Origin of the sequence: Acinetobacter sp. ANC 3813 (assembly GCF_002135435.1) — a bacterium.
In the GTDB taxonomy this organism is placed as follows: Bacteria; Pseudomonadota; Gammaproteobacteria; order Pseudomonadales; family Moraxellaceae; genus Acinetobacter.
In genome coordinates this window covers 115,344-230,121 of sequence record NZ_NEGK01000007.1, presented here as the reverse complement: position 1 = coordinate 230,121, position 114,778 = coordinate 115,344, and the positions used below count along the sequence as shown (strand labels likewise).

At 42.3% G+C, this 114,778-nt stretch carries 111 protein-coding genes, 2 tRNA genes and 3 rRNA genes (1 of these 116 running past the window's edge); 70 read left to right on the top strand and 46 right to left on the bottom strand.

What is annotated here, in order from left to right; translation table 11 throughout:
• The first annotated feature begins 147 nt into the window (after window positions 1–147).
• The 7 genes from B9T34_RS12340 (at window position 148) to B9T34_RS12310 (ending at window position 6,738) form a co-directional block, all read left to right on the top strand.
• A complete protein-coding gene (locus B9T34_RS12340) occupies window positions 148–1,554 on the top strand; it encodes an OmpP1/FadL family transporter (RefSeq protein WP_086213421.1) in 1,407 nt (468 codons plus the stop codon).
• 317 nt (window positions 1,555–1,871) lie between these two features.
• A complete protein-coding gene (locus B9T34_RS12335) occupies window positions 1,872–2,600 on the top strand; it encodes a HesA/MoeB/ThiF family protein (RefSeq protein WP_086213450.1) in 729 nt (242 codons plus the stop codon).
• Between the two features lie 58 nt (window positions 2,601–2,658).
• A complete protein-coding gene (locus B9T34_RS12330; protein ID WP_086213420.1) occupies window positions 2,659–3,957 on the top strand; it encodes an ABC1 kinase family protein in 1,299 nt (432 codons plus the stop codon).
• A gap of 142 nt (window positions 3,958–4,099) precedes the next feature.
• Window positions 4,100–4,483 carry a dihydroneopterin aldolase gene (gene folB / locus B9T34_RS12325; RefSeq protein ID WP_086213419.1) on the top strand — a complete coding sequence of 128 codons (384 nt, stop codon included), beginning with the start codon at window positions 4,100–4,102 and terminating at the stop codon, window positions 4,481–4,483.
• Window positions 4,437–4,871 (top strand): 2-amino-4-hydroxy-6-hydroxymethyldihydropteridine diphosphokinase, encoded by a 435-nt coding sequence (locus tag B9T34_RS12320; RefSeq protein ID WP_086213418.1) that lies wholly within the window; start codon window positions 4,437–4,439, stop codon window positions 4,869–4,871. The genes folB and B9T34_RS12320 overlap by 47 nt, the downstream gene beginning before the upstream one ends.
• A gap of 214 nt (window positions 4,872–5,085) precedes the next feature.
• Complete coding sequence (locus tag B9T34_RS12315) at window positions 5,086–5,670, top strand: DedA family protein (RefSeq protein WP_228147449.1); 585 nt, start codon at window positions 5,086–5,088, stop codon at window positions 5,668–5,670.
• 225 nt (window positions 5,671–5,895) lie between these two features.
• Window positions 5,896–6,738 (top strand): SDR family NAD(P)-dependent oxidoreductase, encoded by an 843-nt coding sequence (locus tag B9T34_RS12310; protein WP_086213448.1) that lies wholly within the window; start codon window positions 5,896–5,898, stop codon window positions 6,736–6,738.
• A gap of 59 nt (window positions 6,739–6,797) precedes the next feature.
• Here B9T34_RS12310 and coq7 read toward each other — a convergent pair whose 3' ends face one another.
• Together coq7 and B9T34_RS12300 are read right to left on the bottom strand one after the other, a co-directional pair.
• A complete protein-coding gene (gene coq7 / locus B9T34_RS12305) occupies window positions 6,798–7,433 on the bottom strand; it encodes a 2-polyprenyl-3-methyl-6-methoxy-1,4-benzoquinone monooxygenase (RefSeq protein WP_086213417.1) in 636 nt (211 codons plus the stop codon).
• 4 nt (window positions 7,434–7,437) lie between these two features.
• A complete protein-coding gene (locus B9T34_RS12300) occupies window positions 7,438–8,757 on the bottom strand; it encodes an MFS transporter (protein ID WP_086213416.1) in 1,320 nt (439 codons plus the stop codon).
• 181 nt (window positions 8,758–8,938) lie between these two features.
• Here B9T34_RS12300 and B9T34_RS12295 point away from each other — a divergent pair, with 181 nt between their 5' ends.
• Together B9T34_RS12295 and B9T34_RS12290 are read left to right on the top strand one after the other, a co-directional pair.
• Entirely contained in the window at window positions 8,939–11,677 is a 2,739-nt protein-coding gene (locus tag B9T34_RS12295) for an autotransporter assembly complex protein TamA (RefSeq protein ID WP_086213415.1), read from the top strand.
• Between the two features lie 21 nt (window positions 11,678–11,698).
• Window positions 11,699–16,222 carry a translocation/assembly module TamB domain-containing protein gene (locus B9T34_RS12290; RefSeq protein ID WP_086213414.1) on the top strand — a complete coding sequence of 1,508 codons (4,524 nt, stop codon included), beginning with the start codon at window positions 11,699–11,701 and terminating at the stop codon, window positions 16,220–16,222.
• Between the two features lie 339 nt (window positions 16,223–16,561).
• Here B9T34_RS12290 and B9T34_RS12285 read toward each other — a convergent pair whose 3' ends face one another.
• Window positions 16,562–17,299 (bottom strand): outer membrane protein, encoded by a 738-nt coding sequence (locus tag B9T34_RS12285; protein WP_086213413.1) that lies wholly within the window; start codon window positions 17,297–17,299, stop codon window positions 16,562–16,564.
• 383 nt (window positions 17,300–17,682) lie between these two features.
• On the opposite strand from B9T34_RS12285, the gene B9T34_RS12280 reads away from it, so the two are divergent.
• A complete protein-coding gene (locus tag B9T34_RS12280; protein WP_228147448.1) occupies window positions 17,683–18,084 on the top strand; it encodes a hypothetical protein in 402 nt (133 codons plus the stop codon).
• Window positions 18,085–18,207: 123 nt separating this feature from the next.
• Here the strand turns inward: B9T34_RS12280 and xseB are convergent, their stop codons facing one another.
• Entirely contained in the window at window positions 18,208–18,408 is a 201-nt protein-coding gene (xseB, locus tag B9T34_RS12275; protein ID WP_086213411.1) for an exodeoxyribonuclease VII small subunit, read from the bottom strand.
• Window positions 18,405–19,685, bottom strand: coding sequence for an exodeoxyribonuclease VII large subunit (gene xseA / locus B9T34_RS12270; protein WP_086213410.1), 1,281 nt, complete (start codon window positions 19,683–19,685; stop codon window positions 18,405–18,407). The genes xseB and xseA overlap by 4 nt, the downstream gene beginning before the upstream one ends.
• A gap of 645 nt (window positions 19,686–20,330) precedes the next feature.
• On the opposite strand from xseA, the gene B9T34_RS12265 reads away from it, so the two are divergent.
• The 12 genes from B9T34_RS12265 (at window position 20,331) to B9T34_RS12215 (ending at window position 31,066) form a co-directional block, all read left to right on the top strand.
• Window positions 20,331–20,690, top strand: coding sequence for a hypothetical protein (locus B9T34_RS12265; RefSeq protein WP_086213409.1), 360 nt, complete (start codon window positions 20,331–20,333; stop codon window positions 20,688–20,690).
• Window positions 20,691–20,759: 69 nt separating this feature from the next.
• Window positions 20,760–21,746 carry a hypothetical protein gene (locus B9T34_RS12260; RefSeq protein WP_086213408.1) on the top strand — a complete coding sequence of 329 codons (987 nt, stop codon included), beginning with the start codon at window positions 20,760–20,762 and terminating at the stop codon, window positions 21,744–21,746.
• A 9-nt stretch (window positions 21,747–21,755) separates the two neighbouring features.
• Window positions 21,756–22,295, top strand: coding sequence for a GTP-binding protein (locus B9T34_RS12255; RefSeq protein WP_086213407.1), 540 nt, complete (start codon window positions 21,756–21,758; stop codon window positions 22,293–22,295).
• 18 nt (window positions 22,296–22,313) lie between these two features.
• Window positions 22,314–22,742 (top strand): roadblock/LC7 domain-containing protein, encoded by a 429-nt coding sequence (locus B9T34_RS12250; protein ID WP_086213406.1) that lies wholly within the window; start codon window positions 22,314–22,316, stop codon window positions 22,740–22,742.
• Between the two features lie 92 nt (window positions 22,743–22,834).
• Window positions 22,835–23,194: a hypothetical protein gene (locus B9T34_RS12245; RefSeq protein ID WP_086213405.1), complete on the top strand. Its 360-nt coding sequence runs from the start codon at window positions 22,835–22,837 to the stop codon at window positions 23,192–23,194.
• Between the two features lie 145 nt (window positions 23,195–23,339).
• Window positions 23,340–23,609: a hypothetical protein gene (locus tag B9T34_RS12240; RefSeq protein WP_086213404.1), complete on the top strand. Its 270-nt coding sequence runs from the start codon at window positions 23,340–23,342 to the stop codon at window positions 23,607–23,609.
• A gap of 292 nt (window positions 23,610–23,901) precedes the next feature.
• On the top strand, window positions 23,902–26,541 hold the full coding sequence (locus B9T34_RS12235) for a bifunctional aconitate hydratase 2/2-methylisocitrate dehydratase (RefSeq protein WP_086213403.1): 2,640 nt from the start codon (window positions 23,902–23,904) through the stop codon (window positions 26,539–26,541).
• A 58-nt stretch (window positions 26,542–26,599) separates the two neighbouring features.
• Window positions 26,600–27,772 carry an ATP-dependent nuclease gene (locus B9T34_RS12230; protein WP_228147447.1) on the top strand — a complete coding sequence of 391 codons (1,173 nt, stop codon included), beginning with the start codon at window positions 26,600–26,602 and terminating at the stop codon, window positions 27,770–27,772.
• A gap of 108 nt (window positions 27,773–27,880) precedes the next feature.
• Window positions 27,881–28,288, top strand: a complete 408-nt coding sequence (locus B9T34_RS19030) for a hypothetical protein (protein WP_228147446.1) — start codon at window positions 27,881–27,883, stop codon at window positions 28,286–28,288.
• Between the two features lie 54 nt (window positions 28,289–28,342).
• A complete protein-coding gene (locus B9T34_RS12225; RefSeq protein ID WP_086213402.1) occupies window positions 28,343–28,561 on the top strand; it encodes a hypothetical protein in 219 nt (72 codons plus the stop codon).
• 165 nt (window positions 28,562–28,726) lie between these two features.
• A complete protein-coding gene (gltS, locus tag B9T34_RS12220) occupies window positions 28,727–29,950 on the top strand; it encodes a sodium/glutamate symporter (RefSeq protein WP_086213401.1) in 1,224 nt (407 codons plus the stop codon).
• A 207-nt stretch (window positions 29,951–30,157) separates the two neighbouring features.
• Window positions 30,158–31,066: a tetratricopeptide repeat protein gene (locus B9T34_RS12215; protein ID WP_086213400.1), complete on the top strand. Its 909-nt coding sequence runs from the start codon at window positions 30,158–30,160 to the stop codon at window positions 31,064–31,066.
• 359 nt (window positions 31,067–31,425) lie between these two features.
• Here the strand turns inward: B9T34_RS12215 and B9T34_RS12210 are convergent, their stop codons facing one another.
• Together B9T34_RS12210 and B9T34_RS12205 are read right to left on the bottom strand one after the other, a co-directional pair.
• Window positions 31,426–31,911 carry an Lrp/AsnC family transcriptional regulator gene (locus B9T34_RS12210; RefSeq protein ID WP_086213399.1) on the bottom strand — a complete coding sequence of 162 codons (486 nt, stop codon included), beginning with the start codon at window positions 31,909–31,911 and terminating at the stop codon, window positions 31,426–31,428.
• 330 nt (window positions 31,912–32,241) lie between these two features.
• Entirely contained in the window at window positions 32,242–33,102 is an 861-nt protein-coding gene (locus B9T34_RS12205; RefSeq protein ID WP_086213398.1) for an alpha/beta fold hydrolase, read from the bottom strand.
• Window positions 33,103–33,240: 138 nt separating this feature from the next.
• On the opposite strand from B9T34_RS12205, the gene B9T34_RS12200 reads away from it, so the two are divergent.
• Window positions 33,241–33,705, top strand: coding sequence for a hypothetical protein (locus tag B9T34_RS12200; protein WP_086213397.1), 465 nt, complete (start codon window positions 33,241–33,243; stop codon window positions 33,703–33,705).
• Between the two features lie 200 nt (window positions 33,706–33,905).
• Here the strand turns inward: B9T34_RS12200 and B9T34_RS12195 are convergent, their stop codons facing one another.
• Both B9T34_RS12195 and brnQ read right to left on the bottom strand, forming a co-directional pair.
• A complete protein-coding gene (locus B9T34_RS12195; RefSeq protein ID WP_086213396.1) occupies window positions 33,906–34,148 on the bottom strand; it encodes a hypothetical protein in 243 nt (80 codons plus the stop codon).
• Window positions 34,149–34,712: 564 nt separating this feature from the next.
• The gene (gene brnQ / locus B9T34_RS12190; protein WP_086213395.1) at window positions 34,713–35,999 is read right to left on the bottom strand and encodes a branched-chain amino acid transport system II carrier protein; all 1,287 of its coding nucleotides are present in this window, start codon (window positions 35,997–35,999) and stop codon (window positions 34,713–34,715) included.
• A gap of 353 nt (window positions 36,000–36,352) precedes the next feature.
• Between brnQ and map the strand changes: the two genes are divergently transcribed.
• A complete protein-coding gene (gene map, locus B9T34_RS12185) occupies window positions 36,353–37,147 on the top strand; it encodes a type I methionyl aminopeptidase (protein ID WP_086213394.1) in 795 nt (264 codons plus the stop codon).
• A 270-nt stretch (window positions 37,148–37,417) separates the two neighbouring features.
• On the opposite strand, the gene B9T34_RS12180 is transcribed toward map, so the two are convergent.
• Window positions 37,418–38,320: a LysR family transcriptional regulator gene (locus B9T34_RS12180; RefSeq protein WP_086213393.1), complete on the bottom strand. Its 903-nt coding sequence runs from the start codon at window positions 38,318–38,320 to the stop codon at window positions 37,418–37,420.
• Window positions 38,321–38,566: 246 nt separating this feature from the next.
• On the opposite strand from B9T34_RS12180, the gene B9T34_RS12175 reads away from it, so the two are divergent.
• Window positions 38,567–39,481: a LysR family transcriptional regulator gene (locus B9T34_RS12175; RefSeq protein ID WP_086213392.1), complete on the top strand. Its 915-nt coding sequence runs from the start codon at window positions 38,567–38,569 to the stop codon at window positions 39,479–39,481.
• A gap of 29 nt (window positions 39,482–39,510) precedes the next feature.
• Here the strand turns inward: B9T34_RS12175 and B9T34_RS12170 are convergent, their stop codons facing one another.
• Entirely contained in the window at window positions 39,511–40,428 is a 918-nt protein-coding gene (locus tag B9T34_RS12170) for an alpha/beta fold hydrolase (RefSeq protein WP_086213391.1), read from the bottom strand.
• 23 nt (window positions 40,429–40,451) lie between these two features.
• Entirely contained in the window at window positions 40,452–40,997 is a 546-nt protein-coding gene (locus B9T34_RS12165) for a PadR family transcriptional regulator (RefSeq protein ID WP_086213390.1), read from the bottom strand.
• A gap of 170 nt (window positions 40,998–41,167) precedes the next feature.
• Here B9T34_RS12165 and B9T34_RS12160 point away from each other — a divergent pair, with 170 nt between their 5' ends.
• The 3 genes from B9T34_RS12160 to B9T34_RS12150 all read left to right on the top strand — a co-directional run bounded on the left by B9T34_RS12160 (window position 41,168) and on the right by B9T34_RS12150 (window position 44,951).
• Entirely contained in the window at window positions 41,168–43,192 is a 2,025-nt protein-coding gene (locus tag B9T34_RS12160) for an NADPH-dependent 2,4-dienoyl-CoA reductase (RefSeq protein ID WP_086213389.1), read from the top strand.
• Window positions 43,193–43,393: 201 nt separating this feature from the next.
• Window positions 43,394–43,801, top strand: coding sequence for a nuclear transport factor 2 family protein (locus B9T34_RS12155; RefSeq protein ID WP_086213388.1), 408 nt, complete (start codon window positions 43,394–43,396; stop codon window positions 43,799–43,801).
• Between the two features lie 49 nt (window positions 43,802–43,850).
• A complete protein-coding gene (locus B9T34_RS12150) occupies window positions 43,851–44,951 on the top strand; it encodes a YheT family hydrolase (protein WP_086213387.1) in 1,101 nt (366 codons plus the stop codon).
• 95 nt (window positions 44,952–45,046) lie between these two features.
• Here the strand turns inward: B9T34_RS12150 and B9T34_RS12145 are convergent, their stop codons facing one another.
• The gene (locus B9T34_RS12145) at window positions 45,047–46,246 is read right to left on the bottom strand and encodes an MFS transporter (protein WP_086213386.1); all 1,200 of its coding nucleotides are present in this window, start codon (window positions 46,244–46,246) and stop codon (window positions 45,047–45,049) included.
• A 5-nt stretch (window positions 46,247–46,251) separates the two neighbouring features.
• Complete coding sequence (gene dkgB / locus B9T34_RS12140) at window positions 46,252–47,055, bottom strand: 2,5-didehydrogluconate reductase DkgB (protein ID WP_086213385.1); 804 nt, start codon at window positions 47,053–47,055, stop codon at window positions 46,252–46,254.
• 109 nt (window positions 47,056–47,164) lie between these two features.
• Between dkgB and B9T34_RS12135 the strand changes: the two genes are divergently transcribed.
• Window positions 47,165–48,055: a LysR family transcriptional regulator gene (locus B9T34_RS12135; RefSeq protein WP_086213384.1), complete on the top strand. Its 891-nt coding sequence runs from the start codon at window positions 47,165–47,167 to the stop codon at window positions 48,053–48,055.
• A 111-nt stretch (window positions 48,056–48,166) separates the two neighbouring features.
• On the opposite strand, the gene B9T34_RS12130 is transcribed toward B9T34_RS12135, so the two are convergent.
• Window positions 48,167–48,595: an internalin gene (locus tag B9T34_RS12130; RefSeq protein WP_086213383.1), complete on the bottom strand. Its 429-nt coding sequence runs from the start codon at window positions 48,593–48,595 to the stop codon at window positions 48,167–48,169.
• 226 nt (window positions 48,596–48,821) lie between these two features.
• Between B9T34_RS12130 and B9T34_RS12125 the strand changes: the two genes are divergently transcribed.
• The 7 genes from B9T34_RS12125 to B9T34_RS12095 all read left to right on the top strand — a co-directional run bounded on the left by B9T34_RS12125 (window position 48,822) and on the right by B9T34_RS12095 (window position 55,773).
• Window positions 48,822–50,462 carry a CTP synthase gene (locus B9T34_RS12125; protein ID WP_086213382.1) on the top strand — a complete coding sequence of 547 codons (1,641 nt, stop codon included), beginning with the start codon at window positions 48,822–48,824 and terminating at the stop codon, window positions 50,460–50,462.
• A 31-nt stretch (window positions 50,463–50,493) separates the two neighbouring features.
• The gene (gene kdsA, locus B9T34_RS12120; RefSeq protein ID WP_086213381.1) at window positions 50,494–51,351 is read left to right on the top strand and encodes a 3-deoxy-8-phosphooctulonate synthase; all 858 of its coding nucleotides are present in this window, start codon (window positions 50,494–50,496) and stop codon (window positions 51,349–51,351) included.
• 64 nt (window positions 51,352–51,415) lie between these two features.
• Window positions 51,416–52,705: a phosphopyruvate hydratase gene (gene eno, locus B9T34_RS12115; RefSeq protein ID WP_086213380.1), complete on the top strand. Its 1,290-nt coding sequence runs from the start codon at window positions 51,416–51,418 to the stop codon at window positions 52,703–52,705.
• Window positions 52,706–52,721: 16 nt separating this feature from the next.
• Window positions 52,722–53,108 (top strand): septum formation initiator family protein, encoded by a 387-nt coding sequence (locus B9T34_RS12110; RefSeq protein WP_086213379.1) that lies wholly within the window; start codon window positions 52,722–52,724, stop codon window positions 53,106–53,108.
• Window positions 53,074–53,799: a 2-C-methyl-D-erythritol 4-phosphate cytidylyltransferase gene (ispD, locus tag B9T34_RS12105; RefSeq protein ID WP_086213378.1), complete on the top strand. Its 726-nt coding sequence runs from the start codon at window positions 53,074–53,076 to the stop codon at window positions 53,797–53,799. The genes B9T34_RS12110 and ispD overlap by 35 nt, the downstream gene beginning before the upstream one ends.
• A gap of 90 nt (window positions 53,800–53,889) precedes the next feature.
• Window positions 53,890–55,026 (top strand): rod shape-determining protein RodA, encoded by a 1,137-nt coding sequence (gene rodA, locus B9T34_RS12100; RefSeq protein WP_086213377.1) that lies wholly within the window; start codon window positions 53,890–53,892, stop codon window positions 55,024–55,026.
• An 81-nt stretch (window positions 55,027–55,107) separates the two neighbouring features.
• Window positions 55,108–55,773 (top strand): DUF6988 family protein, encoded by a 666-nt coding sequence (locus B9T34_RS12095; protein ID WP_086213376.1) that lies wholly within the window; start codon window positions 55,108–55,110, stop codon window positions 55,771–55,773.
• A gap of 29 nt (window positions 55,774–55,802) precedes the next feature.
• Here B9T34_RS12095 and B9T34_RS12090 read toward each other — a convergent pair whose 3' ends face one another.
• The 10 genes from B9T34_RS12090 to B9T34_RS12045 all read right to left on the bottom strand — a co-directional run bounded on the left by B9T34_RS12090 (window position 55,803) and on the right by B9T34_RS12045 (window position 63,746).
• Complete coding sequence (locus tag B9T34_RS12090) at window positions 55,803–56,099, bottom strand: cyd operon YbgE family protein (RefSeq protein ID WP_086213375.1); 297 nt, start codon at window positions 56,097–56,099, stop codon at window positions 55,803–55,805.
• A gap of 3 nt (window positions 56,100–56,102) precedes the next feature.
• The gene (cydX, locus tag B9T34_RS12085; RefSeq protein WP_002120988.1) at window positions 56,103–56,204 is read right to left on the bottom strand and encodes a cytochrome bd-I oxidase subunit CydX; all 102 of its coding nucleotides are present in this window, start codon (window positions 56,202–56,204) and stop codon (window positions 56,103–56,105) included.
• 23 nt (window positions 56,205–56,227) lie between these two features.
• Window positions 56,228–57,373 (bottom strand): cytochrome d ubiquinol oxidase subunit II, encoded by a 1,146-nt coding sequence (gene cydB, locus B9T34_RS12080; RefSeq protein ID WP_086213374.1) that lies wholly within the window; start codon window positions 57,371–57,373, stop codon window positions 56,228–56,230.
• A complete protein-coding gene (locus B9T34_RS12075) occupies window positions 57,370–58,956 on the bottom strand; it encodes a cytochrome ubiquinol oxidase subunit I (protein WP_086213373.1) in 1,587 nt (528 codons plus the stop codon). Before B9T34_RS12075 ends, cydB begins: the two co-directional genes overlap by 4 nt.
• Complete coding sequence (gene cydP, locus B9T34_RS12070) at window positions 58,956–59,147, bottom strand: cytochrome oxidase putative small subunit CydP (protein WP_086213372.1); 192 nt, start codon at window positions 59,145–59,147, stop codon at window positions 58,956–58,958. Before cydP ends, B9T34_RS12075 begins: the two co-directional genes overlap by 1 nt.
• 374 nt (window positions 59,148–59,521) lie before the next feature.
• Window positions 59,522–60,601 carry a porin gene (locus B9T34_RS12065; RefSeq protein WP_086213371.1) on the bottom strand — a complete coding sequence of 360 codons (1,080 nt, stop codon included), beginning with the start codon at window positions 60,599–60,601 and terminating at the stop codon, window positions 59,522–59,524.
• 335 nt (window positions 60,602–60,936) lie between these two features.
• Complete coding sequence (locus tag B9T34_RS12060) at window positions 60,937–61,359, bottom strand: HIT family protein (protein WP_086213370.1); 423 nt, start codon at window positions 61,357–61,359, stop codon at window positions 60,937–60,939.
• A 46-nt stretch (window positions 61,360–61,405) separates the two neighbouring features.
• A complete protein-coding gene (locus tag B9T34_RS12055; RefSeq protein ID WP_086213369.1) occupies window positions 61,406–61,675 on the bottom strand; it encodes a YARHG domain-containing protein in 270 nt (89 codons plus the stop codon).
• An 85-nt stretch (window positions 61,676–61,760) separates the two neighbouring features.
• Window positions 61,761–62,633 carry an NAD(P)-dependent oxidoreductase gene (locus B9T34_RS12050; protein WP_086213368.1) on the bottom strand — a complete coding sequence of 291 codons (873 nt, stop codon included), beginning with the start codon at window positions 62,631–62,633 and terminating at the stop codon, window positions 61,761–61,763.
• Window positions 62,634–62,642: 9 nt separating this feature from the next.
• Complete coding sequence (locus B9T34_RS12045; protein WP_086213367.1) at window positions 62,643–63,746, bottom strand: alpha/beta fold hydrolase; 1,104 nt, start codon at window positions 63,744–63,746, stop codon at window positions 62,643–62,645.
• A gap of 143 nt (window positions 63,747–63,889) precedes the next feature.
• Between B9T34_RS12045 and B9T34_RS12040 the strand changes: the two genes are divergently transcribed.
• The 9 genes from B9T34_RS12040 to trpB all read left to right on the top strand — a co-directional run bounded on the left by B9T34_RS12040 (window position 63,890) and on the right by trpB (window position 72,230).
• Window positions 63,890–65,077, top strand: a complete 1,188-nt coding sequence (locus B9T34_RS12040) for an O-succinylhomoserine sulfhydrylase (RefSeq protein WP_086213366.1) — start codon at window positions 63,890–63,892, stop codon at window positions 65,075–65,077.
• Between the two features lie 46 nt (window positions 65,078–65,123).
• Window positions 65,124–65,453: a YbaB/EbfC family nucleoid-associated protein gene (locus tag B9T34_RS12035; RefSeq protein ID WP_086213365.1), complete on the top strand. Its 330-nt coding sequence runs from the start codon at window positions 65,124–65,126 to the stop codon at window positions 65,451–65,453.
• 13 nt (window positions 65,454–65,466) lie between these two features.
• The gene (recR, locus tag B9T34_RS12030) at window positions 65,467–66,063 is read left to right on the top strand and encodes a recombination mediator RecR (RefSeq protein WP_086213364.1); all 597 of its coding nucleotides are present in this window, start codon (window positions 65,467–65,469) and stop codon (window positions 66,061–66,063) included.
• Window positions 66,064–66,237: 174 nt separating this feature from the next.
• Window positions 66,238–67,380, top strand: a complete 1,143-nt coding sequence (locus tag B9T34_RS12025; protein WP_086213363.1) for a ribonuclease D — start codon at window positions 66,238–66,240, stop codon at window positions 67,378–67,380.
• 128 nt (window positions 67,381–67,508) lie between these two features.
• Complete coding sequence (locus B9T34_RS12020; protein ID WP_086213362.1) at window positions 67,509–67,811, top strand: YcgL domain-containing protein; 303 nt, start codon at window positions 67,509–67,511, stop codon at window positions 67,809–67,811.
• A gap of 20 nt (window positions 67,812–67,831) precedes the next feature.
• The gene (locus tag B9T34_RS12015; protein ID WP_086213361.1) at window positions 67,832–68,215 is read left to right on the top strand and encodes a hypothetical protein; all 384 of its coding nucleotides are present in this window, start codon (window positions 67,832–67,834) and stop codon (window positions 68,213–68,215) included.
• 21 nt (window positions 68,216–68,236) lie between these two features.
• Window positions 68,237–69,088, top strand: coding sequence for an AAA family ATPase (locus B9T34_RS12010; RefSeq protein ID WP_086213360.1), 852 nt, complete (start codon window positions 68,237–68,239; stop codon window positions 69,086–69,088).
• A 637-nt stretch (window positions 69,089–69,725) separates the two neighbouring features.
• The gene (locus tag B9T34_RS12005; protein ID WP_086213447.1) at window positions 69,726–70,913 is read left to right on the top strand and encodes a vWA domain-containing protein; all 1,188 of its coding nucleotides are present in this window, start codon (window positions 69,726–69,728) and stop codon (window positions 70,911–70,913) included.
• Between the two features lie 108 nt (window positions 70,914–71,021).
• On the top strand, window positions 71,022–72,230 hold the full coding sequence (gene trpB, locus B9T34_RS12000; protein ID WP_086213359.1) for a tryptophan synthase subunit beta: 1,209 nt from the start codon (window positions 71,022–71,024) through the stop codon (window positions 72,228–72,230).
• Between the two features lie 193 nt (window positions 72,231–72,423).
• On the opposite strand, the gene B9T34_RS11995 is transcribed toward trpB, so the two are convergent.
• The 3 genes from B9T34_RS11995 to B9T34_RS11985 all read right to left on the bottom strand — a co-directional run bounded on the left by B9T34_RS11995 (window position 72,424) and on the right by B9T34_RS11985 (window position 73,733).
• Window positions 72,424–72,855, bottom strand: coding sequence for a CBS domain-containing protein (locus tag B9T34_RS11995; protein ID WP_086213358.1), 432 nt, complete (start codon window positions 72,853–72,855; stop codon window positions 72,424–72,426).
• A 108-nt stretch (window positions 72,856–72,963) separates the two neighbouring features.
• Window positions 72,964–73,350: a DUF2750 domain-containing protein gene (locus tag B9T34_RS11990; protein WP_086213357.1), complete on the bottom strand. Its 387-nt coding sequence runs from the start codon at window positions 73,348–73,350 to the stop codon at window positions 72,964–72,966.
• Window positions 73,351–73,499: 149 nt separating this feature from the next.
• Complete coding sequence (locus tag B9T34_RS11985; protein WP_086213356.1) at window positions 73,500–73,733, bottom strand: hypothetical protein; 234 nt, start codon at window positions 73,731–73,733, stop codon at window positions 73,500–73,502.
• A gap of 243 nt (window positions 73,734–73,976) precedes the next feature.
• Between B9T34_RS11985 and B9T34_RS11980 the strand changes: the two genes are divergently transcribed.
• A complete protein-coding gene (locus tag B9T34_RS11980) occupies window positions 73,977–74,336 on the top strand; it encodes a hypothetical protein (protein ID WP_086213355.1) in 360 nt (119 codons plus the stop codon).
• A gap of 361 nt (window positions 74,337–74,697) precedes the next feature.
• Here the strand turns inward: B9T34_RS11980 and B9T34_RS11970 are convergent, their stop codons facing one another.
• Entirely contained in the window at window positions 74,698–76,275 is a 1,578-nt protein-coding gene (locus B9T34_RS11970; RefSeq protein ID WP_171265203.1) for a M16 family metallopeptidase, read from the bottom strand.
• A gap of 11 nt (window positions 76,276–76,286) precedes the next feature.
• A complete protein-coding gene (locus tag B9T34_RS11965) occupies window positions 76,287–77,696 on the bottom strand; it encodes a M16 family metallopeptidase (protein ID WP_139841270.1) in 1,410 nt (469 codons plus the stop codon).
• 163 nt (window positions 77,697–77,859) lie between these two features.
• On the opposite strand from B9T34_RS11965, the gene ftsY reads away from it, so the two are divergent.
• The 10 genes from ftsY to B9T34_RS11915 all read left to right on the top strand — a co-directional run bounded on the left by ftsY (window position 77,860) and on the right by B9T34_RS11915 (window position 87,900).
• A complete protein-coding gene (gene ftsY / locus B9T34_RS11960) occupies window positions 77,860–78,963 on the top strand; it encodes a signal recognition particle-docking protein FtsY (protein ID WP_086213352.1) in 1,104 nt (367 codons plus the stop codon).
• Window positions 78,964–79,160: 197 nt separating this feature from the next.
• A complete protein-coding gene (locus B9T34_RS11955; protein WP_086213351.1) occupies window positions 79,161–79,841 on the top strand; it encodes a hypothetical protein in 681 nt (226 codons plus the stop codon).
• Window positions 79,842–79,991: 150 nt separating this feature from the next.
• The gene (locus tag B9T34_RS11950; RefSeq protein ID WP_086213350.1) at window positions 79,992–80,585 is read left to right on the top strand and encodes a nitroreductase family protein; all 594 of its coding nucleotides are present in this window, start codon (window positions 79,992–79,994) and stop codon (window positions 80,583–80,585) included.
• A gap of 160 nt (window positions 80,586–80,745) precedes the next feature.
• Complete coding sequence (locus B9T34_RS11945) at window positions 80,746–81,375, top strand: DUF2057 family protein (protein WP_086213445.1); 630 nt, start codon at window positions 80,746–80,748, stop codon at window positions 81,373–81,375.
• Between the two features lie 513 nt (window positions 81,376–81,888).
• Window positions 81,889–83,426: ribosomal RNA gene (locus tag B9T34_RS11940) — 16S ribosomal RNA — on the top strand.
• Between the two features lie 61 nt (window positions 83,427–83,487).
• A tRNA-Ile gene (locus B9T34_RS11935) sits at window positions 83,488–83,564 on the top strand.
• 50 nt (window positions 83,565–83,614) lie between these two features.
• Window positions 83,615–83,690 (top strand) — tRNA-Ala (locus tag B9T34_RS11930).
• A 391-nt stretch (window positions 83,691–84,081) separates the two neighbouring features.
• Window positions 84,082–86,973: ribosomal RNA gene (locus B9T34_RS11925) — 23S ribosomal RNA — on the top strand.
• A 187-nt stretch (window positions 86,974–87,160) separates the two neighbouring features.
• Window positions 87,161–87,275, top strand: a 5S ribosomal RNA gene (rrf, locus tag B9T34_RS11920).
• The 16S, 23S and 5S rRNA genes sit together here with 2 tRNA genes alongside, the layout of an rRNA operon.
• A gap of 79 nt (window positions 87,276–87,354) precedes the next feature.
• Window positions 87,355–87,900 carry a hypothetical protein gene (locus B9T34_RS11915; RefSeq protein ID WP_086213349.1) on the top strand — a complete coding sequence of 182 codons (546 nt, stop codon included), beginning with the start codon at window positions 87,355–87,357 and terminating at the stop codon, window positions 87,898–87,900.
• On the opposite strand, the gene B9T34_RS11910 is transcribed toward B9T34_RS11915, so the two are convergent.
• Both B9T34_RS11910 and B9T34_RS19235 read right to left on the bottom strand, forming a co-directional pair.
• Window positions 87,895–89,265, bottom strand: a complete 1,371-nt coding sequence (locus B9T34_RS11910; protein ID WP_086213348.1) for a dihydrolipoyl dehydrogenase — start codon at window positions 89,263–89,265, stop codon at window positions 87,895–87,897. The two genes, B9T34_RS11915 and B9T34_RS11910, sit on opposite strands and share 6 nt — an antisense overlap.
• Before the next feature lie 177 nt (window positions 89,266–89,442).
• Entirely contained in the window at window positions 89,443–89,508 is a 66-nt protein-coding gene (locus B9T34_RS19235; protein ID WP_416202715.1) for a Vmc-like lipoprotein signal peptide domain-containing protein, read from the bottom strand.
• Between the two features lie 87 nt (window positions 89,509–89,595).
• On the opposite strand from B9T34_RS19235, the gene B9T34_RS11905 reads away from it, so the two are divergent.
• The gene (locus tag B9T34_RS11905; protein ID WP_416202714.1) at window positions 89,596–91,449 is read left to right on the top strand and encodes an Ig-like domain-containing protein; all 1,854 of its coding nucleotides are present in this window, start codon (window positions 89,596–89,598) and stop codon (window positions 91,447–91,449) included.
• Window positions 91,450–91,597: 148 nt separating this feature from the next.
• Here the strand turns inward: B9T34_RS11905 and B9T34_RS11900 are convergent, their stop codons facing one another.
• Together B9T34_RS11900 and B9T34_RS11895 are read right to left on the bottom strand one after the other, a co-directional pair.
• Window positions 91,598–92,020 carry a beta-lactamase hydrolase domain-containing protein gene (locus B9T34_RS11900; RefSeq protein ID WP_086213346.1) on the bottom strand — a complete coding sequence of 141 codons (423 nt, stop codon included), beginning with the start codon at window positions 92,018–92,020 and terminating at the stop codon, window positions 91,598–91,600.
• Entirely contained in the window at window positions 92,013–92,348 is a 336-nt protein-coding gene (locus B9T34_RS11895) for a TIGR01244 family sulfur transferase (RefSeq protein WP_086213345.1), read from the bottom strand. Before B9T34_RS11895 ends, B9T34_RS11900 begins: the two co-directional genes overlap by 8 nt.
• A gap of 120 nt (window positions 92,349–92,468) precedes the next feature.
• Here B9T34_RS11895 and B9T34_RS11890 point away from each other — a divergent pair, with 120 nt between their 5' ends.
• The 3 genes from B9T34_RS11890 (at window position 92,469) to B9T34_RS11880 (ending at window position 94,236) form a co-directional block, all read left to right on the top strand.
• Entirely contained in the window at window positions 92,469–93,365 is an 897-nt protein-coding gene (locus B9T34_RS11890; protein WP_086213344.1) for an alpha/beta hydrolase, read from the top strand.
• Entirely contained in the window at window positions 93,366–93,797 is a 432-nt protein-coding gene (trxC, locus tag B9T34_RS11885; protein ID WP_086213343.1) for a thioredoxin TrxC, read from the top strand.
• A 73-nt stretch (window positions 93,798–93,870) separates the two neighbouring features.
• Window positions 93,871–94,236: an acyl-CoA thioesterase gene (locus B9T34_RS11880; RefSeq protein ID WP_416202713.1), complete on the top strand. Its 366-nt coding sequence runs from the start codon at window positions 93,871–93,873 to the stop codon at window positions 94,234–94,236.
• Window positions 94,237–94,297: 61 nt separating this feature from the next.
• Here B9T34_RS11880 and B9T34_RS11875 read toward each other — a convergent pair whose 3' ends face one another.
• From B9T34_RS11875 to B9T34_RS11865, 3 genes are all read right to left on the bottom strand, one after another.
• On the bottom strand, window positions 94,298–94,792 hold the full coding sequence (locus B9T34_RS11875) for a nuclear transport factor 2 family protein (RefSeq protein WP_086213341.1): 495 nt from the start codon (window positions 94,790–94,792) through the stop codon (window positions 94,298–94,300).
• A gap of 157 nt (window positions 94,793–94,949) precedes the next feature.
• Window positions 94,950–95,456 carry a DUF4442 domain-containing protein gene (locus B9T34_RS11870; RefSeq protein ID WP_086213340.1) on the bottom strand — a complete coding sequence of 169 codons (507 nt, stop codon included), beginning with the start codon at window positions 95,454–95,456 and terminating at the stop codon, window positions 94,950–94,952.
• A gap of 29 nt (window positions 95,457–95,485) precedes the next feature.
• Window positions 95,486–95,974, bottom strand: coding sequence for a YajQ family cyclic di-GMP-binding protein (locus B9T34_RS11865; protein WP_086213339.1), 489 nt, complete (start codon window positions 95,972–95,974; stop codon window positions 95,486–95,488).
• Window positions 95,975–96,065: 91 nt separating this feature from the next.
• Between B9T34_RS11865 and B9T34_RS11860 the strand changes: the two genes are divergently transcribed.
• A complete protein-coding gene (locus B9T34_RS11860) occupies window positions 96,066–96,380 on the top strand; it encodes a rhodanese-like domain-containing protein (protein ID WP_086213338.1) in 315 nt (104 codons plus the stop codon).
• A gap of 91 nt (window positions 96,381–96,471) precedes the next feature.
• Here the strand turns inward: B9T34_RS11860 and mnmC are convergent, their stop codons facing one another.
• Genes mnmC through B9T34_RS11840 form a run of 4 tightly spaced genes read right to left on the bottom strand, consistent with a single transcriptional unit; the run spans window position 96,472 to window position 99,874 of the window.
• Window positions 96,472–98,364, bottom strand: a complete 1,893-nt coding sequence (gene mnmC, locus B9T34_RS11855) for an FAD-dependent 5-carboxymethylaminomethyl-2-thiouridine(34) oxidoreductase MnmC (RefSeq protein ID WP_086213337.1) — start codon at window positions 98,362–98,364, stop codon at window positions 96,472–96,474.
• Window positions 98,365–98,423: 59 nt separating this feature from the next.
• Window positions 98,424–98,924 carry a hypothetical protein gene (locus tag B9T34_RS11850; protein ID WP_086213336.1) on the bottom strand — a complete coding sequence of 167 codons (501 nt, stop codon included), beginning with the start codon at window positions 98,922–98,924 and terminating at the stop codon, window positions 98,424–98,426.
• Between the two features lie 5 nt (window positions 98,925–98,929).
• Window positions 98,930–99,232: a YciI family protein gene (locus B9T34_RS11845; protein WP_086213335.1), complete on the bottom strand. Its 303-nt coding sequence runs from the start codon at window positions 99,230–99,232 to the stop codon at window positions 98,930–98,932.
• A 30-nt stretch (window positions 99,233–99,262) separates the two neighbouring features.
• Window positions 99,263–99,874, bottom strand: a complete 612-nt coding sequence (locus B9T34_RS11840; RefSeq protein WP_086213334.1) for an inner membrane-spanning protein YciB — start codon at window positions 99,872–99,874, stop codon at window positions 99,263–99,265.
• A gap of 46 nt (window positions 99,875–99,920) precedes the next feature.
• Here B9T34_RS11840 and B9T34_RS11835 point away from each other — a divergent pair, with 46 nt between their 5' ends.
• Window positions 99,921–100,772, top strand: coding sequence for a PHP domain-containing protein (locus B9T34_RS11835; RefSeq protein ID WP_086213333.1), 852 nt, complete (start codon window positions 99,921–99,923; stop codon window positions 100,770–100,772).
• 109 nt (window positions 100,773–100,881) lie between these two features.
• Here the strand turns inward: B9T34_RS11835 and B9T34_RS11830 are convergent, their stop codons facing one another.
• Both B9T34_RS11830 and radC read right to left on the bottom strand, forming a co-directional pair.
• Window positions 100,882–101,793 (bottom strand): bestrophin family protein, encoded by a 912-nt coding sequence (locus tag B9T34_RS11830; protein ID WP_086213332.1) that lies wholly within the window; start codon window positions 101,791–101,793, stop codon window positions 100,882–100,884.
• Window positions 101,794–101,871: 78 nt separating this feature from the next.
• Window positions 101,872–102,561 carry a RadC family protein gene (gene radC, locus B9T34_RS11825; RefSeq protein ID WP_086213331.1) on the bottom strand — a complete coding sequence of 230 codons (690 nt, stop codon included), beginning with the start codon at window positions 102,559–102,561 and terminating at the stop codon, window positions 101,872–101,874.
• Between the two features lie 112 nt (window positions 102,562–102,673).
• Between radC and coaBC the strand changes: the two genes are divergently transcribed.
• Entirely contained in the window at window positions 102,674–103,948 is a 1,275-nt protein-coding gene (coaBC, locus tag B9T34_RS11820; RefSeq protein ID WP_086213330.1) for a bifunctional phosphopantothenoylcysteine decarboxylase/phosphopantothenate--cysteine ligase CoaBC, read from the top strand.
• A 190-nt stretch (window positions 103,949–104,138) separates the two neighbouring features.
• A complete protein-coding gene (locus B9T34_RS11815) occupies window positions 104,139–104,516 on the top strand; it encodes a cytochrome b562 (RefSeq protein ID WP_086213329.1) in 378 nt (125 codons plus the stop codon).
• 87 nt (window positions 104,517–104,603) lie between these two features.
• Here B9T34_RS11815 and dusA read toward each other — a convergent pair whose 3' ends face one another.
• Window positions 104,604–105,626: a tRNA dihydrouridine(20/20a) synthase DusA gene (dusA, locus tag B9T34_RS11810; protein ID WP_086213328.1), complete on the bottom strand. Its 1,023-nt coding sequence runs from the start codon at window positions 105,624–105,626 to the stop codon at window positions 104,604–104,606.
• Window positions 105,627–105,954: 328 nt separating this feature from the next.
• Here dusA and B9T34_RS11805 point away from each other — a divergent pair, with 328 nt between their 5' ends.
• Together B9T34_RS11805 and B9T34_RS11800 are read left to right on the top strand one after the other, a co-directional pair.
• Window positions 105,955–106,383: a hypothetical protein gene (locus B9T34_RS11805; protein WP_086213327.1), complete on the top strand. Its 429-nt coding sequence runs from the start codon at window positions 105,955–105,957 to the stop codon at window positions 106,381–106,383.
• Window positions 106,384–106,601: 218 nt separating this feature from the next.
• Window positions 106,602–107,243 (top strand): HEPN domain-containing protein, encoded by a 642-nt coding sequence (locus tag B9T34_RS11800; RefSeq protein ID WP_228147445.1) that lies wholly within the window; start codon window positions 106,602–106,604, stop codon window positions 107,241–107,243.
• Between the two features lie 16 nt (window positions 107,244–107,259).
• On the opposite strand, the gene B9T34_RS11795 is transcribed toward B9T34_RS11800, so the two are convergent.
• The gene (locus B9T34_RS11795; RefSeq protein WP_086213326.1) at window positions 107,260–108,456 is read right to left on the bottom strand and encodes an MFS transporter; all 1,197 of its coding nucleotides are present in this window, start codon (window positions 108,454–108,456) and stop codon (window positions 107,260–107,262) included.
• 137 nt (window positions 108,457–108,593) lie between these two features.
• A complete protein-coding gene (locus B9T34_RS11790; RefSeq protein ID WP_086213325.1) occupies window positions 108,594–109,529 on the bottom strand; it encodes a DMT family transporter in 936 nt (311 codons plus the stop codon).
• Window positions 109,530–110,441: 912 nt separating this feature from the next.
• Between B9T34_RS11790 and B9T34_RS11785 the strand changes: the two genes are divergently transcribed.
• The 4 genes from B9T34_RS11785 to B9T34_RS11770 all read left to right on the top strand — a co-directional run.
• Complete coding sequence (locus B9T34_RS11785; protein WP_086213324.1) at window positions 110,442–111,569, top strand: NAD(P) transhydrogenase subunit alpha; 1,128 nt, start codon at window positions 110,442–110,444, stop codon at window positions 111,567–111,569.
• An 11-nt stretch (window positions 111,570–111,580) separates the two neighbouring features.
• On the top strand, window positions 111,581–111,901 hold the full coding sequence (locus B9T34_RS11780) for a proton-translocating transhydrogenase family protein (protein ID WP_086213323.1): 321 nt from the start codon (window positions 111,581–111,583) through the stop codon (window positions 111,899–111,901).
• Window positions 111,902–111,904: 3 nt separating this feature from the next.
• A complete protein-coding gene (locus B9T34_RS11775) occupies window positions 111,905–113,359 on the top strand; it encodes an NAD(P)(+) transhydrogenase (Re/Si-specific) subunit beta (RefSeq protein WP_086213322.1) in 1,455 nt (484 codons plus the stop codon).
• Window positions 113,360–113,717: 358 nt separating this feature from the next.
• Window positions 113,718–114,778 carry the 5' portion of an ammonium transporter gene (locus B9T34_RS11770; RefSeq protein ID WP_086213321.1) on the top strand. Its footprint extends 268 nt past the window's final position, so only the first 1,061 of its 1,329 coding nucleotides appear in the window; it begins with the start codon at window positions 113,718–113,720; its stop codon lies beyond the right edge, outside the window.

The window sequence follows — 114,778 nt, the reverse complement described above, 5'->3', positions numbered from 1 at the left end:
ATTTTTGTTAAATTTTTTTGATGAGAATCTGATTTTATACTTTGCTTTTACATTTTTATTGTGTAAATTTACCGAAAAATAAATGGGAATTTTTCCCATATTTAATGCAAATGATTTGTGTTGATGAGAAAAAGTAAAGGAATAGAAATGAAATTAAAAACCTTAACAAATGCTATTTTGCTGAGCACGCTGTGTACGCAAGGGGTATATGCAGCTGGAATGGATCGTTCAGGACAATCCATTTCAGCATTTTTACAGCCAAATAATTACTTTGAGGCGGGTATATCTGTATTAGATGCAGATGTTTCAGGCAAGATGAGAAATGGCTGGAATATGCCATCCAATGATCGATTAAATGCAGGTGCAGACTTAGCCAATACAAATATTTCTGATATGGCTGAAAGTTTCCATTTTGTAAATTTTGCTTTGAAATATCAGGCAAATGAACATATTTCTTTAGGTCTGATCTACGATCAGCCCTTTGGTGCAAAAGCAAGCTATTCAGCAAATGATCCAAAACATACTGTAGTACCAACACTGCCACTTTATGATGGGGACAAAGTCGTAAAAGCAGGTGCATTTCATCATATGGATGAGGGGACTAATGTAGAGGTTTCTACACAAAGTCTATCTTTAATTATGGGCTATCAACCGAACGAGCACTGGAATATTTATGCGGGTCCTGTCTACCAAACTGTAAAAGGTGATGTCAGTTTGCGCGGTACCGTTTATGGACCTTTTGGTGGAGTTATGTGTTCAGATAAGGTCATTACGACCTTGTGTAGCGATTTTAAAGATAAAGAAACTGGAATGCATATGAAGGGTTATGATGCCTCTATTCCTGAAGAAAGTGAGTTTGGTTTTTTAGCTGGTGTGGCTTTTCAAATTCCAGAAATTGCGCTAAAGGCATCACTTACTTATCGCTCGGAAATTGATTATAAAGTAAATGTGGAAGAAAGAATGCCGCAGGCCAATAGTATTTTAATTGCTTCAGCGGTTAAAGAACTGGGTAAGGATTATACCTTTACTTCGGGTTCGACTAATATTACTACCCCTCAATCTATTAACCTAGATTTTCAATCAGGCATTATGGCGAATACTATAGCATTTGCAAATATTCGTTGGGTGGACTGGTCTAAATTTGCGATCCGTCCGCACAAATTTGGTCAATTGGCAGCGGGATTAACTCAAGCAGTTGCAGGTACGACTCGTGGATTTGACTTAATTGCATATGAGAAAGACCAATTCTCTGTGAACTTTGGTGTTGCAAGAAAATTAAACGAACAATGGGCTTTATCTGTGTTGGGCGGCTGGGATTCAGGTGTAGGTGAGTTAACTTCAACTTTAGGGCCAACAGATGGCTACTGGAGTGCAGGTTTGGGTGCTCAATTCAGCCCAACGCCAGCCACATTTATTCAGGCTGGTGCACGTTATTTTTGGTTAGGCGATGCTAAAGCTCAATCTGCAAGCTGGTTCGGTACAGAAAGATATGATGCTGAGTTTAAAGATAATAATGCGATTGGCTATAGTGTGAAAATGGGCTACCGTTTTTAAGCCAGTAAAATATCGCATCTTGTGAAGAAATTTGACTTCACAAGATGCCCACCATCTTTCCTTGGGCCCAAGTTTGTTTTTTCGGGCTTTTTTTTATTTAAACAAAGCAAAACTGAGTATAAATAACCGAGTAAATATAAGATTCCGAAGTTGAAAAATATATGCATAATGCTGAGCTATTAAACCTCATCCTGAGTATTATTGTTCAAATAAAACTTAAATAGCATATGAATGGATGATCTATACCATCCGTGTCAGTAAAGGAATGTGTTTTGATTGATGCTTTAGAATTTGATTTACAGCTTAGCGATGCCGAAATGCACCTGTACAGCCGCCAAATTTTATTAGATGGCTGGGATTTAGATGCACAGGAAAAGCTCAAACTTTCTAATGTTCTGATTGTTGGCTGCGGCGGTATTGGCTGTTCAGCAGCAGAACTATTAGCGCGTGCAGGTGTTGGGCAAATCACACTCATTGATGCAGATACTATTGAAATCAGCAATTTGCAGCGCCAAATGGCATTTACTGAAGCAGATCTAGGGTTTTATAAGGCAGAAGTGCTGGCTAAGCGATTAAAAAGTATAAATCCGCATATTCAAGTGAAAAGCATCGTCGCAAAATTAGATGTGTCTAATGCAGCGGAACTCATTGCGCCGCAAGATGTTGTGCTGGATGGCTGTGATAATTTTGCAACCCGTTATACCGTCAATGCGCAATGCAAGCAGCTGAATGTGCCATTAATTAGTGCTTCTGCGATTGGTTTCCAAGGTCAGCTGTTTATGGTCGAAGGTGATTCAGCCTGCTATGAATGCTTATTTCCGAAAGAACAGCAGGCGAATGAAGACCTGCGCTGTGCAGATTCGGGCGTATTGGCGACAACCCCGAATGTAATGGCGAGTTTACAGGCGCATCATGCCTTGCTGTATTTAGGCCTGAATGTTTCGCCTTTAAAGCAAAAATTGCTGCTCTGGGATGGCTTGAGCATGAAACAGCGCATTTTAGGCTTTGCACAAGATGAAAATTGTCCAATCTGTCAGGCAAGATAGTCCTGCAAAGGATTGAAATTTTGCTACACTCACTACAAATTAATTTTCCTCAGACATTATGAAAAACAATATTTGGCTTGATGGATTCCGTTCGGTTGCCCGTATGGGTGAAACTGCAGTCGTCGCCGCGAAAGCCGGCATTAAATATGCGACAGAAAAACCGAGCAATGCAAAACTCATGCGCGAGACCTTTGAGTCTCTCGGTTCGACTTATATTAAGCTGGGCCAGTTTATTGCCAGTACACCATCTTTATTCCCGCGCGAATATGTAGAAGAATTTCAAGGCTGTTTGGATCAAACGCCATCTTTGCCTTTTAGCTATGTGCAGCAGGTGCTGGCTTCAGAATTTGCTGGGCGCGACTTGTCACAAATATTTGCTTCCATTGATGAAACACCTCTAGCATCCGCCTCTATTGCGCAAGTGCATGCGGCGAAGCTGGTAACAGGTGAGAACGTTGTATTAAAAGTGCAGAAGCCGGGCGTAGAAACGATCCTTTATACAGACTTAAATGTCTTGCACTGGGCAGCCAAAATTTTAGAAAAAGCCGTACCTAAGGTGAAGTTTGCTTCTTTAGCGGACATTGTTGAAGAAATTAAAACCCGCATGGTGCGTGAAGTCGATTTTATTGAAGAAGCGCAAAATATTGATGATTTTGTCAATTATTTAAACGTGACGCAAAACAAAACCGCAGCAGCTCCAAAAGTTTATCATCAGTTTTCTACGCGCCGTGTTCTAACCATGGAGCGCTTTTATGGCGTGCCATTAACTGATTTTGAAGTGGTCAAAAAAGTCGCTAAAGATCCATCTCAGGTCTTGGTGACTGCTATGAATACGTGGTTTGGCAGTTTGATGATGTGTGAAAGCTTCCATGCAGACTTGCATGCAGGCAATCTGATGCTGCTGGAAGATAGCCGTATTGGTTTTATCGATTTTGGTATTGTCGGACAGTTAAAGCCGGAAGTATGGACAGCATGTATTGCCTTTATGGATGCGCTGCAAAATACCAATTACGCTTTAATGGCTGAAAACATGCTGAAAATGGGCATGACGGATAAGAAAATTGACACCAAAGTATTGGCTGATGATTTAGAACGTCTGTTCAGTGGTGTACTCCTTGCAGATCCGCAAGAGTTGCTGACTTCAAATCCAGCAGATCTGAATGACATCATGATGGATATGGTCGGAGTAGGCGAACGCCACGGTATCCGATTCCCGCGTGACTTTGCGCTGCTGTTTAAGCAAATGCTGTATTTTGACCGTTTTATGCGTATCCTTGCGCCGTATACAGATATTTATGCAGATCAGCGTTTGCAGATGGTTCAGACTATGGACCCTAATTTGCTGTTAAAGCATTAATTAAATAGTTATCTAGCATTTTAGTTTTGTTATAAATTGTCCTCAATCCCCCTGTAATAAAGGGGGACTTTTGTGTTAAGCGTTGCTAAAACTCAGAAGATTTTATTATTGGGGGGATTAAGCACTGTGTTAAAGGTTGAATATGGACGCAATTATTATTGAAGGCTTAAAAGTTGATACGGTGGTGGGCTGTTTCAATTGGGAACGGCAAATCATTCAGCCTTTAATGCTGGATTTAACCATCCGAACCAGTCTTGAGCAGGCTTCAAACTCCGATGAACTGGAAGATACCCTGAATTATGCAGAAATTTGCGAAATTTCAGCCAAAGTTATTCAGGACGCACAGCCCAAATTGATCGAACATGCGGCAAAACTGGTACTTAACGCACTTTTTACTACCTTTCCTGCGGTGGAATCTATTATGATTAGCATCCGTAAGCCTGCCATTATCCCGCAAGCAAATTCTGTAGGAATTCGTCTTGAACGTCACCGAAACGATTTATGCTCTAGCGCTAGCGAGCAATAGCCAGCCCAAAGAGCATTTTCAAAGTGCAATTACGCAAATTTCTCAGCTCGGTGAATTTAAGTTCTCCAAAATTTATTTGATTCCATGCCGTGATGGTATCGGAGCTGATTATTGGAATGCGGCTTGCTTGGTGCGAAGCCATTTAAATCCTGATGAAATGATGGAATATTTAAAGCAAATGGAAGCTGCTTCAGGCCGGATTCGTCCATCGCATAATATTGCGCTGGATGTGGACCTCATTGCTTGCGGTATCAGCCTAGAGCAGATGCAGTTCAATACGAAAAAATTGCCTTTGGCTTTAGATGTGAAAATTCCAATGCTGGATATATGGCAAGACGCTGCCTTTGAGCATGGATGTCATCATTTTCCTGTTGTGAGCTGCGACTGATCTTATAATTTATGCAATAATGTCGCTTATCTAATTGATATCATTTGATTTATAGGGTTGATGAATCAAAAAATCTATCAAAATCAAAACACCGTCATTTTATGGTGTTTACTTTATAAATAGGCAGTACTAATCACCATTCTTTACTTTTTTGTCAGTACTCAAAAATGTACAAATGATATGATCAGTGTTCAATAAAAACAGAATATTTCCTATGAACTGGAGTGATTTGATCCAGCATTTTGGCTACTTCGCTATATTTGCTGGCGCATTATTTGAAGGTGAAACGGTATTGATGCTGGGCGCATACGCAGTTCATCAGCATTTGATGAATTTCTGGGGTTTGATTGCAGCGGCTATGCTGGGTGGATTTATTGGCGATCAGTTTTATTATCAGCTTGGGCTGCGCTATGGGCAAAAGCTGTTGAATACCCGCGCTGAACTGGCTGAAAAATTTGAAAAGGCCAGTCAGTTTATTGAGCGTTATCCGATTCTGACCATTTTAGTTATGCGTTTTGCATGGGGTTTTAGAACTGTATTACCGATTGCAGTCGGCATTAAAGGCTATCCGCTGTGGAAATATGTGCTGATTAATTTACTTGCCTGTTTTATTTGGGCGTGGCTAATTGTGATGTTGGGTGTAAAAATAACCCATACCTTGCATATCTTTTGGCGGCAGACTTTGCCTTATCATGAAGAAATTTATACTATTATTGCTGTTATTGCCTGTATTGTACTTTGCAGACTATTTTATTTAATCTGGAAAAGAAGAAAGAAAACACATCAATCCAATCACTGAGCAGGCTGTTTGCAGCATACATTCAGATTTAGTTCGAGCGCTTTTTTTTAATGTGGCAACCTAAGATTTAATATGAATTTTATACATAGCGAACCATTATTAAATATCATTTTATTCATATTCTGTTCTTTTGTACTCTTATCAGCATAATTGAAAAGTTCATGTCAAAACTCGCCCAATGCACTTTCAGTGCGTTTTTCGGCAACAGATCAGAGAAAAAATGAAATGAAAAGTTTTAATGGAAAAGTTGCTGCAATTACGGGCGCAGGTTCTGGCATAGGCCGTCAATTGGCATTGCAGCTTGCACAGCAAGGCGCGCATTTGGCTTTAAGTGATATGAACGAACAAGGTTTGGCGGAAACACTGAATTTGCTGAAAGATTATCCTGTTCAAGTGAGCTTAACCAAATTGGATGTTGCTGACCGGGAAGCAGTCTATGCATGGGCAGAAAGCAGCTTTAATGAATTTGGTCAAGTGAATCTGATTTTTAATAATGCCGGCGTTGCCTTAGCCAGTACGGTTGAAGGCATGAGCTATGAAGAACTCGAATGGATTTTTAATATTAATTTTTGGGGTGTAGTGTATGGCACCAAAGCTTTTTTGCCGTATTTAAAGCAAAGCGGAGAAGGCCATATTATCAATACCTCCAGCCTTTTTGGTCTGACTGCACAGCCGACGCAAAGCGCATACAACGCCACAAAATTTGCAGTGCGCGGATTTACTGAAGCTTTGCGCCAAGAATTGGATATGGAACATTGCGGTGTTAGTGCAACCTCGGTACATCCGGGTGGTATTCGTACTAATATTGCCAATGCCGCACGTATGAGTGACAGTATCCGAGCTTTGGGTATGAATCCTGAACGAGCCAGCCGTTCATTTAATAAAGTCTTAAAAACACCGCCAGAAGAGGCAGCTAAAGTCATCTTGGACGGTGTAAAAGCCAATAAAGCCCGTCTACTCATTGGAAATGACGCCAAGATTTTGGATTTGGTGCAGCGGATTACTCCATCGCATTATGCGCAGGCGCTCAATCTATTTGCGAAGAAAAAATCTAAAAAGAAATCTTAGCAAACAAAACGCTGCATAAAAAAGCCCGCACATTGCGGGCTTTTTATATATGAATTTACTTAAATATAATAACTGGTTTTGGTCATGAGTTTAGAAATACCAGTCATCGCAATGCGCACTGGCAATGGCAAATCAACACCGCCTGCATTTAATGCTGTATCGCGGTGATGCAGCTCATCTTCATTCATTTGCACGAGAATTTTGCGTGAACGTTCGTCTTGTTCAGGCAGCTGGCTGATGTGGTGTTCCAAATGCATGCTGACCTGACGTTCTGTTTCCGCAACAAAACCGAGGCTGTATTTGTCGCCTGCAATACCCGCAATTGCGCCCATGCCAAATGACAAGCTGTACCATACTGGATTCAATAAACTAGGCACACTATCCAGCTCTTTTAAACGGTCTTCGCACCATGCTAAATGATCTTGCTCTTCAATCGCTGCTTGTTCCATTTCCTTGCGGACATTGGGCAGTTTTGCTGTTAAAGCCTGACCGTGATATAGCGCTTGTGCGCAAACTTCGCCGCTGTGGTTCACGCGCATTAAACCAGCTACATGGCGCGCTTCACTGACGGCCAATTGGGCTTCAGAGTGATTGCCTGGATTTTCACGCTGCGCGGAAGTGGAACCGGGTACTAGGCTTCTTAAGGCTTGGTCAAAAGAATGAATTAGCTTATCTAGGCCTGTATATTGACGCATGGAATTAATCCTCCAGTGAAACTTGCGCAGAGTTCAGCATTGGTTTTAAACGGCGCAGCAGCCAAAAGCTGAAAATCGCGCTTAAAATTGCAGTGATGCTGAACAAAATTTTAATATCAATCTTCAATAAACTTAAGATGATGATTGAGAATATAGCAGAAGATACCATGAAAACGGCATTCAAAATGTTGTTGGCAGCAACGACACGCGCACGGTGTGAGCGGGGAGAAAAAGCCTGCATCATAGCATACAGCGGGACAATATAAAAACCGCCGCTAATACCCAGCAAAGTCACAGCAAACATCACGTGGTAATAGCTCCAGCCGCCATGAAAGAATTCATAGAGTCCTAAGAGTTTTCCGCTTTGCTCTGGTACAAATGCGAGGCTTGCAGCCAAATAAAATGCAAAAACGGTAAGGCCAATGGCGCCAAATGGGACCATTTTAATGTTGACTTCAGTGCCGCCGATTCTGCGGCAAAGTAAGGAGCCGACGCCAATACCGACCGAGAAAAAAGTCAGCAGAAGGCTAACCACATTTTCTGAGGCATGCAGATTTTGCTGTGTTAATTGCGGAATTTGCGTTAAGTAAGTTGCACCGTAGAACCAGTACCATGAGTTGCCCAATAAAATGGTAAAAACCAGCGGCAAGCTTTTGGCATATTTTAAGGTTTGAAAACTGGTGCGGAAAAAGTTCCAGTCTATTTTTAAATCTGGCGCAGTGACTTGCTGTTTAATAATAAATTTACTGGAAAAATAGCCTAAAACGGCAATAGTCAAAACCGTAATGCTAATCCAAAGCAAATTGCCTTCCGAAGAGGAAATTACTGCACCGCCTAAGATCATACCGATCAGAATTGCCATAGATGTGCCTGATTGGAATAGCGCGTTGCCAGACATCAGTTCATTGGGTTTTAAGATTTCAGGCAAAATGGCATATTTGATTGGGCCAAAGAAGGTTGAATGTGTACCCATCATAAATAAGGCCAGCAGCAGCAGCCATAAGTTACCCAGCAAAAAGCCTGCGCTGCCAATCAGCATGATGATAATTTCAGAAATTTTTAGTATTCGTACAAGCTGTGAACGTTCATATTTGTCTGCCAGCTGTCCAGCCGTCGCAGAGAAAATAAAGTAAGGTAAAATAAACAGCAGCGCGGCTAAATTGTTTAGTGTGCTGATGCTTGCGGCTTGCTGCTGAATCCATCCATAGGTGATGACCAGAAGCAGCGCCTGCTTATAAACGTTGTCGTTCAATGCCCCAAAAAATTGGGTCAGAAACATAGGCAGAAAACGGCGTGTCGCGAGCAGATGTTCACTGTTCTTCATATGATGTGTACTGCGATTAAGTTTTATTAAGAAATGTGATTGTTTGGTAAAACTTCGAAAAAAATCATGTAAGATACTTTTTAGCCTAGGGAATGGTTAAAAACCAATAGATATAAGTTCTTTAGCTCATAATGCGTTGGTTAAATAGTCCATTACATAAAGAATTTCTTTAGAGTTTGCTATGCCTGCAAAAATAAATTTTAAAAAGACAATGCTTCACTTAAGTATGAGTCATCATACATATAGGCATCATAGCAATAAAAGCTTGTGGCTGAGCATCTTTTTAATGCTGCTCGCACAGCAAAATACTGCGCATGCAGATGATAAAAATACGCCTGTTGCAGACGCTACTCAAGCAGAGATGATTGAGCAGCTCAAGAGCGAAGCTGTCAAACAAAATCTAAATAGTACAGAACTCGAACAGAAAATCGAATCGGTTCAAAATATTGAAGCACAGCTTGATAGTGAGCAAATGCTTCAGCAGCAAATGCAGCCTGCCGCACCGATGGAAGCTTTTAAGCCGATTGAATTTGAAGATTTACAAGACCTGCCAGTTGAACCAATTGATCAGACGATGGCCAATGAAATTTTGAAGGTCGCCGAAGAGGCCAAGCGCGAAGCGCAAAACTACCGTGCTGAGCAAAATACTGAAAATACCGTTGCAGATATTACCCAGCAGGAATTGGCTCAGATTAATCAGGCGCCAGTCAACATTGATCAGCTGATGAGCAGTATTCGCGCAGATAGCGAGATTCAGGTTGCGCAGAATGATCAGTCCAGTGCGCTGAGTACAGCTTTTCCTGAAGAGCAAATAGATATAGACAAAGAACCGAACTTCTTTAAGCGTATGCTTTATAAGATTCGTCCGCCACGTGAAATAAACACTGCAAAAGTGCCGCGTATTACGGCAGATGTTACTTTTACCGAGACAGCCAATAACAGTGAGGCGAGCAATAAAGCATATGCTGCCGCACTGGAAAATTTAAAAGCTAATATTAAAGGCAAATTGTCCAGTTTTACGGTGGAATCATATAGTGATTTTCCATCGGCACTGCCGCAGCTTAGAACCTTGTCTAATCAGGCTGCTCAGGCTGTTGGGTTCTATAATGCTGAGTTTAAGTTTGAAAAAGCCAGTGACAATAAAGTCAGCGTAACCGTAACACCAAATCAGCCAGTGCTGATTAATGAACACAATGTAGAGTTCAGCGGTGCAGGCGCAGAGCAGGCACAGTTTCAAGTTATCCGTGTTTTGCCAGATCAGGATGTTGGCGATATTTTGAATCATGGCGCATATGAGGGAACTAAAACCCGTATTAATGACGCAGCAACGAATAACGGTTATTTTGATTCCTATTGGCGTTTGCATGATGTCAAAGTTGCTCAGCCGCAAAATACAGCAGATATAAATTTGCGTTTTGAAACAGGCGAGCGTTACAAACTTGGCAATGTAGAATTCCGCATGAGCGACCCAGCGGCAGAATTTCCGCTGGATCGGGATATTCTAGAAAGCTTGGTTACCTGGAAAGAAGGTGCGGATTATGCCTTTTGGCGTGTTAATGGTTTGGCTAATAACCTGACAAACTCACGCTATTTTAACTACACCTTAGTTGACGCTGTGCGCCCAGATCCGATAGAAAAGCCAATGGAGCTGCCGCCAGATATTCAGGCCTTGGTTGATCAAAATCAATTGGAAGAAAGTTCAGCGCAGGTGCAGGACAAAAAAGCGGTTGCATCAAATAAAGAAGTTTCGCAAAACCTTGTGAATGAAGATGAATTTGCTGGTGTGAAAGATGCAGATGAAAATCTGCGGACAATGCAAAAAACTCAGGATGCAAAAGAGCAGGAACAGGATCTACTTAAAGCGCAGGCGCGGGATAGCAAAGTTGTTCCTGTGATTGTGACTTTAAATGCCGACAAGCTGAACAGTGCAGAAATGGGTGCGGGTTATGGTACAGATACTGGCGCGCGTTTGCGTGGACAATACCGCCGCGCCATTGTGAATAAGCGTGGCCATACGTTTGATGCCAACTTGGAGCTGTCTCAGATCCGCCAGTCTCTGGAAGGCCGTTACAATATCCCATATCACCATCCACTGAATGATTTTATTAGTTTGGTTGGCGGTTATGAACGCGAAGAGCGGGATGATGTGGGGCAAAATGTTAACTTGATGATTGAATCTGCAGTTGCTGGTGCCGACCGTGTCATTAAAAATCCGCGTGGCAGCTGGCAGCATACTTTTGGCATGCGTTACCGCCTAGATCGGATTACGCAAGATGGCGCCATTGCTTCTGACGAAATTCCAGATGCATTCTTAGTGAACAGCAACAGTCAGCAGCAGTCATTATTGTTTGGCTATGAAGCATCTCGCACAGTAAGCGACAAACGCATTAACCCCAGCAAAGGTTTTAAGCAAACCTATAAAATTGAATTAGGTTCTGAAAGCTTATTGTCTGATGCAGATATGGCCATTGTTAATGCTGGCTGGCGCTTTATGTATTCACTGGGCGAAAATGACAATCATCAATTTGTTGGACGCAGTGATCTAGCTTATATTTTTACCAATGATTTTAATAATGTGCCTTATAACCTGCGGTTCTTTACGGGCGGCGACCAAAGTATCCGCGGCTTTGACTATAAGAGCCTAGCCGCCGAAGAAAACGGCTTTAAAGTTGGCGGTCAAGCGCTGGCAATTGGTTCATTAGAATATAACTATCAATTTAAAGAGGGTTGGCGCGCTGCAGTGTTCAGTGACTTTGGTAACGCCTACGATAAAGACTTTAATACCGATACCGCCTATGGCGCGGGTATCGGTATACGCTGGGCATCACCCATTGGCCCGATCCGTATAGATGTTGCCAGCGGTCTATCAGACGACAACCATCCGATACGCGTACATTTCTTTATTGGCTCACAATTATAATTTTAAGGTGATTTAAGCATTATGGCTGAACAAGAACAGCAGCAAAATCTGGAACCGGAAAATACGCAAACTGGATTGCCAAAACAGCGCCGTATTCTGCGCAGTGTATTATTTTCACTGCTGTTTATGGTGCTGTTGCTGGTTGCTGCATTAGCCGTCATGTTTTCTACAGACAAAGGCAGTAAATTCTTGCTGGACCGTGTTTTGGAGCGGCAGAAGATTATTCATTATGAATATGAAGGCGGGAATTTGCTGAAAGGCATTATTCTGCGCAATGTCTTGGTCAGCCTAAAACCTGTAGTTGTTAAAATTGACCGTGCAGATGTGACACTGGGCTGGCGCGCTATTTTAAATAAAGAGATTCATTTGAATAGCGCTGATGTGCGAAATCTGCAGATTATTACTAAAACACCGCCGAGCGATGAACCCTTTAAATTCAGTGAAATCCGCCTTCCATTTGTATTGCGTGTAGATACTGCGGATGTCGATCATCTGCTGATCAAAACACATTCTTCAAATGTGAATTTTAATGATATTAAGCTGAATGAAGCGCTGTGGTCTGGCACAGAGTTGAAGTTTAAAGACTCTCGTATGGATATGGGTTATCTGAGCGTGCGCAGCGCAACAGGTCAAATGAAATTTGAAGGAAAATATCCTTTAAGCGCAACAGCTGTAGTGAATCTCCCATCCTTAAATAACAGTCTGAATATTAAAGATATTGCTGTAGATGCCCGCGGAACACTGGATACGATTCAAGCAGGCGTCGCAACAAGTACACCTGATTTACTGACAGGATGGGCTGTGGTGCATCCAATGCGTCCACATGTGCCAATGCATGGGGTGTTAAAGTTTAAGAACTATCATTTGCCTTTATTGATAGATCAGAAGCTATTTATAGAAAAAGGATCGGCGAAGTTTAATGGTGATATTCAGCGTTTAGATTTAAATGTCATAACAGACCTGACCGGTGAAAATGTACCTAAGGGTCAATACAATGCTGTTATGCATACAGATCTTGTAAATCAGTTGAATATTGACAACCTTAATGGTCAATTAATGAAAGGCGCAGTCAATTTGGCCGGTGTAGTCAGCTGGAAAGATCATGTGATTTGGGATATGCAAGGCCGTTTAGAGAAGATTAATCCTAAAGATAAATTGATACCTCTGGTTGTACAGGATTTCTTGCCGCCAAGTTTAGATGCTAAGGTTGCATCTCAGGGACGTCTTGAAAATGGCATGCATTTAACGGCTTTGGTAGATTTTGACCGTTATGAAACATGGAATTTAAAACTCGACCAAAATCCTGAAAAGAATAAAAAAGCGCAGCCGATGCTGATGGATGTGTCATGGCTCAATATAGACCGTGCAGTGCCATATGTGGGCTGGCTCAGCAGCGCTTCAGGCAATGTTAAGCTGGTTTTGACTGAAGGTAAGCAAAATATTCAGGTGGCAACCAAAGTCGCACAGCATGAAAAAGGCATGCTGCCAGCAGGCGCGTATCAAGCGCAATTGAATTTAAAAGACAATAATTTAAATGTGCCGAGCTTTAATTACTTAGCCGCGCAAGGGCAGCTGAGCGGCAGCGCTGTATTGCAATTGCCTACGGACAAGCGTCAGCTGAAATGGAATGCATTGTTAAATGCGAAAAATTTTAATCCGCAAACTGTGGCTGCCGCAGCGCCTTTTAATCTGCTCAATGGTTCTGTGAAGGCCAGTGGTTTTGCAAAACCAAATCAGCAAATCATTCATTTGAGCGCCGTAGATTTAACAGGCCGTATGGCCCAGCAAAATGAAACAGTGCGCCTCACAGGAACGAGTACGGCAGCATTGCTGTTTCATGATGCTAAAGCGGGCGGCGGTTTTAAAAGCTTTGCTGTGAATTATGACGGCAATTTATCTGCAAGCCAATTCGAAGCCAGTAAAGGATTGTTGAAGGTTCGTGTTTCAGGTACGCCAGAACTCATCAATATTGCAGAGCTGCAACATGACGGTATTGCAGGTAAAGTTTTTGCCCGCGGCTTAGTCAATTTAAAAAATGGGGTCGGCTGGGATATAGATGCTTCACTCATTCGGTTTAAGCCGCAATATTTTGCTTCAAGCGTGCGCGGTGAATTGTCTGGTACTTTAAAAACCCAAGGCTTATGGTCAGATGCCTTAAAGCGCGTACAAATCCAGCGCTTGAATTTGGCAGGCATCATCAATAATAAACCTGTGCGCGGCAAGGGTAATTTGGCTTTGGTCATTAACTCCAGCCAAAAAGGCTTTATGCCGCAGCAATTTGAAGCCAATGATTTATTTTTAGCCTATGCGAGCAATCAAATACAAGCCACTGGCAATGCGCAGAATTTACGCCTGAAAATAAATGCGCCAGCATTGTATGAAATCTATGGCGGTTTGCGTGGCCGTGCCTATGGTTATCTCAATATGCAAGTGCAGCCGCGGTTGCAGGCCTCAGCCAATTTAGCTGTAGAGAATTTCGGTTTTAATAATTTATTCAGTGTGAAGCAAATCCGTGTGCAAGGTGAGCTGCCGACAGGAGAGACTACGCCTGTGCAAATGGTCGCGCGTTTAGAAAAACTGCGCAGCGGCTCACGTGAAATCCAGAAAGGTGAAATTTCATTAGCTGGAACGCGAAGCGCTCATGTATTGAAAATCAATGCAGAAAACAAACTGTCGAAATTTAAAGTACAGCTGGCGGGCGGTTTTAATGCGCAAAATAATTGGCTGGGGCAAATTCAGAAAGGCGACTTTGACTCATTGCGTACTCGTTTAGTGCAGCGGCAAAACGCTTCAATTATTTATACTTCAGCGCAGTCTGACTTATTTGTCGGTGCGCATTGCTGGATGAGCCAGCAAAGTGAACTGTGTTTTGATCAGCCTATTCGGGTGAATCCAAATAAGGGCAATGTGTCATTTGTCACCCGTAATTTAGATCTTGCAGATTTTGCTGCTTTCATGCCCGAAGGTTTAGCCATTACCGGCAAAGTGAACGGTTATGCCAAAGCATCGTGGGCGAAGGGCGCACGACCTAAAATTGATGCGCGCTTACTCACACGTGATGGCGTATTGGGCTTAGCCGCAGAAGATCCGCAATATTTAGGTTCGACCTTAAAGTATGATGAAGTTAGCCTGATTGCCAAAAGTGTAGCGGAAGGCCTGCAAATCCGTTTGGATACCAAGGCGCCAGATATTGGAACCGGCTATGCAAATGTGATTATTGATCCTTATAAAGACAATAAGCCAATGCGCGGTGAAGTGGCATTTAACCAAGTCCAGCTGAAAATCTTTAAGCCTTTTATTCAGGATGTCCGTTCGATGGGCGGTACATTGTCATATGCAGGCAAGATTAGCGGCACGCTGACCAATCCTTTAATGGAAGGTGATATCCGTATTAAAGATGGTTCAATCAGCATGATTTCATTACCAGTTAATCTGAGCAATATTCAACTGTATTCTGCTGTGCGGCAGGATCATGCGACTATTAACGGCGCATTTAACAGCGGTCAGGGCGTAGGTAAGCTGACAGGCAATGTTGACTGGAAAGATGAGCCGCGTATTCAGCTGCAATTAAATGGTCAAAATCTGCTGGTGCGTCAAGCACCGCTGATTACGGCAATTGTAACGCCTAATATAAATTTGGATGTTCTGCCGTTTAAGAAAAAATTGACCTTGTCTGGCACGGTAGATGTGCCGCGAGCCTTAATATCTATGCCGGAAGCATCAGCGCCTGTTGTAAATGTGTCTTCTGATGTGCGTATTGTGCATGAAGGTGACAATCAGCTCGAAATTCTAAAATCTGCACGCCCTTGGGATATTCGTGCCGATGTTTCCGTCAGTCTTGGCAAACAAGTGATTTTCCAAGGGTTTGATAGCCGTATTCCTTTAATTGGCCGTTTAAACTTATCACAGCGCGGTCTAGAAACTGCAATGCGTGCAAATGGCGCAATTGGTGTGCCGCAGCGTGTAAAAATTGAAGCTTATGGACAAAGTCTGGATTTGAATCGTGCGATTGCTCGTTTTAATGGGCCGCTGGCCAATCCAACATTGGATATTGATGCAAACAAAGCAGTTCAAGGCAGTACGGTGGGTGTGCGTGTAACAGGTACAGTTTCAAGCCCAAGCATTCAGGTGTATAACGATGCTGGACTATCTGAACAGGAAGCACTGAATGCCTTAATTACAGGCCGTATTAATGAGGGTACGAGTGGTTTAAGCCAATCTGAAGGCTTTAAGTCTGATGTGAACAATACCATTGCAGCGGCAGGTATTAGTATGGGCTTAGGCGGAACACGTGCATTGACCAACCAAATTGGCCGTACCTTTGGTTTGAGCGGTTTAGCGCTGGATGCCCAAGGAACAGGTGATGATACACAAGTATCAGTGACAGGCTACATTACACCTGACTTGTTTATCCGTTATGGTGTTGGAGTATTTACACCGGTCAATAAACTGACGTTACGTTATCAAATGAACCAGCGTTTATATTTGGAAGCAAGCCAGTCTTTAGAGCGCGCAATAGATTTATTCTATAATTGGCGCTTCTAATGGTCTAAAAATTTAAATTCTTGTAAATTTATATTTTATATAATTTTTTATGAGTATTTATCTGCATTTATTTTTAAGTGTAGACTGTTGAGTAATTTCAGGCTTCAAAAGCAAGTGTTGATTTTGAAGCCTGAAATTACTCAACAAGACTAATGTTGATGACAAGAAAATAAAAAGCTTCGAGTCTTCACTATGTGAGGCAACCTAATTTATTTATGGCTATTAAATTAAAAGGCTAAATTTTTGGAAGGGCGTTAGTCGTTTTTTGAAAAGATGAGTCGACATCTGCAATGACCGATATATGAGTTTAAACAAGCCCTCAGCTGAGGGCCTAACCAATTAAAAAGTATAGCGGATACCCAAAGAGTAATCTTGCGAATTTAACTTAAATGATGTTTCCTCTGAATCATATTCTTTAAAATCTTTACCAAATCTAAACTTTCCTAAATCTACATATCTATAGCTCAGATCTAAATCTACATTATTTGCTGCGTTGTAAGAAACACCAATGCTTGTTGACCAAGTGAAGTGATTATCACTTTTAGACAAATTGTAGTCAGGATAATCTAAATTCACATAATCATTTTTAACTCGTGTTAGGCCAATACCTGCACCAAGATAAGGTGTGAATTTAGATTTATTTGCTAAATCATAGTAACCATTTACCATTAATGATTGGCTTTTTAAATCATTGCTAAATTTCTTTGTGCCTTTTTTACTTAGATATTTGTCGGTGCTATAGGTGTTTGTCCAAATTTCATAGTTTGATGTTGGTTCAAACTTGGTACTGTGTTTATATGTGTATTCTAATTCAATCCTTGTATTTATATTGCTGATTTTACTGAAGTCAAAACCAACAGCAGTTGAGATGCTTGGATAGATTGATTTAGATTGGTCATGTTGATAGTAGTCTTCATAACTGTAATATGAACCATCGTCATAAAAATAATTAACTTGGTTATTCTTCATTTTTGTATTGCTAACCCCAGCTTTTACTGAAGCATAAACCCCATTATTTGCATGAGCTAATCCAGAAAAAGAAGTTGCAGCGAGAGCAATAAGTAATAAGCGTTTCATTGAGATTCTCAGATGATTTTGATTATTTTTAACTAGATGATTTTTTTTGTAATGAATCAATACCTAAAAATAAGTATTTCCCATTGGCTTTTTTTAGATTTTAGAAAAAAAATTGATAATATGGGTTATACAAAACGATTGAGAGATGCTTGGCGTGAATAGCCAAAAATGTAGACTGTTTATGGTAGTTAGTGTGAAGTATTGAAAAAATACAATACATTTAAAAGCAGTGACTCACACTTTTTTACAGCGTATATAATCCAATTGAAAGTAATGCTCTCAGAAATGTCGTTTCTAAAATCTTGTATTTAGCTGCAGATTTGAATATAAATAAGTCTCGAAAGAACCCCTATTTATATTTGAAACAATAAGAAATGCATAAAATGAAAAATAATTTAATCCTTAGTTTATCCATTATTTCTTGCAATGCTTTTGCCCATGATTATCCCGATGAACATGGTAAGTGCTGGATTCTTGATGGACGGAGTATGATTCAAAAGTGTTTAATCGTATCTGGCGGCGCTGCGGGCGGAACCTTTACTAAATTTGTGGTAAATAAAAAAGACTATTACATTGAAGAATCTAATTTCTGCGATGAAGAAGTGAACTGTCATATCTTACTTGGCAATAGCTATGAAAATTCAAAAGAAGCGAGAAGCTATTATCGCAATATTAAAAACAACAAGATTATTCCTAAATGGGAACATGGAGTATGGAATTGCTATCAGCAAATTCATGGGAAAATGCATATTTGCTACGCAACACCGATTTCTCCGCCTAAATAATAAAATTCAACTGTTGAAAGCCAAGCTCACTTTAGCGAAAAAGATCTAGGGATTGTATTGGTCTCTTGAAAATGAATAATGACGAAGAGCTAGCTTAAGCTATTCAATAGCAACACTTTAAAATCACTCTTTAAACGTCTCATTCAAAGCAGCCTGTACAGCATCTACCCGTGATTTACAGGCTTTATAGGCTTGCATAGATTCTTCAACAATTTTCATTAAATTATCAATATCAGGTTCTTGCTGCTGCTCAAGCAGCTCGGCATTTTTCTTCAAAATGTCATAGCCTTCTTTAAAGCTTAAGGGATCTTGCTTTTTAGTCATGAGCTGCTTCCTTTATGGGGCTGTATAGATTGGATGTCGGCATTAATCACGCCATCCTGCAGTTCTATTTGGATTTGAGGCAATGTGCTATTTAGTTGCTGGACGCTACTGACCGTATGGCCTTGCTGCCGCACAAGCGCATAGCCTTTGGTTAAAATATGGCGCGGGTTTTGCAGCAGCGTTTCACGGATTAAGGCTTCGACCTGATGTTGAGCCAGCTTTAAAATCTGATCAGCATAATTTCTTGCCTGATCTTTCATCTGCTGCAGCTGTTTGAGAATATCTGCAATTTCATTCTTAGACAGTGTTTGAATGATTTTAATCAATTGATCATTTTTGCTTTGATACGCGGCGATTTGATGCTGAGACAAAAGCTGAATATTCTGTTTAAAGGCCAGTACTTCTTGTACGCGCAAGACAATATGACTCCGAATGCCTGCAATGACTTTACTCGGAGTATCAAAAGAACGGTGCGCAATCTCATCTAAAATAGTGCGGTCTTTCTCGTGACCGATACCTACCCAGATTGGCACAGAACGTTTACTTAACAAAGCAGCCAAATCAAAATCATTTAAATACGCCAAATCATTGACTGAACCGCCGCCGCGGATAATGACAATTAAATCGGGCGGTGCTGTGAAATCTATTGCCCATTGCCGAAGGCCTTGGCCTAAAGCGGTCATAATGCTTTGCGCAGCGGTATTGCCTTGAAATGTTGCGTTTTGATAAATAAATTGGCACACGCCAGCCTGCTGCAGGGCGTCGGCATCTTTTTTAAAGTCTCCTAAACCTGCGGCTTGTTCTGGTGCAATCACCAGGACATGCTGAATATCAAATGGAGCGGCTAAAAGTTTATTTTTATTCAGTAAGCCAGCTTCATTCAGCTGCAAAACAATTTGCTGATAGCGTTTGGCAATATCACCAAGGGTGTAACTTGAATCAATTTCTTCAATATTGACAGAAAAACCATACTGAGGGTCAAAGCGCGCTCTGACTTTTATCAATACATTTAAATCACGGCTTAATTCAACGCCGCTTTCACGTTCGAACTTAGTCACGATTTTTTGTGCTGAAAATTTCCAAATGGTCGCTTTACAGCTTGCGATCACTTTATCGCTATCAGGTTCTTTTTCTGCCAGCTCAATATAATAATGCCCGCCTTTAATATTTAAATTGCGGATTTCAGCCTTGATCCATACAGCATCATCAAAAGCCAGTTTAATGACTTCCTGAACGGCAGAGAGGTATTCACTGAGTGAAAGCTGTAAATCGGACATTGGATGATGAAATACATTTCATGAAAATTTGAATCAAAGTATAGAGCGTTTATGTCAATTGCAAAACAGCGATTTTGTTCAGATTGCTATGCATTGATCTAGACGAAGCTAATGACATTGATACGATGCTGATCTAAATTTTAAGAGTACGCTAAAACAGCAGTAGAAGGCGTGTGAAGTGTTGCATTATGCAAAAAGTACAGATAAATAAAGGATAGTTTGCATTTTTTTCTCAGATTGATGTGATTTGTTTTTGAGCGGTTTGGTATTAAATGCTAATTGGAATTCCCGATTTTTTCAATCGAATTTGACGTTCTAGTCATTTTGATAAATGATACTGCACAATGACTGAAAATGATAAACAGATGTCTATTTAGATTTTATGTATAAATTAGAACTAAAATCTTAGAAATGCTTTTTTTTTAAGCATAATTTGCGATTATTTTTAACTTGGATTTACTGTTTGTAGATATCTTTTTAATAATATATTGGGGATTAAAACCATATTTTTTTTAAGGTATTTCGTTGTAATAAAAGATGATATTTGCCAATGCTCGATAAAAATTATAATGTTATTTTTCCCTCGATAATTCAATTTAATAAGAAATTATCAAAACATAATTTATAATCAGGGGGTAATATACAATGGCTAAGGTTTCTTTAGATTCATTATTGGAAATTGATGGTTTTATTGCAAGTGCGCTAGTTGATAGCGAAAGCGGTTTAGCGCTGGCTACACAAGGCAATAATTCAATCGATTTAGAATTGGCAGCGGCAGGCAACACTGAAGTTATCCGCTCTAAGCGCAAGGTTGCTCGTGCGCTAAATCTCAATGATTCTATTGAAGATATTTTAATTACACTGGGTAAGCAGTATCATTTGATCCGTCCATTGGATTCAAATAATGCATTATTTTTATACCTTGTATTAGATAGAAGTAAAGCAAACTTAGCGATGGCTCGTCATGAGCTCAAGCATTTTGAAAAAGAGCTGGATTTCTCTTAATAAAATAAAAACAAGGTTATTGCTATTGGCAATAACCTTGTTTTTTTTGAATATATAAAATGAATAATTATGAATAAATCAATTTATATTTCTATATTTGGTTTAAGTCTTTCAACAATTAATGATTTAAAAAACATCATATATTCTAAGTTTTTCAGTCAATATCAGATTCAATGGACACATATATCTGATGAGAGATTGCAGCTGCTGTTAATTAATGATGATTTTGCAGAAATTGATCATGTTGAGAAAATAAGTAAATCAAATATACAGATTTTAAAATTAAAGAAAAATGAAAGTATTTCGGGGGAATTAATTGATGAAACGCTTTATCTGCCGATAAAGTCGCCAGAAACGTTATACCGCTGGATAGAGCAAGCCTTGGATAAAATGATCGTACCTGTTATTGCACAGGCGCCTTTAAATCTAGAGTTGGAAGAGGTTAAGCGGGTTCCTAAAAAGCTTTCACATCAAAGTCTGGCAAACGCCTTTCATAATGTGCATGAAGAATATGCTGGAATCAGCCATTTTGTGATTGAAAATAATCAGAACATCGTGGCTTGTTTTGATTTAAAAAATAAAGAGTTTCACCTAAACCCTGAGTTTAATTTAATCGCAGAAGGCAATTTCGCTATTGTGCCTGCAGACATTAATACGGTTGTGAAGTTTAAAAAGTATTTTCAATGCAGAGAACTGAGCAATGGTATCTGGCAGTTTATTTGGGACCATGCGCCATATGATGTGCCTAACTATAGCAGTGCCTATAAATTGCAGCATTGGCCACAGCCTGCATCATTAAAGCGGCGCAGTGAGCTGTTGAAAATATCTGCTTATTTAAGCAAAGGCTGTACAGCAGAGTATATTCATAAAAAAACCAACATCAGTGCAAATACGATTCACCGATATCTGTATGCATGCGATGTCGCTCAAATTGTGGAAGAAATCTCAGCAATAGATTCGCTGGATGCAGTATCTGTATCTATGCCTGCAGCAAGTCAAGAAGTAAGCAAAGTGCGCGGATTTTTCGGTAGTTTGCGCAGAAAGCTAGGTTTATAGTGGAAGTTTATGATTTTACAGCAGTATAAAGTTGTGTTTGCCGGGACCATGGGTGCTGGCAAAAGCGAAGCGATTAAATCATTATCCAGTGTGGATGTGGTCTCTACCGAGGCAGTGAATACTGACACGGCATCCCACACTAAAATGTTCACCACCGTAGGCATCGATTACGGTGAGTTGATTTTAGATGATGGAACAAAGGTTGGCTTATACGGCACACCGGGCCAAGAACGTTTTGATTTTATCTGGACTGCCATATGCAAAGGCGCTTTGGGCACGATTATTTTAATTGATAATAGTGTGCATAATCCGATTGATCAGCTCAATTTCTATTTAGAGTATTTCAAAACGGTCAGTGACAATATCATTATTGGCATTACCCATTTAGATGTGAAATCGCCAAACACCGCTTCAATGTACCGTGAGTGGGAACAAGTCCATAAAGATGTGAATTATCCACTTTTCTTTATTGATGCCCGTGAAAAAAATGATGTGCTTTTACTAATTGAAGCATTGATTGCCAACGCAGAAGTTCAATTTTCAATTTAATTATTTAAGGTAAAAGTCATGTTAGCCCATCAATTGAATCGCCAGGCTCCAGCGTCGCTTGTAGAATACGCGCATACTCATCTTGATGCTTTGCTTAGAGAGGTTACAGAGGTTGAATTTACCATGCTGTGTTCTACAGACGGATTTGAACTCAGTTCGGCTTCTAAAAAGCATATCGAAAACTCAGGCAAGCTGGCAGCGGTAAGCAGTTCTATTTTGGCAATGGTTCAGGCTTTTATGGGGGAGATTAATTTGGATGGCTGCCAAAGCCTGACTTTGGATGCCAATAATGGAAAAGTGGTATTAACGGCTATTCCAGATGATAAATACCCAATGGTTCTGGTTGTGCTGACATCAAAGCATGTGCTTTTAGGTCAGCTTCTGTATTCCATCAAAAAAATTACTGAAGAAATCTCTAAAAAAACGGAGCGGATGAATCACTGCTAATGTTGTTTTGCGGTGCAGATGCATTGTGTATAAGCGAATTAAATGACAAATGCATGCTGATCTTTTATAGTGCTGCCATGTAGGAGATTTTCATGAAAAAGTTACTCGCTTTATCAGTTCTAATTGCACTTGCTGGCTGTGCAGAGAAAAAGCCGCTCACAGCAGAAGAGCAATGGCAAGGTTACTGCCGCAGTGTCGGAAATGCCGCACGCACCATTATGCTGGATCGTCAAAATGCGATTCCGAAAGCTCAAGCGGTTGAACATGCTGGCAAAATTGAAGATGAAACCACTAAAAATTTCATCATCAGCATTATTGATGAAGTGTATGCGCTGCCAGAAGCATCGATTAAAGATGATGTGGAAGCCTCACGTGAAAAAATACGCAGTGAATTTACCGCAAAATGCATCGCAACGCCGCATGATAAAATGCCAGATTACAAACCGTTCTAAGGAACGGTTTTTTTATCTCTATACATAAATAGCCTAAGCATGCAGCAAAACAACTTGTGACAAATCTCTAAATCTAAAATATGGAAAAGCTTATCTTTTTAATGAATAATGATTGTATATAAAATGACAAGAAGAGGAGAAGCCAATGGATGTGGTCGGCTATATGCATCATGCAGATTTACTCTTAGAAGATGAACAAAGCCTTGTGATTATTGGCGGCGGAAATTATGTCTTGAGCATCGGGGATAAGGTTTACCTAAAACGTCAGATGGATGGTGAGCAGCTTCGTTATGTGATTGAGATTTCATTTGCCAGCAATGGGCATCAAGGATTATTTGAAGACCAGTGCCAAATGAAATTCAGCGGCAATAGAGCAGAATTAAGCCAATATTTACATGCAACAACGGTCCACTAAGGTGGAATATATTTTTTGATACAAAGAAGGCAACATGATGTTGCCTTTTTTTCGGTGAAAATTGAGTTAAAAGTTAATTTTTGCACAAAATAACAGCTGTAACCGTCAGATTTGATTGTTGATTAATCGTTATTCTGTCATTTAGTTACTAAATAATGGGCATCACGAAGAAACAGTTTACTTGCATTAACTTTTAACTGGAATTTTAGTAAAATTAAGCAGTCCATATTGCTTGTGAAGCTTAATAAAGCAGGAATTCACAGGTGATTTTTTAAAAAAGAGGAATAACACCGTGCTAGAAGCTTACCGCCAACACGTTGCAGAACGTGCCGCACTCGGAGTCCCACCGAAGCCACTTGACGATGCTCAAACTGCTGCATTAGTTGAATTATTAAAAAATCCACCAGCTGGCGAAGAAGCATTCTTAGTTGATTTGCTTGAAAACCGTGTTCCAGCGGGTGTTGACCAAGCTGCTTACGTTAAGGCTGCTTTCTTAGCGGCTTTGGCTAAAGGTGAAGCAACTTCTCCACTAGTTACTAAAGAACGTGCGGTTTACTTGCTAGGTACTATGCTTGGCGGTTATAACGTTGCTCCTTTAGTTGCACTTCTTGACGACGCTGCTCTTTCTGAATTAGCTGCTGAAGCGCTGAAGAAAACTCTTCTTGTATTTGATGCGTTCCACGACGTTGCTGATAAAGCAAAAGCGGGCAATGCAAATGCACAAGCTGTTATGCAGTCTTGGGCTGACGCTGAATGGTTCACTTCACGCGCTGACGTTCCTGAAGAAATCAAACTTACAGTGTTCAAAGTAACTGGCGAAACAAACACAGATGACTTGTCACCTGCACAAGACGCTTGGAGCCGTCCAGATATCCCATTGCATGCAAATGCAATGCTTAAAAACGAACGTGATGGCATCAACCCTGAAAAACCAGGTGAAGTTGGTCCATTAAAGCAAATCGAAGCTTTAGTTGCGAAAGGCAACCAAGTTGCTTACGTTGGTGACGTAGTAGGTACAGGTTCTTCTCGTAAATCTGCAACTAACTCTGTTCTTTGGTTCTTCGGTGACGACATCGCTCACATCCCGAACAAAAAAGACGGCGGTTACTGCTTAGGTTCTAAAATCGCTCCGATTTTCTTCAACACTATGGAAGATGCGGGCGCTTTACCTATCGAGATCGATGTTGCCAACATGAACATGGGCGACGAAATCGTTCTTAAAATTGATCATGCTGCTGCAAAAGTTTCTGCGTCTAAAGACGGTGCAGTAATTGCTGAAGCTGAACTTAAAACTCCAGTTCTTCTTGATGAAGTACGTGCTGGCGGCCGTATCAATTTGATCGTTGGTCGTGGTTTGACTACTAAAGCGCGTGAAGCTTTGGGTCTTCCAGTTTCTACATTGTTCCGTACTCCAGTTCAGCCTGCTGCTACTGGTAAAGGCTTCACTCAAGCACAAAAAATGGTTGGTCGCGCTTGTGGTCTTCCAGAAGGTCAAGGCGTACTTCCAGGTACTTACTGTGAACCTAAGATGACTACTGTTGGTTCGCAAGATACAACTGGTCCAATGACTCGTGACGAATTGAAAGACTTGGCTTGCCTAGGCTTCTCTGCTGACCTTGTTATGCAATCTTTCTGTCACACAGCTGCGTATCCAAAACCAGTTGACGTTCAAATGCAGCACACGCTTCCTGATTTCATCATGAACCGTGGCGGTGTATCTTTACGTCCAGGCGACGGTATTATCCATTCTTGGTTAAACCGTATGTTGATGCCGGATACTGTTGGTACAGGCGGTGACTCACATACTCGTTTCCCAATCGGTATTTCTTTCCCAGCGGGTTCTGGTCTAGTAGCGTTTGCTGCAGCAACTGGTGTTATGCCACTTGATATGCCTGAATCTGTACTTGTTAAGTTCAAAGGTAAAATGCAGCCTGGTATCACTCTACGTGACCTAGTACATGCAATTCCTTACGTTGCGATTCAGCAAGGTGACTTAACTGTAGAGAAAAAAGGTAAGAAAAACATCTTCTCTGGTCGTATCCTTGAGATCGATCTTACAGAAATGGAAACTGACCTTACTGTTGAGCAAGCATTCGAACTTTCTGATGCTTCTGCTGAACGTTCTGCAGCAGGCTGTTCTATCACGCTTTCTGAAGAGAAAGTTGCTGAATACCTGAAATCAAACATCACTATGCTTAAGTGGATGATTTCTGAAGGTTATGGCGATGCGCGTACTATGGCTCGCCGTGTTGAGAACATGGAAAAATGGTTGGCTAACCCATCACTTCTTAAAGCTGATGCAGACGCTGAATACACTAAAGTGTATGAAATCGACCTAGCTACAATTACTGAACCAGTTCTTTGCTGCCCGAATGACCCAGATGACGCTAAATTGCTTTCTGACGTTCAAGGCGTGAAAATTGACGAAGTATTTGTTGGTTCATGTATGACTAACATCGGTCACTTCCGTGCAACTGGTAAGTTGCTTGAGAAAGTTCCTGGTGGCGTATTGAATACTCGTTTGTGGATTGCTCCACCTACGCGTATGGACGAACGTCAATTGATGGAAGAAGGTTTCTACAATACTTATGGTAAAGCTGGCGCTCGTACTGAAATGCCAGGCTGTTCATTATGTATGGGTAACCAAGCGCGTGTAGCTCCGAACACTACTTGTGTATCGACTTCTACTCGTAACTTCCCGAACCGTTTAGGCCAAGGCGCTAACGTTTACTTAGCTTCTGCTGAACTTGCATCTGTTGCTGCTGTATTGGGTAAATTACCTTCTCCAGAAGAATATCAACAATATGCAGCTCAAATTGACAGCATGTCTGCAGACATCTATCAATACTTAAGCTTCGACAAAATGAGCGACTATACTGACGCTGCGAAAGATATTGATACGAAGAAAATTGCTGCTGCTCAGTTGACTTAATATATTGTAAAGTATATTAAGTTGAGTTATAAAAGCCCCACTTAGGTGGGGCTTTTTTATGAAGTTAGTAAAATTTGATATACAAAACTTTAGAAATATTACAAATGATAATGAGATTAATTTCAAAAATTATTCAGTACTTGTTGGCCGTAATAATGAAGGTAAAACTACTGTTTTAATTGCACTAAGGTTGGCTATGGATACTTTGAAATTACACAGTCTACAGAAACCTAAGCGAACGATTCTTTTTAGATCAAGGAATGGATATGATTGGGAAAGAGATTTTCCTATTTCATTACAAAAAAGATCTAGAGGAAATAAGAATACAATATTTAAACTATATTTTAAATTAACTGAAGATGAGCAGATTGAATTTAGAAAAGAGACAGGTAGTCGCAATAATGGTGACTTATGTATCCAAATTACTTTTGATCCAGATAAAAAATTTGAATTTTTGATACCTAAAAAAGGAAGTACTGCATTATCAAATAAATCGAATCAAATCGCAGAATATATTGCTAGAAAAATTCAGTTCACCTATATCCCTGCTGTAAGAACTGAACAAGAAGCAATTAATGTTATTAATGAAATGATCGAAGAGGAATTGGCTGAATTAGAAAATGATCCAACTTATCAAGATGCTATGCAAGTTATACTAAATCTTCAGCAACCTGTCTTAGATAATGTTGCACATTCTATCCAAAGATCTTTACATAAATTTCTGCCTAATATTAATAATGTCGAATTAAGTATTTTAGAGAGTAATCGGAGGATTAATTTAAGAAAAGACTATTTGATTGAAATTGATGATGGTGACTTAACTGATATTAAATTTAAAGGTGATGGGGTTAAAAGCTTAACTGCAATTGGCTTATTAAAAGATAGGAACAAAATTATAAATGGTGCTTCTATTATTGCTATTGAAGAACCTGAATCTCATTTACATCCTTCAGCAATGCATGAATTAAAACAAGCTATCCAAAAGTTATCTGAAGATAGTCAAGTAGTTGTTTCTACACATAATCCTATTTTTGTTGATAGAGAAACTTTAGCAAACAATTTATTAGTCTCAAACAATAAAGTAAAAGCTGTTAGGAAGATAAGCGAGATAAGAACATGCTTGGGAATTAGGACTTCAGATAACTTAATACATTCTAATAAAGTGATATTGGTTGAAGGGGAAAGTGATAAAAAAATAATCACAAAAGTTATTCAAGAGAGAAGCCCTTAGCTTGCCAGAAAAATTAAAGATGGAGATTTAAGTATTTTTTCGTTAAATAGTGCATCTAAATTATCTTATCATATTAAGTGGTTTCAAGATCAATTATGCTCATGTTTTGTGATCTTAGATAAAGATCAATCTGGAAAAGAAAGTATAAATAAGCATTTGGAGTCAAAAGAGTTGGATCAAAAATCTTATGCTCTAATTACGGCTAAAGGATTGACCGAATCTGAAATTGAAAACTTAATAAATATAGATTTTTATTTAGATATTATTTTAGAAAAATTTGGTATTAATCTTTTATCTACAGATTTTAAAAAGAAAAAAACTAAATGGAGTGATGCTTTAACAGAAGTTTTAACAAACGCAGGAAAAAGTATTGTTTTGAAAGATTTGGAAGATTTAAAAAAACATATCGCAGAGAAAGCGGAGAAAGTTAATATTTATGAGCAACTTTATTTGCATAATCAATCTTTTATGGATGGATTAATTTTACAGCTGGAGAGTTATTTTATTAGAGAATAAATCTAACAAAATGTTTAAAATAGTTGTAAATTTTATTATCGAATTTATTTTCCCATGCCCAAACAATCCCGCTTCCTCTGCATAGGCGGTTTCCTAAACGGAACCCAAGTCAAAGACCAAGGCGACAACTTTGTCTGTGTCGAAAAAGGTAAGAATGTCACTTATTCCAAAAAGGAAATTTTCCATCCGGACTCATGGGATCATGATTACTACGTCTGCGAAACGACAACGGATAAGCAAGCCTATAACTGGGTGTATGACATCAAAAACTAAGTTGTGCATGTTATTAAAAAAGAGTCATTGTTTAAATCACAATGGCTCTTTTTTGCAATCAATGAACAGCGAATAAAAATACAAAATCGAACGTTACACTTTTATAGCTGAAAAAAACCTCCTTTTTTGATAAAAAATGAACAAAATAAAGGGGATATACATTTAATGAATTATGAGCTAGATGCATTTTTGACGATTGTCATTGCAGTCCTTGTTTTATTTATTGGCTACTTTGTCGTAAACAAAATTTCGATTTTAAAAAAATACAATATTCCAGAACCTGTTGCTGGCGGTTTGGTTGCAGCGCTAATCACTTATATTTTATTTAAACAATTCAATATTACGGTAAATTTTGACGCTAATATTCAGCAAATTTTTATGCTGATGTTCTTTACATCTGTTGGGTTGAGCGCAAGCTTGACCAAGCTTCGCGAGGGCGGAAAATCCTTACTTTTATTTCTAGCCTGTGTAGTTGTATTTGTCCTTCTCCAAAATACTGTGGGCATTAGTCTGGCCAAAGTTTTGGGCCTAGATCCATTGATTGGTCTCATAACAGGATCGGTGACTTTAACAGGAGGGCACGGTACAGCAGGCGCTTGGGGCACAGTCTTTGAACAGGATCATGGTATTCAAGGCGCTGTTGTTTTGGGCATGGCGAGTGCAACCTTTGGTTTGGTTATTGGCGGTATGATGGGCGGTCCAATGGCTAAATTCTTAATCCGCCGCTTTAGCCTTGCAGAAGAAATCGTCCGGGATGGTACTCAGGCTGAAATTCCGCCTGAAGATAAAACAGCACCTTTTGAATATCCGCAGGAAACCCGCCTGATCACCGCAGATGATGCAGTCAAAACACTCGGGATGTTCGCGCTTTGTATCAGCTTTGCTTATTTTATGGCGTCTATTGCAAAAGGACAGTGGTTTGAGCTTCCAACTTTTGTTTGGGCATTGATGTGCGGTGTAATCCTGCGCAACGTGTTGGAGCATGGTTTTAAAATTAAAATGTTCGATCGCTGTATAGATGTATTTGGTAATGGTTCACTGGCTTTGTTTTTATCTATGGCGCTCATGTCGCTGCAGCTATGGCTGCTGGCAGATTTGGCAGGGCCATTAGTAATTATTTTAATCGTACAAACAATAATTTTAGCCCTATATCTATACTTTGTAACTTTCCGCATCATGGGGAAAAATTATGATGCAGCGGTGCTGTGTGCAGGACAGTGCGGTGTTAACCTTGGCGCAACGCCAACAGCCATTGCTAATATTCAAGCGGTAACCAATACCTATGGTCCATCGCACAAGGCCTTCCTGATCATTCCGCTGACAGGCGCGTTTTTTGTGGATATTGTAAATGCCTTTGTCATCCAGTTTTCAATTGGCATACTGGGTTAATGTTAATGTTAATGTTAATGTTAATGTTAATGTTAATGTTAATGTTAATGTTAATGAATAGGTGAATCAGCAGAAGCGCCTAAGGGCGCTTTTTTATGCTTAAAACGTTTTGCAATCCAAAGATGTAAAAACGGCGGTATTTACTATTTTCAGTCAATCGTGAAAATGACTATAATGCCGAAAATTTCTGAATAATGATAAATCACAATGATAAAAAACTTTTTACTTGCACTATGTATGGGTGCATTTTCTGCAAATCTTTATGCTGTGGAATATTCTAAAGAATTGATTGCAAGCGCTCAAAAAGGCAATGCTCAAGCGCAATATGAACTGGGCCAATTGATTTACCATGGTAAAGGCATCACGAAGGACAAAAAAGCAGGTTTTGCTTGGATGCTTGAATCTGCTGAAAAAGGCTATGTACCTGCACAAATAAGTGTGGGGGAGTCCTATTATTGGGGCATTGGCACAATCAAAGATAAGTTTAAAGCCGTGGAGTGGTATCAAAAAGCCAGTGCGCAAAAATCTACAAATGCTATATATCTTTTATCTCAAGCTTACATCAAAGGCAGTGGTGTTCAGCAGAATATCCCTAAAGGGAATCAGTTGCGTCTGCAGGCAGCGGAGCTAAGTTATGTTCCCGCAATGATTGACTTGGCTCAGGCTTATCGTACGGGTGAAAGTGAAAGCAAAACAGCCAAAGATCTAAACAAGTCATTTTACTGGTATGAGAAAGCTGCAAATACGGGTGACCGCAACGCTAAGCTGAATTTAGGCCTTATGTATGAGGAGGGAGAAGGCACAGCTCAGGATAATACCAAAGCACTAAAATACTATTTGGAAGCAGCTCAAAAAGGCGAATCCGTTGCTCAGTTTAATATTTGCCGTTTCTATTTTGATGGTACGCATCCATTGAAGCAGGATTATGAAAGCGCATTTCAGTGGTGTAAGTCTGCTGCTCTACAAGACGACTACTATGCTAAATTATTTCTAGGCCGCATGTATGCAAAAGGCTTGGGGGTGAAGAAAGATCAGGCCATGGCCGTTAAATGGTACAAGCAAGTTCATGATGAAGATGAAGCGGCTGCGTATATAGCATCATCTAAACAGAAATAAGACTTAGCACGCTAAATCCAAAATGTATGTATTCATCTCTAATTCATTTTATAAGTCGACATACAGACAATAAAAAGCCCCCAATTAAGGGGGCTAGTCGTATCACTCGCGTGATACTCATATAAGGCTCATCTCATACTAAGTGTATTAGAACATAAATCTAAATCTTTTTCAGAAATATCATCCTATAACTTACTATTTAACGAGCATTTGCTTGCGGTTGCTCAGCACTTTGACAGTTATTTGCCGCTTCATGTATGCGAGGCGCATAATTTAAGTCTAGTGTTGTGCTGAGAAGTATAGATAGGCGCGTATTAAAAGTTTGTTTTGTAATTTAATTCAATAATATGGAGTGAGAATTATTCGATCATCATTAAATCGGCATTATTTGCTAACTTTAAGGGTCTGAGTGCAAAGATCGAGCGGGTATGGCGCACGCCTTTCATTTTATAAAGGTTCTTGCGCAAGAAGCGTTCATAATGCTCTGAATTTTTGACCGCGACTTTGACCAAATAATCATAATCACCGGTCACCAAATGCGCTTCAATCACTTCGGGCATGTTGGCTAAGGCTTCACTGAACTGATCCAAAATTTCATCATCATGGCGTTCAAGTGTGATTTCAATAAAAAATAGCTCATTAATGCCAATCGCTTTGGCGTTAATATTGGCCGTATAGCCTTCAATAATATTTAAGGATTCTAAGCGCTTTAGGCGTGTCCAGCAGGGAGAAGAGGATAGGCCTACTTTTTCCGCCAATTGGGTGACAGTCAAACGGCCATCTAAACGCAGTTCAGAAAGAATACGGCGGTCAATTTTGTCTAAGCTGTAATTATTTTCGCCCATAAAACACTCTGCAAAAGAATTTTCTGAATTAAAGCTATTTATAGCATATTTATTCTGTAAAAATTGGCATAAGGCAGAAAAACAGCAAACCTATTTGCATGATTGGCGTTAATATAGCCATATGAAAACTTGACTGGTTGGGTTACTGGTCAAGGTAAAATGCACACAGCGGCTAAGCAGGGGTACTGCATGGCTGCTGTGTGCATTTTTGCTTTGAGATATGCATATTTAGAAAATAACTCTGTCAGAATTAAAAAGCCCGCCATTCCGGATTATTGAAAAGGCGGGGTAAAGCGTATATACGGCCAGATCCTTTCTCGGCTGTGCGGTTTAAGTACTCAGCTGCTGTGCGATCACCGGCCATAAATTTTGGTGTGATGATTTAAACATCATCATGTGTCCAATCCCTTTGTGGCCATATTGGGCAGGTTTCAGCTCAATCATTTCTGTAGGGGCGTTTGGATATAGACGCAGCAGATCTTTTACATTGGCATAGGTTGCGATTTCGTCGTCAGACGACCACAGTGCTGTAATAGGTGTTTGGATCAGCGGATGAAAATCTTCCTGTACTGTTTTACCAATGGCATTGATCACATAACCGGGTTTGCTGCAGAATTGCGCCCATTCGCGAGCAACATCTTTAGGTAAATTTTCACCCATACCAATCGCATTGGTTGGCCCGTAGCCGAGTGTGTGGCGGGCAATAGGGAAAATTCCCTTAAACATAAGGGGCGCAAGCAGTTTGGTGCGTCCTTTTAAACCTTTGACGTGACCCGTAGAGCCTGAAACTGCGACAACTTTGGCTACTTTGTTGTAGTTTGGCACAATGCCCAACAGCTGCCCGCCTGCGCTATGGCCAATCAGCAACACTTTTTCAGCCGACGTTTTTTGCAGCAATACATTGATAGCGGCAGGGATGTCTAATTGCCCCCATTGCACAATACTGGCCTTGGATTTGCTTAACGGACCGTATAAAGAGTCACCAATGCCACGGAAATCAAAGACTAAAACATCGTATCCTTGTGTGCTGAGCCACGTTGCAAAGCTATTGTAAAATTGTTTGGTAATGCCTGTAGCTGGGCAAATGAGAATCGGGTAGTGCTGTTTTTGTTCAGTTTGTGCTGAATAAAAGCGTGCGCTCAGCTGATAGCTGTCACTGCATATAATTTGGAGTTGTTCAAATTGAGACATAGTATTTGCTTTGTATTTACTGCTTCTTACTTTACTGTACATGAGTTCCAAAAAGAAACTTGAATAAATCGTGACTAAAAAGTCAAAGCTACTGTTTATGATGACAACATATTGAGCATAAAAAGAAAGGAAATTTAAATGGATGTTGCACAATTGGACCAGTCAGTTCGCTGGGCGATTATATTCAGCGGTATTTTTCTATGGGTGGGCATGCTTACAGGTGTATGGAAATATTGGCAGATACGTCAATCTGTGCAGTCTAGAGCGCATTATTATGTAGATATCGCGCACCGCAGCAGTCTGCTGTATGCGCCAGCCTCACTGATTCTGGCAGTATTGGCTTATTTTTCGGTATTTTCGGCACAGCTTAATTTGTTTTGTGTATTGATCAACCTTGTATTTTTTAGCTTTTCTATATTGAGCTATATCTTGCACGGCTTTTTAAAAGACACAACTAATCAATTTAAAGCGCCGCATACTTTGGGCAAAAAACTGACTTTACCTGCTTGGATGCTCAGTGCTGCCATGTTTATGCTGATCGTGAGTGAACTCGGTGCAACGGCTATTTTACTGCTGGGTGCGGCATTAAAGTTATGGTCTTAAAAGTCTGATTCTTTTGTGTAATGCAGATATGCGGTTTAGAAAAAAGTGAGTATTTTTATGATGGCTAAGCTGTATATTTAAAACTAGAGAATAGAGCGAAAGGCTAAGGGGCGAGTGTACAGAGGGGAGGCTGGGTGTTGGTTTATAGAAATATATTCTTTTTTTTTTTTAGATGGATGACGAATCATCCATCTTCAATCTTATTTTACATAGTCTGAGCATTTCTGCTGTCGAAACTTCTCATCAATGACGGCCCATAGGTAAAAGGCAAATGAGACGACGACTGCATAGCCGAAATATTCAAGTCTTAAGTTTCCTTGCATTAAGCCTTGAATTAATAACGTAAGCATCAGCGCAATAGTGGTGCTCAAAAAGGTCACCATATGTTTATTGGCTTTCAGAGCGTTAATGAATAATTCTTTATTGAAATGTACTGATAACATCTCCACCCCTCCTTTTGTTGTTTTTCACTAAAACCTGATTGTTTTAGTAAGCTATTCATTTACTGTTGTACTGCTTATTTCAAAGCATTTCAATAGTAAATGTCATGATTTTGTCATATATCTATGTTAGTTCATTTCATATAGATGATAACGCCATCATTGACTGAAATCTTAAAGCTATTCATTTGTCTTGAGATAGAAAATTAAAAATACTCAATCTTTCAGTGATATAAGAACTAAGCAATATATGTACCAAGCACATCGTTTTGCAGAACCAATAAGCTTATGCGTTATTTATGCAGTAAAGATGGATAAAATGTAAGCGTTGTTTAGACTAAAGTAGTTGAATTTTAATTATTTTAATGAGCAGTTTTCTGGGATGTTTTGTTGTAAGTAATTGTTTCAAATTTATACAGAAAACGGATTTAGATAATTTATTTGCTAGTGGAGCAGAACAGTGCGACAAATAAAAGCATATTTGGATAAAACATGACATTTATTGGTCATTAAAAAATCATCGTTTGGGTAAAACTCTGATTTTGTATACTGAACAGGGTTAGAGGTTTATTTTCTAACTTTGTCGATCACTGCAGCTATCACTAATACAATTACTGAAGGAATAAACCATGCGAGGTTTTGTTCATTCAAAGGCAAATTTTGCAGCAGTGCAGGCAATTCAAAACCAGCGACTTTTAATCCGTCAAAAATACCGAAAATCAACGCAATCGCAGTAACAGGGGTAATAACGCGAGAAGGATTGTTCCAGAATTTAGTCAGGAAGCTCAGTAAAATAACAACAATAGCCGGCGGATAAATTGCGCTTAAAACAGGAACTGAAACTGCAATCAGTTTGGTCAGGCCTAGGTTAGAAACAAACAGCGCTGAACCAACAAGAATAAATACAAATGTTTTATATGAAATCTTGGTCAGGTTCGAGAAGTATTCTGCGCATGCACATGTCAGGCCAATCGCCGTGACCATACAAGCAACAAAAATCATCGCTGAAAGGAAATAAGCGCCCATCGTACCAAATGCGTGCTGAACGTATGCGTGCAGGATTACTGCGCCGTTGGCTGCATTTGGAGCAATTTCATGGCTGCCCATGCCTAATTTAAATAAGCTGACATATACCAGTGTTAGGCCAATACCAGAAATAATGCTGGCAATTACGGCGTATTTGGTCACCAGTTTTTTATCAGTCACACCGCGGGAAGTAATCGCTTTAACAATCACAATACCGAAAACCAATGCGCCTAAAGTGTCCATGGTCAGATAACCATTAACAATACCTTCAGAAACAGGGCTGGCAACATAATTGTTGATCGCAGGTTGAATCGCGCCCGCAGGAATAAAGAAGGCTGATAGACCTAAAATCACCAAACCGAGGATTTTCAAAGGCGATAGAAAATATCCCACAGTGTCTAAGATTTTATTTGGATACAGCGATACGATTGTGACTAAAGAAAAATAGATAATGCTGTAAATCAGCAAACTATTGGAGGATTCACCAAAATATGATGAGAAGCCAATTTCATAAGAAACTGTTGCAGTACGCGGAGTAGCAAATAAAGGGCCAACAGCTAAATAGCAGATGACAGTCAGTACAATACTGGCTGCTTTGCCTAGGGGCGAGCTTAATAGCTGAATGGAACCTTCTACACGCGACAATGCAACAATCGTAATTACAGGTAAGCCAACTGCAGTGATTAAGAAACCGAAAGCAGCAAGCCATACATGTTCACCGGCTTGCTGTGCGACAATCGGTGGAAAGATAATATTGCCGGCGCCAATAAATAGGGCAAAGGTCATAAAACCTAAGGCAATAATATCTCTAGTACGGAGATTTGTCATAAGTAAAAGGGAGATGAAGCAATTGAAGTCGGCAATTTTAGTGCAATTTAGGCGGTTTTTGGTGTTTATTTTATCAGTGCTATGAATTTTTTTTATAATATCAATGGCTAATGTATTTGCGGGTAAAATTCGGGTTGAACTATATGCTTGATAATCGTTAAGAAAATATGAATAAACTTTCTGAATAACTTTGCATTGTGCTTATTCTCTCAAAGAATCCCAAATTGTTGTTTGTCTGTAATTCAAACAGCAGCGGCCCGAATTAGGGCGTTATAGCCCTATTGCAGGGCGATGAAAAAACAAAATAATTTAAAAAGGTCTATAATCTGTCCATCTTATAAGAGGATGTCGTAATGAGAGCTTCCACTGTCACCATTAAAACTGAGCAAGATATCGAAAAACTGAGGATCTCAGGCCGTTTAGCTGCGCAAGTGTTGGAGATGATTGGAGCCTATGTGAAGCCGGGTGTAACGACGGAATACTTAGACGACATCTGCAATGATTTTATTGTGAATACCTTGCAGGTTACGCCAGCCAATGTTGGCTATTACGGTTATACCAAGACAACCTGTATCTCTCCAAATGAAGTGGTTTGCCATGGCATTCCTTCCGCGAATACTGTGCTGAATGAAGGTGATATTATTAATATTGATGTTGCCATTATTAAAGATGGCTATTTTGGCGATACCAGCCGCATGTATTATGTAGGCACGATTAAGCCTGAGGCGAAACGTCTAGTCGATACTACTTATAAAGCTATGGTGGCAGGCATTCATGCTGTAAAGCCTGGTGCAACATTGGGGGATATTGGCTTTGCCATCCAAAGCGTAGCGCAGCGAGAAGGCTATACGATTGTGCGCGAATATTGCGGGCATGGGATCGGCAAGATTTATCATGAGCAGCCGAATATTCTGCATTATGGACAACCAGGGCAAGGCATGGTGCTGAAAAAAGGCATGGTCTTTACTATTGAACCGATGGTGAATGCAGGCAAGGCGCGCACCAAAGAGCTGAAAGATGGCTGGACTGTTGTAACAGCAGACCATTCGCTGTCAGCGCAATGGGAGCATATGGTTGCAATAACGGATGACGGTTTTGAGCTGCTGTCTCCTTGGCCTGAAGGAACGGGTGCATATCCAGAAATTTGATAAAACGTAAATCAATTACGAAATTAGTTAATATATTTACGACTTTAGTCTAAAAGTGTTGGCTTAAAATTGTACAAATATGTTTTAACAATAAGTTGTATTTGCTAGAGCTTTGATTTATTTGGTTTTTAAGAATTTATGATTTTGCACTAAGAATAATTTTCTATTTATGAAAATTAACCAACATGCGTATTATCTCAGCTACAGATTCTGCTGTAGTTTCTGGTTTTAAAGTTTCGGCCTATCCTCCTTGGATAGGCTTTTTTTTGCTTAGAATTTTGTACTCAGTTTTTCGACTAAATAATCAATAAATACGCGTACAGCAGGTAAAAGTCCGCGGCGCGATGGATAAACTGCATGGAAAATGCCATGCGGAGCTTTCCAGTCTGGCAAGACACGTACTAATGCGCCAGAGCTTAAATAGTCTTGCACAATGCTGTCTGGCAGTAATGCAATTCCGCAGTCCTGACTGGCCAGATGCGCAAGCATATTTAAATCAGAACCCATAACCACAGGATTCACACGGATTTTTTTCTGATGCTGCTGGTCATCATGAACAACGATGTGCTGATCTAAATGTTCATCCGCCATGCTGAGAATATGGTGCTGAGCTAAATCTTCTGGCTGTTTTAAATCGCCATATTGGTTGAGATAGGCTTGGCTGGCAAAAAGATGCTGCTCGACTGATTCAAATTTACGGATCACCAGATTAGGATCATCATCCAAATTGTCGCGGACACGCAAGGCGAGATCAAAGCCTTCATTGATGATATCGACACGGCGGTTCGTCACCATCATTTGCACTTTAATTTCGGGGTACATTTTCAAGAAATCAGGCAAAATTTTGGCAATTTCATTTTGCGCGATAGAGACTGGAATACTGATTTTTATCACACCGCGCGGTTTGGTGCTTAAGTGGTCGACAAGGTCATGCGCGGCTTGAGCTGCATTCATCATCACTTGGGCATGGCGGTAAATATTCATACCGATATCAGTCACTGCAAAATGCCTTGAACTGCGCTGAATCAGGCGGACACCCAGATGTTCTTCTAGGTTGTAAACGCGTCTGCTGAGTTTGGATTTGGGGATGTCAGTAGCGCGTTCCGCTGCACTAAAGCCGCCGTGTTCGACCACTTGGGCAAAGCAATAAAAATCATCCAAATCACTGAGCATTTAAGTATTCCATTTTTGAAACAATATTGATGAATTAAAAACGATCGTTGCAAATTGTCAATTATAATTTGTAAAATTGTGAACGCGTGAGTTTAGTTTTTTAGACCCTTTAAGGCTCTGATCAAGACTAAAGTCGGCTTCGATAATATCAGGAATATCCTTAGCATAATGCCAAATTGACGCTTATATGAACATTGCTTAAATGCATAGACATATGATGCTGGCCTTCAAGCATGAGGATGTATCATGGAGTTGAGACATTTACGCTACTTTGTTGCGGTGGTTGAAGAGCAAAGTTTTACCAAGGCTGCAGAGAAACTGTTTATTGCACAGCCGCCTTTAAGCCGTCAAATTCAAAATCTAGAGCAGGAACTTGGTGCGCAGTTATTTGAACGCGGCAGCCGACCTTTACGCACGACAGCTATAGGGCGTTTTTTCTATCAGCAAGCTTTAAAGCTGCTGTCAAATGCTGAAGAAATCAAATTGATCACCCAGCGCGCAGGCATGACGGAGCGCACGATTCATATTGGTTATGGCACTTCGCTCATGTGCGGCTTGCTGCCGCGCATTGTGTATTTGTTTCGGCAGCAGCATCCGCATTTAAACGTTAAATTGCTGGAATTAAATGGATTGGATCAGATTCAGGCCTTAAAAGAAGGCCGAATTGATGCTTGTTTTGGCCGAATCAGAGTTTCTGATCAAGCTGTGAAGCGGGTCATGCTGCGTGATGAAAAGCTCATGCTGGCGGTGCACTCGAGCCATGCTTTGGCCAACCGCAAGCAGCCGATCTCGTTAACGCAATTGAAAGATGAACAAATCTTTAGCTATCCATCGCAGTCTGGCATGGGTTATGCGGCGCAAATCAAATCTTTATTTTTAGAGTTTGGCTTAGAGCCAAAGCGCTTGCATGTATTGGATGGATTGCAGCAGTCTTTAGGCATGGTCGCGGCGGGTGAGGGTATTTGCATTGTGCCGGAATCAGTCAAAATTATGCAGTTTAGGCATGTCAATTATTTAACGCTGGCAGATAGTGCCGCGGTGAGCCCCATCTATTTGATGGTGCGCAATGACGATGAAGGTCAATACACACGTCCGCTGTTTGATTGTGTGTATCAGGTGTATGACCTCGAAGCGATTGAATATGACCGCCGGGTCTTTTAAATTTTGACGTGTTTATAGGTAAATTGAAATTAGGGTATTTTGTCGATATTTCTTAAAAAACGTCCAATTTCAGCGCCGAATTTAAACGGTTCGCTGAGCAATGGCGTGTGGCCTGATTTTTTAAAAATAACAGCAGTTGCATCATCCAGGCTATTGGCAACTATTTTCTGGCCAGCGGATGGATAGAGCTTAGACTGCTCACCAATGAAAAAAGTGGCTGGAGCTTTAAGTTCAGTAATGGCTGCACGGTAATCTTGCTGATGATGCAGATAATTGTTGATATACCATGCTAAATAATCTAAACGCTGAATAGGTAAGACATAAGACTGCAGCATTGGTCGTTTTAGTGCCTGTTTTATTAAAAATGGCGCAGATTTGCTGCTGGCCTGCAGGTCGATAAAGTTCAGCCAGCTTTGCAGCAGCTGTTCACGGTCATTGCGGTTCAGTTCTTTGATGGATTTCTTGTCTGTATTGCGGCTCAGCACTTCTGAGATATTGGAGAGTATAAGATTAAATTCGGGATTTCGTTTGCCAAACAGGCCATAAGGCCACTCAGCATTTGAGCGTATTTTTGGCGTTTGATCAATGTGTAAATAGCGCTCAATTCGATCCGAAAACTGAGCGTACTGCATGCCGTGCATGGCAGTTGTCGCGCCCATGGAGTAAGCGATGACGCTTAATTTGTCATGCGGCAATTGCTGCAGCAGGCTTTGAATATCTTGCCAATGGCTGGAAATGGCATCCAGTTCTGGAATTTTACACTGCGATGATCCGCCAAAACCGCGCCAATCTGGAATAATAAACTGAAAGTTTTTACGGAAACGGTATAAAAAAGGGTGCCATTGCCAGCTTTGCATGCCCAGTCCAGACAGCACCAGTACGGGGGTGCCTGTGCCATATTCACGGACAAACAAATTTTCGCCATCGGACATGCGGTAATGCGGCATAGCAGTTCCTTATCTTTATTTTGTTATTGATTCGCATCAAAATTTTTTAAGGCTGGAATCATGCGTTCCAGCCATTGAATCCAGCCTATTTCCATATCTATGCCCAGCTGCAAAATCTGCTGATGGATAAACAGCGTGCGGTCTGCAGTGTTGGCTTGAGCAAAATCCTTGGCATAAATGGTCTGATACAGTTTTAAATTATCCTGATGCAGCTGTAAATGGCGTTCCAGCTCAGGCAGCACGGTATTTCCGCCAATTTGCGCTTCTGCACGCAGACGCACCATCAATTCTTCACGCAGCTGTGCAGGCGGGCTTTGCTTGACCATCCAGCTGCTGAGTTCTGTGCGTCCCAGAAGTTCTACCTGATAAGTTTTTTTGCGGCTTTGCGCGTCATCATCTTCAATAGGTGAAATCCAGCCTTTTTGCTGCATAGCGCTCAGTTCGCGGTATATCTGCTGATGCGTTGCATTCCAGAAAAAGCCCATAGAACGGTCAAAACGCCGTGCAAGCTCAATGCCTGTACTGGGTTTTTCAATTAAGCTGGTCAGTAAGACATGGGCTAAAGACATAAAATGATGGCTTATATTTTTTAACAGCTTTTATTATGCAACATGTTGCATAAAAATCAAATCTCGAATATAAAAGTATGCAACAAGTTGCATTAATGATTGGGTTTGGGAAAAACTATGCCTGATCATCATAAAAACAGCCAGCTGAAAAAGCACGCTAAGGAGAGAATATGTCGAATTATCCAAATTTACTTGCGCCATTGGACTTGGGCTTTACTACACTTAAAAACCGTGTATTGATGGGTTCAATGCATGTGGGCTTAGAAGAAGCGCCAGGCGGGTATGAACGCATGGCTGCATTCTATGCAGAACGTGCCGAAGGCGGTGTTGGTTTAATTGTGACAGGCGGCATTTCTCCAAATGATGCTGGCTTAACCTTTGCTGGCGGCAATAAGCTAGATACGCGTGAAGAAGCGGAAAAGCACAAGGTAATCACTCATGCAGTACATGATGCAGGAGGTAAAATTGCTTTGCAGATCCTACACACTGGCCGTTATTCATATCAGCCAGATAATGTTGCGCCATCAGCGATTCAAGCGCCAATCAATCCAGTCAAACCGCATGCGCTGTCATCTGCAGAAGTGGAACAAACTATTGCTGACTTCGTGAATTGCGCCAAGCTTGCGCAATACGCAGGCTACGATGGCGTTGAGATTATGGGTTCGGAAGGTTATTTAATTAATGAGTTTATTGCTGCGCGTACCAACCACCGTGATGATGAGTGGGGCGGCAGTTACGAAAATCGTATGCGTTTTCCAATTGAAATTGTGAAACGCACCCGCGCAGAAGTGGGTGAAAACTTTATTATTATTTACCGTTTATCTATGCTGGATTTGGTCGACGGCGGTTCGACTTTTGAAGAAGTGGTGCAGCTGGCCAAAGAGATTGAAAAAGCAGGCGCAACCATTATCAATACAGGGATTGGCTGGCATGAAGCGCGTATTCCAACGATTGCCACTAAAGTGCCGCGTGCTGCTTTTACTTGGGTCACTGAAAAACTAAAAGGCATTGTGAAAGTTCCGCTCATCACATCAAACCGTATTAACACTCCAGAAATGGCTGAGCATGTTTTGGCATCAGGCCATGCGGACATGGTGTCTATGGCGCGTCCAATGCTGGCAGATGCATTTTTTGTACAAAAGGCAGAACAAGGCCGCAGTGATGAAATCAATACCTGTATTGGCTGTAACCAAGCCTGCTTAGATCATATTTTCTCAATGAAAATTGCCACCTGTCTGGTGAACCCGCGTGCATGCCATGAGACTGAATTGCTGTTTAAGGAGTCATCGCAGGAGAAAAATATTGCGGTGATTGGCGCAGGGCCTGCTGGTTTAAGCTTTGCCACCTATGCTGCTGACCGCGGACACAATGTCACTATTTTTGATGCAGCGGGCCAAATTGGCGGACAGTTCAATATTGCCAAAACAATTCCAGGTAAAGAAGAATTTTATGAAACCTTGCGCTATTTTAAACGTAAAATTGAATTGCAGCCGCGCATTAAACTGGTGCTGAACCACACTGCGACTTATGAAGAACTCGCGCAATCTGACTTTGATGATATTGTGGTGGCTACTGGTGTTACACCGCGTCAGCTGCACATTGAAGGTATTGATCATCCAAAAGTGCTGAGCTACTTAGATGTGCTGAAAGACCGTAAACCTGTAGGCAAGCGTGTAGCCATTATTGGCGCAGGCGGCATTGGTTTTGATGCGGCTGAATTTTTGAGTCACGAAGGGGAAAGCGGCAGCCTCAACCCTGAAAAATTCTATGATGAATGGGGTATCGATACTTCTTATGCACATGTTGGCGGTTTAAAGCAGCCGAAAGTTGAACAGTCAGCGCGCGAAATTTATTTATTGCAGCGCAAGGCAAAATCTGTGGGTGCGAGTTTAGGTAAAACGACAGGATGGATTCACCGTACAGGCTTAAAACACCGTGATGTAAAAATGATTGCGGGTGCAAGCTATGAAAAAATTGATGATCAGGGTTTGCATATTATTGTGAATGATCAGCCTGCCGTGCTTGAAGTGGATAACGTGATTATCTGCGCGGGGCAGGAAGAATACACAGCAATGTATGAGCAGCTGAAGACTGATGGCAAAAGTGTGCATTTGATTGGCGGCGCAAAAGAAGCGGGTGAGCTGGATGCGAAGCGCGCAATCCGTCAAGGGGCGCAATTGGCAGCTGTGATTTAATCAGCCTTATCGTGATCGTTGCGCATCAATATTTGACGTGCAGTTGTAAAGCTTACTCTCCCTAAGGGAGAGGATTCAGGAGAGGGATGTTGTCCTTTACTCTAGGCGTCCAAGGGAAAGCTGGAAGAAAATTTATTGCATCTATAAATTTATCTTTTAAAACAACAGATGTTTTATTATTGAGACATAGGAAATACTAAAATGACAATTGAAAATACTAAAGCAACAATACAAAAATGGCATCAGATGCTGGAAACACGGGATATGAGCATCTTGGATGAGTTGTTGTCTGAGGACGTGGTTTTCCGTTCTCCGGTCGCTTATAACCCTTATCCGGGCAAGCAGGTGGTCACGTTTATTTTGACCAATGTCATTCAGATTTTTGAAAACTTTACCTACCATCGCGAATTTTATACAGAAGATGGCCTGAGTGTGGTTCTTGAATTTTCAGCTAATGTTGGTGAGAAGAAATTAAAAGGGATCGATATGATTCAGTTTAATGAACAGGGCCAAATTATCGATTTTGAAGTCATGATCCGTCCAAAGAGCGGTTTGGAAGCACTGGCGGCGCAAATGGGTCAGCGCATGGCGGCTTTTTTAACCAAGTGAAGTCCGCTTAAAGCATGATCATACGCTATTCAGTAAGAGAGGTAAGCATATGGGAAGCTGGTTGAATACGCTGAGCCGAGGTGCAATGGCGGTATTGGATCTCGCCATTGGCGCAGAAAAGCCCAAGCTGTATTTTAATCCGCAAGGAGAGTTTAAAACTATTTTTGAACAGCTTCCTCAGCTTCACCGCAAATACAGGCCAACACCTTGGCTGTCAAATACGCATGCACATTTACTGTACTTTGATTTAATTAAAAAGCGTCAGATTCATTTGAGCTATGATCAGGTGGATCAGCTCAAGATGCAGGATGGCGGCATTACCGGCATCGCGTGGTATGGTCTGAATGCTGCGCCAGATGCGCCAACTATTGTCATTTTACATACCATTACCGGTACACCTGAAAGTATGCGTGAATTGGTTCGGGATCTGCATCTCTACACCAGCTGGCGTATAGCGCTGTGTTTGCGGCGCGGCCATGCGGGCTTGCCTATGCCTGTACCTAAGATGAATCTATTTGGTTCTACAGATGATTTGCGTGAACAGCTTGCATGGATTCAGGAAAAATTTCCGAATTCAGATTTGTACGGGATGGGTTCGTCCGCAGGTACGGGGCTGCTGGTAAGATATTTAGGTGAGCAAGCTAAAGATACGCCATTAAAGGCCGCTTTTGCGTTGTGCCCAGGCTATAACACTGAATCTGGCTTTAAGCGTGTACATCCGTTCTATAGCATGATGATGACCAAAAAACTGTTCCAAAATTTTGTAGAGCCGTATAAAGATACTTGGATGAAAACTACGACCTTGTCTAAGGTGCTGCAGTCCAAAACCTTATTTGACTTTGAACAGGCCTATTTTGAAATGGCTGGGTTTGATGCATATAGCAGTTATAATCAGGCCACGAATCCTATTTATGTTTTTGAGCAAATTGAAATCCCGCTTTTGGTCTTAAATGCAGAAGATGATCCAATCTGCCACATCCGCAATTTTGAGCCTTATAAATCTATTGTGAGGCAAATGCGAAGTGTGGCTGTAATCACCACCAAAAAAGGCAGTCATTGCGGTTTTTATGAAGGAATAAAAGAAACCCATTCTTGGGCTTCACGCCTTGCTGCAGACTTCTTTTTGCTGGAAGCGAATAAAACACAATAAGTGATGCTTTGGATTGTATTTATCTATCTAAATAATAAAGCCCGTGATTTGTTGTAATCACGGGCTTTATTATTCAAAGTCTGGCTTAGGAGTGGTTAGCAATGCTGTTCTTTGTCTAGTGAAATATTGTCTTGAGTATTCAGCACTTTCATTTGTAGAAACACCAATGCTAAAGCAAGCGCACTTACGCCTGCGCCAGAGTAAGAGACGGCTTGATAGCTCCAGCCTGAGTACAGTACTGCAGCCCCTGCAGCAGCACCCACGGCATTGCCTAAATTAAATGCGCCAATGTTTACTGAAGAAGCTAGACTAGGTGCTTCATGCGCAACGGACATCACCCGCATTTGCAGTGGCGGAACAACGGCGAATGCAGCGGCACCCCAAATGATCAGTGCAATTGCAGCGCCGGTTGCTGTTTGTGCCAATACTGGAAATAACAGCATCATCAACATCAGGGTGAGCAGAAAAGTAATCAGTGTTTTTTCTAATGAACGGTCTGCAAATTTTCCGCCTAAGTAGTTGCCAATAGAAAAACCGACACCAATCAGCACCAGCATGAAGGTAATCATTTCTGGACTGGCATGCGTAAAGGTTTTCAGGCTAGGCGAAATATAGGTATATAAGGCGAACATCGCGCCTGCGCTCATGACCGTCGTGAGCAACGCAAGGACTATGGGTAAGCGAGTTAAAATCTTTAGCTCTGCTTTTACATCAGGTTTGGCTGCAGCACCGTCTTGCGGCAAAGCTTTCCAAAGTGAAAGCATAGTGACAATGCCTAAGATTGAAATCGCCATAAACGAAACACGCCAGCCGATGTGCTGCCCAACATAGGTCGCCAGAGGTACACCGCCTATATTGGCTATGGTCAGTCCCATAAACATCATGGCTACGGCAGAAGCCTGTTTGTCCTTAGGTACTACACTGGCAGCTACCACTGAGCCAATACCAAAAAATGCGCCGTGATTTAAGCTGGTGATCAGCCTAGAGCCGAGCAGTCCTAAATAACTAGGTGAAAACGCTGCAAGTAAATTGCCAATCGTAAAAATAGCCATTAATAAAATTAAAGCTTTACGTTTGGAGTAGCGTGAAAACCATAAGGTCATTAAAGGTGCGCCAATCATTACACCGACTGCATATGCGCTGATTAACAAACCCGCTTGCGCAATCGATACATCTAAATCATGAGCGATTTCAGGCAAAAAACCCATCGGGGAAAATTCGGTCGTGCCAATGGCAAATGCGCCAATAGCCAAGGCCAGTAAGGGAAAGTTTAATTTTGCAGCAGTGCTATTCATTCACTTTAATCCCATTCTGGCGCTAGCTTTTCAGGATTGACTTCTCGGCCATTGCGTTCAAGGCTGGCAATGGCTTGCATTTCTTCATCACTCAGCTGAATGTCTTGTGCGCGCAAGTTTGCTTTTAAATGCGCAATTTTTGTAGAGGATGGAATTACCGAGTAGCCTTTTTGCAGTGCCCATGCTAAGGCAATTTGAGCTGCTGATGCTTGATGATGCTGGGCGATGTCATTTAGCACAGGATCGTTTAGCACTTTGCCATAAGCCAAGGTCATATAAGAGGTTACATCAATGTTTTGTGCTTTTAAAAATTCTGCCAGTTTTGCATTTTGCAAATAGGGGCTGAGCTCAATTTGATTGGTTGCAACGTGTTCAGCGCCAATGCTGTCAATCGCTTGCTGTGTTAACGCAATATTGAAGTTGGAAATGCCGATATGCTGGGTTAAACCTTGCGTTTTGGCCTCAAGCAGCGTTTGCATCAATTCGCTAATATTGAAGCCCATTTGGGGTGCAGGCCAGTGAATCAGGGTTAAATCGACAGCATCAGTACGCAGCTTACTCAAGCTTTCCTTTAAGCTTGGAATGAGTTTGTCTGGCGCATAATGATCAGCCCAGATTTTGGTCGTCAAAAATAGCTCTTCTCGTACTATCTTGCTTTCAGCAATGGCTTGTCCAACTTCAGCTTCATTGCCATAAATCTGTGCCGTGTCTATAGCTCGATAACCAACACTGAGTGCATTTTTTATAGAGTCGATAACGGTTTGTCCGCTTAAGCGGAAAGTGCCAACACCAAATTGAGGAACAATCATCAGGAATTCTCTTTTTTAGATTAATGTTATTGTGCTGATTATTTTAAAGAAGAAAAATGTATGAGTTTGGAATATATTATTGATTAAAAATCATGAATTCTAATATGACATGAAATCGACCATTGAAGAACTGCAGGCTTTTACCGTCATTGTGGATAGCGGCTCTATTGTAAAAGCTGCAGAAAGGCTGGATCAAACCGCATCAGGCATAAGCCGCGCCTTACAGCGTTTAGAATCTAAATTAAATGTAACGCTGCTGGAAAGAACAACACGTAAAATTAAATTGACGCAAGAAGGGCAGCTGTTTCTGGCCAAAGCTCGACAAATTCTAAATGCTTTGGCTGAAGCAGAGGATGCCTTATTAAAAACGGATGCAGATATTTCGGGCTTAATTCGCGTAGATTCTGCAACACCGTTTGTGCTGCATGTGATTGTGCCGCTGATTCATGAGTTTATGCAGAAGTATCCAAACATCACGATAGAATTAAATAATCATGATCAAGTGATTGATCTGCTTGAACATCAAACAGATGTGGCAATTCGATTTGGTGAGCTGAATGATTCTACGCTGCATGCAAAATTGCTTTGCAGAAGCCATCTTTATATAGTTGCCAGCCCAGAATACGTTGCCAAGAAAGGTTTGCCTCAGCAGCCAGACGATTTGCTGCAGCATGACTTGATTGGTTTTAGTCAGGTCAATCACTTAAACACATGGCCGATTGAAATAGACGGCAAAGCATTGACCATACAGCCTAAAATTAAAGCATCTAACGGTGAGACCGTTCGGCAGTTGGCGCTGTCTGGTGTGGGGGTGACATGCCTTTCGCGGTTTTTAGTCGAACAGGATTTGAAAGAAGGGCGGCTGATTGCATTGTTGCCAGAGCATGTGCTTTTGCATTATCAAAAAATACACGCCGTGTATTATCTGCAAGAACATTTACCCAAACGAATTAGCTTATTTATTGATTATTTGGCTGAAAAGCTTAAGCCATATTTGTAGACGTGGATCTTTAGTGGCTGTAAAAATGATTAAACAGCGAATTTGTATACCAATAGATAAAGAAAAGCCCAGTCGAGTTTCTGGGCTTTTAATTGTTGAAAATTAAATAAATTAATTATCAAGCGCTGGTGTAGCTGCCGCAATCGCTGCTGCAACTGCATCATCTTCAGATTGAGCGCCGCCATTATTTTGCTTAGGCGCAGCTTGTGTAGGCTTGTCTTCAGCCTTAGGCGCTTCAGCTTTAGGTGCAGCAGGGCGCGGCGCTTCTTCAACTGACGCAGCTGGAGTTTCACGGCGGATTTCAGTGGTAGTATTCGGCGTTTCTTCGCGAATAATTTCAGTCTGTCCAGGCATTGGCTCAATTGGCGCATTGTCTGTTGAGTCTAAGCTTTGGAATTGCGCTTCAGAAGCGGTCATTGTTTCAGATGCTGCGGTATCAATTTGTTCAGGCTCTTCTTGCTTTGGCTCTTCTTTTTTCACACAGGCAGTAATCAATAATGCCGTAGCGATTGCACCGCAGATTAAAAGTTTTTTATTCATAATTGCACAAAATTAAGTGTTAAACAGATACCCATATTATAACCATAAATCAGAATATGAAAATCATCGAAATTTTAGCTAATTTTATATCGGAAATGCTGATAGAATAACCAATTGTTTATTGTTCTATGAATTGATGCGGAATGACTTTGCTTTATTGGTGCAAGGTAAAGTAAAATTGCGCAACATTGCAGGCCTATTTAGGCTCGATTGTACGAGAAACCCAATGACCCATTTTATTTTCGTGACTGGTGGTGTAGTTTCATCACTAGGTAAAGGTATTTCAGCTGCTTCAGTTGCTGCACTTTTAGAAGCCCGTGGTTTAAAAGTAACCATGGTCAAAATGGATCCATACATTAATGTCGATCCAGGGACAATGAGCCCATTCCAGCATGGTGAAGTTTTTGTCACAGAGGATGGTGCCGAAACTGACTTAGATTTGGGTTATTACGAACGTTTCTTGCGTCGTGCGAAAATGACCAAGCTTAATAACTTTACATCTGGTCGTGTATACCAAGACGTTTTAAATAAAGAACGCCGCGGTGATTATCTTGGTGGAACTGTTCAAGTTATTCCACACATTACAGACAACATCAAAGAACGTGTACTGCGCGCAGGCGAAGGTTACGACGTTGCGATTGTTGAAATTGGCGGCACAGTAGGTGACATTGAATCTCTCCCATTCATGGAATCTGTTCGTCAATTAATGGTTGAGCTAGGTCATAAGCGCACTATGCTGATGCACTTAACGCTTCTTCCATATATCAAATCTGCAGCAGAGCTGAAAACAAAACCTACACAGCATTCTGTAAAAGAATTGCTGTCGATCGGTATTCAGCCAGATATCTTAATCTGCCGTACTGAGCATGATGTTGATGCAGATACAACACGTAAAATTGCGTTGTTCACAAACGTTGAAGCACGTGCGGTTGTGGTATGTAAAGATGCGCGCTCAATTTATCAAATTCCGCGTACCTTCTATGAACAAAATGTTGATGATTTAATCTGTGAACGTTTTGGTTATAACGATCTTCCTGAAGCTGACTTAACAGATTGGGATAACGTGGTAGAAGCATTGCTGAACCCTGAATACACAGTACGTGTTGCAATGGTCGGTAAATATGTGGAACTTCCAGATGCTTATAAATCTGTGAACGAAGCGCTTCTGCATGCGGGTATCAAAAACCGCGTTAAAGTACAAATCGACTATGTTAATGCAGAAGAGCTTGAAAGCTTAGATGTAAACGAAGCATTAAAAGATGCTGATGCGATTCTTGTACCAGGCGGCTTTGGTGAGCGCGGTACAGAAGGTAAAATGAAAGCAATTCGTTTTGCCCGTGAAAACGGTGTGCCATTCCTTGGCATCTGTTTAGGTATGCAGCTGGCTGTAATCGAATATGCGCGCAATGTCGCGGGTATTGCAGATGCAACTTCAACTGAATTTAACCGTTCTACTAAGTCACCACTGATTGGTCTAATCACTGAATGGCTGGATGAGCGCGGTGAAGTACAGCAGCGTAATGCTGACTCGGATCTTGGCGGCACAATGCGTTTGGGTGCTCAAAAATCTGAATTGGTTGCTGGCACGAAGACATGTGAAGTTTATGGTTCTGAAGATATCATTGAACGTCACCGTCACCGTTATGAAATGAACAACCGCTATATCCCAGTGCTTGAAGAGAAAGGCATGAAGATTTCAGGCTATTCTCCAGTTCAACGCTTGGTAGAAACTGTTGAAATTCCTCAACATCCTTGGTTTATTGCTGTACAATTCCACCCAGAATTTACAAGTTCTCCACGCGATGGACACCCATTATTTGCTAGTTTTATTGATGCTGCGAAAAAGCAGTACAAAAAAACCAAGTAATTCGGGTTAAGGAATAAACTAGGAAGTTTAAATGTCACAATTAAAACCACAAGAGATTGTACGTTTAGGCGATATACAAATGGCAAACCACTTGCCATTTGTACTATTCGGCGGCATGAACGTACTTGAGTCAAAAGATCTGGCTTTTGAAATTGCGGAAACTTATGTTGATATCTGCAAACGCTTAGATATCCCATATGTGTTTAAAGCAAGCTTCGATAAAGCAAACCGCTCAAGCTTAAACTCTTTCCGCGGCCCAGGCCTGGAAAAGGGTATTGAGTGGCTGGCTGACATTAAAAAGCATTTTAATGTGCCGATTATTACTGACGTGCATGAGCCGTATCAGGCAGCGCCTGTGGCAGAAGTTGCAGACATTATTCAGCTTCCTGCTTTTTTAAGCCGTCAAACTGACCTTGTTGAAGCAATGGCCAAGACGGATGCCATCATTAACATCAAAAAAGCGCAATTCCTTGCACCGCATGAAATGCGTCATATCATGAATAAGTGCTTGGAAGCGGGTAACGATAAACTGATTCTGTGTGAGCGCGGTTCTGCATTTGGCTACAACAATCTTGTTGTGGATATGCTGGGCTTTGACACCATGAAACAAATGAACGTTCCTGTGTTCTTTGATGTGACCCATGCATTGCAAACGCCTGGCGGCCGTGCTGATTCTGCAGGCGGACGCCGCGCGCAAATCACTACGCTTGCTCGTGCGGGTATGGCGACTGGTTTGGCAGGTTTGTTCTTGGAAGCGCATCCTGATCCAGATGTGGCGAAATGTGACGGGCCTTGTGCACTTCGTATGTCTCAGCTTGAGCCATTCTTAGCGCAGTTAAAAGAACTGGATACTTTGGTCAAAGGCTTTAAAGAGCTGGATACACACTAATATATTTACTTTTGATGCGTCATTTAATGGCGCATCGTTTTATTAATCAACTGAGGAATAGTTCATGAGTCAAATCGTTGACATTCGTGCACGTGAAATTTTGGACTCTCGCGGTAACCCAACCATCGAAGCAGATGTTATTCTGGAATCTGGCGTAGTTGGCCGTGCATGTGCACCATCTGGTGCTTCAACTGGTTCTCGTGAAGCTTTAGAACTTCGTGACGGCGATAAATCGCGTTACTTAGGTAAAGGCGTAAAAACCGCTGTTAACAATGTAAATACGATCATTCGTGATGCACTGCTAGGCAAATCAGTATTCGAGCAAAAAGACATTGATAATACAATGATCGCGCTTGACGGTACTGAAAATAAAGAAAAATTAGGCGCTAACGCGACTCTTGCAGTATCTCTTGCTGCTGCGCGCGCTGCTGCTGATGAGAAGAAAATTCCTCTTTTTCAATACATCGCAGACCTTCGCAACAACAGTATTCTGACTATGCCTGTTCCAATGATGAACATCATCAATGGCGGTTCACATGCAGACAACAACGTTGATATTCAAGAATTTATGATTGAGCCAGTTGGCTTTTCTTCATTCTCTGAAGCTTTGCGTGCCGGTGCGGAAATTTTCCATTCTTTAAAATCAGTATTAAACAAAAAAGGTTTAAATACTGCTGTTGGTGATGAAGGCGGTTTTGCGCCAAACCTTCGCTCTAACGAAGAAGCAATCACTGTTATTCTTGAAGCAATTGGTCAAACTGGCTATAAAGCAGGTTCTGACATTATGCTTGCGCTTGACTGTGCATCTTCAGAATTCTACAAAAATGGTCAATACATTCTTGCTGGTGAAGGCAACAAAGCATTCACAAGCAACCAATTCTCTGACTATTTAGCAGGTCTGGTAAACCAATACCCAATTATCTCAATTGAAGATGGTTTGGATGAATCTGATTGGGAAGGCTGGTCGTACCTGACTTCTATTTTGGGTGACAAGATCCAATTGGTTGGTGATGATTTGTTTGTTACGAATCCTAAGATTCTTCAACGCGGCATCAATGAGAAAGTTGGTAACTCTATTCTGATCAAATACAACCAAATCGGTACTTTGACAGAAACTTTAGATGCGATCTATCTTGCGAAAGAAAATGGTTACACGACTGTTATTTCTCACCGTTCAGGCGAAACTGAAGACTCTACAATTGCAGATCTTGCAGTGGGTACAGCAGCGGGCCAAATCAAAACTGGTTCACTATGTCGTTCTGACCGTGTTGCAAAATATAACCAATTGCTTCGCATTGAAGAATTGACTAATGCTGCATATCGCGGTAAAGCTGAGTTCAAAGGTTTGAACTAAGCAGATCATGCTATCTATGTTAAATGTATTTGACTCTAAAGCGAGTAAAGCATTGTTGGGCCTTGCGATCTTATTGATCGCAGGGTTTCAATATTTATACTGGTTTGGTGAAGGTGGCCATAAAGACCATCAGAAGCTGCAGCAGAAAGTGCAGCAGCAAATTGAGCTGAATGAAGAATTAAAAGAACGCAACCGCGTCTTAGCCGCGGAAGTTTATGATTTAAAAAATGGTGTAGAAGCCATAGAAGAACATGCGCGTTTAGATTTAGGCTTGGTCAAGCCTCATGAAACGTTTGTACAGATGAGCACGGTAAATACTCAATATAAGCCGATTTACGTCAATCCTAATCAAGCAGATTTACGCACCAATGAAGAATCAGCAGAACTGCCTCCAGAACCTTAATTTGTGGGCAGTGATTCCTGCGGCAGGTTCAGGCAGCAGATTTTCAAAATCAGAACTCAAACAATATCAAATCATTGAAAATAAAACAGTATTGGAACATACGGTTGAAAGACTGAATGCGTTGCCTCTATCAGGCTATGTATTGGCTATTGGGGAGCAAGATGATCTAGCTCAGTCATTAGCTTTTGCTGCCCAAGCCAAAGCGCATTTTTGTTTAGGCGGTGCGGAAAGGGTTAACTCTGTTTTAAATGCATTGGATTATTTATCTGAAATTGCCTCAGAAGATGACTGGGTAATGGTGCATGATGCTGGGCGTCCATGCGTTTCTCAGCAATGTCTAGAAAACCTTGTTTCAGTGGCAATTGAGTCTGGACAAAGTGCAATTCTAGCGATTCCCGTCAGAGATACGCTGAAGTATGTAGAGACAGGCACGCAAATTTCAAAGACAGTGGACCGTTCAAAACTTTGGCAGGCGCAAACGCCGCAAATGGCGAAACTTGGTGTGCTGAAAAAAGCTATAGAATATGCTTTAGCGTCGAATTTAAATATTACAGATGAAGCGAGTGCTTTAGAGTTTGCATTGGAAACGGTGCATGTTGTTCAAGGCCGCTCCGATAATATTAAAATCACTTATCCCGATGATTTAGAGCTGGCCAAACTGATTTTGGCTTCTCAGCAGTCTATGGTTTAATTAATTACAGAATAATTTGAGCAGTGAGGATTTATTCCTGACTGCTTTAACTTATAATTTCGTCACTTTATTTTTAAGTATGCGCCACAAATGATTCCTTCACAGCAGTATCGTTTTTTACGGCAATCCGCGCGAGATGGGTTAAGTATAAAACACGATTCTTCACGCTGGGCTAAATTGCATTTAGATCCTTGGCTGCTCATTTTTCTGGTCATCAATGCTGCTCTTGGCTTGATGGTGGTATATAGCGCAACAGCCGGTGATTCAGGCATGGTTATGCGTCAAGCCACAAGTTTTGGCGCAGGCTTTATTATCATGTTCCTGTGCGCACAAGTGCCGCCAAAGGTATATCAAGCTGTTAGCCCATATCTGTACATTTTTGGCTTGTTTATGCTGATTTTAGTCTTGGCGGTGGGTGAAACCCGAATGGGGGCAAAACGCTGGATTACTTTACCCGGAATTGGCAGTATGCAGCCCAGTGAGGTAATGAAATTTGCCATGCCCTTAATGATGGCCTGGTATTTTTCGAATCGCGCTTTCCCGCCAAAGTTTCTGCATATTGTGGTTGCGATCATCATTATGATGGTGCCCTTTGTTTTGGTGGCTTTACAGCCGGATTTAAACATTGGTTTGATTATTCCGGGTATTTTTGTACTGTTTTTGAGCGGAATGTCATGGCGTCTAATTTTAGGCGCTATGGGCGCGCTTGCTGTTGTGGCGCCATTATTGTGGACATTCTTTTTGCAGGAATATCAAAAAAAACGTGTCCTCACACTATTTGATCCTGAGTCTGATGCATTGGGCGCAGGCTGGAACATCATTCAGTCTAAAATTGCCATTGGTTCTGGCGGTATGACAGGTAAGGGCTTTACAGCAGGGACGCAGTCGCATTTGGGCTATTTGCCAGAGCATCATACCGACTTTATTATGTCGACTTATGCAGAAGAATTTGGCTTTATCGGTGTTTTTTTGCTGTTTAGCCTCTTCGGTGCAATTATTATCCGATGTTTAATGATTGGCATGAACAGTTTTCATAATTTTGGCCGTTTATATGCTGGTGCGGCAGGTTTAACTTTCTTTTTCTTTGTCTTTTTGAATTCTGGCATGGTGAGCGGGATTTTACCTGTGACGGGTGACCCTTTGCCTTTGATGAGTTATGGTGGTACAGCTGTTATATCTATGCTAGCTGGTATGGGAATTGTGATGTCCATTCATACGCATCGTTAAAGATTTAATACTTTAAAGCTGGATTGATTCCAGCTTTTTTTATATCTTGAAGTTATTTCATTTATTTAGTTAGGGGTTGAGTTGATAGATATTTTTCGTAATTCAGAGATGATGTTAAGCGAGTTGAATACAGAATTGAACCATTCAATTTTTATGGATGGTGGATTAAGACTTGATTTGGTTTATGAGTGCTGTGATTTATCTATTGAGCATGGTCAAGCTATTCTGCAATTGTTAGAGACTCAGCATGATATATCTGCACTTGCATTATTTAGAGTTCAGTTTGAAGCTGTTGTTCGTGCTTACTGGCTATTAAATGTTGCTACGAACGCACAGGTACATGAGTTTGAAATCAGAAGTGAAGATGAATTATTAAAAAATGTTAAAACTCCAACAGCATCTGGAATGATTTCTCAACTAGAAAATGTAGTTGAAATTAATCATATAGTTGGTCAATTTAAAGAATTTAAATTTTATTCACTGCAACATTTACATTCAATTGTACATACTGGCCGTAATTCTTTAATACAACGTAAAGCGGGTGTGGTAAATGGTGTGCGTGAAGTTATTGTGAAACAAGTAAATGGCTTTATAGTGATGGCGGCTCAAATTTTATTGAGACATGCTGGCAAGGAAAAATATATTCATTACATTCATCAAAAATTTAGACAGTGTTTTCAAATGCAATCCGATATTAGTGATGAATATAAAGCTGCAATAGATCGCAGATATAAAAAAGCCCTCTAAAAGAGGGCTTTAAATTTAGTCTAGGGCATCTAGGCTAGGAACCATGTGTAGTAGCCCCATAGCATGAGAGGCCATGCGACAAAGGGGCTAAACAGCCATTTCCATAACCAGAATCTTGGAATAAAGCCAACACCGTGAATAAAGCCGCCAGAGATGCCAATCATGATATACATCATAGCGCGGTGGCTGTATTCACCATTGGCATCCAACATTGCTGCTGGATGGATTAATAAAACCGCTGCAAGGGGCAATGCCAACAAAAACGAGATGGCCATTGCAATTTTATTCGGCTTTTTTTCTTCTGTTGTCATTACTGCTTCAGTCATGCTTTATTCCTCATCTAAATCCTGATGGTGTTCGATGTACAGCGCACTGAGTACGCCTGCGAAACATGCCATTAAAATGCCGAGAATCCACGCAAAATACCACATAATTTTTACTCCTGAGCATAGCCTTAGTACAGGCTATGCGAATTCTCTTGGATGTGTTTTTTAGTAATAACGCCCCACATTTTGTAATAGCACCAAGTGGTGTAGCACAAGATAAGCGGTACGAAGATACAGGCAGCAACAGTCATTACTGTCAGTGTATTTTTACTCGAAACTGCGTCCCACATGGTTAAGCTTGAAACTGCATCGATACTTGAAGGCATAAGGAAAGGGAACAGAGCAAAACCAGCAGTTAAAATTGTTCCGATAATCGCTAAAGAAGTGCCAAGGAAACTCAGGCCTGCTTTGGCTTTACCCGCTGCAGCAATCACAATGAATCCACCTAGAATCGCGCAGATTGGCGCAATCATGGTAATTGGATAAGTACTGTAGTTATTCATCCAGCCTTGATTGGCATCCGTAATTACTTGCTTAGCCAATGGATTGGCAACGCCATTGGTATCAAAAGGTTGTACAAGTGTGTAGCCCTGAATGCCGCCAAAGTATAGCCAGATGCCTGCAACCAAGAAGCAGATGAGGAATACAATACCCATAATTTGTGTCGCTTTAGCAGAACGGGCACGCAGGTCGCCATCTGTACGAAGCATCAACCAAGCGCCGCCGTGAGCTGAAAGCATAGATAGGCTGACAATACCGCAAACAAGTGCAAATGGGTTAAGCAGGGCAAAGAAGCTGCCTGTATATGTTGAGCGTACTGTTTCGTCGAGCTGAAATGGTACGCCAAGGAACATATTGCCGAAAGCTACGCCAAATACCAGAGCAGGTACAGCACCGCCAATACATAGTCCCCAATCCCAAGAGTTGCGCCATTTTTTGTTTTCTAGCTTAGACCGATAATCAAAACCAACCGGTCTTAGGAAGAGGGCGAACAAAACCAGAAGTAATGCCCAGTACATGCCAGAGAAGGCAGTTGCATAGACCATTGGCCAAGCGGCAAATAATGCGCCGCCTGCTGTTATGAACCAAACTTGGTTGCCGTCCCAGTGCGGTGCAATCGTGTTGATTGCAGCGCGGCGTTCTTCATCGTTCTTTCCTACAAATGGCATGATTGCCATAGAGCCCATATCGAAGCCATCGGTGAGGGCAAAGCCAATCAGCAGTACGCCAACCAAAACCCACCAGATTATTTTGAGTAGTTCATATTCAATCATGCTTGAGTCTCCTCTTTAGCCTGTTGTGCTGCCTCAAGTTTTTCAAAATGGTATTTGCCAGTGTGAAGTGAGCTTGGGCCAAGGCGAGAGAATTTAATCATTAAGTACATTTCAATGATCAGTAATACTGTGTAGAAGGCTGCAAGGGCTAAAATAGAACCCATTACATCGCCTGCACTTAATGTAGATGTTGACAAGTGTGTAGGCAGTACTTCACCAATTGTCCAAGGCTGACGGCCTACTTCTGCTACATACCAGCCAGTTTGGGCAGCAATCCAAGGCAATGGTAGAGAAAAGAGTGCGAATTTAAGCAGCCATGGTTTGTCTTCGGCATTGCGTTTTGCTACAGCAAAAGCAGCAAGGGCGAATAACAGTAACATCAGGAAGCCAGAAGCAACCATTGCACGGAATGCCCAAAACAAGCTTGGTACATGCGGAATAGTATCTTTAGCGGCAGCTTTAATTTGCGCTTCAGATGCATCTACAACATTAGGTGTGTATTTTTTCAGCAGCAAGCCGTAGCCTAGGTCTTTTTGAGACTCAGCAAAGGCTGCTTTAAGTTCAGGAGACTGGTCGCCGGCACGAAGTTTTTCCAGCTGAGAGTAAGCAATCATGCCGTTGCGAATGCGTTCTTCATGCTGTACCAGCAAGTCTTTAATGCCAGTCACTTCTTTGGTTGTAGAGCGAGTTGCAATGATGCCCATCACATACGGGATTTTCACTGCATAATCAGTGGTCATCGTTTCTTTATTTGGAATACCGAATAAAGTAAATGGTGCAGGAGCTGGGTGAGTTTCCCATTCAGCCTCAATGGCAGCCAGTTTGGTTTTTTGCACATCACCAATTTCGTAGCCAGATTCATCACCCAGTAAAATTACAGACAATGTTGATGCTAAGCCAAAGATCGCTGCAATAGCGAAAGAACGGCGCGCAAAAGGCAAGTCACGTTTTTTCAGCATGTAATAGCTTGAAATGGCAAGTACAAATATCGCGCCTGTCACATAGCCAGCAGAAACGGTATGAACAAATTTTACTTGCGCCACTGGGTTGAAAATCAGTGCGCCAAAGTCTACAAGTTCCATACGCATGGTTTCGTAGTTGAATGCTGAACCGACAGGGTTTTGCATCCAGCCGTTGGCAACCAAAATCCAGAGCGCGGACATGTTCGAACCTAAAGCAACCAGCCAAGTCACACCTAAATGCTGTGCTTTAGAAAGGCGATCCCAACCAAAGAAGAATAAACCAATAAAGGTGGATTCTAGGAAGAATGCCATTAGGCCTTCAATAGCCAAGGGTGCGCCAAAAATATCGCCTACATAGTGTGAGTAGTATGCCCAGTTGGTACCAAACTGGAACTCCATGGTTAAACCAGTTGTCACACCTAAGGCAAAGTTAATACCGAAGAGTTTTCCCCAGAATTTGGTCATGTCTTTATAAATTTCTTTGCCGGAAATCACATACGTGGTTTCCATAATGGCGAGAAGGAAAGCCAGACCTAGAGTAAGTGGAACAAAAATAAAGTGATACATCGCAGTCATTGCAAACTGGAACCGCGATAGATCGACCACGCTTTCAGAAATCATCAACGTGTCTCCTTGATTGGGGAAGGGCTGCCAGCGATGCGCTCGGCAACTTGATTGTCAAAATTCTTGGGAATCGTTGGCGCGTCAAACCAGATATGTTTGATGGTCAGCAGCAGAGCAACCTTTATTATTAAAATTATGGTGATATCTCTGACTGCTTTTTGATTAAAATCTTTGGGTATTAAGCTCATATTTATAAGCCGTTATTTAGAACTCGTTACATATTATTATCATAAGTTCATAAAAAATAAATAGACTGAACAGTTAAAATAAAAATATATTAATAATTGTAGTAAAAACATATATTTATAAATACAAATGCTTCTTATTTTTAATAAAATAAATCAGAGTAAAACACTTGTATTTGTAATATGTAAACCTGACCATTTTGCTTGTATTTAATATTTTTAATCGGATTAAAGTGGTTGGATTTCAATAAATAACCAACTATTTTAATTGGTTTAATATTATTTTAATTTTAAAGTTAATATTCTATTAAAATAACAAAGCCAAAAAAAAGAACATGCAAGCATGTTCTTTTTAGGGGAAGATTTTTAATTTGAGTTTAGAAGTCGTAACGTAAGCCTAGAGAAAGGGCAGTTGCGTTTTTATCTGCTACCGCGCTTACGCCATTACCAAAGCTGCGGCCTTCTTTCCAAGGATTCAGCTTAGAGTTTTTATCATTTAAAACCGTTGCTAAGTTTCCGTATACACGCAATGTGCTATCCAGTTTATGCTCTAAACCAATTCCGACTAGGCTGGCATTGGCATCATTTGCATCTACATCACGGTAGAAGTATTCACCGCGTACGGCTGTTTTAGGCGTGATTTTATATTCACCCGCCAAACCAAATACTTGTGCATCCGGATTTGCTGTATCGTTGTCATGTTTTGCAATTTGATACATTGCACCTAAGTTAAATTCTTCTGTAAATTTATATGCGCCTGCAAGACGGAAGGCATCACGGCTTGCACCGCCAGCAGCATTGGCTGCATTTTCATCGTATTTTTCATATGCAGCGGCTGCATCAATCGGGCCTTTTTTATATGTTAAAGCCAAATCATATGCCTTGTTGTCATCCACACCTTCGCCATTGGCATCTTTGTCAATTTGCGTGCCTGAGTGAATAGACATTGCTGCCAATACATTGAAGCCGCCGCCAAATTTAGGTGATTTGTATTCGATGGTGTTTTCGTTACGCTCATCAAATTTCAAGTTGCCTACACGGGTCACGTTACGCACATCGCCAACCATGTCGCCAAAGAAGTTGATTGGACCGCGGGCTGCTTTAAATGGGCTGTCAAAACGGCCAACACGGGCTTGACCATAAGTTTCGCTTTTCAAGCCAACAAAAGTGTCACGTGTAGAAAAATCTACGCCTTTAGAATCAGCGCTGCCGCTCGCAAAGTTAATTTCTTGTTCGATTTGCGCAAATACATTGAGGTCATCATTAATTTTTTGATCGACTTTAAAACCAAGGCGTGATGCATTTGAAGATAAGCCAACTTCGTTATAGTCTTTGCCATCGTCTAAATAGTCTAAAGAAACATGTGCACGGCCATAAATTTTAACATCAGCAGCAGATGCCATTACTGGTGTAAGAATAGTTGCCCCGATTGCTAGTGCACAGAGTGTTTTTTTCATTTGCAGCTCCAAAAGACGAAACGTCTTATCAATTCGATATATCAGTAGCTTCGCTAAAAATAATTTCGCTATCTAATGGCGCTAAGTATTCATTACAATTAAGACACTTATATTAAGGAAATATTTCAAAAATATTAAAATTAATCAGGTGGTTAAATTGAATTTGAGTGATTGGTTAATTTATATTCTGTTATAAAATAGCGGTTTAGCGGTTCTACAGCCTAACTGTTATGAAACTGTCATATTGCTGATTTATAAAGGGAGTTTTTGCTTTATGGCAGGCCTAAAAAATGGAGCAGAAGCTCCATCTTAAATTAGTCATAGTCAGCAGCAATTTATGCTGCCGCTAAGGCTGCTTTAATTAATTCTGCCTGCGCTTTAATCTGTTCTTGATCACCCATTTTTGCCGCATGTTTACCCAGTTCGTGGACATTGGTTGGAATAAGGTGGAAATGAACATGCGGCACAGTTTGGCCTGCTGCTGTGCCGGAAAGCTGCATGAGTACAATGCCTTTTAGATTCAAAGCTTTTTCCATGGCTTGAGCCACTTTTTGCACCATTTGGATGGTATAGGCTGCTGCTTGTGGGTCAAGGTCTAAAAGGGTGACTGCTGGAGATTTTGGAATGACCAGAGTGTGACCGTCTGCCTGAGGCATAATGTCCATAAATGCAAGAACTTGCTCATCTTCATAAACCTTAATGGCTGGAAGTTCGCCACGTAAAATTCTTGCAAAAATGTTTTGATCATCATAAGCCATAGCTAAATTCCTTAAGCGAGTTTAAATTGAATGTAAGTGCGTTGAGTTATTTACAGTTCAATTCTTTCTGACGATCCTTAATGGCGTCAAGGCGCTGCTGCTCTTTTTCTGAAAATTTAGGCTTGGTTGTATAGCAATTGTCATTGCCAAACTTCGCTTTTGCTTCAGGGTCTTTAAAGCAGAATCCTTTAGATGCGTAAATGACATCATGATCATTCTTTAACTTTTGGCATTCCTGCTCATTGGCAAATGCAGTTGAAGACGCCCCAATAAAAGTTACAGCACTCACTAGAGCGGCAACAGTAAATTTGTTCATGAGAGTTTCCTCTATAAATGAAACAATATGTTTAACCACATCATCACAATATTAGGTTTAGTTATGATTATTCAATGGCGACTCATTACTCGATTGTAATTTTGCTCCATAATTCGTACATTTTTACAGCACTGGAGAAATCGCTATTGGGCTCAGCTGTATCATTTGCCGCCTGAATCAGACTTTGTGTTAAGCCGATAATGGGCGCAGATAATTTTGCCTGCCGCACCAAGTCTACAGCAATTCCAGTATCTTTGGCTAATAACGGCAGGGCAAAGCTTAGCGGAAAAGCGCGGTTCATCACACGCTGAGGTAAAATAGTTTCTGTGGCATTGCTTTTGCCGCTGGAAGCATTAATACAATCCAGCGCTTCAGTTAAATTTACACCATGCGCTTTAAGGGTCAGCGCACCTTCTGCAGCGGCACAAAGATTTACAGCCATTAACATATTGTTTACAGCTTTGACTGCAAAGCCTGCACCAGATGCACCCACATGTTTAATCAGTTTGCCGACAGCCTGCATGGCGGGCAGCGCTTTTTCAAAGGCTTGCGGATCGCCGCCAACCATAACGGTTAATGTGGCATTTTCTGCGCCAATGGTTTGTCCACTGACAGGCGCATCAAGGTAATCAATGTTTTGTGCTTTGAGCAATGTTGCAAGCTTCTGTGCAGATTCAGGTACGCCGCTGGTGCAATCCACCCAAATGGCCCCCGATTTAATCTTTAAGCTGGAGATTAACGCTTCAACATCAGCACTGGTGGGTAAGCAAGAGAAAATAATATCAGCCTGAGCGGCCTGTTCTAATTCTACGGCTTGAGTGCCATATTCAGCTGCATGCTGTTTTGCCTTATCAAAATTGCGGTTCCAGACATAAACGGTGTCAAAGTGTTTAGGCAAATGCGCCGCCATACGGTAGCCCATTGCGCCCAAGCCAATGAATGCAGCTGATTGAATCATGATGTATCCCTAATTTTGTGTTTCTAATAACGTTGATCTTTGTGCTAGCCAAGTGGTCAGTTTGGGCCAAAATTCATTGGCGCTTTTTTGACTCGACATAAGCCCCAAGTGACCGCCAGGGATCAAAGTAAACGTGACATCTGGACTGCTTGTCAATTCGCCTAAGGGCCTGCTGGCTTCTGCAGTGACAATTTGATCGCTGGAACCTGCGCCAATCAATAAAGAGCAGTTAATATTATTTAATTCGATAACTTTATCTTTTAACTGAATAACGCCTTGTTTTAGCGGATTTTGCAGCCAGAGATTGAGCACCATGTCCTGATTAATGCCGCCGGGGTAGTCAATCATGTTATTCAGAAAGTCACCCATGGTGGCGTGTTCATAAGTTGTTTGAGTATCGGCAAGATTAGAGAGAAACTGCTTTTGGCTCACAATCCAGCCTCTAGGGTCTAAAATTTTAAAGCCCAAGGCATTTAAAAGCCCTGGGGTATGAATCATGCGTTTAGGAATTTTCCCTTGATATATAGTCTCTTGTACAGATTTGCTGCGTGAAATCAATTGATTGATATTGCTGAATAATTTGCCGACTCGCCCAGAGGCGTAGCTGTCAATTGGGCTGCCCATCACCATTAAATTTTTAACGTGTTCAGGCTGATGCAGGGCGGTATATAAAGTGACGAAGATGCCTGCCATGCTCCAGCCATGCAAGGAAATCTCACAGCTGCCAGCGTGCTGGCTGATACGGTCAATACAATGCGGAATAGCATCATCAATAAATGACATGAAATTTAAAAAACGGTCCTGATAATTCAGTTTAGTCCATTCCAGTAAATACACATCAAAACCGCTGTGCTGAAAGTGCTTCACCAAAGATCTGTAAGGATATAGGTCGTAAATCGCCATATTGATCGCAAGAGGGGCAACAAAGACCAAGGGTTCTGCATATTTTCTGTCGGGTGAGGCGTAATAGCGGACACGGCAAAATTTGTATTCTTCAATGACTTCATAGGCTGTGGTCTGTGACAGCACCAGTGATTTTGCATTAAATACACGTGCAGACAGGTGCTTGAGTTTCTTTTGCTGGCTAAGCAGGCTTTTTTTCAAAGGTTGCATATTGGTTGCTGGCCTATATCCTTGCAGGTTTGATCGAAGTCTAAGCGATATTTGCTTATTATGCCTTGACCTGAAATAGCATAGACGCTCAAAATGTTGGCAATTCTTCACAAAAGGCAGTCCAAAGAGACTGAGCAATGCAGATGAGCCAACAAGACGATTTCGAATACCAGTTAGACACTTTAGCAATCCGTACAGGCCATAACCGTACTTTTGAAGGTGAACATAGTGAGCCAATCTTCTTAACATCGTCTTTTGTATGCGAAAGCGCGGCTGATGCTGCCGCTAAATTTTCCGGCCAGATTGAAGGCAATACCTATTCACGCTATACCAACCCTACAGTGCAGGCATTCGAAAAACGCTTGGCGGTTTTAGATGGCGCTGAAGCAGCTGTTGCAACCAGTTCAGGTATGGCAGGCGTGCATGCGGTGACTTTGGCGTATTTGAAATCGGGTGATCATGTTGTTTGCTCACGCGCCGTCTTTGGCTCAATCATTTCGTTATTTGAAAAATATGTCATCAAGTTTGGCGTAGAAGTCACTTTTGTCGATTTAGAAGATTTGGATGCGTGGAAACAGGCAATCCGTCCAAACACGCGTTTATTGTTTATTGAAACACCATCAAATCCATTGGCTCAGATTGGTGATTTAAAAGCAATTGCAGATATCGCACATGCGAATAACGCTTTGTTTGCAGTGGACAATACTTTCTGTACACCTGTTTTACAGCAGCCGATCAAATTTGGCGCAGATTTAATTATCTATTCGTCAACCAAATATATTGATGGTCAGGGCCGCGCTTTAGGCGGCGCTGTTGTGGGCAGTGCTAAATTAATGGAAGACATTACCGGTGTGATTCGCACACTGGGTAATTCGATGAGCCCATTCAATGCGTGGATTTTCTTAAAAGGCTTAGAAACTTTAAGCTTGCGCATGAAAGCGCATTGCGCCAGCGCGCAAAAATTAGCTGAATGGCTGGATGCACATCCAAAAGTAGAAAAAGTTTATTATGCTGGATTACCAAATCATCCTGGTCATGAATTGGCGAAGAAACAGCAAAAAGGTTTCGGCGGTGTAGTATCCTTTGTTGCCAAAGGTGAGCGTGAAGGCGCGTGGACCGTGATTGACAATACACGCTTCCTTTCAATCACCAGTAACTTAGGTGATGTCAAATCAACGATTACGCATCCAGCTACAACTTCACATGGCAGAATGTCAGCTGAAGCGAAACAAGCTGCAGGAATTAGCGAAGGTTTAATTCGAGTATCTGTTGGTTTGGAAGATATTGATGATATTATTCGCGATATCTCGCGCGGTTTAGATTTAATCTAACTGAAATTAAGTAAATTTATAAAGTTTTTATGTTCGGAGTATTTTTATGAACATTAATATGTTGATGCAGCAAGCACAGCGCATGCAAAAAGATGTGGAAAGCAACATTAAAAAGGCGAAGGAAGAACTTGCGCAAACTGAAGTGCATGCAGAAGCTGGCGGCGGTTTAGTGAAAGTTACAATGACTTGCCGCAATGTTGTAAAACGTATTGAGATCAATCCTGAATTGCTTCAAGACGATGCAGACATGATTGAAGACTTGATTGCAGCGGCGATGAATGATGCAGCGCGTCAAGCCGAAGCAATTTCAGAAGAAAAAATGAAATCAGCAAACTCAGGTATGGGCTTGCCGCCAGGTCTTGCTGGTTTATTCTAAGGAATAGCATTGCATGTTTAGTGATCGTTTTGATCAACTTGTTCAGGCATTGCGTATTTTGCCAAGCGTTGGGCCTAAATCGGCTCAGCGTATGGCGCTGCACCTCATCATGAAAAATAAAGAGGGAGCTGTAGGTTTGGCGCATGCGCTAAACGAAGCGACTAGTTATATTCATGAATGTTCAATTTGCCATTCTTTAACTGAAGATGAAGTCTGCAATATCTGCGTCTCACATGAACGAGATGATGAGATTCTTTGCTTGGTCGAATCGCCAGCTGATGTTATGGCCATTGAGCAGAGTGGCAGTTTTCGCGGTAAATACCATGTTTTAGGTGGGCATCTTTCGCCCTTAGACGGTATTGGCCCCGATGAGATCGGCATTCCTTATTTGCTGCAGCGCTTATCTGACGGTAAGGTGAAAGAAGTGATTCTTGCGACCAATGCCACAGTTGAAGGCCAAGCCACAGCGCATTATATTGTAGAAGCAGCCAAACATTTGCCTGTGCATATGACTCGGATTGCTCAAGGTGTTCCGCAAGGCGGAGAACTTGAATATGTAGACAGTCATACCTTGAGTCAAGCGGTGCATAACCGGATGCGTATGAAATAGTTTTACAATAAAAAAGTCATTTAATAATAGTTTTTATCTATTAGTGGGTGACTTTTTAACTTAAAAAACAACTATAATCGAAAACGAATAGTGAATATATTTTATTTTTTATCGATAAATATATTATATCGGGTAATATAGCCGAAAAGAGCATTAGCCAAAGCTTCATCATCTATGTATCAATTTATCCATCAGCAGACAGATCTGCAAAATGTACTCCAGCACATGGATCAAAGTTCAATTTATGGACTGGATACCGAATTTATTAAAGTGGATACTTTGTGGCCAAAATTAGGCGTTTTTCAAATAAATGTTAATGGAAAAGTCTACTTATTAGATGGTACATCACTAGATTTATCTGCATTTTGGCAAAAATTATTCAGTGCAGAACAAAATGTATTTCATGCCTGCGGTGAAGACATTGATCTGATTTACTACTATGCACAGCAAAAATCTTTAAAAAATGTCTTTGACACTCAAGTCGGCATGTCCTTTTTAGGGCACGGCTTGCAAGTCAGCTATCAAAATGCGCTGAAAATGATGCTGAACGTGGATATTGAAAAAGATCAGACCCGTTCTGACTGGCTGGCGCGTCCGCTTAGCCCAGAACAATTAATGTATGCTGCCAATGATGTGGAATACATTATGCAGCTGTCAAATAAAGTCAAAACGGAATTGTCTGAAAAACAGCTGCTGGACTGCGTATTGGAAGATTGCCGTAACTTAACGCATGAAATTGGTGAAGAAACGCCGCTTGCACAGCTTTATCATGATGTGGGCAATTACCGTAATTCCCGCCGTCAATTGATGCAGCTGCAGCATTTGGCAGTTTGGCGCGAGCAGATGGTGAAAGCGCTGAATCAGCCGCGCAGTTTCATTCTTAAGAATGCAACAATGCTGGATATGGTAGAGCAGAATCCGCGCAATCATTTTCAGCTTAGTTCTGTCAAAGGCATTCGTCCAAATATTGTGCGCGAGCATGGTAAGACCATTTTAGATTTACTCAAGTTTTTGCCCGAACAGGAAGAATGGCCGCTGCGCATGGCGCGTCCTATCCGCCATTCATCTAAAGATATTACAGATCGGGTGGAGCAAGTCATTGCAGATGTAGCTACAGATATCGCTGTGCCTAAAGAAGTGTTGATGCGGAAAAAATGGCTGAACGCGCTGTATCAGCATGTGGTTTTCCATAATGATGAACAGGATTTACCGGGTTATTTACTGGGCTGGCGCTATGAAGTACTGACCAAACCCTTGATTGAAGTGCTGCATTCTGATGAATCCTATTTATCAAAACAGATGAAAGTGATGGATTGAATCTGAAAAGAATTGATTAAAGATTTAGCACTTATACAAATTCACGACTGATGCGTTAATAATCACTAATGTATCAGTCTTTTTTTTGTTGTATGCTTTCCCTTGAGTTTTATGAGTACCGATTCAAAATGCATTGTTCTATCTACAAATCGAGCAAAAAAGATGAAATGTATATCTACGTTTCACGTCCTGCTGAAAATGAAACTGAAGATTTCAATCCTTTAGAAGTATTGGCTGAGCCTGTTCGTGTCGCTTTTGGCCGCGCAACATTTGTAATGCATTTGGAACTCAGCGAGTCACGTAAATTATCGCGTGTGAATGTAATGCATGTGATGGATTCAATTGCAACGAAGGGTTTTTTCCTGCAAATGCCTCCAGAAGGTTTGATTAATCCAAATGCAGCTGAGCCTGAAGGCTTGCGCGGCGCTTAATTGTTTTCAGGAGTTGTGAAATGAATGGTTTATGGGCTGTGCTGGACTCAATTCCTGAAGATAGTATTGCAATTACGGTTTATCTGGTTGGAAGCCTGATTATTTTGGCCAGCTGGTATTCAATTGCCAAGCGCTTGCCAAAACCATTCGGCGGCGTTAGCTGGATGATCGTATTTGCTGTACTGGCTACACCAACAGTATCGGAAGGCACTAATGCTTCAGTTGCGCCAGCTATTTTTGGTTTGCTGTTTGGTTTATTAACCAAAGACCAGCCTTTGGTCTGGACTAATCTTTCTCTGATTTTATTTGTGATCGGTATTGGGTTTGTGATTGGATTCTTCTGGTCAAAATTCAATGCGAATAAAGGTCACGCTACACTAAACAAAAAAAGTTCACCGCTTTAAAGTAAAACAATAAGGGTTCGTATGTCTGTTGATGCTCAACACTTTTCTGGTACAGATCAGTACATTGCGACTGATGGTCTTAAACTTGCTGTCAAGGCTGCCCGCAGTCTGCAAAAACCGCTCTTGGTTAAAGGGGAGCCGGGCACGGGTAAAACGCTGCTTGCAGAGCAAGTCGCGCAAAGCTTAGGCTTAAAGCTGATCACATGGCATATTAAGTCGACGACCAAAGCACAGCAGGGCTTATATGAGTATGACGCCGTATCGCGTCTGCGAGACAGCCAGCTGGGTGATGACCGCGTCTATGACATCAAAAACTACATTAAGCCGGGTAAGCTGTGGGAAGCATTTACCAGTGAAGAGCGCTGTGTATTGCTGATTGATGAAATTGATAAAGCAGACATTGAGTTTCCAAACGATTTACTGCATGAACTCGATAAAATGTCGTTTTATGTGTATGAGACAGGCGAAACTATCACAGCGGTTCAGCGTCCGATTGTGATCATTACCTCGAATAATGAAAAAGAGCTGCCAGATGCATTTTTGCGCCGCTGCTTCTTCCATTATATTGAGTTTCCTGATGAAGCCACCATGCGTGAAATTATTGATGTGCATTTTGAAAATATTTCAAATACCTTGGTTTCAGAAGCACTGCAAATTTTCTTCAAATTGCGTCAAATTCCGGGCTTGAAAAAACCGCCTTCAACATCTGAATTGATTGATTGGCTGAGCTTATTGATGGCAGATGATATGCCTGAAGATATTTTGCGTAATACGGACAAATCAAAATCAATTCCGCCTTTATATGGTGCGTTGATTAAAAATGAACAGGATGTGCAGCTGCTCGAGCGTTTGGCATTTATGTCACGCCGTTAAGTTTGCTGTACAGAAATAACAAAGCCGCCGATGAATTATTGGCGGCTTTGTTGTATTGAGCTATTGAATTGAATGAAAAATCAATTTCAAAGAGCACTACAGCTCTCAGTAAAAACAAGGACAATTAAGGATGAGATAGCAATTTAAAAGAAGCTGATGTTTTATATTGTTCAGCTTATTCCTTGGTTTGTCAGGCACTATTCATATCAAATGCTGACAATGCGCAACTTCCAGAAGTTGCTATGTGTGAAATAGCCGTGGAAATAACTCATCTGTTGCAGCAATATGCCAGCGAACTAGTCATTGAAAATAATGGTGCTACAGTCGAAAATACTGTGCAAATACCTTAAATGATCTCCAGCGCAGTACAGAGCGGTATAAAGGGCTGCTGCAGTTAGATTGCGCATCAGATGTCCATCTTTGATTTAAGGTTAATGTAATTCTGTGGTGACTTTTTTAATCCGTGAAGATGAGCGACCTTTAGGCTTTGTCTGAACCATCAGTAGCCTGTTTTAACTTTACTTCACAGTATCGATTTTCGATAATGCATAAAGTTTTAGAATGCAGTGCGAATGCTGGTGAAAGTATGCAGATGCATGCAAAGATTCAATAATTTATAGAGATGGATTTATCCGCCATGTTTGTGCGTTTGTTTTATACCTTAAGAAAATACGGCGTACCCGTTTCTACACGTGAACTGATTGATCTGAATGAAGCCGTTGCTTCAGGTCTGGTTTTTGCGGATCAAGACGAATTTTATCAGCTGGCGAAGACTGTCATGGTCAAAGACGAACGCTATTTTGATAAATTTGACCGCGCCATGAAAGATTATTTTGATGGTATTTCTACTTTTGATTTAGATGATTTGCTGAATCAGGTGCATAAACTGCCTAAAGATTGGTTTGATTTAGAATTACTAGAAAAACATTTAACACCCGAACAGCGTGAAGAACTCAAAAAAGCGGGTTCATTAGAAGAATTGATGAAAATGCTGGAAGAGCGCTTACGCGAACAGCATAAAAAACATCAAGGCGGTAATCGTATGATTGGCACGGGGGGAACCTCACCGTTTGGCGCTTATGGTGATCATCCTGAAGGTGTGCGTATTGGCGGGCCGGGCCGAAAAAAATCAGCAGTTAAAGTTTGGGAACAGCGGCAATACCGCAATTTGGATGACGAGCAAATCTTAGGAAGCCGTCAAATGCAAATGGCGCTGCGCCGCTTGCGCAAATTCGCCCGTCAGGGCGCAGCAGAAGAGCTGGATATTGACGGCACAATCCGTGAAACAGCAAAGCAGGGCATTTTGGATGTGCAGCTGGTGCCAGAACGCCGCAACCGCATTAAAGTACTGATGCTATTTGATGTGGGCGGTTCTATGGATTCGCATATTGCGCAATGCGAAAAGCTGTTTTCTGCGGCAAAGACTGAATTCAAGACCTTAGAATATTTTTACTTCCATAACTGTCTTTATGACTATGTGTGGAAAGATAATGTCCGCCGCTCAAATACCCGAATGAATACATGGGATTTGTTTAATACCTATGGGAAAGATTACCGTGTCATTGTTGTGGGTGATGCGAGTATGGCGCCTTATGAAGTGGCTTCGGCAGGAGGTTCTGTCGAATATATGAATGATGAAGCGGGTCAGGTTTGGCTGCACCGTCTGCGTCAGCATTTTGAAAAGACAGCATGGCTGAATCCAGAAGAAGAAAGCTATTGGCACTACACACATACGATTGGCTTAATTAAGCAGATTTTTGAAGATCACATGTTCCCAATGACTTTAAAAGGCATTGAAGATATGACGAAGTATCTGGCACGCTGATTCCATTTTTCTATTAGTCGTTTTATCTATTGTTATTAGTGCTTTAACGCAATTTATTTTAGTATAAGGTTATATATCTAGAATTTAGGCTTCAATAAAGGGATAAGCATGGAACAGGAAATTAATGGCATCGCGCTGCCGAATGAAGAAGGCTTTTTTGGCAGCTACGGCGGCCAGTTCATTCCGCCAGATTTGAAACAGGCGATGGATGATATTAATGCCGCTTATCAGCAAATCCGCAATACTGAAGAGTTCCAAAATGAACTCAAAGATCTTTTTGCCAACTATGTGGGCCGTCCAAGCCCGCTGTTTTATGCAAAACGTTTATCTGAGCAATTAGGCGGTGCGCAAATTTATTTAAAGCGTGAAGACTTGAATCACACTGGCGCGCATAAAATTAACCACTGCTTAGGTGAAGCGTTGCTGGCAAAATACATGGGTAAAACCAAAGTGATTGCAGAAACAGGCGCAGGCCAGCATGGCGTAGCATTGGCAACGGCTTGTGCGCTTGTAGGTATTCCATGCGAAATTCACATGGGGCAAGTGGATATAGAAAAAGAACATCCCAATGTTGTAAAAATGAAAATTTTGGGTGCGAAGCTGATTTCTGTAACGCGTGGAACGGCAACGCTGAAGGATGCAGTAGACAGCGCATTTGAAGAATATTTAAAAGATCCAACCAATTATATATATGCCATTGGTTCTGTGGTTGGGCCGCATCCATTTCCAATGATGGTTCGTGATTTCCAAGCGATTATTGGTGAAGAAATTAAAGTTCAAACCAATGAGCGTTTTGGCGCAAACCCTGATTATGTTGTGGCATGCGTAGGCGGCGGTTCAAATGCGATGGGTGCATTCACAGCATTTTTAAATGAAAGCAATGTGAAACTGGTGGGTGTGGAACCCGCAGGGCATGGTCTAGACACAGATATGCACTCGGCAACTTTGACCTTAGGTAAGCCAAGTCAAATTCATGGTATGGCATGCTATGTGTTGGAAGATGAAAATGGTGAACCATTGCCAGTCCATTCTATTGCTTCTGGCTTGGATTATCCTGGTGTAGGGCCACAGCACAGCCTATTAAAAGATTTGGGCCGTGTGGAATATTCTACGGCTACAGATCAGGAGTGTTTGGATGCATTCATGACTTTGTCACGTGTAGAGGGGATTGTTCCAGCATTAGAAAGTTCACATGCTGTGGCTTGGGCTATACGTGAAGCGCCAAAATTAAGCAAAGACACGAAGATTGTGGTGAATGTTTCAGGCCGCGGCGATAAAGATGCAGATTATGTGGCAGCAAAACTTGGCTTAAATTAAGCAGCTATTTACGAAATAAAAAAATCCCAGTATTGCTGGGATTTTTTTATTGCTGTAAGGCTGATAGTCTTATTTGCAGTCCAAGTGTAATGACAATGCAATGATATTTGGTTCATTGTGAAAAAATTTTCCTGAATTTCAGGGAAATTGAATTGGGATTCTTGGATTTTGATGCAGCTTAAACCCATATTGTTTAACCAGAAATATATTGCTGCAGCTGATCAATGAGTTTCTTTTGATCTTCCATTGCGGCTTTGACTAAGTCGCCAATTGAGATTAGGCCAATCAATTTACTGTTTTCTACAATAGGCAGGTGGCGCAGGTGTTTGTCTGTCATTAATTCCAAGCAGTGCTCTACTGTAGCTGAGCGTGTCACGGTGAGAACTTTTTCAGTCATAATTTGATTGACTGTAGTGCTGAATGACGTGCGCTCCATCAGGGCAATTTTACGCGTATAGTCGCGTTCCGAAAGAATGCCGACCACAGCATCTTCGTGCGTTACAACTAAAGCGCCAATGCCTTTCTCGGCCATAATCGAAATCGCTTTTAAAACTGTCTCATCAGGCGCAATTGTAAAAATTGCCTGTTGTGGTTTACTTTGTAATACGTGTGCAACTGTGGTCATTGTTGTCAGTCCATTAAAGTTATTATTTGTTTTAACTTAACGCGAATAGCGGAAAAAGCAAATACTCATGCGTTCAATATTTCAAAAAATTAAAAAATATTGTAAATGTTAAGCAAAACGGGTGCTTTGATTTGAAAAAAAGAAATGGCGCATAAGCTGTGTGCTTAATTTCAGCTTCTTGTGATTGCTTGAATTGCAAAGCGCAGGTGTAACGTTCAGGCGAGTTAAAGTTGGAAGAAGTGAATTTTCAAAATCTGCTGGTGTTATCTTTTTAGGCTGATAATGAGGCCAATGCTTTTGCGCATATTTGTGCGCCTGCAGGCCATTCAGCCAGAATGGAAATATTGAGTCTTCACCATCTCTGGTCATTGCCCAGCCTTCATGATAAAGGCCCCAAAGTACACCGCAATACATCATGCTTTTTAAAATTGCAATTTTAAAGCAAAGTTCTTTAGAGATGGGGTGTAAGTGTTTGAAATGCTGATGCTGAGTCATTGGAACCAAAAATAATGCTGTTTTATCTATTTTAAGGAAAGCATATTAAATGAATGTGTAAGCTTTGCTGAAAATCGTAAGCAAATATGTTGTTTTGATGGGGCTACAAATATAAGGGGCAAAAAAAACGCCACCTAAGTGACGTTTTATTATGCTTGCAATGTGGCCATTTTTTGCCAGTACTGCGCTTTGAGCGAATCACGTTCTACGCGGAAACCTTGATAATAAAGTTCTGCTAAGAACAATGCTGCTTTACCATGTCCAGCATGCGCAGCGCCTTCCAATTCTTTTACCGCATCTGAAAAATTCATTTGAGATTGAATTGTATTTACTGCATTTGCATATACATGTTCTAAGTCATGCTGAGAGATTTGTTGCATCATATTTAAGTTACTCCTTATTCTAATTATGCTTACATCTGCCTACTTCAGATAGGTGCCTACTTCGCCCTATCAATAACTACTATAGTTAAGTATTGTTAAATTAATATTACAATAAGCTGGAAAAGTCAACCATCTATGTAAATTATTCTATATGTTTGATAGTTTACATGATTAAACAATGATCGGTTGTATTTTTTATTAATATGTTTAGATAAGAAGACGTTAACAATAAGGAGAAGGATGATGACTAAAATATTAGACGGTTTGAATTTTGATATGCCTCCTACTGCGGAACAGGTGGTTGCGTTAGCGCATTTGCATCGCCAAAAACTTGATGAAGCTATTTTTCATCAAGAGATTCATATGGGGGAATTCGGATTGGCGCAGCGCAAGCGGGTATATGATTTTACCCGTGAATTGGATGTTGCGCAGCGTGAAGAGTTTTACGACTTATACAATGGTGAACTGCTTCGCATCGCGGATGATGATGATTTGCATCCAGCGCATGCAGAAGGCGGGCTCAGTATTTTTGCGGTGGTAATTGTTCTGGCAATTATTGCATTGATTTTATATTTCGCCGTTATTCAACGAATTGTTCAATAGGCTCTATATCGCTCTCTGCTGGCGAGTCTGACGGAGAATTGATCAGACTGACTTGAACTTATTTTAATGCAGACATACACTACTTTGAATTCGAGGTAGTGTATGTCTATTGACTTAAAGCGCATTCATAAAAGTATTTTTCAATTCAGATTAAAAATAACACTCGAACAGATTTATAACCTATTCATCTGTTTTATCATTCTGCTCATCATTGTTTTAGGCTTATTTGCCTTGAACCGGCCCATTTCTTCTCAGAAGTTTCATCATGTACTGCGCATTGCTGAACAGCAGAGCTGTCCAGAATCACAAAATTTAGCGCAGGCTTTGACGCTTGAGACCGAAATATCTATGGGCCAGTATCTTAAATTGATGCATGCATATCATTCAGAGTCTGAACGGGCGCATCAGTTGCCGGCGGTAACTGAGGAACGGCCATAGGGAGATCATTCTCCAGCCCTTCTGTCCTCGGGTTTAAGTTGTCCTGCAGAATCTCACTGATATTGGCTTTTTCTAAATCCTTGCTGACCACTAAAAGTGTCAGCTGGTCTGGATGCACATGTTTTCGGATAGCTTTTTGTACATCTTCAGCAGTAATTTTTTGCAGCTGTTTAGGGTATTGATCTAATGCTTCAGCAGGCTGGTTGTAAAAACCCAAGAGTCCCAGTTGCGCATTGATGGAAGCATTGCTGCTGTAATTGTTGGGATAAGCGCGCAGCATTCCAGCTTTAACCTCTTCAAGTTGTTTGCGGTCAATCGGCTGCTGAACAAAATCTGTAAGCGCTTTATGCGCTACTCGAATACTGTCAACCAACTGATCTTGCCGTGTGGAATAGCTGAAACTGAACATGCCAGGTGATTGGCTAAAGCTGAATGCACTATAAGCGCCATAGGTATAGCCGCGCTTAACTCGAAGTTCCTGCATCAAAATGGCATTAAAGCCGCCGCCACCAAACATTTTATTGCCAATTTCTAAAGCTATGCGGTCGGGGTCATCACGTGTCGTGCCTAAATGCCCAAAAGTGACATGTGCCTGTTCTGAGTTATAAGGCATATGCACAATATTAAGCGAATTTTTTTCGATTGGCGCAGGCAGCGGCTGTGCTTTCTCACCTTGTTTGATATTGCCTGCAATACGCTCTGAAAGTTTTAGTGCCTCCTTTGCATTGAGCTTTCCAGTGATTGCAATATTCATATTTTGTGCGACAAGAAATTTATCGCGGAACTGCTTTAAATTTTCTGTAGTAATTTTCTTTAGACTGCCATTGGTGCCTGTAATAGGCTGCGCATAGGGATGCTGCCCATAGATTTCACGATAAAATTGAATACTCATGAGACTGCTGGGGTTTTCCTGCAGCTGTTTTTGACCCGCCTGGGTATTGCTCAGCACCATATTGATGCTGTTATTTTTGAAAGTTGAGTTTTTTAAAACCTCAACCATCATGGCTAAAGCTGGCTCTAGTTTTTTAGGGTCTGAAAGCACTCGTAAGCGCACAATAAACATGTCGCGGTAGGCTTTAATGGAAAATTGGGCGCCGTTTTGTTCAAAGGCGCTGACAATTTGATTGGCTGTATACTTTTCTGTGCCTTCATCCATCAGGCTGGCTGCCATATTGGATAAACCATACAGTTGATTGCCAATTTCTAAATCACGTGAAGAGCCAGCATTAAAAGTCAGCTGAATATCCACCATGGGTAAATCTTGCGATTCCACAAATAAAGTTCGGACTTTATAGCGGTTCTTTAAATCATGGACATAAGGCGCGCGAGATTCTTGCTGTTTTAAATTCCGCAGGCTTTGCAGCATAGGAATAGACTGCAGCTGACTTGGGTTATCATTGATATCGGGCGCAGTATTCAAATAAGTATCAACGTCTTCAGCAAAGCTTTGAGTGGCACAAGCAAGCAGAGCGTAGAGCATTAAGGCGGATATTTTTAGCATAGGATATTCCATTATTGCGCTTTGCTTTCAGGTGTCAGATATAAAGTGCTTAGATTGTCTTTAATAAGATAGGCATTGGCCACACGCTGAATATCCTGTGGGCTGACATTTTCATAATGCTTCGGCAGTTCATCCATTAGTCGATAACTCAGACCGTTTACTTCTAGATTGCCAATCATTTTGGCCTGTCCTGAAATATCATCCTGACTGTAAATTAAATTTGAAACAAAGCGGGCGGTAATGCGCGAAACTTCATTTGGATCGACTAATTCATTTTTTAACAGATCAATTTCACTTTGCAGCGCTTTCTGCGCATCTTGCATAGCAACACCATCTGCAGGCAAGGCTGAAATACTCAGTAAGCTGTCACCGCGGTTATATGGGTCATAAGAAACGCTGACAGCGGTAAGAAGTTTTTTGTCTCGCACCAGCCGCTGCTGCAGGCGTGATGAAATCCCGCTGTCTAAAATGCTGCGGATAATGGCTAGAGCATAAGCATCTTGAGGGTTTTTTGCAGTTGCTAAAGATTTGACGTTCCAGGCCATGTAAAGATTAGGCACTTGAACATTCGACTCAATTTCCATGTGGCGGTAGCCGACACGCTCAAATTCTAAAACATCATTGCGCGGTGGGGTTTTCTTCGCAGCAATATCACCAAAATACTTTTGTACTTGGTGGATGGCCGCTTCGGATTCTACATCACCCACAATGACCAAAACCGCATTATTGGGGGTATACCAGTCGCGGTACCATTTCTTTAAATCGTCCAGATGAATGTTCTGAAGGTTTTTCATATGCCCAATTACGGGCTGGCGATAATGGCTGGTTGGATAAGAAATCCATTTAAAACGTTCAAATGCCAAAGCGCGCGGACTATCATCGGTACGCTGGCGGCGTTCTTCCATGACGACTTTGATTTCGGTTTCAAAATCCTGCTGGCGCAGCAGTAAATTGCTCATGCGGTCAGCTTCTAATTCAAGCGCCATGGGAAAATAGGTTTTAGGATAGAGCTGGTAGTAGTTGGTGTAGTTTGTAAATGTTGCCGCATTGATGCTGCCGCCATATATACGGCTTAAGCGGGTAAATTCATCTTTGGGAACTTTATTTGTCCCTTTGAACATCATGTGTTCAAGTGCATGTGAAATGCCCAGTGTATTGCCGGATTCATCGGTGCTTCCGACTTTGTACCAAATTTGCGTCATGACCATAGGCGAGCGGTGATCTTCGCGGATGATTACTTTTAGGCCGTTTTTAAGTGTGGTTTCGAAAGTGGTTCTTGCGAGTTGCCCTTGTGTTTCTGCATGTAAGATTGGGCTTATTAAACCTAAACAGATGAAGCTTGCTGTAAGTGCGCGGGTGTAAAAGAATCGGTGCTGAATAATGGATGATAATAAATTTTTGGACACTGCGCTTCCAAGCATAAAGACATAATTTACTTCTATTGTTTAGAAACTAGGATATGAACGCAAGTGCATGCTGTTGTTTTTTAGTGTGTTGCAGAATGACATGCCCTGAAAAGCTCAAAAATAAATAACTTATGCTAGAATCAGCTTTTTTAAACGCAGTGCTTTTCAAGGATTCGGCATGCAACAGCAATCTAATGGGCAGAATAATTTTTTGATTGATGCTGATATCGGAGATGATGATGTCACATTACCGAGTTTACCTGCGGTCAACGTGCCTATAGCTGAAACTCCAAAAGAGCAAACAGCAGTTTCTGAGCCTGTAGCATCAGAAATTGAGCAGCAAGAAGAACAGGCAAAAGGCGGTTTCTTCAGCCGGATGAAAGTCGGCTTAACCAAAACCCGTAAGAACTTTGCTGATGGAATGGTCAATATCCTTATCGGCGGTAAAGAAATTGATGATGAGCTTCTTGAAGAAGTCGAAGAGCAGCTGCTGGTTGCAGACATTGGTGTAGATGCAACCAAAACGATTATTGCAAATTTAACAGAGCGTACTGCGCGCGGCGACTTAATCTACTCGCATTCTTTATATAAAGCGCTTCAGGAAGAGCTAGTTGCTCTACTTGCGCCGCGTGTTAAGCCTTTGCATATCGACCCAAATAAAGGTCCTTACGTGATTTTGGTTGTTGGTGTAAATGGTGTTGGTAAAACAACCACAATTGGCAAACTCGCGAAACGTTTACAGGGCGAAGGCAAAAAAGTCATGCTGGCTGCCGGAGACACATTCCGAGCTGCAGCGACTGAACAGCTCCAAATCTGGGGTGAGCGCAATAACATTGCAGTGGTTTCGCAAGGGCATGGCGCAGACAGTGCATCGGTTATTTTTGATGCCTTTGAGAGTGCGCGTGCTAAAGGTGTAGACGTATTGATTGCTGATACAGCTGGACGATTGCACAACAAAAGCAACCTGATGCAGGAATTAACCAAAGTTAAACGTGTGATGCAGAAGATTGATGCAACTGCGCCGCATGAGGTGATGCTGGTCGTAGATGCCGGTACAGGTCAAAATGCGATTAATCAGGTTGAAATGTTTGATGAAGCCGTAGGTTTAACAGGTATCACCATTACAAAATTGGATGGTACGGCAAAAGGCGGTGTTTTATTTAATATTGCTAGCCGGACTCATGTTCCAATCCGCTTTATTGGTGTTGGTGAGAAAATTGATGACTTGCGTCCTTTTTCTGCAAAATCATTTGTTGCTGCACTATTTGAAACTGATAAGTAGGCAGTCTTTGTTGAGATGAATTATTGAGTGATTGATCACATAAACTCCGTCTAGTGCGGAGTTTGTTGTTTAAAAGGATGCTGATTGTACTTTTAAACACCATGTTTAAGAATTAAGCGCATGAAAATAATAAATAAACTAAATAAAATATAGAAAAATATTATGTAATTTAAAAATCAAAGCATTTAGAGGGTATTGTGGAAATCTTCAATAAAATAGGGCAGGTTTTAACTGCAGATTTAACTAAAGATTTTAAATTGACCAAGAAGCAGAATGCTATTTCGAAAGAATCTATATTTATAAACCAATTGAAAAAGCGGCAAAGTGCATATGTGCTTGGTTCTAAGATTGCATTCAGTCAGGCTTATATTGCGGAATTGGTTCAAGAATCTGTTAAGAGTTGCCCAGTACATTATTCACAGACGTCAAAAGTCGCATTACTGTTAGGCGAATCACATCATCAATTTTGGACAATGGTAAAGGAAGTCCAAAAAAGAAATGTTCCTAATATGATCTTTGAAGCAATAGATGCAAAAATCAGCCAAATGGAAGCAGGTGTTGGAACGGTTCTATTTTATGAAGACCAGACTGTAATCACGCAATTAAAGAAAAATATTCCAATGCATGCAGAAAATTTTGATACATGGTCTGAGCAGGCATCGGGTATGGCGCAATTTGCTGTATGGTCAGCATTGACAGATATTGGACTTGGGGCATCTTTGCATCATTACGACTCTTCTATTCAGTATGCAGAAGAGCATCTGGATATTGCTCAAAACTGGAAAATCCGTGCTCAGCTGGTATTTGGTTCAATAGAAGAATTCAATGCTGAGGTAGATCAGCAGGAGGATCATGAAAAATTCAGAATTTATCTTTGAGTTTGAAATAGGCAATGGATATGCTCAAAGAGATAAGATTGTTCTATATTTAAAACACTATGTCGTAGTTTTGGTCATTTTTGTTTTATGAAAATAGCATATGATGAACTCATTCAAACAAGTGTTATAGACAATAAAAAGAGGTTTCTAATGTCGTTTCTAGATCAAATCAAACAGCGCCGTACCATTTATGCAATTGGTAATAATGTGTCACAAAGTCAGCAGGTGATTGAACAAACTATTCAAGAAGCTGTGCGTTTTAGCCCTTCAGCATTTAACTCACAAACTTCACGCGTAGTGACTTTATATGGTGCATCACATCTTAAATTTTGGAGCATTGTGCGCGAAACATTGCGTAAAATGGTTCCTGCCGAGGCATTTGCAAACACAGATGCAAAGCTCAGCAGTTTTGAAGCAGGTTATGGCACGGTATTGTTTTTTGAAGATCAAGATACTGTAAAAGCTTTGCAAGAACAGTTTGCGCTGTATGCAGATAATTTCCCCGTCTGGTCAGAACACTCTACAGGCATTGCGCAATTTGCAGTTTGGACAGCGTTGGCTGAACAAAATATTGGTGCATCATTACAGCATTACAATCCTGTTGTTGATACAGAAGTCGCGCAAACATTTGATATCCCTGCAAGCTGGAAATTGCGTGCACAGCTAGTATTTGGTTCAATTGAAGCGCCTGCAGGCGAAAAAACATTTATTGAAAATTCAGAGCGTTTCAAAAGCTTTAATTAAAAGAGATTTTGCAAATAGAAAAAGAGCACTTCGGTGCTCTTTTTTTATATGCGATTTCACCTAAAGCCTTGCCTATGAATCTGAGATGGGAGGCTGTCATTAAAATGTCATTAATGAACTGCACTATGCAATAAAATTTAAAATGAATGAGCAAAGCAAGATGATACTTAGATTAACTGCATTAATTTCAGCATTGATGGTGAGCTGTACAGCAATTTCAGCTGTGACTATTACAGTTCCAGAAGACATTAAAATTGTGGCTGTGAATGGTCAAGAAATTAACGGCGGGTTTTTGTCTAAGAGCCAATATAAAATCAATGCAGGTGAAAGCACGCTGAGTGTTCGATATTCAGGCTATTATCAACATGCCGATAATTCACATGATATTTTAAAATCAGGTATTGTTGCTATAAAGACACCATCATTAAAAGATGGTGAAACTTATAAGTTAGCTTTATTAGAGGCCCCTAAAGACTTTGATGAAGCAAAAAAATATAAAGATCAGCCCATATTTGCTTTGTACAATAAGCAAAATACATTGTTAGCACAGCAACAGGGTGATAAAGCTGAACAAAAAAACTGGTTTAGCAATACAGTGCTGTTAAGTGATACAAAAAATGCTGGGGAATTGTCAACAGCCAAGATGGGCGGAGAAATCAGCAATCAGAATACTTTAAAGAATGAGCAGAAAGTTAACAGCGAAAATTCACAGATACCATTAATTCAATTATGGCAGCAATCATCTAAACAAGAGCGTCAAAAATTTATGAGTTGGCTTGCAGAACAATAAATCCAACATCTAAAAAAAATCAGCATTTCGCTGATTTTTTTATTTTTGAGGCTGAAGGAAGCGCATATTTGCAATATTTTTAGCCAAAAGAGTGAATTTGGTATAAAAAATATCCACTCAAACAAATAAACTTAAAAAAGGTATTGCGCCTGATGTGAAATGCTGTAGAATGCACATCCATCGGCGGTGATGAAGATTAAAACTTCTGATAAAACAGCAACTTAGCACGAAGTGTTAAGATTGGGTTTTAGAAAGAAAGTTTAAAATAATTTGAATTACCAGTTGACTTTGAAGAGATTTAGAGTAATATAGCCGACCTAGCTTGCTGGTGACGAATCAGCAAGAAGATCATTAAGAGATTATGAAGAACAACTTGTGTGGATTTTTACTGGTTGATCGATCGAAATTATTTTCATTGATTGATGGTAGAAATTACTCGAAGTTTATTTGAGAAATATTTGTCAGAAAATTGATGAGCCAAGATTGGTGCCCTTTAAAGGTACTACTGATTTTAAACTGAAGAGTTTGATCATGGCTCAGATTGAACGCTGGCGGCAGGCTTAACACATGCAAGTCGAGCGGGGTGATGTAGCTTGCTACATTACCTAGCGGCGGACGGGTGAGTAATACTTAGGAATCTGCCTATTAGTGGGGGACAACATCTCGAAAGGGATGCTAATACCGCATACGCCCTACGGGGGAAAGCAGGGGATCTTCGGACCTTGCGCTAATAGATGAGCCTAAGCCAGATTAGCTAGTTGGTGGGGTAAAGGCCTACCAAGGCGACGATCTGTAGCGGGTCTGAGAGGATGATCCGCCACACTGGGACTGAGACACGGCCCAGACTCCTACGGGAGGCAGCAGTGGGGAATATTGGACAATGGGGGGAACCCTGATCCAGCCATGCCGCGTGTGTGAAGAAGGCCTTTTGGTTGTAAAGCACTTTAAGCGAGGAGGAGGCTCCTATAGTTAATACCTATAGTGAGTGGACGTTACTCGCAGAATAAGCACCGGCTAACTCTGTGCCAGCAGCCGCGGTAATACAGAGGGTGCGAGCGTTAATCGGATTTACTGGGCGTAAAGCGTGCGTAGGTGGCCAATTAAGTCAAATGTGAAATCCCTGAGCTTAACTTAGGAATTGCATTCGATACTGGTTGGCTAGAGTATGGGAGAGGATGGTAGAATTCCAGGTGTAGCGGTGAAATGCGTAGAGATCTGGAGGAATACCGATGGCGAAGGCAGCCATCTGGCCTAATACTGACACTGAGGCACGAAAGCATGGGGAGCAAACAGGATTAGATACCCTGGTAGTCCATGCCGTAAACGATGTCTACTAGCCGTTGGGGCCTTTGAGGCTTTAGTGGCGCAGCTAACGCGATAAGTAGACCGCCTGGGGAGTACGGTCGCAAGACTAAAACTCAAATGAATTGACGGGGGCCCGCACAAGCGGTGGAGCATGTGGTTTAATTCGATGCAACGCGAAGAACCTTACCTGGCCTTGACATACAGAGAACTTTCCAGAGATGGATTGGTGCCTTCGGGAACTCTGATACAGGTGCTGCATGGCTGTCGTCAGCTCGTGTCGTGAGATGTTGGGTTAAGTCCCGCAACGAGCGCAACCCTTTTCCTTATTTGCCAGCGGGTAATGCCGGGAACTTTAAGGATACTGCCAGTGACAAACTGGAGGAAGGCGGGGACGACGTCAAGTCATCATGGCCCTTACGGCCAGGGCTACACACGTGCTACAATGGTCGGTACAAAGGGTTGCTACCTAGCGATAGGATGCTAATCTCAAAAAGCCGATCGTAGTCCGGATTGGAGTCTGCAACTCGACTCCATGAAGTCGGAATCGCTAGTAATCGCGGATCAGAATGCCGCGGTGAATACGTTCCCGGGCCTTGTACACACCGCCCGTCACACCATGGGAGTTTGTTGCACCAGAAGTAGGTAGTCTAACCGCAAGGAGGACGCTTACCACGGTGTGGCCGACGACTGGGGTGAAGTCGTAACAAGGTAGCCGTAGGGGAACCTGCGGCTGGATCACCTCCTTAACGAAAGATTGACGACCGGTAAGAATCCACAACAAGTTGTTCTTCATGACGATGTATCTGAGGGTCTGTAGCTCAGTTGGTTAGAGCACACGCTTGATAAGCGTGGGGTCACAAGTTCAAGTCTTGTCAGACCCACCAAATCTGATTAGCTAGCTAACCTAATAGATACATTGACTTATTGATAAGCTGGGGACTTAGCTTAGTTGGTAGAGCGCCTGCTTTGCACGCAGGAGGTCAGGAGTTCGACTCTCCTAGTCTCCACCATATATTGTTCTTCAATATATAAGCTAAGAAGTTAGATTATAGAAATTAGTAAGAAGTAGACATTGGTTTACATTTTATTAACTTCTGTGATTTATCACAGCGTCTAGACCTGACGAAGGCTAGATCAATCATTAACAGAATATATTTGAGTTGAAATAATTTGTTCATACTCATAACTGACATTAACACTAACAGTGATTTATTACTGTGATGTGAAGATGAAAGATATGAGTTACTAGCGAAATTAACTGAATCAAGCGTTTTGGTATATGAATCTAATTGAAGCTGTACAGTGCTTAAATGCACAAGACGCCAACTGTATGAGCAAGCCGCAAGGCAAGCTCTGTTGCTAACCCCACTTGTAAGGGTTAACGACTGTTTGGGGTTGTATAGTCAAGTAATTAAGTGCATGTGGTGGATGCCTTGGCAGTCAGAGGCGATGAAAGACGTAATAGCCTGCGATAAGCTCCGGGGAGGCGGCAAATATCCTGTGATCCGGAGATTTCTGAATGGGGAAACCCACCCGCTATAAGGCGGGTATCATAAACTGAATACATAGGTTTATGAGGCGAACGAGGGGAAGTGAAACATCTCAGTACCCTTAGGAAAAGAAATCAATTGAGATTCCCTCAGTAGCGGCGAGCGAACGGGGAACAGCCCATTAAGTCATATAAGTTCTAGTGGAACGCTCTGGGAAGTGCGACCGTAGACGGTGATAGTCCTGTACACGAAAGGGCTTATATGATGATGTCGAGTAGGGCGAGGCACGTGAAACCTTGTCTGAATATGGGGGGACCATCCTCCAAGGCTAAATACTCCTGACTGACCGATAGTGAACCAGTACCGTGAGGGAAAGGCGAAAAGAACCCCTGTGAGGGGAGTGAAATAGATCCTGAAACCGCATGCATACAAGCAGTGGGAGCCGACTTGTTCGGTGACTGCGTACCTTTTGTATAATGGGTCAGCGACTTACATTCAGTAGCAAGGTTAACCGCATAGGGGAGCCGTAGGGAAACCGAGTCTTAATAGGGCGTTTAGTTGCTGGGTGTAGACCCGAAACCAGGTGATCTATCCATGAGCAGGTTGAAGGTTGGGTAACACTAACTGGAGGACCGAACCCACTGTCGTTGAAAAGCCAGGGGATGACTTGTGGATAGGGGTGAAAGGCTAATCAAACTTGGTGATAGCTGGTTCTCCCCGAAAGCTATTTAGGTAGCGCCTCGGACGAATACCATTGGGGGTAGAGCACTGTTTCGGCTAGGGGGTCATCCCGACTTACCAAACCGATGCAAACTCCGAATACCAATGAGTACTATCCGGGAGACAGACTGCGGGTGCTAACGTCCGTAGTCAAGAGGAAAACAATCCAGACCGCCAGCTAAGGCCCCAAAATTATAGTTAAGTGGGAAACGATGTGGGAAGGCATAGACAGCTAGGAGGTTGGCTTAGAAGCAGCCACCCTTTAAAGAAAGCGTAATAGCTCACTAGTCGAGTCGGCCTGCGCGGAAGATGTAACGGGGCTAAAACTATATGCCGAAGCTGCGGATTTGCAATTTATTGCAAGTGGTAGGGGAGCGTTCTGTAAGCCGATGAAGGTGTATTGAGAAGTATGCTGGAGGTATCAGAAGTGCGAATGCTGACGTGAGTAACGACAATGCGAGTGAAAAACTCGCACGCTGAAAGACCAAGGGTTCCAGTCCAACGTTAATCGGGGCTGGGTGAGTCGACCCCTAAGGCGAGGCCGAGAGGCGTAGTCGATGGGAAATTGGTTAATATTCCAATACTTCTGTGTAATGCGATGAGAGGACGGAGTAAGTTAAGTCAGCCTGGCGTTGGTTGTCCAGGTGAAAGGATGTAGGCATGTATCTTAGGCAAATCCGGGGTACTCTATGCTGAGATCTGATAGCAAGCTAGTTTACTAGCGAAGTGGCTGATACTATGCTTCCAGGAAAAGTCTCTAAGCTTCAGTTACACAGGAATCGTACCCGAAACCGACACAGGTGGTCAGGTCGAGTAGACCAAAGCGCTTGAGAGAACTCTGCTGAAGGAACTAGGCAAAATGGTACCGTAACTTCGGGAGAAGGTACGCTGTTGACGGTGATGGAACTTGCTTCCTGAGCGGTTGACAGCCACAGAAACCAGGCCCCTGCAACTGTTTATTAAAAACATAGCACTCTGCAAACACGAAAGTGGACGTATAGGGTGTGATGCCTGCCCGGTGCTGGAAGGTTAATTGATGGGGTTAGCGTAAGCGAAGCTCTTGATCGAAGCCCCAGTAAACGGCGGCCGTAACTATAACGGTCCTAAGGTAGCGAAATTCCTTGTCGGGTAAGTTCCGACCTGCACGAATGGCATAATGATGGGGGCGCTGTCTCCAGCAGAGACTCAGTGAAATCGAATTCGCCGTGAAGATGCGGTGTACCCGCGGCTAGACGGAAAGACCCCGTGAACCTTTACTGCAGCTTGACATTGAACTTTGATCTTACTTGTGTAGGATAGGTGGGAGGCTTTGAAACCGAGACGCTAGTTTCGGTGGAGCCAATCTTGAAATACCACCCTGGTAATATTGAGGTTCTAACTCTGCTCCATAATCTGGAGCGAGGACCATGTCTGGTGGGTAGTTTGACTGGGGCGGTCTCCTCCTAAAGAGTAACGGAGGAGTACGAAGGTGCGCTCAGCGTGGTCGGAAATCACGCGTAGAGTATAAAGGCAAAAGCGCGCTTAACTGCGAGACCCACAAGTCGAGCAGGTACGAAAGTAGGTCTTAGTGATCCGGTGGTTCTGTATGGAAGGGCCATCGCTCAACGGATAAAAGGTACTCTGGGGATAACAGGCTGATACCGCCCAAGAGTTCATATCGACGGCGGTGTTTGGCACCTCGATGTCGGCTCATCTCATCCTGGGGCTGAAGCAGGTCCCAAGGGTATGGCTGTTCGCCATTTAAAGAGGTACGCGAGCTGGGTTTAGAACGTCGTGAGACAGTTCGGTCCCTATCTACCGTGGGCGCTGGAAATTTGAGAGGATCTGCTCCTAGTACGAGAGGACCAGAGTGGACGAACCTCTGGTGTACCGGTTGTGACGCCAGTCGCATCGCCGGGTAGCTATGTTCGGAAGGGATAACCGCTGAAAGCATCTAAGCGGGAAGCCTACCTCAAGATAAGATTTCCCTAGGGCTTTATGTCCTCTAAAGAGCCGTTGAAGACTACGACGTTGATAGGTTGGATGTGGAAGTGCGGTGACGCATGAAGCTGACCAATACTAATTGCTCGTGAGGCTTGACTATACAACACCCAAACAGTTGTTGTATAAAGCATCAATTGATTCGATATTCATCAAAATTGCTTGATTTAGTTAACGCTGAAGAACAAAATATGCAACTCAAATATACCTGTTAATGTATTCTATTTGGTACGAAGTAAGGCATACATCAAATGATGTAAATAAGACCCGAACAAGTCCATAACAGTTGTGCTGGCGACAATAGCAAGAGTGAACCACCTGATCCCTTCCCGAACTCAGAAGTGAAACCTCTTAGCGCTGATGGTAGTGTGGGGTTACCCATGTGAGAGTAAGTCATCGCCAGCTCATTATTCTAAACACCCCCTGATTACTCAGGGGGTGTTTTTTTATGCGAGGGAAATAATAAATATGATATTAAAGAATAATGGCTAATAAGGAGTATAAATCTATTCAAGAGGCATTAAAATCAGCTAGATTTTTTGCATCTCCGATAGAATTGATTGATCAACATCAATATCTGAAAGAAAAACCTGATCAAATACGTGCAAGCTTATTTAGAGCTAGCTTATGTGAAATTGCAAGAATTGATGATTTATTAAAAGGTACAGTTATCTATTTCTCATTTGTAGCATCGAAGGATCCTATATTTAGTTTGATTAAATTATTACGTAATTTTCAAGTTCAGTTAGTGCCACATCAACTTGAAAATGTAGAAATTGAAGTAACTTCAGGATCTGATTTTATGGTCTATAAAAATTATATAGCATCAAATATTACTTTACATGAATTTCAAAAATTAAGAGATTTTCATAAATATGAATACTCTCAAATAGAAAAACTCATACTATGGTTTGATGAGAATCAAAGAAAATTAGGTGTAACCCAATTTTTATATTCATTGATAAAATATGTAGACACCCATCTAGTTGAGCGTTTGAATAAGCATAGAAAACTAAATAAAAATTTATAGCTGTCGTCTTGCATGTTTTAAAGCTGTTCTGAGGCCTTCTTCTATTGTTGGGTGGTAATAAGGCTTATCCAATAAATCGTCAACTGTAAGCGATTCATCCACCATCCATGCGAGTAAATGTGCGAGATGTTCTGCTTCATGACAAAACAGTTCTGCACCTAATATTTTTCTGGATTCTTTATCTACATAGATCTCGACTGCACCTTGGTTTTTGGCATTAACGATGGCGCGTCCCTGCTTGGCATAGTCAACAAAGCCTGTAATAAAGTTTATTTCATTATTTTCAAGCCATTTGATATTTTGTCCAATAGAAGCCATTTCTGGCGAACTGAATATAATGCCTAAAGGCGCCAGTGTTTTTACATTCGCAGTTTGATTATTCCTCAATATATTTTGAACAGCTAATTTGCCTTCATGAGCTGCTTCATGCTGAATGGGGGTATTGGTATGAGCATCACCTACAATATAAATGGGGTAGTCAGAAAGTTTTTTTGTATTAGGATCGACAGGCAGTTTTTTTAGATCACTGAAATCACTATTAATTTTTTCAAGATGCAATGTGTCTAGCAGTGTTTGACGGCCAGTTGCTGAAAGAACGTAATCTACATTTAAAACCTGTATTTTATCATTTTGACGGTACTTTATTTCTACTCCATGTTCGGTACGGGAGTATTTTGTGGGCAAGATTTCGAAGTGTAGATTCAATTCTTTACTCAGTTCATCTTGAGCAAGCTGCTGCAGGTTTTTGCTGACAAGTGTTCCGACTTTACGGCTGCGAGCAAAGATATCTGTTTTGACACCTAGTCGGTGCATTGCTTGAGCAAGTTCTATGGCAATGACGCCACTTCCGATCACGGCAATGGATTCTGGGAGCTGTTTTAATTCGAATATTTGATCGGTAGTAATTAAGCGGTCACTAATTTGTTCTTTTAATTTTGCATCTATATTAGGAGAGCTTCCCACCGCTAAAATAAAATTTTTGGCTTGATACTGCTGATAATTGACTTGAACCGTATTGGCATTAATAAATTCAGCGTGGCCTGAAATTTTGTGTTCAGTTTTCCATGATTCGACATCTTTTAAGGTAGCTTGGGTAAAGCGGTCACGCAATTGCTGTACATGCTGCATCACTTGTGATGTATCCACTTCAACTTTTGCAGTTAATCCTAAACCATTTAAATTTTGCATTTCATAGGCGCGATTTGCAGCGGCAATTAGAATTTTGCTTGGCATGCATCCGACGCGGGCACAGGTGGTGTCCCAAGGGCCATCATTAATAATCAGGATGTTTTGAGTGTGTTTGATGGCTTCTTTGTATGCTGAAATTCCAGCAGTGCCAGCGCCTATAATAATGATGTCGTACATGCTGAACTCCGTATATGAGACAAACTTAACATCTAAAAACAATTCTCTTGCTATTGTTTACATAAAGCATCAATTATGATTACATATCAACCAATAAATATTTATAAACGACTCAAAAAATAAGAGTTTGGGGTATCCATGGATAAGAAACAAATTGTTTTAAAGCTCTCAGCAGTATCAATAGCGGTATTGCTTGCAAGCTGTGGCGGTGGCGGCAGTGATGGATATTATAATCAGCAGCAATCTGGTTCAAATTCTGGTCCTTCTACGAACCCGAATACTGGTGAAGCCGTTAAATCTCTAAATGCTAGCGCAATTCAGCTGAAAGATTTGAATGGCAATTCGATTGCAGTTATTACAGCAGAGGGTGTAACAGCTACTGTCAAAGTGACAGATCAGTCTGGAAATGGCGTCAGCGGCGCTTTAGTGACATTTAGTTCAAGCGGCGGGGTAGTCTTTGGCAGTTCGAATGGTGCAGTCGTGACCAATGCGAATGGTGAAGCGATCATTTCTGTGACGCCTCAAGATGCAAGCAGTACAGGCGCTTATAAAATTTCAGCAACTGCTGAATACGACGGCAATACAGCAAACGCAAAAGATGCTACTTTTACCTTGCAGTCATTAAACGTGACGCTATCAAATCTGGCTGCAGCAGTTACAAGCCTTGCATCTGGCGCTTCTACAAATATTACCTTAAAAACATTAAATGATAGTTCAACCGCTCAGAATAATGTAACGGTAAACTTTACAGCAAGCTGCGGTACATTTGATCCAGCATCTGTTATTTCATCAAATCAAGGCAATGTGATTACTTCATATAAAGCCATTGCTTCGAATGGCGATTTATGTGAAGGCCCAGTTGTTGTTACAGCATCTTCGCCTAGCAGTTCATCATCAGTGACAACTACACTGAATATTGCTGCAGTGGCGGCAGACTCTCTGGTTTATACAACAGCGACTGATGTTAACCTGGGGATTAAAAGCAGCGGGTCAGCAGCATCTAGTTCTATTGAGTTCACGCTGTATGCGAATGGTGTCCCAGCACGCGATAAAGACGTTGAGGTCTCTTTGGAAAAAGCGCCAAATGATCTTCATTTTGTGACATTAAACAACCGGGCTGTACAAACTTTAAAAAGTGATTCTAAAGGTAAAATCGTCGTTAATTTATATCCAGGCAACATCCCTGGCCCTGTAGAGATTAAAGCAACGTTGGTGGCATCTCCATCAGTGTCCGCAATTTCTAAAGGCGTTAAAGTATCTTCTGGTCGTGTGACGCAGGAAGGGGTCAGCCTGTCTGTGTCTAAACAGTCTTTACGTACCGACATTGATGGAGATGTATCAACGATTGTTGCCCGTATGGTTGACCGTACAGGCAACCCTGTACCCAAAGATACGGTCATCAGTTTTGTCAGCGAAGGCGGTAAAGTTGATCCTAACTGTATGACAGATGATAAGGGCGTTTGTTCAGTGACCCTAACCACACAGAGCCCTCGTCCATTAGACAACCGCGTGACTGTGTTAGCTTATGTTGAGGGCGATAAGGATTATAATGATATTGATGGTGATAATTTATATACCGCAGGCACGGATATTTTAACTGAGAATATTGGTGATTTCTTCAGAGATGATGATGAGAACACTTTATATACAGTGGGTGAGTTCCTGTATAAGAAAGCTGCAGGTGCTTTGCAGTGTCTTTCGACTAAACCAACGCCAACACCGCTTATCGTTCAGCCTAATATTCCGAATACATGTGACAACAACTTAAGCGGCGTTTTACGCCAGCAAATTCTATTTGCATTTGCGCATGACACTCCGACTTATGTGTGGGGCAGCGGTTTTGACAGCAATGGATTTATTACTAGCGGTTCAGGCAATTTCAGTTTCCAGGTGTTTGGCAACTCGCAAAAAACAGTGCCAATGCCATCTGGAACACAGATCTCTGTTGAAGTGAAAGATAATACTGATGCAAATAACTTAAGCTGTGAAGCTGTAATTCGTGAGGGCAACGTAACAGTGCCGACAGTCATGGAATTATTCACACCAAGTACTTTTGGTAAAACTAATAATGAAGTAGTAAGTTATATCGTGCGTTTGAAAGGTTGTGCAACTGGGGATGATGTGAAAGTCATTTCGAGTGTGCCTAGCGGTAAAACAGTGACTTCTTGGCTTGATATTAAATAAAGCTAAAAATAAAAAAACAGCGCTTCGGCGCTGTTTTTTTATGCTCGGCTAAAGAGCCGTTCCCACACTGACTCCAACCGTCGGACGCACATTCATAGAATTGCATCCGGTTAGAAACAGGGCAGAGAGTACCACAACAGCAAGAAGCTTATTCATGCAATAGACCTTGAGCTTTGGCCTGATTAAATAATGCAGCTGAACGTGTGCCGCTTCTGCAAATCATCAGGATCGGTTTAGGGAGCTCTTGATAATATTTGGCAAATTCCGCAATGTCTGTTTGAGAAATTTTACCGCTAGTGACAGGTTGGTAAATTACACTAACATGCGCTTTCTCAGCAATATTGCGCAATTCTGAAACGGTTACAGCATTGCCTGTTTCATCGTCTGGACGGTTGACAATGACGGATTTAAAGCCTTGTTTCAGCAGGCCTGAAAATTTATCCGCATTCATTTGACCTGCAGTACTGACAGCGCTGCTTAAAGCAGTACTGCCATTTTCAGCCATTACCGGCGCAGCGGAGCAGATTAGGGCAATGCTTAATGCACAGCTTTGGATAAAGCGCTTAGTCATCCAGCAGGTCCATCTGTTTGGCCAGCTGATATAAATTATTTGAGCGATTGCCTGTACGGCAGAACATTAATACAGGTTTAGGCAATTCGTTGAAGTGATTGGCAAATGCTCGGACATCGACTTCGGTAATTTGACCGGCAACAACAGGCTGGAACACATAGTCTAAGCCAGCGGCACGCGCTGCTTCTTCAATTTGCGCGCTTGTTGGCTGTTCTGGGCCGCCTTCCATATCTGGACGGTTATTGATGATGGATTTAAAGCCCTTTTCAACGACTTGCGTTACATGCTCAGGGCTAATTTGACCTGTAAAGCCAACATTTTCGCTCATGGTGTCACTCCATAATTTAAATAATAGAATTATGCTTTATGATAGCATTAAGCCATAGCATGAGCTTGATGTATTGAAATTTTTATAAACGATTACAAGCATAAAAACTCTGGAGCAGCTATGCACGCTTATACGGTTGAACCGCTCTATGTTAAAAGCGGGCAAGAGGTGATTGCTGCAGATTTTTATCGGCCCAAAACAGTTCAATCGCCTGGGGTGATTATTATGGCGCATGGCTTAGCTTGCCTGCGTCAATTTAAATTGGTTCAATTTGCGAAACGCTTTGCGCAGGCGGGCTATGCCGTTGTCCTGTTCGATTACCGCTATTGGGGCGGCAGTACAGGAAGGCCGCGAGAGCTGGTTTCAATACAGGCCCAATTAGAAGATTGGCGCACTATGCTGCAGCATGTGTCACAGCGTAAATCGATTGATAACCGTAAAATTGTACTGTGGGGCATTTCACTGAGTGCTGGATATGTGCTGGATATTGCGTCTGAGAATAAAAATATTCAAGCGGTGATTGCGCTGAATCCCTTTGTCGACGGTGCTGAAAGCGCGAAGCAATATCCGCTGCATCTGCTGCCAAAGACTTTAAAAATTTCCAGTCAAGATTATATGGGCGCAAAGGTGGGCATGCAGCCGAAAACCCTGCCTGTGGTTTCTGAACATGAACTTTGCTTTGTGGCGACGGCTGATGCATATCAAGGCTATCAATCCATCCTGCATCCGGATTATTACTGGAGCGGCGAAATTCCAGCGCGGGTATTTTTCCATTTAATCCGTTACCGCCCAATCCAGAATTTAAGGCGCATTGCCGTACCTGTCTTATATATCTCATCTAAGCAGGACAGCCTGATTCCTTTGGAAACCAGCCGCGAAGCTGCGACCAATATCGCGCCTTATACAGATTATCATGAGTGGGATATGCAGCATTTTGATATTTATCATGGAAAATGGTTTGATAAAGCAGTCATGCTTCAATTAGACTTTTTGAATCAACATATTGGAGAAGGCTAAATGATTGTTGTTTGTCCAAGCTGCAATGCGAAAAACCGCGTGCCTGAAGAAAAGCTTTCGGCTGGGCCTGCATGCGGTCAATGCCATCAAAACCTGATACCGCTTGTGCCTATTGAGCTGAATGAGCAGAACTTTGGCAATTTTATCAGCAACAGCGATTTGCCGGTTTTAATCGATCTTTGGGCTGAATGGTGCGGACCATGCAAAATGATGGCGCCGCATTTTGCGCAGGTGGCAAAGAGCTACCCAAATGTGGTCTTTGCCAAGATTGATACAGAAGCCAATCCGCGGTTAAGCAGCGCGTTTAATGTCCGCAGCATTCCCACATTGGTCTTAATGAATAAAACTGACGAAATTGCTAGAATAAGCGGTGCGTTACGATCAAGCGAACTGCAAAAGTGGCTGGATCAACAATTAACTGCCCAAAAGTAACAGAGGGCTTGGAGTGACTGTGTCAGATTCTCATGTAAAACCGGAGGGAACGCTTTCCCTTCAAACCATTGCAATGCCAGCAGATACCAACTGGAGCGGCGATGTCTTTGGCGGATGGATTGTGTCACAAATGGACTTGGCAGGCGCTATTCATGCAGAGCGCTTCAGCAAAGGGCGCTGTGCAACCATTTCCATTAATCAAATGACATTTTTGGTTCCGGTCAAAGTTGGCGATGTGATCAGCTGCTATACCAAAATTCTCAAAGTCGGCAATACTTCAATTCAAATGCAAATTGAAGTATGGGACAGCCATGACAGTTCACGCGAACCGATTCGCGTAACGGAAGGCGTATTTACTTTCGTTGCGGTGGATGTCAAAGGCAATAAGCGCTCCATTCCAGATGAAGCGAAAGAAAAGTTTGCAGGAAATAAGGCTTAAGCCTTTATCTGAATTAAAAAAGCCAGTCATTGAACTGGCTTTTTTTATAGACAATCTAAAATTAGAACATGGTATTGCTGTTGGCGCTGTCTGGAGGGACATCCTGCTGTACGTCCCAATGCTCCACAATTTTGCCATGCTCTACTCGAAAAATATCAACAATCGCAGTGCCGCGGTCATTTGCATTCTCTTTGGAATGGACGTGCAGATAGACTAAATCGCCGTCTGCCGCAGCGCGTTTAATGACGCTTTTGGCTTGCGGATTGTCTTTAAAGTGCTGCGTGAAATAATTAACAAATGGCGCTTTGCCATCCGGTACATGCGGATTGTGCTGAATATACTGATTGCCAATATAACGGTCAGCATAGACTGCCACTTGATGTTTTTGAAATACACCTTCATAAAAGTCGATGACTATTTTTTTATTTTCAGCGGCTTGATCAGCTGAGGATACGGTGCTGACGGCGGTTTTTGCTGTCGATGGATTTTGACTGCAGGCTGACAGCAGGGGAATTGCGGTCAATAATAATGCAGAAGTCAGGATCAATTTTTTCATTGTTCAGCTCTTGGTATTGTTGATCTATCGCCATACTGAGCTGAAATGAAGGCTTTAAATAGAACAATTCTGTTTGCAGAGCGTCAGAATTCCGTAACAATAAAACTTACCTAAAGGTAAGTTTTATTTACTTTTTTATCAACTTCTGCTGGGCTATTCAGCTTTTCTTTTTGAGGTGGGATTTGGCGACCCATGCCCAAAGCATCTGGCATTCGATTGGCGCTGCACCTGATTCATCCTGAAGTGTGACATTCACCCATGTTTCGCCTTTTTCTGTACTCTGCATGAGTTTTTGCTGTTCAGCGGTTAAGGTTGCAGTTGCTGTCATTGCACCTTTGCTTGGACGTTTAAAATCAGCATTCATGCTTTTAATCAGCACAATAGCGCTGTCTGGAACATTCATGGCGGAGACAAAGCCCGTTGCGGTTTCAGCAAGCAGCGCCATCGCGCAGGCGTGCAGCTGGCCAATATGGTTCTGCATCGCTTTATGATTGGCCAAGCTTACCGTTACCTGTGAAGCGCTGACTTCAAGGTAACGGATCTTGGCTGTGCCGACCATAGGAACGATACGGCCAAAGGCTTTGGACCACAGCGCGGTGCGGATGCCTTGAGGGAATCTGGCGGTGCTGTGCACCAGTTTAGATAAACGGTTGCGCTGAGTCATGTGATCCTCTGCTTGGCAGAGTACCTGCCTTAGTCTTTAAAGTTATTGAATTGCAATGGCACGCCAAATTGCTGTTCTTTTAAGAACGCCATAATTTGCTGCAGCGTATCGCGTTTTTTATCAGTCACGCGGATTTTATCGCCTTGAATAGAAGATTGCGCTTTAATGCCGCTTTCTTTAATGGCTTTATTAATTTTTTTCGCGGTATCTGAGTCAAGGCCATCTTTCAATTTAATCACTTGAATCACATTTTTGCCTGAAGCTGTCATTTTTTGCGGATCAAGCGCTTGAATATCGACTTTACGCTTAAAGAAATGACCTTCGAGCATGGTGTACACTTGTTCACATTGGAAATCACTTTCAGTACTGATTTTGATTTCTTTTGCTTTTTCATTCAGTTCAATCGTCACGTCTTGACCGCGGAAGTCGAAACGGGTTGCAATTTCTTTTTGCGTGTTTTGAACTGCATGATTTACTTCAAAAACTTCTAATTCTGAAACAATATCAAAAGATGGCATGGATTAGACCTTTACAAATGGAAAGAATATCTGAGATGCTAGGGATGTTTTCTTCATTTGCCAAGTGTTGTTTACATCAAAGGAGTGCACAATGATCCGTAAGCAAGAAATTACAACATTTGAGTTCCCAGAAAATGCGATTATCTGGGATGTTCGTGACAACAAAGCTTTTACTGAAAGCCATGTGAAAGGCGCTATAAATCAGCCGATCGATGATTTGTCAGCAGACAGCTTAGCTCAGGTGGAGTCGGATCAGCCAATTTACATCTTATGCGGCGGCGGCAGTAAAGCGCCTCGCGCGGCTGAAAAACTAGAGGGTTTTGATAGCGCGCGGAATTATGTAGTATTGATGGGCGGCACGCGCGCAGCAAAAGCTGCTGGCTTGCCACTGGAAGCAGGTGCTTAAAAGCATCCTGGAAAAAAGCGCCGTAAGGCGCTTTTTTATGTGCAGTCAAAACTTAAAAGAGATGTTTATTTTAAAATCTGTCATTTTTACGCTATTCAGGCGCCTTTTTGAAATAGGGCTTTTTGGCTTTTACTTTTTTTTGAAAACGCGTTGCATTGAGTTTTTTCAGCAGATGAGATGATACTGGACACGCTTCCCCTAAAATCTGCGCTGCCAAAATTTCACTGCACAGCGGCGCATATAAGAAACCTTTCGATCCTAGACCTGCAAAAGTATAAATTTCCTGATTTTCTTCAACTTTGCCCAATACGGGGAAGTAATCTAGGCTTTGCGCGCGGATGGATGCACGGCCTTGCCAAGACTCTGGTGCAGCCAAGGATTGTGCATAATTGGGAAATACACTGTGGATAAGATCATAGTTATGCACATGGTCTTCTAGCAGGACTTCGTCATCTTCCCGGTTTGGGTAAAACGACGCACCAAGAATTAAATGTGCTGCATCCAGCTGCATGCAGTATCCTCCATAGCTGTAGGCATCCTGCATGGGTAAAGGCTGAGCGTCATTGTTCACCCAGCTGACTTGACCGCGAATGGGTTTCAGCACAGGATACTGCTCAAAGAACTGAGCGCTTTGGCGGGCTGCACATACAATGACATGATCATATTCACCCAGCAGTTGTTGATGCTGATGCAGTTGAATAGGCGATGAGCGCTGAATTTCAGTCACCTCAGCCTGCTGAAACTGGATTCGTGGATGCTGCAGAATCTGATCGCGCAATTGATGCGGCGAAACAGCGCCTGCTGAACATAGATTCAAGCTTGGGAATGAGGTGTGGAGAGGGCTGCATGATGATTCTTCAGTTTCCAGCATGCCTGCAGGATATTGCGCAGCCAAAGCCAAAAGATCATCGGCCTTTTTTAATGCCAGCTGATGAACCAGAATAGGCCGGAACGCATCAAATTTTGCATAATGCCGCATCGCATGCTGCCAAGACAGCGTCATCAAGTGATCTGCACTTTGCTCAATTGGGCATAGTTTGGGATTCAGCAGCGCCAGCGGATTGCCTGATCCGCCTGCCAAAGGCGCTGTTTGATCAAACAGGGTAATTTGATGTCCACGCTGCGCCAAGGCCCATGCGCAGCTTAAACCTGCAACGCCTGCGCCTATAATGGCAATTTGGCGGGATCTAAATTTAGGTGAAGGCGTTGACCGCGTTTTTTTTTCAGTATTCGGAGTTTCGGCAGAATCTTCAGCTGCAGGCCAGACAGCTTTCAGCATTTCACGTTTATGGCGAAAACCGCGTGGACGGCTGATGCTGATGCCATGCTGCTTTAAACCGCGTTTCAGCACGCCAGCAACGCTAAACGAAGAAAAGGTCGTACCTTCGCTGGATAGGCGCACGATATTGCTCAAGACATTTTCTTCCCAAATGTCTGGATTGCAGGCAGGTGCGAAACCATCCAAAAACCAGGCATGGATTTGCTGAGAGCGCTCCATGGCTGGAAAGACATCATGTGCATCGCCCAGCCATAAATCAATGGAAAAGCGGTCATTGGGAAAGGACAGCCGATGGCAGCCGGCAATGGGCAAAGGATACTGTTCAATCAGCTGCTGCGCTAAAGGCTGCAGTTCGGGCCAAACATTTAGCGCGCGGATTAAATCATTTTTAGAGAGTGGAAATTTTTCCACAGATATTGCATGCAGGCGGCTGTGATTATCTGGGCGCACTTGCCGCCACAGCTGCCATAGCGCTAAAATATTCAGCCCCGTACCAAAGCCCGTCTCACCGACACTGAAATATTCAAAATTCTGCAGCTGCGCCAGCCGTTCAGGCAAATCATTGCCGTGCAAAAACACATGGCGGGTTTCCAGCAGGCCATTGTCCTTGGAAAAATACACATCGCCAAATTGCTTAGAAACAGGAACGTCGATACCGTCGATTGTTTTCCAGTCTAAGTCGGCAGTTTGGATTGCATCAGCCACAGCTTAGCCTTTTAATTTTTTACAGATACAGAGTTTGCAAACGTTAAAAGTATCAACGTTTACCATTGACGGCGGCGTTTGGTATAGACATAGCTGGCAATTAAGAAGCCCAGCAGCACGCCTGCAGCAATGGTGGCTGCGCCGTACAGGAACATTTGCGCGCTGCGTTCGCTTTGCAGTACTTGTACTTGAACCCCTAAGCTATCGTTTTTCAGCTGCAGTTCCTGATTTTGCGCCAAAGCTTCTAAGTTGGCTTTTTCCAGCTGCTGCAGGCGGGAATGCTGATCATTGACTAGCGCTTTCATTTTTGCATCTTGCAGCGCTTTGTTTTTAATCAGCTGTTCCGCCGTTAAAGCTTTGTTTTCGGAAGCTTGCGCAGATGGATTCAGTGTTGCTGAGACGGGCAGAATTTTAGGTTTATTTGCAGGCAAAGGCTGAGGTGGCGGTGCTGCCGCTGCTTGTACCGCTGGGGCTGCTGCAGGCGCAGGAGGTGTTTCTTCTGCCCAAACAGCAGTGCTAAGAAGAGAAAGGCCCAATAAGCTGTAAACAACGGCGCGCATGCTACTTATCCTTTAGGGAAGGCTTTGTTGAAAGGTTTTACGTCAATATGCGCGTAAACGCCTTCTTTAAGGAAGGGCTCTTCTTGCAGCCAAGCATCTAAAGCTTCACGCGACTCGAACTCTACAACAATGGTGCTGCCGATAAAACCGGCTTGCGGATTGGCTGGATCTTTCGGCATTGCGCCTGCAGTCACTAAACGGCCTTCATCATCCAGTTTCTGTAAACGTTCTAAATGCTGCGGGCGGACAGCCAGACGTTTTTCTAAGCTGTTTTCATGATCTGTACAGGTTACAACAAAAAATGGCATGTGAAATCTCGAGTTTTGACCAGTGTAATTTTATTCGGCGGTTTTAAAATATTTACGCAATACAATAAACTGAATAATGATAAAGGAAAACATCACGATCATGTCACCGAATGCAGTGAATTCGCCCCAATATTTACCACCTGCATATAAATAGGCAAAGAAAATATGCAGACCGGACATGACCACAAACATCCCGGCCCAGGCATAGTTAAGCTTTTTCCAGCCTTTGGCGCTGAGCTCCAGCACAGGGCCAAACAAGCGTTCAATCAGCGGCTTTTTATCTTTGCCAAACCAAGGCGACAATAAGAATGCGCCTGCAAAGACCAGATTGAGCAGGACGGCTTTTAAGCGGATATAAAAATCATCGCTCAGCATGAGGGTAATGCCGCCAAAAATGACCGTCATAAACAGTACGATCCATTGCTGCTTGTCCAAACGGAACTTTTGGATCACAAACAGTGCGCCGTAAACCACCAGCATGGAAATAATCAGACCTGTGGTTGCCACCAGAATATTATTATTATCGACACCGCCGGCAGAACCGATCAATTGCAGTAAAGGATGATCAGTATCTTTCGGATCTACAGTTTTATATAAATAGAAGAAAATAATGAGTGGCACAAAGTCTAAAAGTGCTTTCATGTTAGAGTATCTGGTATCTGATCAAATAAATGACATAGTATAAGTGATGCAAGGCGTAGATTTACATACACACAGTAATATTTCTGATGGAACTTTGTCTCCAGAGCAGCTGGTGCGTGCGGCCAAAGATGTTGGTATTCATACCCTTGCGCTGACAGATCACGATACCATGGATGGCTTAAGCCTGGCTGAAGAAATTGCTAAAGATTTAGGCATTAAATTGATTTCCGGTGTGGAAATTTCCAGCCAATGGTCACGTCCAGCCACTAAAAAGACTTATGGCGTGCATATAGTGGCGCTGAATATGCAGCATCCAGAACCTTTACTGGCAATGCTCGAACAGCAGAAGCAGATCCGAGCGGTACGCGCTAAGCAGATTTGCGATTTACTCATTCCCTTAATTGGTGAAGATATTTATGCGGATGTAATCGCGAAAGTGGACAATGTTCCTGACCGCGTAACCCGTACCCATATTGCCAAGACACTGGTGGAAAAAGGCTATGTCAGCCGCGCCCAGCAAGCTTTTGATAAATATATTAAAGAAGGCAAAAAAGCCTATGTGAAATTTGACGGCTTGGGCTTGGAAGAAACTATACAGGTGATTCATGCCAGCGGAGGTTTTGCTGTGCTGGCGCATCCCACCCGTTATGATTTGTCTGCCACCAATATCCGCTATCTCATCGAAATTTTTGCTAAATTTGGTGGCGATGCGGTTGAGCTGCCGCCAGCCATCGAACCTTTAGGCACGCGGCAAATGGTGGACCGCATGATTGCGGAATACAATTTGAAAATTTCCGTGGCCAGTGATTTTCATGGGGACAACATGCCGTGGATTAAGCTAGGCAATATTCCACGGGTGAAAGAAGGACAGGTTGGGATTTGGGAAAGTTTTGTTTAATTATTTTCCTCATCCCCTTGCAGAATATATTCCACATCCCTGAGGGAGAAGGGGTTCCCTCGCCTTGTAGGAGATGAGCAGCACTGCTGCGCAAGGGAGAGGTCATAAATCAAAGCAAATTATTATCCTGCGCTTGAATCGGCGGCGGCGTCGGTTTGCCTAAAGTGCCAAGTAATTCAATCTCAATGGTGCGAACCATGGAATCCAGCGGCAAGTCATTGCTTTGTGTCCCAAAAGGTTCTTCAATTTCAGAACTTAAGGCATCTAAGCCTAAAAAAGTATAAGCCAAAATACCGACTAAGAGCGGTGTAGCTAAACCCAGAGTTGAGCCTAGGCTCAGCGGCAGCATAAAACAGAAAAAATATACAGTACGGTTCAGCAGCACAGAATACGCAAAGGGCAGCGGCGTGGTGGCAATTCGGTCACATCCTGTTTGCACCATGCTGAGTTCCATGACGTGCTCATTCATCTGCGCATAAATAATGTCCGAAATCTCGCCATCTTTCAGTGCCTGCATCAGTTCCCATTGAATCAGACTTAAAGTGTACTGCGGCGCATTGGCCTGCTGATACAGCTGGGTCAGCGCCTGCTGGCTCATGCCGCTGGTTTGCACCAATTCTGTTGGATTGGCCGTTTGATGGCGCAGGCGGTCACGCAGCACATTGGCGAAAACAATCACATGCTGAATGACCCTTTCGCGGCGGCCTTGGCTGAGCATGCGGCAGTCGCGGTCAAAGTGGCGCGCATTGGCAATTAAAATCCCCCAAAGGCGGCGTGCTTCCCACCAGCGGTCATAGCAGGCTGAGTTTTTAAAGCCTAAAAAAATTGAGAGCACTACGCCGATTAGGGTGAAACCGACTAAGGGCAATTCAGGGAAGTGAAAAATGCCAATATGAGACAGTCCGCCAATAACAGCGGACAGCAGCATGACAACCCCGAGCGGCGGCAAAACTTTAGGCAAAATGGTGCCCCGCCACGAAAAGAGCAGTTTAAAAACGCTGGGTTGGTCACGCACGATCATTTGAATAGAATCTTATTAAATTTGCTGTGATCTTCATATGCGGATTCGCCTTTGTCAATATGTGAATGAGGCTGAATTTTAAGGAGGGATCAGGCCATGCTCGGCAAAGGAAAAATAGCCTTCAGCTGAAATGATGCAGTGGTCAATCAGGCGGATTTCAAGCAGGCTGCAGGCATGATGAATCTGCTGAGTCAGCGCCAGATCAGCAGGAGAAGCCGCAGCTTTGCCAAAGGGATGGTTATGCGCAATCACTAAAGCGCTGGCATGTTCGGAAATCGCATAGCGCAGCAGCTGATTGATGGAAATTTCACAGCTGTTGATTGAGCCAAAAAACAGTTTTTTAAAGTTTATTTTTCTTAAATGCGCATCAAGGCACAGCACGCCAAAAACTTCTTGGCTTTCGCCTAAAAATTCAAAACGCAGAAAATCCAGCAGCAGTTCAGAGCTGTCAATCTGCAGTGCATTTTGGCTAAGCTGATGCTTAATATAACGCTTGCCCAGTTCTTTAACCGCTATCAGCTGAGCGTATTTGGTTGCGCCAATGCCGTGAAACTGGCTGAGTTCCTCCAGTTTTGCATTTAATATTGGACCAAGGCTGCCATAGTGCTGAATCATCAGGCGGGCCAGTTCGACGGCTGAATGCTGCTGCGAACCGGATCTTAAAAAAATTGCCAGCAGTTCGGCATCGGATAAACTTTGCGCGCCTTGGCGCAGCAGGCGTTCACGCGGCCGTTCTTGTTCCGGCCAATGTTTAATCGAAAAATTCATTTTTATTAGACTTTTTTATTATCAGTGTATTGGGTTTTTCCAAGTTGAATCTTGGGTCAGGGCATATTTAATGCTATTGTGAGCGCCACTGCAACAGATAGGTAGCCTGTTCGTGAGTTTCGATTTAAGTGTAATTCCAAACAAAAATATTATTGTGGCTGTGTCTGGCGGCATTGCTGCCTACAAAAGCGCGATTTTAGTCCGCCGTTTAAAAGACGCGGGTTTTGATGTGCGCGTGGTGATGACCGAAGGTGCGCAAGCCTTTATTACACCGCTGACTTTTCAGGCGCTGTCGGGCAATCCTGTGCATACGGCATTATTAGATCCAGAAGCTGAAGCGGGCATGGGCCATATAGAATTGGCGCGCTGGGCAGATTTAGTATTAGTCGCGCCTGCCACTTGCGACACGCTGGCAAAATTTGCCGCTGGGTTGGCGGATGATTTACTTTCGACTTTATATTTGGCGACTAAGGCGCCGGTATGGGTTGCGCCTGCTATGAATCAGCAGATGTGGGCTGCCAAAGCGACACAGCGCAATTTAAATACGCTGATTGAAGATGGCGTGCATGTGATTATGCCGGATGCCGGCGCGCAAGCTTGCGGTGATGTGGGTTTAGGCCGCATGCCGGAACCTGAAGATTTAGCGCATCAAGTCACTGAATATTTCCACCGCGCACAGCGCGCGATTGCGGAAAAATTTGGCTTATTGGCTGGCAAGCATGTGGTGATTACTGCAGGGCCAACCCGTGAAGCGATTGACCCTGTGCGCTATATTTCCAACCACAGTACTGGCAAGATGGGCTTTGCTTTAGCCGCGGCCTGCTATGCGGCAGGCGCTAAAGTGACCTTAATTGCTGGCCCTGTCAGTTTAGACACCCCAAATGGCGTGCGCCGTATCAATGTGCAGTCCGCAAGACAAATGCTGGAATACAGTATGGACTTGCTGGACCAAGGCTGTGATATTTTTATTGCGACAGCCGCAGTTGCCGATTACCGCGTGGCGCAAGTGGCTGAACACAAAATTAAAAAGGCTGGCGATGAACTGAATGTCGCGCTGGTGAAGAATCCAGATATTGTGGCGACCATTGCTCAGCAGGAAAAACGTCCCTTTATGGTGGGCTTTGCCGCGGAAACACGCAATGTTGAAGAATATGCTGCGGGTAAACTGGTGGCGAAAAAGCTGGATATGATTGCCTGCAATGATGTATCCCGTCCAGACATTGGTTTTGCTTCGGATGAAAATGCGATGATCGTATTCTTTGCCGAACAGTATCAAATGCAGCAGCGTGATTTGGAAAAAGCTTCAAAGCAGGACATTGCGCAGCAGCTGGTCGAAGCGATTCATGATGCGCTGTATCATGTGCCGGAAGATGAGGATTTGGATTAATCCTTGCTTGATGATTAATCCTTATCTTTTTTATCAAAAATGCAGCGATTCCGCTGCATTTTTGCTTTGCATAAAAGTAATATTGATTAAAATAAAAACAGTACTGTCGCACAAATAAACTGCTGCGGCATTGATGAATGTAAATAAGACCTAGCCACAGTTTTGACCTGATCTACAGAAGGATATCGAGATGATCAAGAAAACTTTAGCCGCCGCGCTGTTTTGCAGCGCTTTGTCATTCAGCAGTTTCAGTTTTGCAGATACGCTGGAACATAATATGCAGGCGCTTGGGAAAAACTTCAAAGCGTTTAATAAAGCGCAGAACCAGCAGGATGCATTGCAGGCGCTGGACAAAATGAAGGCTGCCGCTGTAGATGCCAAGCATGTGAAGCTCAAAACCAAAGATGCAAAAGCGCCGAGTTCAGATACTTTATTTGATCAGTTGGCTGTAGAGATTGATAAAACCCGTGCATTGGTGCAGGCTGGGCAATTGGAACAAGCCAAAGTGGAAGGCAAAAAAATTGCGGCCATTAAAGACCAAGGGCATTCTATTTATAACAAGCAGTAGAAAATAGCTTGAAGCTTGGAAAGCCTAGAAAGTAAGCCTCATAAAAAAGCCAGCGTTGGTGCGCTGGCTTTTTTGTATTGCAGTGAATTAGAGCGAGGCTTGGTAAGCCTGCGCATCCTCTTCAGCGCGCTGCATGGCAACTTTCATATTTAAAATTGCATTTTCAAGATCTTTGAAGGTTTTTACATTGCCGCCGCTGAGGGCTTGGCGCCATTTACGCGCGCCCGGCAAGTTTTGGAATAACCCTAAAATATGACGGGTAATAATCGACAGCGGTGCACCTTCGGCGACACGCTGAGCAACATAAGGCATCATTTGGTCAAGGATGTCAAAGCGGTTCGGCGCCTCTAAATCCCACAATTGTCCTAGCTCTGCCAGCAGGTATGGGTTGTGATAGGCTTCGCGGCCAATCATCACGCCATCCACATGTTTTAAATGTTCTTGCGTTTCAGCAAAGGTTTTTACGCCGCCGTTAATTTCAATCAGCAGATTCGAACGTTCCTGCTTCAGGCGGTAAACATCTTCATAGCGCAGCGGCGGAATATCACGGTTTTCTTTAGGCGATAAGCCTTTGAGCAGGGCAATGCGCGCATGCACAATAAAGTTGTCACAGCCTGTTTTTGCTACAGTATCGACAAAATGCAGCATTTCTTCATAAGAATGCATGTCATCAATACCAATGCGGTGCTTAACCGTGACAGGAATATCAACCGCATTGCGCATTTCTGCAATACATTCGGCAACCAAATCTGGCTCAGCCATTAAGCAGGCGCCAATTTTATTATTCTGTACGCGGTCACTCGGGCAGCCGACGTTTAAATTGATTTCATCATAGCCCCAGTCCTGCGCCATTTTACTGCAGCTTGCTAAGTCTTGCGGATTTGATCCCCCCAGCTGTAAAACAATCGGATGCTCTTCTTTGCTGAAGTCTAAATGGCGTTTGGCATCACCATGAATAATGGCGCCCGTGGTCACCATCTCTGTGTAGAGGATGACATTGGGGTTAAACAGGCGCGCAAAAAAACGGTAATCTTTTGTGGTCCAGTCCATCATCGGGGCAACCGAAATACGGGGATGAATTTTATTTTCAATGGTATGGAGATTCGTCATTAAAAATGATGCCTCGAAAACAATGCAATGGACAGTAACAAACTGAATTTGGGAGTGTATTGAAATGGCTGAATACGGCCTTTCAAAAGAGGGCGTCATACTATCATAAATTAGGCGAATTTCGCGAAGCGTTGTTCACAGTCAGGGTTAACGCTGCGTTTTTTAAATAGCAGAGGATGCTTTCATCAAATTGAAAACGTCATATAATCAATGAAAAATAATGAATTTTTTATCTTGAAATAAATGCATAATTTGAGATGTGCGGGTATGCTTTCTAAGCTGAAAATAAAAATATATTGAATAATTTAGTTAAGAACAAAGGAATTGTATGTACAAAATGATTGGGGTCATTGGATTGGTATTGAGTTTAAGTTTCACATCAGGCTGCGCTGTGGTGATGGCAACTAAGCAGCCTACAAAGAAAAATACGGCAATGATTCAGCAGGGGGTATCTCGAAGCCTTGTAATAGCCGAGTTTGGCGCACCCGTGACCTCCGAGTTTAGAAATGGCAAACGCCATGAAATATATACCTTTACACAAGGCTATTCGACTGCCAGCAAAATCGGTCGCGCTTTTTGGCATGGGGCGGCAGATGTGGCGACAGCGGGTTTGTGGGAACTGATCGGCACACCAGCAGAAACTGTATTTAATGGACAAAAAACGTCCTATGAATTTATTTTTGATGAAAATGATTTACTCGAAAGCCATAAGCTATTAACGCTAGACACAGAAAAGAAAACAGCGGCAATAAAGTAAATTAAGATGTATTGCTTTTTGCATTACAGCTGAACATAAACAGTTTAGAGGTTGCTGTTGAACCAAAAAATCTCGCTGCTGTTTATATCTTGCCAATATTGCGGGTAGAAAATTTATAATGAAAGACAATTGCGCAGTATCTTGTTTTAGCTGTAAATACTGCGAATAGTGAAAGCAGGGCTTCATCTACCCAGCCTAGAAAAATAACAAAGGATAAAATGATTATGCTACTTGAAGAAATTTTTAAACTTACACGTGCTGACTATTCAGATGCATTTAATTTGCGTATACAGCGTGGAATCAGCTGGCTGAAAAAAGCCTATGATTTGCAGGAAGATTTTGACCTGCACTTTATCAGTTTGTGGATATCCTTCAACGCCATTTTTGCGCAGGATGAATCTGCCGCAAGAGATGCGTTCAATCTATTTTTGACGAGCCTTTGCGCGAAGGATCACGAAGGCAAAATCGAGCGGATACTTTGGAAAAAATATAGACAGCCTGTTCAAGTTTTAATGCAGCAAAAAATGCTGTATCCAAGCTATTGGGATTATCAAAACCAGAAAATCAGCCTTGAACAATGCCAGATCTGTTTGGCTCAAGAACAGCAAAAGCAGGAGCAAGCGGTGCAGCAGCGTGATACTTTGTGCCTGCTCAGCTTGCTGTTTCAGCGCTTGCAGACTTTACATAAGCAAGCGCTGCAAGGCGGTATGGTTTACGGCAGCGCGATGCAGAGAAAATATTTGCAAGGCAGCTGCCAAGTTTTGGGTGCTTTACTGCCCGTGTTTATTTTATTGCTGATTGAAAATGCGCAGGCCATGGATTTAGGTAAACCTTATTATCCCGCTGCGCAGGCCTGCTAATTGAAAGCGATGGCAGTTATTGCTGCATTTTGATTTGCTTTAAATGGCAGCGCTGATCCAGCAAGGCAAAAAATGCAGCGCTGATGACCAAGATGAGCCCAGTCATGCAGACAGCTGTCCAGCCGCCATGATGCCAAGCATATACACCAAGAGCAGAACCGCAGGCGCCCCCGACAAAATATGCCGTCATATAAATGGCATTAATGCGTGAGCGGGCAGACGGATTGAGCTGGAAAATAATATTTTGATTACAGCTATGAACAGCTGCTAAGCCTAGACTGATGAGGCCATAGCCCAGCGCATAGCTGAGCAGTGAATGTCCGCCGTTATACAGCAGCGCCCAGCTGCAGGCCATAATCAAACAGCCCGCCCAAGTCAGTTTTGCATTGTGGCCGCGGTCTGCCCACTTGCCAACCCATTGGGTAGACAGTGCGCCAAATACCCCCACCAAAGTGACCACACCCACCCAAAGGTCTGCCAAAGAAAATGGCGGTGCAGTAAGCAGCATGGCAATAGTCGAAAACAGCATGCTCATGGCCGCAAATACACAGCCGCCAATCAATGCGCGGTAAACAAGACGGCGCTCTTGCGCCAGCAGCAGCCCCATAGATTTAAAAATACTGCCATAGCGCATACGCGTAATGCTGATCTGCGGCAGCTGATATTTCAACACGCCAGCAATAATCAGCATTAAAATTGCGCTGAGAATATAGATCATTTTCCAATGCACAAGATTGGAAAGCAGTCCCGAAAGGCTGGTAGAGAGTAAAATACCGACCAATAAGCCGCTCATCAGAAAGCCGACTGTTTGTCCCACTTTTTCGGGCCGCACGGCAATAGTCACTAAGGGAATCAGCACTTGAGCAGCAACAGAAAACAGCCCAGTAATAATGGTGCCAACCCACAGCATGGTCAGGTTGACCGACAGCGCGCAGATGGCCAAACCGCCTGCTGCGCCGAGCATCAGTGCAGGAATGAATTTGGCCCGATTCACAATGTCGCCCATAGGCACAATAAACAGCAAACCTAAGGCATAAGAAATCTGTGCGAAGGTTACGGTCAATGCGGCTTGAGATTGTGGGACTTGGAAAGAATGCTGGATGGAACTGATTAAAGGCTGGCAATAATAGTTGGCGCCCGCACATAAACCGCAAGCCACGGCCATAAGAATGAGCAGTGCTTTATTCTGGCTGATATCAGCAGAGCTTTGCATAATAATCCTGAAAGAGCGTATCACTTAGCCACAGGATGGCAGCCAAGGAGTCGTTGAATTCTTTTGAATCCAAGCTTAATTACTATAAGTAAAATCGGTCTGCATATATAGTCTGTGGCGGTGAAATTATTGGCATCTTACTCGCTGCTGGACCTGAGTTTTTGCTTAGATAAAGTGATCATCAATACACCGACAATATTTAAAAAGCAGCCAAACCATTGAATCATATTTAGATGTTCATCCAGAAATGCCACAGCCAGCAGAATCGTTAAAATCGGGCCGATTGAAGCGATCATTGCAGATTGCGCCGCGCCTAAGCGCACAATGCTTTGCATGATTAAAATAGTGGGCAATACGGTGACAAAAAAACCAAGGACTAGGCCATAGCCCCAGACACTGAGCGGCAGCTGCGCCATCAATTGCACAGGATGATCAATCGTCAATCCAAAATGCGTTAAAGTGCCAAAACAGGCAATGCTGAGCGCCAAGCCGTTATAGTGCCATGAACCAAATTTCATAATCAGTTTTGGCGTCATTAACAGATAGCTGGCAAAGGCCACTGCACTGGCAAAAACTAAACTGGCGCCAAGCCAAAAATTACTTTCATGCGGCGTACCGCTTTGTTCCTGCAGCATCACAATAACGGTTCCGCCGTAACTGAGCGCAATGGCAAAGATGCTTTTAAAGCTTAATTTCTGTCTATAAATGAAACTGGAGGCAATGACCGTCATGGTTGGATATAAAAATAAAATGATCCGCTCTAATGAGGCGCTGATATACATCAGGCCTTTAAAATCCAGCCAGCTGGCAAAATAGTAGCCCAATAAGCCTGCGAGAACGAGCAGGCCCCAATCTTGAGCGCGGATGTTGCGATAGTGCGTGCGGCTAAACCATGCAATCAGCAGAAAGAAGGGTAAGGCGCTGCCCATTCGCAGGGCCATTAAAACCGTCGCATCGACAAGCGGGGATAGCGCATAAGCCTGTTTAATAAAAATGGCCTTGGTGCTAAATAAAAATGCTGCGCAGATCGCGCAAAGCGAGCCGATTTGAGCAGGGGTTAAAAAACGCTGCATAGTTTTATCATTCTTATCTGGGCTTGTGTGTAAATAGTATAAAAGTACCCGTTTAAAAGGTGAAATGTAAAATAATCATGGGATCTATTCCAAAAAAGTATGGAAAATGGAGGCTGTCGGCTGTCAAGATGCTGAAAAAATATGAACTTAAAGGTCAATTTTAACGGAAATGGATCGTTGAGTTGGTTTGTTTATAGATAAAACAGAGGGAATTAAGATTTAAAAGCTATTTATGCACCAATATTGTGCGTTAATATGTAAAAAGAAGAATTTTAAGATTGGTTCATCATGGTGCAAAATATTCAAAAAATTATTTTATTATTATTTTTTTAACTAATTAGACTTAAGGAGCATAAGAAAAATGAATATAAAACACTCGAATTTAGCTAAATGATAGACAATATCATTTAATGCGGCAGACTGACTTATTTGCCAAAACATCGTCAGAATTCAGTCAATTTTAAAAGTTCAAAAGCGTATGCAGAATGTCATCAAAGCCAATGCTGAAATTTGCTGTGCCCAGATAAGCATAAATAGAAAGGGATTGTGCTTTTTAAAGCTCAGTATACGGTATCGATGTATCTGGGCTGAAATTGTCAAAATGATCAATGGCTCGATTCGTCATAGGCAATATCTTTCAATTTTGCTGAATTAATAGCCTGTACGAGCTTTAAAAAATAAGATCTGGTATAAAAAATATTCATAGCATTAAAAATAAAAATGAATACGTCTGATATAGCATCATATTTTTTATGAATCATCAGTTCAAAATATGGGTATTTATTAACTAAATAGTGGGTGGTAATTTAAAACGGTTCAATTAGAATCCAAAAATTCAACAAAGAACTCACCTGAGGGGAGGCATCGTTTTTGACGGTGCTTACTTAAGAAAAATTAGCTTGAGGGACGCTCATGCAAATCGGAATTCCAGCCGAAACTGTCATCGGTGAACATCGTGTCGCTGCGACGCCAGAGACAGTAAAGAAGTTGATCAGCGCTGGTCATACTGTTGTTATCCAACGTGGAGCAGGGGTTAACGCTGCTTACATTGATAGCGCATATGAACAGGTTGGCGCCAAAATTACAGATGAAGCTTATACCGGCAGTCAAATTATTTTGAAAGTCCGCGCACCTAAGGGTGAGGAAATTCAAAAACTGGCGCCAAATACAGCTGTCATCGCAATGTTTGACCCATACCGCAATCCCGAGTTAGACCAATTTGCTGCTCAGCAAGTGTCTGCATTTGCGTTGGAGCTTTTGCCTCGTACATTGTCACGTGCGCAAAACATGGATGTGCTTTCTTCTCAAGCCAACCTGTCAGGCTATAAGTCTGTACTGCTGGCGGCTGCAGAATATCAGCGCATGTTCCCAATGCTGATGACCGCTGCGGGTACGGTGAAACCGGCGCGCGTAGTGATTATGGGTGTGGGTGTGGCAGGTTTGCAGGCGATTGCAACTGCGAAGCGTTTGGGCGCCGTGGTTGAAGCGACTGACTTGCGTCCAACTGCGCGTGACCAAGTGGAGTCTTTAGGAGGCAAATGGCTGGATGTTCCAATGTCTGCAGAAGAACAGCAAAAAGCAGCCGATGCGGCGAAAAATGGTTATGGCTGGATGCCGGGTGAAGATTACATCCGCGATCAAGCCATCATTGTCGATAAAGCAGTTTCGAATGCCGACATCGTGATTACCACTGCATTGCTGCCTGGCCGTGATGCGCCGCGCTTAATTAAAGCGGAAACGGTTGCCAAAATGAAACCGGGTTCAATCATATTAGATATGGCGGTAGAAACTGGCGGCAACGTTGAAGGCTCTAAATGCGGCGAAAATGTCATGACTGCCAATGGCGTGAAAATCCTCGGCATTCCCAATATTCCTTCTACAGTTTCGACTGAAGCTTCGGCACTGTATGCACGCAACGTTTTGAATTTCTTAGACACGTTATTTGATGCAGAGAAAAACTTCGCATTGAATCCTGAAGAAGAAATTCAAAAAGCCCTACTGGTTGCTCATGGCGGTCAAGTACTGCTGAAGCGCGGTTAAGGAGACTTATCATGGTTGAAACGATTACGATTTTCGTCCTCGCTATTTTTGTAGGCTACTACGTAGTTTGGGGCGTAACACCTGCTTTACATACACCGCTGATGGCGGTAACCAACGCGCTCTCATCCATCATTATTGTGGGTGCAATGCTGCAAACTGTAGGCATTCCGGGCTTGGTTGATGCCAATGTGCAATTCCAAAGCATTAACGTTGTCAGCGTCCTTGGCGCTGTTGCGGTATTTTTAGCAAGTATCAACATTTTTGGTGGCTTCGCAGTGACTGCGCGTATGCTGGAAATGTTTAAGCCGAAGCAAAAGAAAAAAGAGGGCTAATCCATGGAATTTATTCGAGAATACGCGGAATGGTTCTACCTTGTTGGTGCAGTCCTTTTTATCCTCACCTTACGTGGTCTTTCGGGCCCTAAATCAGCGATTCAGGGCAACCGTTACGGCATGATTGGTATGGCGATTGCTGTATTAACCACTTTCTTTGTTGCAGATCACCCAGTGGTTTGGATGATTGGCGGTGCAATGGTGCTTGGTGCTGTGGTTGGTATTGCGCGTGCACGTACAGTACCTATGACGCAAATGCCAGAAACGGTCGCATTGATGCACTCACTAGTAGGTTTGGCTGCTGTACTGATTGCCATTGCGGCGATTCTGCACAACAACCAATTGACTGCTTTATTTGCTCAAAATGAAGCTGCGTTAACAGCTGCAGGCGTTGAACATGCACACATGAGCAAAGTTCATTTATTTGAATTGTTTGTGGGCTGTTTCGTTGGTGCGATTACCTTCACTGCTTCTGTATTTGCTTATGGTAAATTGGCTGCGAAGAAATGGGCCAAAACGATTTCTGGCGGCTGGGTAAAGCCTGTTCAAGCTTTGATTTTCCTTGCAATGCTGGTATGCGGTATCTATTTCTTCACGACAGGCAATATGAATGCGTTCTGGGCAATGACTGTTCTTGCGCTGGCATTTGGCTGGGTGTGGATTGCGCCAGTAGGCGGCGGTGATATGCCGGTAGTGGTATCGCTTTTGAACTCATTCTCTGGCTGGGCAGCTGCAGGTATTGGTTTTACTTTAGAAAACAATATGCTGATCGTTGCCGGTTCATTGGTCGGTTCATCAGGCGCGATTCTGTCTTACATCATGTGTAAAGCAATGAACCGTTCAATCATCAACGTGCTGTTTGGCGGCGCGATGGGCGGTGCTGCCGTGGCTTCTGCTGATAAAGGCGAACAAGCGCAGCGCAACCACCGTTCAGGTTCTGCAGATGATGCGGGCTTCTTGATGTCAAATGCGGACAGCGTTGTGATTGTGCCGGGTTATGGCATGGCGCAAGGCCGTGCGCAAAATGCGGTAAAAGAGCTGTGTGAAATTTTGAAAGAACAGGGCGTAAAAGTACGTTTTGCAATTCACCCGGTTGCTGGCCGTATGCCGGGCCACATGAACGTATTGCTTGCAGAAGCGGACGTTGCCTATGAAGACATTTTGGAAATGGACGAGATTAACTCGGACTTCCCAGCAACAGATGTAGTACTGGTGATTGGTGCAAATGACGTGGTTAACCCTGCAGCTAAAGATGACCCAACCTCTCCAATTTACGGCATGCCGATTTTGGAAGCGCACAAAGCGCGTACCATTATGGTGATCAAGCGTTCTATGGCGACAGGTTATGCTGGCTTAGACAATGACTTGTTCTATAATGAAAAAACCATGATGATTTTCGGTGATGCGAAGAAAGTTGTGGAAGACATGACCAAAGCCATCAATGGCGGCGGACACTAATACTGAGCCTTTCAGGTCTCTCTGTCCAAGATTGATTTTAAAGTTGAGAGACTTAAGAAAATGAAAACCGCCTTCGGGCGGTTTTTTTTATGGCAATAAAATATTGGCGCTAAAACATGCATCTTCGACAATCTGGCGCTGAATATTTTGCTGTATTGGTGCAATGGAATTCTAAACATGTACTAAAAAAGCAAAAATGAATCAAAACGACTGTTTAGAGACTTTTTTTGAAATTTGCATTACAGCTGAAAATTTAGGCAGAGCAAGTGAATGCGCGGCTTTAACGCATCATGTCATTGATCGAATAATGATATGGCATTGTTTTTGCTGAAAATGAATTATCTTGAGGGGGTAATTTATGAAAATAAAAGCAATTCTAACAAGTTTGTTGATCTTCACTGCAGCTTCGGCTACGGCTGCAGATCCGGCCACGTCCAGCATTCAAGAGATCCGCATCTCGCTGGACAGTGTGTGGGTCATCCTCGGCGGGATACTGGTGTTCTTTATGCAGGCTGGTTTTGCCTTAATTGAAAGCGGCTCTGTACGCAGTAAAAATACCGTAAATGTCTTAATGAAAAACTATATGGATACTTGCTTGGGCGGGCTGGTCTTTTGGCTGGTGGGCTTTGGCATCATGTTTGGGGTCAATCACAGCGGTTTTATTGGTCTAAGCCATTTTGCACCAAACCAATTAGACGACTGGAACTGGAATCTGCTGTTTTTTCAAATGATGTTTGCAGCTACCGCGACAACGATTGCCAGCGGCGCGATGGCGGAGCGTATTCACTTTGTGGCTTATGTGGTCAGCGCGGCTATCGTCAGCGGTTTGATTTACCCCGTTTTTGGCAGCTGGGCATGGGGCAGCTTGTTTGGCGGAGAAGGCTGGTTAAAAGCTTTAGGCTTTATCGATTTTGCTGGTTCAACCGTAGTGCATTCAATTGGCGGCTGGGTAGCGCTGGCAGGGATTATTGTGCTTGGCCCGCGTCTAGGGCGGTTTGGCCGAGACGGGAAGAGCCATTATCTGCCAGGGCATAATTTGCCTTTGGTGGCCTTGGGCGGTTTTATTCTTTGGCTGGCATGGTTTGGCTTTAATGCGGGTTCAACCATTCAAGCCAATGTCAGCATCGGCCGCATTGCCTTAAATACGCATTTGGCTGCCTGTGCAGCAGCTGCAGCTTATATGCTGATTTGCTTAGCGCGGCAAAAAGCGATTTTAATCCGCAGCACCATCAATGCCTCTTTGGGCGGCTTGGTTGCTATTACCGCGGGCTGCGCCAGCATGACGCCTATTTTTGCTGTGTGTACGGGGCTGGTTGCAGGTGTGTTGGTGACAGTGATTCCAGTCCTGATGGAAAAGCTGAAGATCGATGATGTGGTAGATGCGGTGGCTGTACATGGTTTTTGCGGGGCTTGGGGAAC

Excerpts from the sequence above, each read along its gene's own strand:
- B9T34_RS12340 (WP_086213421.1), top strand. The coding sequence starts at position 148 with ATGAAATTAAAAACCTTAACAAATGCTATTTTGCTGAGCACGCTGTGT.
- B9T34_RS12335 (WP_086213450.1), top strand. The coding sequence starts at position 1,872 with ATGCACCTGTACAGCCGCCAAATTTTATTAGATGGCTGGGATTTAGAT.
- B9T34_RS12330 (WP_086213420.1), top strand. The coding sequence starts at position 2,659 with ATGAAAAACAATATTTGGCTTGATGGATTCCGTTCGGTTGCCCGTATG.
- folB (WP_086213419.1), top strand. The coding sequence starts at position 4,100 with ATGGACGCAATTATTATTGAAGGCTTAAAAGTTGATACGGTGGTGGGC.
- B9T34_RS12315 (WP_228147449.1), top strand. The coding sequence starts at position 5,086 with ATGAACTGGAGTGATTTGATCCAGCATTTTGGCTACTTCGCTATATTT.
- B9T34_RS12310 (WP_086213448.1), top strand. The coding sequence starts at position 5,896 with ATGAAAAGTTTTAATGGAAAAGTTGCTGCAATTACGGGCGCAGGTTCT.
- coq7 (WP_086213417.1), bottom strand. The coding sequence starts at position 7,433 with ATGCGTCAATATACAGGCCTAGATAAGCTAATTCATTCTTTTGACCAA.
- B9T34_RS12300 (WP_086213416.1), bottom strand. The coding sequence starts at position 8,757 with ATGAAGAACAGTGAACATCTGCTCGCGACACGCCGTTTTCTGCCTATG.
- B9T34_RS12295 (WP_086213415.1), top strand. The coding sequence starts at position 8,939 with ATGCCTGCAAAAATAAATTTTAAAAAGACAATGCTTCACTTAAGTATG.
- B9T34_RS12290 (WP_086213414.1), top strand. The coding sequence starts at position 11,699 with ATGGCTGAACAAGAACAGCAGCAAAATCTGGAACCGGAAAATACGCAA.
- B9T34_RS12285 (WP_086213413.1), bottom strand. The coding sequence starts at position 17,299 with ATGAAACGCTTATTACTTATTGCTCTCGCTGCAACTTCTTTTTCTGGA.
- B9T34_RS12280 (WP_228147448.1), top strand. The coding sequence starts at position 17,683 with ATGAAAAATAATTTAATCCTTAGTTTATCCATTATTTCTTGCAATGCT.
- xseB (WP_086213411.1), bottom strand. The coding sequence starts at position 18,408 with ATGACTAAAAAGCAAGATCCCTTAAGCTTTAAAGAAGGCTATGACATT.
- xseA (WP_086213410.1), bottom strand. The coding sequence starts at position 19,685 with ATGTCCGATTTACAGCTTTCACTCAGTGAATACCTCTCTGCCGTTCAG.
- B9T34_RS12265 (WP_086213409.1), top strand. The coding sequence starts at position 20,331 with ATGGCTAAGGTTTCTTTAGATTCATTATTGGAAATTGATGGTTTTATT.
- B9T34_RS12260 (WP_086213408.1), top strand. The coding sequence starts at position 20,760 with ATGAATAAATCAATTTATATTTCTATATTTGGTTTAAGTCTTTCAACA.
- B9T34_RS12255 (WP_086213407.1), top strand. The coding sequence starts at position 21,756 with ATGATTTTACAGCAGTATAAAGTTGTGTTTGCCGGGACCATGGGTGCT.
- B9T34_RS12250 (WP_086213406.1), top strand. The coding sequence starts at position 22,314 with ATGTTAGCCCATCAATTGAATCGCCAGGCTCCAGCGTCGCTTGTAGAA.
- B9T34_RS12245 (WP_086213405.1), top strand. The coding sequence starts at position 22,835 with ATGAAAAAGTTACTCGCTTTATCAGTTCTAATTGCACTTGCTGGCTGT.
- B9T34_RS12240 (WP_086213404.1), top strand. The coding sequence starts at position 23,340 with ATGGATGTGGTCGGCTATATGCATCATGCAGATTTACTCTTAGAAGAT.
- B9T34_RS12230 (WP_228147447.1), top strand. The coding sequence starts at position 26,600 with ATGAAGTTAGTAAAATTTGATATACAAAACTTTAGAAATATTACAAAT.
- B9T34_RS12225 (WP_086213402.1), top strand. The coding sequence starts at position 28,343 with ATGCCCAAACAATCCCGCTTCCTCTGCATAGGCGGTTTCCTAAACGGA.
- gltS (WP_086213401.1), top strand. The coding sequence starts at position 28,727 with ATGAATTATGAGCTAGATGCATTTTTGACGATTGTCATTGCAGTCCTT.
- B9T34_RS12215 (WP_086213400.1), top strand. The coding sequence starts at position 30,158 with ATGATAAAAAACTTTTTACTTGCACTATGTATGGGTGCATTTTCTGCA.
- B9T34_RS12210 (WP_086213399.1), bottom strand. The coding sequence starts at position 31,911 with ATGGGCGAAAATAATTACAGCTTAGACAAAATTGACCGCCGTATTCTT.
- B9T34_RS12205 (WP_086213398.1), bottom strand. The coding sequence starts at position 33,102 with ATGTCTCAATTTGAACAACTCCAAATTATATGCAGTGACAGCTATCAG.
- B9T34_RS12200 (WP_086213397.1), top strand. The coding sequence starts at position 33,241 with ATGGATGTTGCACAATTGGACCAGTCAGTTCGCTGGGCGATTATATTC.
- B9T34_RS12195 (WP_086213396.1), bottom strand. The coding sequence starts at position 34,148 with ATGTTATCAGTACATTTCAATAAAGAATTATTCATTAACGCTCTGAAA.
- brnQ (WP_086213395.1), bottom strand. The coding sequence starts at position 35,999 with ATGACAAATCTCCGTACTAGAGATATTATTGCCTTAGGTTTTATGACC.
- map (WP_086213394.1), top strand. The coding sequence starts at position 36,353 with ATGAGAGCTTCCACTGTCACCATTAAAACTGAGCAAGATATCGAAAAA.
- B9T34_RS12180 (WP_086213393.1), bottom strand. The coding sequence starts at position 38,320 with ATGCTCAGTGATTTGGATGATTTTTATTGCTTTGCCCAAGTGGTCGAA.
- B9T34_RS12175 (WP_086213392.1), top strand. The coding sequence starts at position 38,567 with ATGGAGTTGAGACATTTACGCTACTTTGTTGCGGTGGTTGAAGAGCAA.
- B9T34_RS12170 (WP_086213391.1), bottom strand. The coding sequence starts at position 40,428 with ATGCCGCATTACCGCATGTCCGATGGCGAAAATTTGTTTGTCCGTGAA.
- B9T34_RS12165 (WP_086213390.1), bottom strand. The coding sequence starts at position 40,997 with ATGTCTTTAGCCCATGTCTTACTGACCAGCTTAATTGAAAAACCCAGT.
- B9T34_RS12160 (WP_086213389.1), top strand. The coding sequence starts at position 41,168 with ATGTCGAATTATCCAAATTTACTTGCGCCATTGGACTTGGGCTTTACT.
- B9T34_RS12155 (WP_086213388.1), top strand. The coding sequence starts at position 43,394 with ATGACAATTGAAAATACTAAAGCAACAATACAAAAATGGCATCAGATG.
- B9T34_RS12150 (WP_086213387.1), top strand. The coding sequence starts at position 43,851 with ATGGGAAGCTGGTTGAATACGCTGAGCCGAGGTGCAATGGCGGTATTG.
- B9T34_RS12145 (WP_086213386.1), bottom strand. The coding sequence starts at position 46,246 with ATGAATAGCACTGCTGCAAAATTAAACTTTCCCTTACTGGCCTTGGCT.
- dkgB (WP_086213385.1), bottom strand. The coding sequence starts at position 47,055 with ATGATTGTTCCTCAATTTGGTGTTGGCACTTTCCGCTTAAGCGGACAA.
- B9T34_RS12135 (WP_086213384.1), top strand. The coding sequence starts at position 47,165 with ATGAAATCGACCATTGAAGAACTGCAGGCTTTTACCGTCATTGTGGAT.
- B9T34_RS12130 (WP_086213383.1), bottom strand. The coding sequence starts at position 48,595 with ATGAATAAAAAACTTTTAATCTGCGGTGCAATCGCTACGGCATTATTG.
- B9T34_RS12125 (WP_086213382.1), top strand. The coding sequence starts at position 48,822 with ATGACCCATTTTATTTTCGTGACTGGTGGTGTAGTTTCATCACTAGGT.
- kdsA (WP_086213381.1), top strand. The coding sequence starts at position 50,494 with ATGTCACAATTAAAACCACAAGAGATTGTACGTTTAGGCGATATACAA.
- eno (WP_086213380.1), top strand. The coding sequence starts at position 51,416 with ATGAGTCAAATCGTTGACATTCGTGCACGTGAAATTTTGGACTCTCGC.
- B9T34_RS12110 (WP_086213379.1), top strand. The coding sequence starts at position 52,722 with ATGTTAAATGTATTTGACTCTAAAGCGAGTAAAGCATTGTTGGGCCTT.
- ispD (WP_086213378.1), top strand. The coding sequence starts at position 53,074 with ATGAAGAATCAGCAGAACTGCCTCCAGAACCTTAATTTGTGGGCAGTG.
- rodA (WP_086213377.1), top strand. The coding sequence starts at position 53,890 with ATGATTCCTTCACAGCAGTATCGTTTTTTACGGCAATCCGCGCGAGAT.
- B9T34_RS12090 (WP_086213375.1), bottom strand. The coding sequence starts at position 56,099 with ATGACTGAAGCAGTAATGACAACAGAAGAAAAAAAGCCGAATAAAATT.
- cydX (WP_002120988.1), bottom strand. The coding sequence starts at position 56,204 with ATGTGGTATTTTGCGTGGATTCTCGGCATTTTAATGGCATGTTTCGCA.
- cydB (WP_086213374.1), bottom strand. The coding sequence starts at position 57,373 with ATGATTGAATATGAACTACTCAAAATAATCTGGTGGGTTTTGGTTGGC.
- B9T34_RS12075 (WP_086213373.1), bottom strand. The coding sequence starts at position 58,956 with ATGATTTCTGAAAGCGTGGTCGATCTATCGCGGTTCCAGTTTGCAATG.
- cydP (WP_086213372.1), bottom strand. The coding sequence starts at position 59,147 with ATGAGCTTAATACCCAAAGATTTTAATCAAAAAGCAGTCAGAGATATC.
- B9T34_RS12065 (WP_086213371.1), bottom strand. The coding sequence starts at position 60,601 with ATGAAAAAAACACTCTGTGCACTAGCAATCGGGGCAACTATTCTTACA.
- B9T34_RS12060 (WP_086213370.1), bottom strand. The coding sequence starts at position 61,359 with ATGGCTTATGATGATCAAAACATTTTTGCAAGAATTTTACGTGGCGAA.
- B9T34_RS12055 (WP_086213369.1), bottom strand. The coding sequence starts at position 61,675 with ATGAACAAATTTACTGTTGCCGCTCTAGTGAGTGCTGTAACTTTTATT.
- B9T34_RS12050 (WP_086213368.1), bottom strand. The coding sequence starts at position 62,633 with ATGATTCAATCAGCTGCATTCATTGGCTTGGGCGCAATGGGCTACCGT.
- B9T34_RS12045 (WP_086213367.1), bottom strand. The coding sequence starts at position 63,746 with ATGCAACCTTTGAAAAAAAGCCTGCTTAGCCAGCAAAAGAAACTCAAG.
- B9T34_RS12040 (WP_086213366.1), top strand. The coding sequence starts at position 63,890 with ATGAGCCAACAAGACGATTTCGAATACCAGTTAGACACTTTAGCAATC.
- B9T34_RS12035 (WP_086213365.1), top strand. The coding sequence starts at position 65,124 with ATGAACATTAATATGTTGATGCAGCAAGCACAGCGCATGCAAAAAGAT.
- recR (WP_086213364.1), top strand. The coding sequence starts at position 65,467 with ATGTTTAGTGATCGTTTTGATCAACTTGTTCAGGCATTGCGTATTTTG.
- B9T34_RS12025 (WP_086213363.1), top strand. The coding sequence starts at position 66,238 with ATGTATCAATTTATCCATCAGCAGACAGATCTGCAAAATGTACTCCAG.
- B9T34_RS12020 (WP_086213362.1), top strand. The coding sequence starts at position 67,509 with ATGCATTGTTCTATCTACAAATCGAGCAAAAAAGATGAAATGTATATC.
- B9T34_RS12015 (WP_086213361.1), top strand. The coding sequence starts at position 67,832 with ATGAATGGTTTATGGGCTGTGCTGGACTCAATTCCTGAAGATAGTATT.
- B9T34_RS12010 (WP_086213360.1), top strand. The coding sequence starts at position 68,237 with ATGTCTGTTGATGCTCAACACTTTTCTGGTACAGATCAGTACATTGCG.
- B9T34_RS12005 (WP_086213447.1), top strand. The coding sequence starts at position 69,726 with ATGTTTGTGCGTTTGTTTTATACCTTAAGAAAATACGGCGTACCCGTT.
- trpB (WP_086213359.1), top strand. The coding sequence starts at position 71,022 with ATGGAACAGGAAATTAATGGCATCGCGCTGCCGAATGAAGAAGGCTTT.
- B9T34_RS11995 (WP_086213358.1), bottom strand. The coding sequence starts at position 72,855 with ATGACCACAGTTGCACACGTATTACAAAGTAAACCACAACAGGCAATT.
- B9T34_RS11990 (WP_086213357.1), bottom strand. The coding sequence starts at position 73,350 with ATGACTCAGCATCAGCATTTCAAACACTTACACCCCATCTCTAAAGAA.
- B9T34_RS11985 (WP_086213356.1), bottom strand. The coding sequence starts at position 73,733 with ATGATGCAACAAATCTCTCAGCATGACTTAGAACATGTATATGCAAAT.
- B9T34_RS11980 (WP_086213355.1), top strand. The coding sequence starts at position 73,977 with ATGACTAAAATATTAGACGGTTTGAATTTTGATATGCCTCCTACTGCG.
- B9T34_RS11970 (WP_171265203.1), bottom strand. The coding sequence starts at position 76,275 with ATGCTAAAAATATCCGCCTTAATGCTCTACGCTCTGCTTGCTTGTGCC.
- B9T34_RS11965 (WP_139841270.1), bottom strand. The coding sequence starts at position 77,696 with ATGCTTGGAAGCGCAGTGTCCAAAAATTTATTATCATCCATTATTCAG.
- ftsY (WP_086213352.1), top strand. The coding sequence starts at position 77,860 with ATGCAACAGCAATCTAATGGGCAGAATAATTTTTTGATTGATGCTGAT.
- B9T34_RS11950 (WP_086213350.1), top strand. The coding sequence starts at position 79,992 with ATGTCGTTTCTAGATCAAATCAAACAGCGCCGTACCATTTATGCAATT.
- B9T34_RS11945 (WP_086213445.1), top strand. The coding sequence starts at position 80,746 with ATGATACTTAGATTAACTGCATTAATTTCAGCATTGATGGTGAGCTGT.
- B9T34_RS11915 (WP_086213349.1), top strand. The coding sequence starts at position 87,355 with ATGGCTAATAAGGAGTATAAATCTATTCAAGAGGCATTAAAATCAGCT.
- B9T34_RS11910 (WP_086213348.1), bottom strand. The coding sequence starts at position 89,265 with ATGTACGACATCATTATTATAGGCGCTGGCACTGCTGGAATTTCAGCA.
- B9T34_RS11900 (WP_086213346.1), bottom strand. The coding sequence starts at position 92,020 with ATGACTAAGCGCTTTATCCAAAGCTGTGCATTAAGCATTGCCCTAATC.
- B9T34_RS11895 (WP_086213345.1), bottom strand. The coding sequence starts at position 92,348 with ATGAGCGAAAATGTTGGCTTTACAGGTCAAATTAGCCCTGAGCATGTA.
- B9T34_RS11890 (WP_086213344.1), top strand. The coding sequence starts at position 92,469 with ATGCACGCTTATACGGTTGAACCGCTCTATGTTAAAAGCGGGCAAGAG.
- trxC (WP_086213343.1), top strand. The coding sequence starts at position 93,366 with ATGATTGTTGTTTGTCCAAGCTGCAATGCGAAAAACCGCGTGCCTGAA.
- B9T34_RS11880 (WP_416202713.1), top strand. The coding sequence starts at position 93,871 with ATGCCAGCAGATACCAACTGGAGCGGCGATGTCTTTGGCGGATGGATT.
- B9T34_RS11875 (WP_086213341.1), bottom strand. The coding sequence starts at position 94,792 with ATGAAAAAATTGATCCTGACTTCTGCATTATTATTGACCGCAATTCCC.
- B9T34_RS11870 (WP_086213340.1), bottom strand. The coding sequence starts at position 95,456 with ATGACTCAGCGCAACCGTTTATCTAAACTGGTGCACAGCACCGCCAGA.
- B9T34_RS11865 (WP_086213339.1), bottom strand. The coding sequence starts at position 95,974 with ATGCCATCTTTTGATATTGTTTCAGAATTAGAAGTTTTTGAAGTAAAT.
- B9T34_RS11860 (WP_086213338.1), top strand. The coding sequence starts at position 96,066 with ATGATCCGTAAGCAAGAAATTACAACATTTGAGTTCCCAGAAAATGCG.
- B9T34_RS11850 (WP_086213336.1), bottom strand. The coding sequence starts at position 98,924 with ATGCGCGCCGTTGTTTACAGCTTATTGGGCCTTTCTCTTCTTAGCACT.
- B9T34_RS11845 (WP_086213335.1), bottom strand. The coding sequence starts at position 99,232 with ATGCCATTTTTTGTTGTAACCTGTACAGATCATGAAAACAGCTTAGAA.
- B9T34_RS11840 (WP_086213334.1), bottom strand. The coding sequence starts at position 99,874 with ATGAAAGCACTTTTAGACTTTGTGCCACTCATTATTTTCTTCTATTTA.
- B9T34_RS11835 (WP_086213333.1), top strand. The coding sequence starts at position 99,921 with ATGCAAGGCGTAGATTTACATACACACAGTAATATTTCTGATGGAACT.
- B9T34_RS11830 (WP_086213332.1), bottom strand. The coding sequence starts at position 101,793 with ATGATCGTGCGTGACCAACCCAGCGTTTTTAAACTGCTCTTTTCGTGG.
- radC (WP_086213331.1), bottom strand. The coding sequence starts at position 102,561 with ATGAATTTTTCGATTAAACATTGGCCGGAACAAGAACGGCCGCGTGAA.
- B9T34_RS11815 (WP_086213329.1), top strand. The coding sequence starts at position 104,139 with ATGATCAAGAAAACTTTAGCCGCCGCGCTGTTTTGCAGCGCTTTGTCA.
- dusA (WP_086213328.1), bottom strand. The coding sequence starts at position 105,626 with ATGACGAATCTCCATACCATTGAAAATAAAATTCATCCCCGTATTTCG.
- B9T34_RS11805 (WP_086213327.1), top strand. The coding sequence starts at position 105,955 with ATGTACAAAATGATTGGGGTCATTGGATTGGTATTGAGTTTAAGTTTC.
- B9T34_RS11800 (WP_228147445.1), top strand. The coding sequence starts at position 106,602 with ATGATTATGCTACTTGAAGAAATTTTTAAACTTACACGTGCTGACTAT.
- B9T34_RS11795 (WP_086213326.1), bottom strand. The coding sequence starts at position 108,456 with ATGCAAAGCTCTGCTGATATCAGCCAGAATAAAGCACTGCTCATTCTT.
- B9T34_RS11790 (WP_086213325.1), bottom strand. The coding sequence starts at position 109,529 with ATGCAGCGTTTTTTAACCCCTGCTCAAATCGGCTCGCTTTGCGCGATC.
- B9T34_RS11785 (WP_086213324.1), top strand. The coding sequence starts at position 110,442 with ATGCAAATCGGAATTCCAGCCGAAACTGTCATCGGTGAACATCGTGTC.
- B9T34_RS11780 (WP_086213323.1), top strand. The coding sequence starts at position 111,581 with ATGGTTGAAACGATTACGATTTTCGTCCTCGCTATTTTTGTAGGCTAC.
- B9T34_RS11775 (WP_086213322.1), top strand. The coding sequence starts at position 111,905 with ATGGAATTTATTCGAGAATACGCGGAATGGTTCTACCTTGTTGGTGCA.